Below are 115,343 nucleotides of genomic sequence, written 5' to 3'. Positions count from 1 at the left end.
ATTCGTATCAGGTCGATGTAATTCAATATGAATTGTCGCACCAATTGGATGAATATGTAGGACAGTTGCTTTTACTGTATTCGGTCTTACTTCTTTTTCAATTGCGACATCATGTGGACGAACATAACCAACTGTTTCTTGCTCGGAATCAAGGTTAGACCCTGGAACTTTGAATGAGAAGTCGCCATTAATGAGTTCGCCTTTTCGTAATCTTCCTTTAAAGAGGTTCACATTTCCCAGGAAATCATAAACGAACGGTGAAGCAGGATTTTCATATACTTCAACAGGGGAGCCGATTTGTTCAATACGACCTTCATTCATAATAACAATCCGATCGGCTACATCAAGTGCTTCCTCTTGGTCATGTGTTACAAAAATAGAGGTAATATGATAGTCATTGTGCAGTTTTCGTAGCCATCTACGCAAATCTTTTCTTACTTTCGCATCGAGTGCGCCAAATGGTTCATCGAGTAGTAACACTTTTGGTTCGACTGCAAGTGCGCGTGCAAGAGCGACACGTTGGCGCTGACCTCCTGACAATTGCGAAGGGTAGCGTTTAGCAAAATGTTCTAATTTAACAAGCGAGAGTAACTCGATTACCTTATCCTCGATTTCTTTTTTAGATGGACGTAGTTTTTTCGGTCTTACTTTTAAACCATATGCGACATTATCAAAAACACTCATATGGTTAAATAAAGCATAATGTTGGAATACAAAACCGATATTTCGTTCTTTCGCGCTAAGATGTACAACTTCTTTTTGGTCGAATAGAATCGTTCCTTCATCTAACGTTTCAAGCCCAGCGATAATTCGAAGAAGGCTTGTTTTCCCAGAACCAGATGGACCTAATAAAGCGACTAATTCACCAGGTTGAATCGATAGTGAAATTTTTTGTAGTGCATGGTACTGTCCGAAATGTTTATCAATTTCTCTTAACTCAATACTCATTTAGAAACCTCCTTCGTACGCCATTCGATGATATTTTTTGCGATGATTGTTGCGAGTGCGAGTAGCGACATGAGTGATGCCACCGCAAATGCTGCTGTAAATTGGTATTCGTTATATAAAACTTCGATGTGTAGGGGCATCGTATTCGTTAAGCCGCGAATGTGACCAGATACAACTGATACTGCACCAAATTCACCAATGACACGCGCGTTACATAGAATCACACCATATAATAAGCCCCACTTAATTTTCGGAAGTGTAATACGCATAAAGGTTTGAAAACCATTTGCACCAAGTGAATGTGAAGCTTCTTCTTCTGACTGCCCTTGTGCCTGCATAAGTGGAATGAGTTCACGCGCAACAAAAGGAACCGTCACGAACAATGTCGCTAAAATAATGCCAGGTAGTGCGAAAATAATAAAGATATCTCGCTCAAGCAACCATTCACCGAATAATCCTTGTGCGCCGAATAATAAGACGAAAATTAAACCGGCGATCACAGGTGACACAGCAAAGGGTAAATCGATGAGCGTTAAAAGCATATTTTTACCTTTAAAATGATATTTTGAAATAAGCCATGCACTCAGTACACCGAATAATGTGTTCAATGGTACAACAATTAATACGATAAGGAATGTCAGTCGAATAGCAGAAAGCGCCTCGCTATTCGTAATGGATGCTAAATAGACATCTACACCTTTTTGAAAAGCTGTCATAAAAATCATAACAAGCGGTAATAATAAGAAAAGAGATAAAAAAAGTACACTAATCGTAATTAATGAGCGGCGAATCCACTTCGGTTCACTCGTAGGTGAATCTGTCTTCACTTTTGGTAAAGTATGTGGTTGTTCGAGTACGTTCTCTGTCATATTATGCACCTACTCTCTTTGTATATTTACGTTGAATGAGCCATTGAATGATATTCATCGTGAGTAAAAAGAAGAATGAACCAATTAGCATAACCGAAGCAATGGCAGTCGCTCCTACATAATCATATTGTTCTAATTTTGTCATGATGAATAATGGTGTAATCTCTGTCTTCATCGGCATATTACCAGCGATAAAAACAACCGAACCATATTCACCTAATGCACGCGCAAAAGCTAAAGTAAAGCCTGTCAAAATTGCTGGAATAAGTGTAGGGAAGATGACGTGACGAATCGTCTGCATACGATTTGCACCAAGACTAGCTGAAGCTTCTTCTTCCTCAATACGAAAGCTTTCAAGTACAGGCTGAACTGTACGAACAACAAAAGGCAGTCCAATAAACGTAAGAGCAATCATAATACCAAGCGGTGTGAAAGCAATTTTGAAATCGAAAAATTGACCAATCCATCCATTGGGTGCATAAAGAGCTGTTAGCGCAATCCCCGCAACAGCTGTTGGTAAAGCGAAAGGTAAATCAACAAGCCCGTCCATTAAAGACTTAAGCGGAAATGTATAGCGAACAAGAACCCATGCAATAATCGTACCGAAAACGACATTGATGAGCGCTGCCACAAGTGATGCACCAATCGTTAACTTATAGGAGGCGACGGCACGCGGATCTGAAATAATCGTCCAAAATTCTCCCCATGTCAATTGAAGCGAATGCAGAAGAATCATCGATAACGGTAATAAAATTAATAAACTAACATAAAAGATTGTGAAGCCGAATGAGAGTTTAAAACCCGGAAGTCGAAAAGCTTTTTGTTTTTTTGCTGTAAGTGAAGCCATTTAATCACCACTTTCTTATTGATAAATTTTGTCGAATAAACCACCGTCTTGGAAATGTGTTTTTTGTGCTTTTTGCCAACCACCAAAGTCTTCAATCGTAACAAGTTGAAGTGGTGGGAATTGTTTTTCATATTGCTTTAAAATTTCTGGGTCACGAGGTCGATAGAAATTTTTTGCTGCAATTTCTTGACCTTCTTTTGTATACAAGAATTTTAAATAAGCAGTTGCGACTTTTTCCGTACCACGCTTTTTCGCATTTTTTGTGACAACTGTAACAGGTGGTTCCGCCAAAATACTAAGAGAAGGAGTAATGATTTCGAATTCATCTGCACCTAACTCTTTTAATGACAAGTAGGCTTCATTTTCCCACGTGATGAGTACATCACCGATGCCACGCTCTACAAAAGTCGTAGTGGACCCGCGTGCTCCTGAATCAAGTACGTCGACATTCCCATACAGTTTTTGCATGAACTCAAATGGTGTTAATTTTGTTTCTTGCTCATGTTTTTCTGCGTATGCATAAGCTGCTAAGTAATTCCAACGCGCCCCACCCGATGTTTTAGGGTTCGGTGTGACAACGGAAACGTCTGGGCGAATTAAATCAGACCAGTCTTGAATTTTTTTTGGATTATCTTTTCGGACTAAGAAGACAATCGTCGATGTGTAAGGAGCCGAATGGTCAGGGAGCGCACTTTGCCAATTTGGTGAAATGAGTTCGCGATGTTTTGTCAGTTCATCAATATCATAAGCAAGTGCAAGCGTGACAACATCTGCTCGAATCCCGTCGATAACTGCCCGTCCTTGTTTACCAGAACCTCCATGCGATTGCTGAATAGTTACAGTTTGTCCTGTTTTTTCTTTCCATTCTTTCGCAAATGCTGTATTGATTCCTTGATATAGTTCGCGTGTTGGATCGTAGGAAACGTTTAACAATTGAATTTCTTTTTCCGAAGCTTTTGAAGAACAACCTGCTAATAAGAGGATTGTAAGAATCAAAAGCAAACTCTTTCTTTTCATGTATAAATCCCTCCTTCAAAAAAAACTGAAAACTGCACACGAATACCACCGTGTACAGCCTTCAGTTTGTCTGATCAGCTAACTTTGTTAGTTATACGATAAACACATATTCCCTATAAGTCAACTAAGAATTTACAAAAAACCTATTTTATTTATCGGAATTACATGATATACTCCAATTAAGAAAAGCTAACCAGAAAACTGGAGGCGATTCAACCTAACTAGCACATAGTAGGTTGAATCGCCTTTTTGTTTACTAGAAAGGAGTGTTCTACATGACACAAGCCGAAATAACACCGCCCCTATTTTCAAAAGATACAGATACAAAAGGGGCATTGGAAGTTTTAGAGTGGGCATACGAAACATATGGTGACAAATTAGTTTATGCATGTAGTTTTGGTATTGAAGGGATTGTCCTCATTCATTTAATTGCACAAGTAAAACCAGATGCAAAAATTGTTTTCCTTGATACAGACCTTCATTTCAAAGAAACATATGAAACGATTGAACGTACAAAAGAACGTTATCCAACACTACAAATTGAATTGAAAAAACCAACATTGACATTAGAACAACAAGCGAATGAGTATGGGGATGAATTATGGAAAACTGCACCAAATCAATGCTGCAATATCCGTAAAATTGAACCATTACAAGAAGTATTACAAGCTTCTGATGCATGGATTTCAGGTTTGCGCCGCGAACAATCTGAAACGCGTGCTAAAACAGAGTTTGTAAATGATGATCCTCGTTTTAAATCAACCAAAATTTGCCCGCTTATTCATTGGACATGGAAAGATGTTTGGCGCTATGTATCCAAATATGATTTACCATATAACATACTGCATGACCAAGGTTATCCATCAATTGGTTGTGAAAAGTGTACAGTTCCAGCCTTTACAATGGATGATTTACGTTCAGGAAGATGGCAGGGCAAAGGAAAAACAGAGTGTGGATTACACGGATAGGGGAGAAAAAATATGACTTTAGTAAATCGTTATAATGAAAAATATCAAACAGCACATATACAACATACAATTGAATTAGATGCCATCGCGTTAAGTGATTTAGAATTAATCGGAATTGGTGGCTATAGCCCAATTGAAGGTTTTTTAAATGAAGAAGACTACCAATCGGTTGTGAAGAATATTCGTTTAGCAGATGGTACAGTATGGAGTATTCCAATTACACTACCAATTTCAGATGAGCAAGCAAAAACATTACAAGTTGGTGATGAGGCGAAACTGGTATATCAAGGTGAAACATATGGCGCGATTGAGATTGCTTCGATTTATGTACCGAATAAAGAAGAAGAAGCGCGTCATGTATATGGAACAGATGATCAAAACCACCCTGGTGTTCGTAAGTTATTTGAACGTCCAGCTGTATATGTAGGAGGACCTGTCGTTTTAACGAAGTGTCAGCAACCTGCTTTTGCAGATTATACGTTTACACCAGCTGAGACACGTGCAATTTTTGCAGAGAAAGGCTGGAAGACAGTCGTTGGATTCCAAACGCGTAATCCTGTCCACCGTGCGCATGAATATATTCAAAAAGCAGCACTTGAAACAATCGACGGTCTGTTTTTAAATCCACTTGTCGGTGAAACAAAATCAGATGATGTTTCCGCTACGATTCGTATGGAGAGTTATGAAGTATTGTTAGAGAAATACTATCCAGCAAATCGTGTACAATTAGGTATTTTCCCAGCTGCGATGCGTTATGCTGGACCACGTGAAGCAATTTTCCATGCACTTGTACGTAAAAATTATGGTTGTACACATTTCATTGTAGGACGCGATCATGCGGGTGTAGGTGATTATTATGGCACGTATGATGCACAAATTATCTTTGAACAATTTACAAATGATGAATTAGGTATTACACCGCTGAAATTTGAACATAGCTTCTACTGCTCGGCATGTGAAGGAATGGCAACAACAAAAACATGTCCTCATGATGCAAAAGACCATATTATTTTATCAGGAACAAAAGTACGTGAGATGTTGCGCAATGGCATTACACCACCACCGACATTTAGTCGTAAAGAAGTTGTCGAAGTGTTAATTCGTGGCATGAAGCAGGAGGTAGCCGAATGAGCACAAATTTAACATGGCATGAAGCAGCTATTCAAAAAGAAGAACGTCAACAGAAGAACGGATACGAAGGGAAAATTGTGTGGTTTACAGGCTTATCAGCTTCAGGTAAATCAACGATTGCCAATGCTTTTTCTCGTCGTTTATTTGATTTGAATCGCCAAGTGTATGTACTTGATGGTGATAATATTCGCCAAGGTTTAAATAGTGATTTAGGTTTTGGTGATGAAGCGCGAAAAGAGAATATTCGTCGTATTGGAGAAGTGGCAAAATTATTTATTGATAGCGGTCAATATGTATTAACTGCATTCATCTCCCCATTTCGAGAAGATCGCCAAACTGTTCGCGACTTAGTAGGTGAAGGCGAGTTTATCGAAGTATATGTCAAGTGTTCAATTGAAGCGTGTGAAGAACGTGACCCGAAAGGACTATATAAGAAGGCACGTAAAAAAGAGATTCCATCATTTACAGGCATCTCATCTCCATACGAAGAACCATTGAATCCTGAGATTGTTCTTAATTCTGAGAAGTATAGTGTAGAGGAATGTGTGGAACAATTGTTAAAAGAGTTAAACATTCGTTAGAAGAAAAATAAGTTTACAGCAAACTTGAAATCCGTTATACTATTCCTATAAACAAACGAATAAGACTTTGACAGTTGTCAAAGGGGAGTAGCTATAGAACGATTTTTGTTCTACACTTGTAGTCGTCAATACATGGTCAAAAGCCATCGGTTACAAGGGCATCTAAATTTGCTAAGTGAGACCTTTGCCTATTTTTTAGGCATGGGTCTTTTTTGTTTGTAGCAAAAGGAGGAACCTATATGGAAATATTATTAGAGTACGGTTGGGTATTACTTGTACTTGTCGGTTTAGAAGGTTTACTTGCGGCTGATAACGCGGTTGTTATGGCAGTTATGGTAAAACACTTACCGCTAGCTCAGAGAAAGAAAGCTTTATTCTACGGATTACTTGGAGCATTCGTATTCCGTTTCTTAGCATTATTCATGATTACATTAATTGTCGACTGGTGGTTCGTACAAGCAGCAGGTGCAGCTTACTTACTATTTATCTCAATTAAGCACATTTATGACTCGAAGAAGAAAAAAGATCCAGAAGATGAAGCGGCTAAGAAGCCGAAAAAACAATCTGGTTTCTGGATGACCGTTGTAAAAGTTGAAGCAGCAGATATCGCGTTCGCAATTGATTCGATGTTAGCAGCAGTTGCTTTAGCTGTTACATTACCAGCTTTAGGTGATTTCACAATTGGTGGAATCAACGGTGGTCAGTTCATCGTCATGTTCCTTGGTGGTGTAATCGGTCTTGTCATCATGCGATTTGCAGCACAATGGTTCGTTAAAATTCTTGAAAAATATCCACAACTTGAAACAGCAGCGTTTGTTATCGTTGGTTGGGTTGGTGTAAAATTAACAGTTATGACACTTGCACATCCAAACGTACAAATTTTAGATGAGCACTTCCCACACTCTACTGCTTGGAAATTAATTTTCTGGACAGTATTAGTCGGAATCGCAGTTGTTGGTTACATTACAGGTGTACGTGGTGCGAAAAAGCAAGACCACACATCGTAATACAGAAATATTGGATAAGAGGTTGGGTGCATTCCTAGCCTCTTTTCTTTTTGATAGGATATAAACGATATATAAAAGGGTATAAGATGTTAAAATACGGAAAAATAGGATAAATAAAAAAGTTTTCTAACCAAATAAAGTGCGTTACAATAGGTAGTTGTAAAATTGATTTAAAATATAGAGGATTATGAATAGAGAGGATCGATGAAAATGGGCACTGCGAAAGACATTAGTAAACGCTCAACACCGTTCCAAGCAATCGTGTCATATTATTTTATTGCTATTGCAATATCATTCGTATTACTTATTTTGCCTGGCGTACATAAAGAAGGCGTACATGTTTCCTTATTAGATAGCTTATTTACAGCGGTGAGTGCTGTAAGTGTAACAGGTCTGACAGTATTCAATATTAGTGAGACTTACACAACGTTTGGAATCGTCATGCTACTCGTCGTACTACAATTAGGCGCAATCGGTATTATGTCGCTTGGTACATTCGTTTGGTTAATTGTCGGTAAGAAAATTGGTCTGCGCGAACGTCAATTAATTATGGTTGACCACAACCAATATAATTTATCAGGCGTTGTTAATTTAATTAAAGAGATTATTAAAAACTTATTTGTCATCGAATTAGTAGGAGCACTTATTTTAACACTGTATTTTTTACAGTATTATGATACTTTTTTAAAAGCGTTATTACACGGGGTCTTTGCTGCTGTATCAGCTACAACAAATGGTGGATTTGATATTACGGGAGAGTCACTAGCACCGTATGCAGATGACTATTTTGTACAAACGATTAATATGATTTTAATTACACTTGGTGCGATTGGTTTCCCTGTACTAATCGAAGTGAAATATTTCTTAATGAATAAAGACCCGAAAAAATTCCGTTTTTCTTTATTCACAAAAATTACAACAACAACGTATGCTATTTTATTTTTAGTCGGTACATTTGTCATTTTAATTGTCGAGGCATTTAATGCATTTAAAGATATGTCATGGCATAAAATGCTATTCTCAAGTATGTTCCATTCCGTATCCACGCGTTCAGCTGGTTTAACAACGCTCGATGTTGCGCAGTTTACGGATACAACGAATATCTTTTTAAGTTTTATGATGTTCATTGGTGCGTCCCCAAGCTCTGTTGGTGGGGGGATTCGAACAACGACTTTTGCTATCGCTGTACTATTCCTCATTAACTTTGCACGTGGAAAAGACGACATTCAAGTATTTGGGCGTGAGATTTATACAATTGATGTATTTCGCTCCTATGTTGTTATTATTTTAGCGACAACGATGGTGCTTGTATCTACGATGATTTTATTATTAACAGAGAAAAATGCGACATTACTGCAAATCATTTTTGAAATTACATCTGCGTTCGGTACGTGTGGTATGTCTCTAGGCATTACGAGCGACCTCTCTTCACCAGGTAAAGTCATTATTATGATTCTCATGTTCGTTGGACGTGTCGGCTTAATTTCATTCCTATACTCATTAGGTGGTAAGAGTGAAAAACCGAAATATCACTATCCAAAAGAACGCGTTATTATCGGTTAATGAAAAAAGCATAAAAAAGACAATCTACACATTAAACTGTGGATTGTCTTTTTTTGTTACATTGAATGGATAGCATCTTTCACAACTTTAGAAAATAGTGGTGTACCATCTTTTTGAAATGTTGTTACTAAGTAGCCTTTTTCTTTTGTTACATGTGCTTGTTCAAGCGAATCGATTGAAATATTAAATGGCAAAATGAAGGTATGTTTAAACAATTCCTTTTCATTTAAACCGAGTGCAACAAAGGCATCTCCTGCAATTTCAGGTCGTTCTTTTAGTTGCGCATAAATCATTTTTAATTCATCTTTTTCAATCGCTTGTTCCCACCAAGGTTTACGAGGTTGGAATTTTTGTGTTGATAAATAATCATATTGCATAATTTGCTTCACAATCGGTAGTTTCGGCTCATTACGTGATTCTAAGAACTGTAATAAACGTTTAAATAAATCTTCTAACTGATGACCGATTTTCGACCAGCCCTGTTCATCCCAATACGTACCGAATTGTTGGAAGAAGTCGAATGGTGTTTCGAATACATGTGTGACTAAATATTCGAGTGTACGATCCATACGATGATCATTCCAATACTTCTCTAAAATATCCTCGGTCTGTTTGATTCGTAAAATATCATCGAAGTCGAGTACATTATTCGCGAAGATTTCGTATGGAGCCATATCGACATATTCGTAGCCGTATTGTTCAGCCTGTAAACGAAGACCAGTCCCACGAAGTAACTTTAAGAAGCCAAGTTGTAATTCTTCAGGACGCATCGCAAATACATCATTGAATGTTTTACGGAAACTATTGTAATCTTCTTCAGGTAAGCCAGCGATTAAATCTAAATGTTGGTCGATTTTTCCGCCTTCTTTTACCATTGTGACAGTACGCGCTAACTTTTCAAAGTTTTGGCGACGTTTTACTAAATCATTCGTTTCATCATTCGTCGATTGTACACCAATCTCAAAACGGAATAATCCAGCTGGTGCATTTTCGTTTAAGAATTGAATGACTTCAGGGCGCATAATGTCCGCTGTAATCTCAAACTGGAATACAACACCTGGTTGATGTTCATCAATTAAGAACTGGAAAATATCCATTGCATAACTACGACTAATGTTAAATGTACGGTCAACGAATTTAATCGTACGAACGCCTTGGTCCATTAAATAGCGAATATCGTCTTTGATTTTTTCGCGATTAAAATAACGAACGCCTACTTCAATAGAAGAAAGACAAAATTGACAGCTAAAAGGACAGCCACGAGATGTCTCAACATAAGCAATTCGTTTTGGAATTTCTGCGCGGTCTTCTTCAAAGCGGAAAATACTTGGTAGCTCACGTAAATCAATCTTTGGAGGCTGTGCGTGGATTTTCATTTTGCCATCTTGTAAATAACAAATACCCGGTACATCTTCTAATGGAATGTCACCGTTTAGATAATGTAGTAACTGTTTAAAGGAATGTTCACCTTCGCCCATAATAATGAAGTCCACAAGTCCATCTAAGCGATGTAACCAGTCATGAACATCATAGGATACTTCAGGTCCACCTAAAATAATTTTTGTATGTGGACTCACTTTACGCAACATACGGATGACACGAATTGTTTCTTCAATGTTCCAAATGTAACAACTGAAGCCGACAACGTCAGGTTTTTTTTGAAAAATATCAGATACGATATTGAACGATGGATCTTTAATTGTAAATTCAGCAAGAGCAGGATCAAACTCAGGCTGTGCATACGCTTTTAAATAGCGGATTGCGGTGTTAGTATGAATGTACTTTGCATTCAATGTTGCTAATAGAATATTCAATTAGAACTCCCCTTCTAAAAAGAATATGTTAATTGTAACAGTGAAAAGGTCATACAACAAATGAATCTTTTAAGAAATAAATTGTGTGAAAATATCGTATTTTGACAATCAAATCGCTAAACAGATATAATGAATGAAATGAAATGTAAGAAAAGGATGAGAGACGATGGCTTCTGAGGAAATAAAGCAGTCTTTAAAGTTATATATTGTGCTATCGCGCGCACATAAGGCAATTAACGAAGTAACGAATCAATTTTTTCAAGAGAATAAATTAAATCCGACAGAATTCGCAGTGTTAGAGCTGTTATATCATAAAGGACGTCAACCACTCCAAGTGATTGGACAGAAAATTTTACTTGCAAGTGGCTCAATTACATATGTTGTCGACAAGTTAGAGAAGCGTGGCTACATTACACGAACTGCTTGTCCATCCGATCGTCGCATTACATATGCAGACATTACAAGTGAGGGCGAAGTATTCATGGCAGAATTATTCCCACGCCATGAACAGCAGCTACATGAGTTGACGAATGGCTTATCAAGCGAGGAAAAAGAACAAGCGATTCAACTATTGAAAAAATTAGGATTGTCGATTAAAGATTTATCTTATTAATCATAAAAAGCTGATGAGTCATAAGAATAGACTCTCAGCTTTTTATTTTAAATAATGTTTAAAGAAATTAAGTGAGTGGGAATAAAAGGAAAAGGAAGATTACCATTGTTATATGTGCAATGAAAACTATCGGTAAACTTTTCAGCCATTCATATAATCCTCCGAAAATAATACCCGATAAGAATGCCGCAATGGCTCCTATATAAAAACCACAAATGAGTAAAGGTAATCCAAAATGAATTGCTGATATCAGAACAGCCCATTTTTTTGAGACCATCTTTTTTAATTCTTGCTGTAAATATACACGCCAAATCATTTCTTCCCCTAAAACAATGACAATAAGTAATGCAGCATATTGCCAGATGGCAGTAGGAGAATAGATTTCAAGTAGCTCCTTCACATTTTGAAAAGCAACTGGTGAAATGTATGAGAGTATGTTATAAATACTTATTGCAGTAAAATAGCCAATTACACCAATCGGAATCCCAATGAATAGTGAGCGAAGTAAAGATTGTTTGTTCATCAGATTGCCAAAGAAAAAAGCAAAAATAATTCCAATTCCAAGCAAATTAGTATAACTAAACCAAAAAATGGGTGTATACTGAAAAGAAATAATCATAATGATTAATACAATAAGGGCAAAAAGCGAAAGTGTCGTTTTGTCTGCACGTTGTATCATCTAATCACCTCCAAATAAAAAAACCATTCTTCATGTTAAAAAGAACGGCTTTAGTGTATCATGTAGTTCATTAAAGCGGAACACCTGAGTTTACAATTTTGTAGCGTTTATGATTAATTACTGTTTTTTCTTCTAAATCAAGGTGGCGAAAGTTTTCCATAATCGTTAAATCTACTATAACAGAGTTCTCGTTTACTTTTTCAACTCGTCCTCTTAAACCGTCGTGGAATTCGATGATATTGCCGATATCTGCGATTTTCATTATGCAACATTCCCTTCAATTTCTAATTACTTACATTTTGCATGAAAAGGCTCGAAATGTAAAATAATTTACTAAGAAATAAAAAAAATTTAAAAAAGGAAGTTTTTACAATGGAAAATATGCCAGAAATGATAAATAAATTAGTTAATGGTGAAATAAAGAAAATAGAAGTCAGTAAAAATGATTTTTATGAATTTAGAGAATTAATCGTAGAAAGAGAAGATTTTAAGCGTTTTCGAGGGATAGCGCAACAAGGTGGAAAAGTCGTCTATGAATATTTAGAAAAAGAAAGAAGTTAAAATGTCGAATGGTGTCGAAAATTTCATTTCCGAAAAGTTGGGAATACTAGTATAATAATGAACGTGGTTACGAGAGGTGGAGTGAAGATAATGTCGGAAGTAGTATTAAAAAAGTTAGAACAAACACGCGAAAAAATGATTCAATGTGGACTGGAAAAAGGTTTTTTGAATGCAGAAACAATTCGTTTAAGTCGAAAACTAGATGATCTACTTAATCTTTATCAGCTCCAACAAGTAGGCACAGAGTACGAAATGAAAATTAAATCAATTGATTATGATATCCATTAATGAAGAAATTTTAAAAATGTGGGTTTAAAATATTCAAAAGGGTGGAACTATATTTAAGAACACAGCAACAATCTCATTTCCCCCTTTCTTTAGCAGATAACTCTATCTGCTATTTTTTTTTGCTTAGATTCGGTATACTAAAGAAATCAAAGGTGAAAGGATGTTCAAATATGACAAAGAAAAATGTAGCTTTTATTGGTACGGGTGTAATGGGCGCAAGTATCGTACATCACTTATTACAAGCAGGTTATGCAGTCCACATCTTTACAAGAACAGCTTCAAAAGCACAAACTTTAATCGAAGAAGGTGCTGTTTGGCATAAAACAGCTGCAGATGCTACAAAAAATGCAGAAGTTGTATTCACGATGGTTGGCGATCCGATTGATGTAGAAGAAGTTTACTTCGGTGATGCAGGAATTTTTAAAACAGCAAAAGAAGGGACACTCGTGATTGACTTAACTACTTCTCAACCAACACTTGCTAAAAAGATTGCAACATTTGCAGCAGAACGTCATATTGACGCACTTGATGCGCCCGTATCTGGTGGAGACGTCGGTGCGAAGAACGGTACATTATCTATTATGGTTGGTGGAAAAAAAGAAGCATTTGAACGTGCGCTCTCAATTTTCGAAGTATTCGGTCAAAATGTCGTCTATCAAGGTTTAGCAGGAGCAGGACAACATACGAAGATGTGTAATCAAATTGCCATTGCGACAAATATGATTGGTGTAGCAGAATCGCTTGTATATGGTAAACGTGCAGGATTAGATTTAGATACAGTGCTTCAATCTATTTCAGCAGGAGCAGCAGGTTCATGGTCTCTAAGTAACTTGGCACCGCGCATGATTAAAGGCGATCTAGAGCCAGGTTTTTATATTAAGCACTTTTTAAAAGATATGCGTATTGCTTTAGAAGAAGCCGAGCAAATGGATTTACAACTACCAGGTTTACAACTAGCGAAGAAAATGTATGATGAATTGGCAGAGCAAGGACTTCAAGAAAAAGGAACACAGGCTATTATCAAATACTACAAATCGTAGAAAAACTTCGGAGAAGAAAATGAAAAAAAGTAACTCAACACCATCTCTTATGGGATTTGCAGTGTTATTTATTGTAATCCCTCTCCTATATGTAGGAAGTTTCATCATCTACACGCAATTTAATGAGCAATGGGTTCATGTAGAAACAGCGATGCTCTCCATGTTTTGTTACTATATAGCCTGTTCTGTATGGTGGTTCGTCTATTCATGGCGAAAGAGAAAAAAACTGATGAATAATTAAAGAATACTATATAGGAAGAAAATCAAAAAAATGAACTCCATTTGTTAGGTGTTCATTTTTTTGTAAATAAAATGTGAATATATTGTAAATAATAGACATAAATAAACAAAAATATGAAACATTATGAAATAATATGAAAGAGGAGGCGGAGAGTATCGAAGCAAAACAACGTAAAAGAAGCTCTTCATGGGCGATTTATGCTTCATTACCCATTATTTCATGGGCTCTGTATGACTTTGCAAATACCATTTTTTCATCGAATATTAACACTGTATTTTTCCCTTTTTATATGGATGAAGTGTTAGGAACGAATGAAGAAAAACAGCAACTAGCAAGTACTTTTATCTCATATGCAAACGCAGTAGCGAGTTTATTACTCGTTATTTTTTCACCACTGTTTGGCGTATGGATTGACCAAACGGGCTATAAGAAAAAAGTCATTGTCTGGTTCGCCTCTACATCCATCTTCTTTACATTTATGATGGGGATTTTTGGTGAAATGAATTTACAATCGACGATTGGTGGCGTTCCGCTAAGCCTATTTATTGTCGTCATCTGTTTTGTCATTGCAAAATTCTTTTATAATTCGAGTCTTGTTTTTTATGATGCAATGATGCCCGACTTAGGAAAATCGGAAGATATGCCGCTTATCTCTGGTTTTGGTGTTGCAGTCGGTTATCTTGGCACCATCTTCGGTCTACTCGTGTACTTACTTGTGAATGATGGCAACTATGCACGTGCCTTTATTCCAACAGCTATTTTATACTTATTATTTTCATTACCGCTATTCTTTATTAATCGTGATCAACCGATACCAAAGGAAAATAGAAAAAAAGTTCGTTTTTTAACAGGATATAAAGAAATCATTCAAACATTTAAAGAAATGCGCCAACATCGTACAATCTTTAAATTTATGATTGCATACTTTTTCATTAATGATGCACTTGCTACAACGATTGCAATGATGGCAGTATATGCTGCAGCAGTTTTAGCATTCACATCAGGGCAGTTTATTCTACTTTATTTAGTTTCCACAGTCGCAGCAATTATCGGTTCATTTGCCTTTGGATATATTACAAAAAAATCAGGTGCTAATCGAGCAGTGACGTATGTTGCTCTCTTAATGGTTATTGCATTAGTCATCGCAGCCGCCGCAACAGAACAATGGATGTTTTGGATTGCAGGTAGTCTTTTTGGTATCTCTCTCGGTGCGATTTGGGTGACGTCACGAACGTATATTATTGAACTATCACCAAAAGAAAAACAAGGTCAATTTTTCGGCTTATTTGCATTCTCAGGAAAAGTTTCTTCTATTATTGGACCAGCCATCTATGGTTCCATTACCTTTATGCTACGTTCTCAAGGTGCTGTTGCCAGTAGGATTGCTTTATTATCATTAGTGGTTATGACGCTTATTGGTCTAATTATCCATATGAAAAAACTTAAAACTGTCTAATTCAAGTCTATTTGACTATCGTTCGATATGGTACAATGGTTTTAATATTAACGCATATGGAGGACGAAAAAGCATGAACTCAAAAGGAATTTTATTAGAAAGTGGTACAAATGAACTGGAAATTGTTGAGTTTGAGGTCGGTTCAAATAAATTTGGAATCAATGTAATTAAAGTAAAAGAGATTATTCAGCCAATACCTGTCACATTCATTCCACATGCACATGAATATGTAGAAGGAATTATTCAATTGCGTGGGGAAGTGCTACCAGTTGTTGATATGAAGCGTGTACTGGGTCTAACGCACTCTGAGCGCAGCAATCAGCATAAATATATCGTCGCTGAATTTAATAAACAGCGTGTAGTATTCCATGTCGACAATGTTTCAATGATTCACCGTATTTCATGGGAACATATCGAGAAGCCATCAGATATGTATCAAAATGGTACCTCACAAGTCATTGGTGTGATCAAACGTGATGATGCAATGCTATTACTACTCGACTTTGAACGAATCATTTTAGAAATTAATCCTGAAACAGGTATTAATGTGAATTCGGTTAAAAAGTTAGGTGAGCGCAATCGCTCAGAAAAACGCATTCTAATTGCTGAAGATTCACCATTACTTCGTAAACTATTAAATGATACGATGCATGAAGCTGGATACGTAAATTTAGAATTCTTTGAAAATGGTAAAGATGCCTATGCATTTTTAGAAGCAACATCTGAAGCAGGAAATATTGAAGATACAATTCAGCTCGTTGTAACAGATATTGAAATGCCTCAAATGGATGGTCATCATTTAACGAAGAAAATCAAAGAAAATGCTAAATTAGCGCATGTACCTGTTATTATTTTCTCAAGTTTAATTACAGACGACTTGAAGCATAAAGGGGAACGAGTAGGTGCGAATGCACAAATTAGTAAACCTGAAATTGCAGAACTAATTCAATTTGTTGATCAATTTGTACTCTAATTAAAGAAAAGCGGACAATTCTTACGAAACATACATCTTAGTAGATGAATAAACGTAGGAACAGTCTGCTTTTTTAATGACCATAAAAGTAACTTGTACGATGCACATGTAAATTATTTTTCTTTTTAGCTGGTATGGTCGGCTTTGGATTTTCTATTTTCATATCCGTAAAAAGAATCAATATACTTTTTGCCTGCTTTAAACTCATACGGCAAGGTGGATTTCGGTATGTACGATCTAAATGTCCTAAATGAGGAAGTTCTTTAAAGTCATCTTTTTCGGGTAAAGTATGGAAGTAGTAATCCCCACATGCAATTAATACAGAAGATTGTTGTTGGCTATTGCGTGGACGTTCCACAAAGTGAAGTCCAATCTTCTTTGCTTGTTTTTGTTCGATTAGTTTTTGAATTGCTTGTTTTTTTAGCATATATAAAAAACGATTATCGGGTGCTGTTTTAGCATGTTTATTAATGGTGAAAATGGCTTGAGCAATTTGCATTGTATTATATTTTTCAACCATATATTGTCACCTTTCTTTCAAATAAAATGAATTCATCATGATATTGGTGGAATATTCTGACCATTAAAATTTATAATAAATATAAGTTATCATACCAACTATTAATCTATAAGTATAGAGGAAACGAAAAAATAAAAGGATGTGCTTCATATGACAAAACGAAAAAGAGCTGTAATTGATATTGGATCGAACACCATTCGCCTTGTTATTTATCAATATTCCAAAATAAGTGGTTTAAAAGAATTAATGAACATCAAATCTGTAGCGCGATTACGAAATGACATTACAGAAGAAGGTTATTTGAATGAACAAGGAATTCAAAAGTTACTGAATTTACTACATTCTTTTAAAGAAATGCTTATAGATTACGGAATTGAACATTATCGCGCGGTTGCTACTGCTTCTTTGCGTCAGTCTAAAAATAATCAAGAAATTATAAAAAAGATGTACGAGGAAACAGGGATACAAATCGAGTTACTATCTGAACAAGATGAAGCGTATTATGGCTATTTTGCAGTTGCCAATACGATTTCTACACCTTCAGCAGTCACGATTGATATAGGTGGGGGTAGTACAGAAATTACGTACTATGAACAAAAAGAATTAAAACATGCGATTAGTTTACCATTCGGTTCGGTTTCGTTAAAAAGACAGTTTATGCAAAGCGATACAATGACGAAAAGAGAACATGATGAAGTGTATCATTTTGCAAAACAACAATTCAAAGAAGTGACATGGTTGAACGATTTAAAAGTACCTGTTGTCGGCATTAGTGGAAGTGCGAGAAGTATGGCGAAAATGGATCAAAGTCGTAAGAACTATCCCCTAACAGGTGTTCACCAATATCGTATGTCGTTAGCTGATTTTAATGAGATTAATGATGAGATTTCATCGTTAACATATAACGAGTTAAAAAAGATGGATGAATTATCGGCAGATCGAGCTGATATTATTGGACCAGTAGCAGAAGTATTCCGTGCGCTTATGCATGTTGTCGATAGTCAAAAATTCCAACTAAGTCGAAAAGGTTTACGAGAAGGAATTGTTATTTCAGACATTTTAAAAGAATATCCTTTAGCATTTGACCGTACAGATGTCTTTCGTTCGAATGCTCGATACTTAGCATCAGAGTTTGGAAAGTCAGAAAATCAAATTTTACATCATGCGCGTATTGCTGAACTTATGTATCGAGAATTATGTCGTCATGAATTATGGGATTATTCTGAAGAAGAAATTTATATCTTAAATCAAGGTGCGAAAGTTTATATGATTGGTGAATATTTAGAACAAGATGCAGCAAGTCAGCATACCTTCTATTTATTATCAAACCGCTCAATTAATGGACTTAATCATAAAGAACGAGTTCGTTTAGCATTGCTTGCGTCGTATAAAAATAAAGACTCTTTTTATACGTATTTAAAACCGTTTGAAGACTGGTTTACAAAAGAAGAAGTGCAAATGCTCATTCGTTTAGGCGCTTTATTAAAGCTAATTTATGCACTCGATGCCTCTAAAAGAAGCATTGTTACAGATATTGTTATTGAAATTAATGAAGAAACACCTGAGGTATTAGATTTAGAAATTCAAACTAGAGGTTATCCATTAGCAGAAAAATATCAAGGAAATAAGCAAAAAAAGCATTTTGAACGTATCGTCAAAAAAGATGTTGTTTTACATTTTGTGTAGGAGGGATTTTAGATGACAGAAGAACAGTATAAAAAAATTGCTTCACCAGAATATTATAACAATCGTGAATTGAGCTGGCTTGCGTTTAACGAGCGGGTACTACAAGAGGCGGAAGACGAACGTAATCCGTTACTTGAACGTTTACGTTTTATCGCTATTTTTAGTTCAAATCTCGATGAATTCTATATGGTGCGTGTAGCGGGATTACAAGATCAAGTACGCGCAGGTTTTAATAAACCAGAAAACAAAGCTGGATTGACACCGAAAGAACAGTTAGCAGCAATTGAACAAAAAACAAAAGAGTTAGTCGATCGTCAAATGGAAGTCTATCATCAACTAACAAAAGAACTATTACCAAAAGAGAAAGTTTTTATTCATGAGATGAAAGATTTAGACGAAGAACAGTTGAGCTATGTAAAAGAATACTTTGAAGAAATTATTTTCCCAGTATTAACACCCATTGCAGTAGATGCATATCGACCATTCCCAACTTTACTAAGCAAAACACATAATTTACTTGTTATGTTAGAAGATCAACATGGCGGAAAAGAACAGCAGAAAAAAGTAGCAATTGTTCAGGTGCCTGCAGTGCTGGATCGTTTTATCTGTTTACCAAAACGCAATGGTAAAATGGAGGTTATCTTAATTGAAGAAGTGATTATGCACAATATTGATATTTTATTTAAAGGGTTTAAAGTACAATCTGTGCAATCATTCCGGCTAACACGTAATGCTGATTTGACGATTCACGAAGAAGGTGCACGCGACCTATTGACGGAAATCGAAAAAGAATTAAAAAAGCGTAAGTGGGGAAGTGTTTCTCGTGTTGAAGTGCGCAAAGGAGAAATGCAAGAGAATGTATTACAATTCTTAATACGCGAATTGGATGACTGGGATGCACAAGTTTTTAATATTAAGGGACCTTTAGATTTAACGTATCTATTTTCGTTTTGTAAAGTAGTGGGTGATTTACGAGAAGATTTACAATATGAAAGTTTTATCCCACAACCACCACAGGATGTAAGTTCAGACGATAATATTTTTGAAAAAGCATTAAAGCAAGATTTATTTTTCCATCATCCATACGAATCGTTTTCACCAATCGTTGATTTCGTAACAGAGGCAGCAAAAGACCCAAATGTGTTAGCTATTAAACAAACATTGTATCGTGTAAGTGGCAATTCACCTGTCATCCAAGCATTAAAGTTAGCCGCTGAGAATGGTAAGCAAGTGACTGTATTAGTTGAGTTAAAAGCGCGCTTTGATGAAGAAAATAACGTACTTTGGGCGAAACAATTAGAACAAGCAGGATGTTTAGTTATTTATGGTATGCATAATTTAAAAACACATTCGAAAATAACACTCGTTGTTCGAAAACGTCAAGGACGAATTGAACGTTTTATTCATTTAGGTACAGGTAATTACAATGATGCAACAGCTAAAATCTACACGGATATGGGAATTATTACGACGAAGAAAAAACTTGGTATTGATGCGACAAACTTCTTTAACTATTTAAGTGGTTATACAGAAAAACCACATTATCATCATTTGGTCGTATCACCATTCGATATTCGAGAAGAATTCATTCGTTTGATTGATTTAGAAATTGAATATCATAAAAAACATGGAAATGGACGCATCTACGCAAAGATGAATTCATTAACCGATAAAGATTTAATTATGAAAATGTATGAAGCGTCAATTGCAGGTGTTCAAGTACATCTCATCATTCGTGGTATTTGCTGCTTACAACCAGGAATTAAAGGTGTAAGTGAAAATATTACAGTGATTAGTATTGTAGGACGTTTCTTAGAACATTCTCGTATTTATTGGTTCCATCATAATGGTGAAAATAAAATCTATTTATCTTCAGCAGATATGATGACACGTAATATGATTAAGCGTGTTGAAATTCTGTTCCCAATATTTGATACAGGGATTAAAAAGCGGATTATGCACGTGGTAAAACTCCAATTGCAAGATAATAGTAAGGCACGTGTATTAGAAGCTGATGGACAATATCGTTACAAAAAGATAGATGAAAAAACGGAGATTATTGACAGTCAGTTAATTCAAGAGCGAGATGCTAATAAAGTATTAAGTGATGAAGAATAGAAAAAAAGCGTATGAAAGAAGGAGATTCCTCTTATCATACGCTTTTTCTTTGTGTGAAAAGTATATGATATGTTAAAATAAGTAAAAATGAATGGTTATTCACTTTTAAATCAGAAGGGGGAAAATAATATGTTAGCAGGTCAGGTAATTATTGTTACAGGCGGATCAAATGGGATGGGGAAATACATGGCGAAGAATTTTGCCGAGCAAGGTGCACATGTAGTGATTACAGGACGTGATCAAGAAAGATTATATGCTGCACAGCGCGAACTACAGCAAACAGCAATGGGAGAAATTGCAGTATTTCAAATGGACGTTCGTGTAGTAGAGCATGTAGATGCAATGGTGAAATATGTTCATGATAAATTTGGTACCATCACACGACTTGTAAATAATGCAGCTGGAAATTTTATTGTACGTGCAGAAGACTTATCTCCAAATGGTTGGAAATCTGTCATTGATATTGTTTTAAATGGAACTTTTTATTGTTCTCAAGCTGTAGGGAAGTATTGGATTGAACATCAAATTAAAGGAGCCATTTTAAATATGGTGGCAACTTACGCTTGGCAAGCAGGAGCTGGTGTTGTCCATTCAGCAGCTGCAAAAGCAGGGGTACTGTCTTTAACACGCACATTAGCAGTTGAATGGGGAAGTGCTTATGGTATTCGTGTGAATGCTATTGCACCTGGTCCGATCGACCGAACAGGAGGAGCAGAGAAATTATGGGAATCGGAAGAAGCAGCTAAACGTACATTACAGTCTGTACCACTTCATCGCTTAGGGCAACCAGAAGAAATTGCAGATTTAGCGGCATTTATTTTATCGGACAAAGCCGCGTATATGAATGGTGAATGTGTGACACTAGATGGTGGACAGTGGTTAAACTCACATCCATTTTAAAAGGTTGATACCGCTTACATCCTTGTCATGTTGAGTATTTTCGAGTTATGCATAGTATTCTCAATTCATTTTATGTTATGATAAAAAGAGGTGAAGTACTCTATTTTTTAAATAGAAAAGGAGTAGAATTCTATGATTTCCACGAACAGCAAAGAATTGCTCGAAATGCCAATTCATGATTTTATTATACCAGCTGAGAAAGTAGCGCACGTTCAAATTGGTAATAATGCAGAGCATGCTTTATTAGTATTAACAAAAACAGGATATTCTTCGATTCCTGTACTCGACTCAAGCTATCGTTTTCATGGTCTAATTAGTATTCGTATGATCATGGATTCAGTCTTAGGCTTAGAACGAATTGAATATGAAAATTTAGAAGTGTCGAATGTCACAGAGATTATGGATCGAGACATTGCTACATTGAATATTAATGATAATTTTAAGCGAGCTTTAGATTTAGTAATTAATCATGCCTTCTTGTGTGTAATTGATGATGAAGGTACATTTGTTGGGATTATGACACGTCGTGTAATTTTAAAACAGTTAAAAAAATATGTATATCAACCAAAATCATAATCATTTTGGCTGAATTAAAAGGAACTGTCTTAAGAGAACGGATGAGACAGGTCCTTTTATTATTTTGAACTACATACATTTTGAATACGTATATGGAGGTGTTCGCATGACAACATCTGAAGCACAAATTTTAAAGATTTTAGCTGAAGAAGGAAATATGAGAAAAGCAGCAGAACGCCTATTTTTATCGCAACCAGCACTTTCACAACGCTTACAATCAATTGAAAAAGATTGGGGAACGCAGCTTTTTTTACGTTCACAAAAAGGTTTAACACCTACCCCGTCTGGTGAACTTGTTATTCAATATGCGAATGAGATGGCTACTAGACGAGAAGAAGTGTATGAACAACTACAGTCGTTAACACAAAAAGTACATGGAACATTGAAAATTGCATGTGCTTCAATTGTTGGTCACACATGGTTGCCACAAGTATTAAAAGAGTTCGTACAAAAATATCCAGATGCGAAAATTTCGCTCATGACAGGCTGGTCATCTGAAATTGTCAAAGCGCTATATGATGGTGAAGCACATATTGGGATTGTACGTGGGCATTCTGATTGGAAAGGCCGAAAAACACATTTATTTAGAGATACAATGTACTTAGTAGATAAAGAAATTAAATCACTGGATGAGGTATTTGAGACTGAACGACCTTTTATTCAATTCAAAAGTGATTCGAATTATTATCAAGAAATTCAACAATGGTGGCAACGACAATTTTCTTCAAGTCCAAAGCATCAAATCACAGTTGACCAAATCGAAACGTGTAAGCAGATGGCATTGAATGGTATTGGCTATGCGATTTTACCGTCTATTACATTGACAGGCGAAGAAGATGTCAATCGAATCAACCTCGTCAGTGATGATGAAAAATTTGCACTAACACGTGATACATGGTTGATTGGATATGATTCGAGTTTTGAGCTCCGTCAAGTAGCAGCTTTTGTTGAAATTGTGCAACAACATGCAGAATGTTTGTATGATTATTCAAAAAATAAGTGAAATTTTTTGAATAATCGGTTACAATTAGTGCATCTTTTTTTCAATAGGAGGAAATGCACAATGAAAAAGTTAAACGCACAAGAAATTATCGCTTACTTAGCAAATGCCAAAAAAACAACACCAGTTAAAGTTTATGTAAAAGGTACAAATGTGTCTTCATTAGACTTTGGTACAGATAGTAAAGTATTTGGTGAAGGTAATTCCGTAGTTGTATTTGGCGACTGGTCACAAATTGAACAAGCAATCAACGCACATGAGGCACAGATTGAAGATTACGTAATCGAGCAAGACCGACGTAACTCAGCTGTGCCTTTATTAGATACAAAAGCGATTAATGCACGTATCGAACCAGGCGCACTTATTCGAGATCAAGTTACAATTGGTGATAACGCAGTAATCATGATGGGTAGTGTTATTAATATTGGTGCGGAAATTGGCGCACGTACGATGATTGATATGAATGTTGTATTGGGTGGTCGTGCAACAGTGGGAGAAGATTGCCATATTGGAGCAGGTGCCGTTTTAGCAGGTGTGATTGAACCCCCAAGTGCTGACCCTGTAGTAGTTGAAAATAATGTAATGATTGGTGCAAATGCAGTTCTTCTAGAAGGAGTACGAGTAGGAGAAGGTGCAGTAATTGCAGCAGGTGCTGTCGTAACAAAAGATGTTGAACCTTATACAGTAGTTGCAGGTATTCCAGCACGTGAAATTAAAAAAATTGATGAAAAAACAAAATCAAAAACAGAAATTATGCAAGATTTAAGAAAAATATAAGAGGTGAATGGTGTGAAGTCTTTTATGGAAGTTCGAAGGGATTTACATAGAATTCCGGAGATTGGTTTTCAAGAGTTTAAGACGCAACAATATTTACTCGATACAATTACATCGTTTATAAAGCCCTATATGCGTATCATAAAATGGCGAACGGGTTTTATTTTAGTTATTGAAGGTATTAATCCTCGTTTGCAATTAGGATGGAGAACAGATTTAGATGGTTTGCCTGTTCAAGAACAAACTAATTTATCATACGCTTCTGAACATGAGGGTTTCATGCATGCATGTGGACATGACTTCCATATGACGATTGCGCTAGGGCTTGCGAAACGATTTGCGGATGTTCAACCAGAGCATACGATTTTATTGTACTTCCAACCTGCTGAAGAAGGCCCTGGAGGCGCAGAGCCTATGTTAGAGTGGGTGAAGGCAAAACATCCAGAACTACTTCCGGATTATATGTTTGCATGTCACATCGCACCAGAGTATCCTGTTGGAACTGTTGCAACACGACCTGGTATGTTATTTGCAAATACATCTGAACTTTTTATTGATTTAAAAGGACTAGGTGGACACGCAGCATTTCCGCACCATACAAAAGATATGACTGTTGCAGCTGCATCGCTTATTATGCAACTACAGACGATTGTCAGTCGTAATATCAATCCATTAGAAGGTTCTGTTATTACAGTTGGTAAAATGACTTCTGGCACCGTACAAAACGTTATTTCAGATGCTGCACGTTTGGAAGGAACAATCCGTACAGTAACAGCTGAGAGTATGGCGCAAATAAAAAAACGTATTCAAACATTGTGTGAGGCGACTGCTCTTGCATTTGAATGTGATGTGACGGTTGACTATGGTTCAATGTATTATCAAGTGTACAATGATGCACACTGTGCGACATCGCTTCTTCAATATGCAGATTCTGTAGAAGGTATGACAGCGTACGAATGCCCACCAGCGATGACTGGGGAGGACTTTGGTTTCTTTTTAAAAGAGATTCCGGGCGCGATGTTTTGGGCTGGGGCGAATACCCCTTATGGACTACACCATGCGAAAATATCACCCGATGAAAATCTCATCGAACAAAATATTTTATTTGTAGAAGGATTTCTTCGACAATTCCACTTGAAATAAATAAAACACTTGTTCTCTTTTGCTACTTTCTGTATGATAAAACAGATTACGTAAATAAAGGAGTACACAGATGAACCAATTAATTGAATATATCGTATGGGGTGCCATCGCGGTTGGGATTCTTTTATTCCTTTCGATATTGATTCGCTTTATTCAAGAAAGAAAAAGAAGAAAATCCTATGAACGATTAATGCAGACGACACAAATTCGTGATGTCGATGAAATGGACGGATATGTTTTTGAGGACTTTTTAGCACATGTATTTGAAGACTTAGGTTACAAAGCAGTTGCAACGCAGCGCTCTAATGATTTTGGGGCAGATGTCATGTTACAACATGATGAAGGGAAAATTGTGATTCAAGCAAAGCGTTATCAAGATAAAGTTGGTTTAAAAGCAGTACAAGAAATTTATGCAGCACAGGCTTTTTATGAAGCAAATGAAGCATGGGTGATTACGAATAATTATTACACACAGGCCGCAAAGCAATTAGCTACTGCTTGTCATGTGACACTCATGAATCGAGAAGATCTCATTGATTTATTAAAAGAACGTAAAAAAGTTATGAAGTCTTCAAGGCGTGCATCTTGATTTACACAACACAATATAAGTACGAAAAAAGAATCGCGTGATAAGTTACGCGATTCTTTTTTGTTTATGCTTTTGTATCCAAGTCGATATTCGGTTGTTGATGTACAGGTCTTTGAATGGGATTTCGCTTTTGCCATACATAGGTGATCACGAAGCAAATCATGAGAACGGCACCACCTACGATGAATGGAATCGACATATTAATATCGAATAATGTACCTGCAATTGCGGGTCCAATCATATTCCCAAGAGACATATAGGAGTTGTTCATACCAGAAGCAAAACCTTGTTCTTTCCCAGCAGCATAGGAAATGAGTGTATTGACTGCTGGACGAATAAGAATAGCCGCTGTTTGGAAAATTGTTGCAACAACTAGGATAAGGAAGAATCCACTAATGTAAATCATACAAACTGTAAAGATTGATGCGATAACGAGACTGAACAGAATAATGCGCATCTCACCAAAACGTTTGAACAGCTTGTCTAATAATAGTCCCTGAACAATAACACCGATGAAGCCACCAACAGTTAAGACAATGGCAATTTGATTCGGTGTGAAGTCAAATTTATACGTTAAAAATAGTGACATAGAAGATTGGAAGTTTGCGATACCAAATGTGAAGATGAAAACAACTAATAGTAGAACAAAATAAGGTGTAGTGAAAGAAGTTTTCATGTCTTTTAAAATATTACCACTACCTGTACTTTTCGCACCTTTTGCTACGACTGGTTTTGTTGCAGGAAGCAAGAACATCGTTAAAATACCTGCTAAAATAGCTGCAGCACCAGCGAAATAGAATGGGAAGTGTAAATTAATATTGGACAATAAACCACCTAGACCGGGTCCAATTGTAAAACCAAGCGAAATAGCTGCGCCAATTAGTCCCATCGCTTTCCCACGTTGTTTCCCAGTTGTAATGTCTGCTACATATGCCATGATGGGTGGTGTGATGAAGGCAGAACCCACACCTGTTAAAAAGCGGAAGATATAGAGTTCGTAAAGATGGCTCGCGACACCGAATAAAGTCATGAACGTACCATTAATCAGTAGCCCGATTACGATGAGTTTTTTTCGACCAAAACGGTCAGAGAGAGATCCAGCGAGTGGAGAGAAGATGAATTGTGCAAGTGCGATACTGGCGATTAAAAAACCAAGTACAGCGCCTTGTCCTCCAAAGCCTTGTAAATAATGTGGCATGATGGGAATAATTAATCCGATACCACTCATGGAAATAAACATGTTGAACATTAAGAGTGCGAGTGCTAATTTTACTTTCTTTTCCATAAAAGGCTCCTTTGTTGAGTATTTCGTATAGCTAAATAATAACGGCTATAGTATAGAATCGCAATGAAAAAAATCTACTTCTTTTGACTGAAACAACCTTACTTGTAGTATTCCTTTTTATAAGGAGAACAACCATGTTGAAACATCAAAAAAACTGTAGATGAAACGAATTCATCTACAGTCCATTTATTCATTAATTGCCATTTTAAATTTCAGGAATAATTCATTGTATTCCCCGATTTTTTCAAGGCCAAGGTTTTTATAAACATGTAAGTTTTCGCGTGTTTCTTTCGAAGGGTAGTAACGTTCGTCGTTTACTACTTCTTCATCAAGCAGAGAAAGAGCCGCTTTATTTGGTGTTGAGTAACCGACATAATCTGCATTTTGGGCTGCATTTTCAGGTTCTAACATGAAGTTAATGAATTTATGTGCGCCCTCTACGTTTTTAGACGTTTTTGGAATGACCATATTATCAAACCATAAGTTTGAACCTTCGCTTGGCACTGTGTATGTTAAATCTTCGTTCTCATACATCATATCTGCTGCTTGTCCAGACCATGTTAGCGCGACCATCGCATCTTCATTAATCATCAGCTGTGTTACTTCATCACCGATAATTGCTTTGACGTTCGGTCCCATCTTAATTAGCTTGTCTGTTGCAGCATTTAACTCTTTTGAATCTGTTGAGTTCAGTGACTTACCCATACTGTTCAATCCCATACCAAGCACTTCACGCGCACTATCTACTAAGACTACTTTACCTTTTAAAGAAGGATCCCATAAATCATCCCAACGTTCGAATTTATATTTGTCGCCTAATAATTTAGGGTTATAAACAATCCCAACTGTTCCCCAGAAATAAGGAATTGAATATTGGTTTTTTGGATCGAATGGTAAATCTAAAAAGTCTTTATCAATATTTTTTAAATTCGGAATGTCTTTATGATTAACAGGTAATAATAGATTTTTTTCTTTCATTTGTTCGATTGTGTATTCAGATGGAACGGCGATATCGTAGTTTGTTCCGCCTTGTTCAATCTTTGTCATCATCGCTTCATTTGAATCGAATGTTTCATAAACGACGTGAATACCTGTCTCTTTTTCAAACTTTTTAAGTAGGGCAGGGTCGATATATTCGCCCCAGTTATAAACTGTTAAAACTTTTTTGCCTGATACACCAGATGATTGGCTCAGCGAATGTACCGCATAGAATAAGATACCGCAAACAGCGAGTAGGGCAATACTAATGCGTATAAGTGATTTCATTAATTACGCACCCCCGTTTTTTTACGTGTCGTAATAAAGTGATAGCCAAGTACAAGAATAATTGTGACAAAGAATACTAAACCTGAAATCGCATTAACTGTTAGTGATACACCAGCACGTGCCATTGAATAAATCTCAACAGATAATGTACTGAAACCATTACCCGTAACGAAGAACGTAACAGCGAAATCATCTAATGAGTAAGTTAAAGCCATGAAGAAACCAGCAAAAATACCTGGTTTAATAAATGGAATGATGACACGCGTTAAAATATCACGTTGTGAAGCACCTAAATCACGTGCAGCATCAATTAATGAACTGCTCATCTCTTGTAGTTTTGGTAATACCATAATAACAACGATTGGAATACTAAAGGCAATATGACTTAATACTACCGACATAAAGCCGAGTTTCACACCCACAATTGTAAAGAGAATTAAGAATGAAGCACCGATAATAACGTCAGGGCTTACGATTAATACATTATTCATTGATAAGACTGTATTACGTAATTTACGATTACGCATGGATGAAATACCGATTGCACCAAGTGTTCCGATGAATGTCGAAATGAGTGCTGAGAGTAAAGCTACAATGATTGTATTCATTAAAATAATGAGTAGACGATCATCTTCAAAAACCGCTTTATAATGTTCCAATGTGAATGATTTGAAGTTTACCATCGAACCACCACTGTTGAAAGAGTAGAAGATTAGGAAAAAGATGGGTGCGTATAAAACGACCATGACAAGTGCTAAATAGACTTTAGAACCTTTACTTAGTCTTTCCATTTTGTGTCTCTCCCTTCTCTTTAGAACCTGTTAGGAACATGATGATAAACATAACGATGATTAGGAATACAGCAATGGTTGAACCCATTCCCCAGTTTTGCGCAACTAAGAATTGTTGTTCAATCGCTGTACCAAGTGTAATGACTTTGTTACCTGCGATTAAGCGAGTAATCATGAATAGTGATAGCGCTGGGATAAATACAGCTTGCACACCTGCTTTAATACCATTCATTGTTAATGGAATAATGACGCGACGGAATGTTGTAATGCGTGAAGCACCTAAGTCACGTGCAGCATCAATTAGTGCAGGATTTAATTTATCCAGTGCATTAAAAATAGGTAAAATCATAAATGGAATAAAGATATAAACAGATACAAAGATGAAACTGAAATTCGTGAATAGAATTTGCTGTTCACCAATACCAATTGCAGCTAAGAAAGCATTAATCGGACCTTTGTTACCAAAAATACCAATGAATGCATATGTTTTTAATAATAAGTTCACCCATGAAGGGATAATAATTAAGATTAACCATAACTGTTTATGTTTTAATTTTGTAATTAAATAAGCAGCAGGGTATGAAACGAGTAATGAGAATAAAGTAATTAAGAACGCATACCAGAACGAACTTAATGTCATCTCAAAATAGACACTCGTAAAGAAGTTTTTATAGTTTTCAAGTGTAAAATGACCATCTAAATCGAGCATTGAGTAGTACAGTACGAGTAAGATTGGTGCGACAACGAATAGTACAACCCATGCATAGTAAGGGATAAGAGAGAAAACTCCGCCCTTATTTTTCATCGTGGTCATCTCCGTATGATTCTAAACGTTTATCGAAATCTTCTTCAGATTCATTTAAACGCATGATGTGAATTGATTCTGGATCGAAATCTAAACCGATTTTTGCACCAACATCGGCTTTTTTCAGTGAATGAACAAGCCATTCATTACCAGCTTCATCAAATGTAGAAAGTTCATAGTGTACGCCGCGGAATAATTGCGAATCGACTGTTACAACAAGTTTTCCTTGTTCGACAGTTGTTAATTCTAAATCTTCCGGACGAATAACCACATCTACTTTTTCATTTGGGTTTAAACCTTGGTCAACACATTCAAATTCTTGACCGTTCATATTAACAACAAAATCGCGTACCATGATGCCAGAAATAATATTTGATTCGCCGATAAAGTCAGCTACAAAGCGATTAATTGGTTCATCATAAATATCAACTGGTGTCCCGCTTTGTTGAATATTTCCTTCATTTAAAACAAAGATTTCATCACTCATCGCAAGTGCTTCCTCTTGGTCATGTGTTACAAAGATGAATGTCTTGCCTAAACGTTGTTGTAATTCGCGTAATTCGTATTGCATCTCAGTACGAAGCTTTAAATCAAGAGCAGATAGTGGTTCATCTAATAAGATAATTTCAGGATCATTAACAATCGCGCGTGCAATCGCAACACGTTGACGTTGACCCCCTGACATCTCTTGAATTTCGCGTTTACCGTACCCTGCAAGGTTGACGAATTTTAATGCTTCTTCAACGCGGCGTGTAATTTCAGCGTTATTTACCTTTTGAATACGTAAACCAAAAGCAACATTCTCAAAAACATTTAAATGTGGAAATAGTGCATAGTCTTGAAAGACCGTATTTACTTGGCGTTCATTAGCAGGCACTTTATTAATGTTCTTTCCATTAAATAAAATTTCACCTTGTGATGGTTCCATAAAACCAGCGATTAAACGTAAAATCGTCGTTTTACCACAACCTGATGGTCCAAGTAAAGTGTAGAATTTTCCTCTTTCAAGTTCAAAGTTGACGCCCTTTAACACCTGTGTACCGTCGCTGTACGACTTTGACACGTTGTTAAACGAGATAATAATATTTTCTGACATGATGTACTAGGCCTCCTAAGCTACAAATAAGATTCTGTTGCGACTAACAGTAGTTGAGTTCTCCCTGCAAATGCATTTAAGATTTGATGTGAGTCAATTGCTTCATAATAAACAGAATCACCTGCAGTAGCAATAAATTCCTCTGTTCCTAATACGATACGGACACGTCCCTCTAATACATAGATAAAGGTTTCAGACGGGGAAGGTTCAAATTGTTTGAACTCCCCTTTTTCCTCGAAGGTTAGGATGACAGGTTCAATTTCTTTTTCATTTGATGTGGGGATTAACCACTGAAGTTTGTATTTTTTTTCTTCGTCTGTATAGACGGTTTGGTCTTCAGTTGTATAAACAACTTTTTGATCATCGGTTTCATCGTCGAAAAATTCTTTTGGTGTAGAACCAAGAACTTCTAATAAATTGAATAAAGTTTCAATGGAAGGGGAGTTGAGGTCACGCTCTAATTGTGAAATATAGCCTTTTGTTAAATCGGTACGTTCACCTAGTTCCTCTTGTGTGAGTTCCTTCCTTAAACGTAATCGTTTAATTTTTTTGCCGATTTGCATAAATATTCTCCTCGATCAAGTTTACTTTTGGTAAACTTACAGATTTGAAAGTATTGTTAAAGTAAACTTCAAGTTTACTCAAACGATATCCATTATTACAAAAATACGTTGATATTTCAAGTCATTTTTATAAAAAAGTATCTTCTTTCTATATAAATTAGAAAAGCTAGTCACAACGCTATTTCAAATACAATTAGCGTTATGGCTAGCTCTTTTTATTCAAGTTCATTTAAATAACTTCCTATTAATATATTTAAAATTCTAAAGCCTTTCTTAAATCCGTTACATAAGACTGTGAGACAGGTAATTGTTTTCCATCTTTCATAACAATTAATAAGTTCGAGGCAAAGTCACGTGTGATTTTTGAGATATTTCGAATATTGATAATGTACGATCGATGAATACGAATAAAATATTCAGGTAGGCGATTCGCTAAATCTTTCATCGTTAATGAAATTTGAAATAGTTCATTTTGCTGGTAACACCAATTTTTCTTATTTAAGCTTTCAAAGAATGAAACGTCTTCGATTGGAATTGGCTGCCATTCGTCTTCATTTCGACCTGTAATAAAGTAAAGTGGTTTTTCTTTCTTTCGACTTGGTAGAACGATGAGAAGCACGCCCTTTTTCTCGCGCACGGTAATAGGATAACCAATGCCATGATAGCTCCCACTTCCATAAGGATTATCAATCGTTTGTTCCACTTTGCGACCGCTTTCATAAACGAGCTGTGCAATACTCGTTGGTGCAATGGATTGTCCGATTGAAATTTGAATATCGACTTGTTGAGGTGCATAATAAACGTAGTTATTTTCTACAGCAATGGCAATTGTTGCCTCTTGCGGGGTCCAATCTTGTAATAAGGATGTGTACTGTACTATAACATCCTCTGCTAAATCCCTGTAAATTGACTCAATCATTCAAATCATCCTCCTAGTTTAACCTTGCTTTATCCAGCTATATCTTGTTCTATCCTAGAAAAACCATCTTTCGTCTGAAAATCAATACAAGTAAATCATGTTGTTATATAGTAGTCTATAACAACGGTAGCTGTTATGCAACAAATAAATTGGAAAAAACAGGGGTGTATTTTCTGATAGCGTCAAATGTTATCGTTTTACTACTACTTAAATAAAGGGAGATGGATGAAATGACACAACAAGAACAAATTAAAGCTTTAGAAGAAAAATGGGCACAAGATGGCCGCTGGTTAGGAATCGAACGTCCTTATTCAGCAGAAGAAGTTTTAAAGTTACGTGGATCAATTGAAATCGAACATACACTTGCTAAACGCGGTGCTGCTCGCCTTTGGAAATCTTTACACGAAGAAGATTTCATTAACGCACTAGGTGCATTAACAGGTAACCAAGCAATGCAACAAGTGAAAGCAGGTTTAAAAGCAATCTATTTAAGTGGTTGGCAAGTAGCGGCAGACGCAAATATCGCTGGACAAATGTACCCAGACCAATCTTTATACCCAGCAAACTCTGTACCGCAAGTAGTAAAACGCATTAATCAAGCACTACAACGTGCTGACCAAATCGACCATGCAGAAGGTCGTAACGACGGTTTCGACTGGTTCGCACCAATCGTAGCTGACGCTGAAGCAGGTTTCGGTGGTCCGTTAAACGTATTCGAATTAATCAAAGGTATGATTGAAGCGGGTGCTGCAGGCGTTCACTTAGAAGACCAATTAGCTTCTGAGAAAAAATGTGGTCACTTAGGTGGTAAAGTATTACTTCCAACTCAAAATGCAATCCGTAACTTAATCGCAGCTCGTTTAGCAGCAGACGTACAAGGTGTTGATACAATCATCATCGCTCGTACAGATGCAGACGCAGCAGATATGGTAACAAGCGATATCGACCCACGTGATGCAGACTTCATCACTGGCGAACGTACACCAGAAGGTTTCTTCCGTACAAAACCAGGTATCGATCAAGCAATCGCTCGTGGTTTAGCTTACGCACCGTATGCTGATCTTGTATGGTGTGAAACATCTAAACCAGACCTAGAGGAAGCGCGTAAATTCGCAGGTGCAATTCACGCAAAATTCCCTGGTAAAATGCTTGCTTATAACTGTTCACCATCATTCAACTGGGAAGCGAACCTTGATGAAGAAACAATTGCTCAATACCAAGTTGAATTAGGTAAAATGGGTTACAAATTCCAATTCGTAACATTAGCTGGTTTCCATGCATTAAACCACAGCATGTTCAAATTAGCGCATGACTACCGCGATAACGGTATGGCTGCATACTCTAAATTACAACAAGCTGAGTTCGCTGATGAAACTTTAGGCTACACAGCTACAAAACACCAACGTGAAGTAGGTACAGGTTACTTCGATGAAGTATCACAAGTAATCTCTGGTGGTACATCTTCTACAACAGCTATGAAGGGCTCAACTGAAACAGCTCAATTCATTTAATAAACAACTCAAAAGAGCTATGGGATTTATGACAATAGTAAATCGCTTACAACCATAGCTCTTTTCTAAAATTAATGAAAAACTGGGAGGAAGAGAATATGCAACAGACATCCGCAAACATTCGTGTTTTAGGGCCACAAGACGAAGTAACAAAAGAAATCTTAACACCTGAAGCACTGCAATTTATTGCATCACTTCAAGTGAAATTCAATGACCGTCGTTTAGCCCTATTAGAAGCACGTCAAGAACGTCAACGTGAGTTAGATAACGGTGGCACATTAGATTTCTTAGAAGAAACAAAAGAAATTCGTGAATCGGATTGGACAATTGCACCTTTACCAGCTGATTTACAAGACCGTCGTGTTGAAATTACAGGCCCTGTTGATCGTAAAATGGTTATCAATGCTTTGAATTCAGGCGCAAAAATGTTCATGGCTTGTTTTGAAGATGCTACTTCACCAACATGGGAGAACATGATTCATGGACAAAAGAATATGAAAGATGCTATCGCTAAAACAATCTCATTTGAGAATCCAGCGAATGGTAAAAAATATGCTTTAAAAGAAGAAACAGCTACATTACTTGTACGTCCACGTGGTTTACACATGAACGAAAAGCATGTAGAAGTGGATGGTTCACCAATGTCTGCTAGCTTCTTTGACTTCGGTCTATATTTCTTCCACAATGCAAAAGCTGCATTAGAGCGTGGAACAGGTCCATATTTCTACTTACCAAAGTTAGAAAGTTACTTAGAAGCACGATTATGGAATGATGTATTCAACTATGCAGAAGAAACATTTGATTTACCGCATGGCACAATCAAAGCAACTGTATTAATTGAAACAATTACAGCAGCATTCCAAATGGATGAAATTCTTTATGAACTACGTGACCACTCTGCTGGTTTAAACTGTGGACGTTGGGATTACATCTTTAGTTATATCAAGCGTCTACGCAATAAAGGTGAAGTGATTTTACCAGACCGCGGTCAGGTAACGATGACATCACCATTTATGAGAGCGTATTCAACGCTATGTATTAAAACATGTCATAAGCGTAATGCACCTGCAATGGGTGGTATGGCTGCACAAATTCCAATTAAAAATGATCCAGAAGCTAACGAAGCTGCATTCCAAAAAGTGCGTGAAGATAAGCGTCGTGAAGCAACAGATGGTCATGATGGTACATGGGTAGCGCATCCTGATTTAGTTGCTGTTGCGATGGAACAATTTGATGAGCATATGCCAACACCGAACCAAATCGACCGTAAACGTGACGATGTTCATGTAACAGCGGCTGATTTATTAGAAGTGCCAATTGGAACGATTACAGAAGAAGGTCTGCGCATGAACTGTAGCGTAGGTGTTCAGTACATCGCCTCTTGGTTACGTGGAAACGGTGCTGCACCAATCAACCACCTGATGGAAGATGCAGCAACAGCAGAAATTTCACGTACACAAATTTGGCAATGGATTCGCCATGCAGACGGTAAGCTTGTAACTGGCGAAGATATTACAGCTGAATTATTCAAACAGATCTTAGCTGAGGAACTAGATGTTTTAAAAGAGCAATTTGGCGAAGAACAATATAATGCTGGTAAATTTAATGAAGCAGCAGAAATTTTTACAGACTTAATCTTACAAGATGAGTTTGAAGAGTTCCTAACAACTTCAAGTTATAAAAAAATAGCTTAATTCATACATTAATCTAACACTAAAAAACAGCTGACCCTGAAATGATTCTTATATAGCGTGTTCTTTTAGATTAATGTCACCCTAACAACACGCTATATGTATATAATGATTGCGATGAAAAAACTACGAATTTTTTGAGCTACGCCTCACCAACGTGGCCCATTAACAAACAAACTCCTATAAAGATAAAGAGAGAGACTGCTACAGACATGGCAGTCTCTTTTCGTATGGGCTATTGTATTGTGGTTTTAAAGATTTTTGATAGAATAAGATGAGATAGGTAGTTTCGAGAAATCGGAGGAATAAACATGAAAAAAGAGTTCGTAGTCATTGGACTAGGACGTTTTGGTGGTAGTATCGTAAATGAACTAGTGAACCAGGGCGCAGATGTGATGGCGATTGATAAGTTTGCAGAGCGTGTAAATGAATTCTCAAAAATTGCGACGCAAGCTGTCATGGCAGATACAACAGATGAAACGGTACTAAAACAACTCGGTATTCGAAATTTCGAGCATGTGATTGTGGCAATTGGTGATGACATTCAATCGAGTATTTTAACGACTTTAATGTTAAAAGAAATCGGTGTGCAGAAAATTACGGTAAAAGCACAAAATGACTATCATGAAAAAGTGTTACGAAAAATTGGCGCAGATCATGTTGTGCATCCAGAACGCGATATGGGTATTCGAATCGCCAATAATATGATGTCAAATAACGTTTTAGACTATCTAGAACTATCAGACGAACACTCAATTATGGAGATTAAGGCCAATCGTTTACTCGCTGGACATACGATTATTGGATTAGATATTCGTGTACGCTATGGCATTAACATTGTAGCGATTAAGCGCGACCAAGATATTATTGTGTCACCTGCAGCAGATGAAAAAATCATTGAAGGCGATATTTTAATCGTTATTGGTGCAGATGCGGATATTAGTCGTTTTGAGAAAAAGATGTTGAACTAAAGGAGAAGCTAGGACAAAGCCCTAGTTAAAAGCAAGACAGGCTGGGACATAAGGGCAAAAAACACATCTTATATGAGCATAAAAAAACTGGAATCGCGCTGTAGCACGGTTCCGGTTTTTCGTTGCGAACGCTAAAAAAGGAAAATGACATGTTTTGTCCCAGCCTGTTTTTGGTCTGTCTGCGGATATTCTGCTCGTGCTGTTCCCACAGAAGTAACACACGCCCAGCCAAAACAAAAACAGGATACAAAAAAAGAGCTTTTCCTGTTAAAATTTAAATTACAGATGGTATGTATCGCAAAGGACAGTAACGAAAATATCTTAAAGATTCTTTTAAAACAAGCAATTGGACATATAACGCAACGACAGATTGTTATACTTGCCTTAATGGACAATTAGTAACGTACCAATACGATTCAACACGTACGGATAAGACAGGATTTACACGCCATTTTAAAATATATACATGTGAATACGCATTGGGAAGAACAGAAGAAAATAATTCAAGCGATGCTTTCAGAGGTAAAGATAGGCGCCATTTATCGAAAACGAAAAATCGATGTGGAACCAGTTTTTGGATTTTTGAAGGCGAATTTAGGTTTCACTCGATTTTCACTTCGTGGAAAATCGAAGGTCCGAAATGAAATTGGACGTACCTTAATGGCGACCAATCTAAGAAAGTATGCGATGAGAGGGTAAAACACTACATCACGTATGAAAAAAATCACACAAAAAAGGAGATTGTGTAGGCAATCTCCTTTTTGTGTGACTGAAAGCGATTTATGTCCCAGCCTCTTTTCTATTTAGACTTCCATAATGATTGGTAAAACCATTGGACGACGTTTTGTTTTTTCGTATAGGTAAGGTGTTAACACATCAGTAATCTCATTTTTCAAATCTGACCACTGTGTTGTTTTTTCCTTAACTGATTCTTGTAGATGACGATTTAGCATTTGTTGTGCTTCATTAATCATCATACCTGACTCACGCATGTAAACGAAGCCACGTGAAATGATATCTGGACCTGATACGATACGTTGGTTTTCCATATCAACACTTACAACAACAATCACAAGACCTTCTTCTGAAAGAATACGACGATCGCGTAAAACGATATTACCAATATCACCGATTCCGTTACCATCGATGTACACATCACCAGAAGGAATGCGACCAGCAACATGTGCCTCATCAGAACTTAATGCAAGAACATCACCGTTCTCCATAATGAAGATATTCTCTTCAGGTACGTCACAATCAACAGCAAGGCTTGCATGCATACGAAGCATACGGTACTCACCGTGGATTGGCATGAAGAATTTAGGCTTCATTAAACGTAACATTAATTTTTGTTCTTGTTGAGAACCGTGACCAGATGTATGAATGTTATTCAATGAACCGTGAATAACATCTGCACCTGCGCGATAAAGTAAGTTGATAATCTTATTCACGCTTGTAGTATTACCTGGAATTGGTGAAGAAGAGAAAATCACTGTATCATCAGGTTGAATTTGAATTTGACGGTGTGTACCATTTGCAATACGAGATAGTGCTGCCATTGGTTCACCTTGAGAACCCGTACATAAAATCATCACTTCATTCGCTGGAAGGCGATTTAAAGTTTGTGCGTCAACAAATGTTTCTTTTGGAGCTGTAATGTAGCCAAGTTCACGACCAATCGTGATGGCATTATCCATACTACGTCCGAATACAGCTACTTTACGACCGAATTTAGCCGCAGCATCTGTTACTTGTTGTAAACGATGAATATTTGATGCAAATGTTGCAAAAATAATACGACCATCTACTTTACGCATGATTTCATCAATGCTTTCGCCGACTTTACGTTCAGACATTGTAAAGTTAGGAACCTCAGCATTTGTACTATCAGATAGTAGGCATAGTACGCCTTCTTTACCGATTTCAGCCATTTTCGTTAGGTTGGCTGGTTCTCCAACAGGTGTGAAATCAAATTTGAAGTCACCTGTATGCACGATATTACCAGGAGGTGTTTTAACGACTACACCTAAAGCATCTGGAATACTGTGAGTTGTTCTAAAGAAACTAACAGATGTTTTTCTGAATTTGATAACATCTTCTTCTTTAATTTCGATTAATTTTGTTGTGCGTAGTAAACCATGTTCGTCTAATTTATTACGTAATAAACCAAGTGCTAGTTTACCACCATAGACAGGAACATTAAGTTGGCGTAATAAGTAAGGAATACCGCCAATATGATCTTCATGACCATGCGTAATAAAGAGACCTTTAATTTTATCAACATTTCTAACAAGATAAGTGTAATCAGGGATTACATAGTCGATGCCTAGTAGGTCATCTTCTGGAAACTTAATTCCTGCGTCAATCAGAATGATTTCATCCTGAAATTGAACCGCATACGTATTTTTGCCGATTTCGCCCAGTCCGCCAAGTGCGAAAACAGCTGTTTGGTCATTTTTGACGAATTTCATCTACTTAGAATTGCTCCAAGTGGAAGTTTTCGCTTGCTTGTTCATACTCTAGGTAATTACCCTCAAGCAATTGAATTAATTCGATGTTGTAGCCACGATCAGCTAGCAGTGCACGTACTTCACGTGGATCTGCTGCTTCAAGATATAGGCTTTTAGTATTTTCGCGAACTGGAACTTGAAGCTGGCTTTCTTGATAATAAACTTTGTAAATCATTTTATTTGCTCTCCTTTAACACGTTCAAAATATGTTGCATTTCTTATATATTATCATGACACCAATATAAAATAAAGAAAACCCCGATAAAAATTGCATTTCAGGTTTGGATGTCAAAAGGAAGAGAGATCAGACTCGAAGTACATCAAGTCCCATCTCTCTTCATCACTAAGCTACCGTTTTCTTTTCGAGTAAGCCACGAAGCCTTTTCAACAGTCGTTTTTTAAGACGTTTAAACATGGCGTATCACTCCCTAGTTATAGTATAAGTGATAACGACATGAGAGTAAAGTTATTTAACTTGACATATAATAAGGAAGAAAGAGTGAGAACAACAAAAAAGCTTAGAGTGTGTTAGAATTAAGAACATATAAAAGTATGAGTAGTTAGGGAGGAGTTTAGGAATTGAAGAAAAAGTTATTATTTTTTGATATAGACGGTACACTCTATAACACATCAAAAAAAATTCCTGAAGCAACAAAGAAAGCAATTGAAGAGGCAAGAGCAAATGGGCATGAAGTAGCCATCGCAACAGGGCGCTCTCCGTTCTTTTTAAAAGAAGTAAGTGAAGAGCTAGACATTGACAGCTACGTTAGTTTTAATGGTCAATTTGTCGTTTATCAGGGGAAAACAATTTCTAAACGTCCAATCCCAGCAGATGTACTTGAACGACTTGCAACAGAAGCAGAAAAAGATGGGTATCCAGTTGTTTATTTAGATGAGCAACGTATGACATCGACAACAGAATATGATGATCACGTAAAAGCAAGTATGGATTCATTATTCTACCCAATGCCTGAATACGATTTGAATCACTGGAAAGAAGCGGATATTTATCAAGCGCTTCTGTATGTTCCAGAAGAAGAAAAACCACGTTATTTAAAGGCTTTTCCAGAGTTAGCATTTATTCGTTGGCATAAGTATTCAGATGATGTAATCAATCATGATGTGTCTAAAGCATATGGCATTGAACAATTTATTCAACATACTGATTTTACGTTAGCAGATACAATGGTCTTTGGTGATGGGTTAAATGATATTGAAATGCTTGAACTTGTTGCAAAAGAAGGTACGAGTGTTGCAATGGGGAATAGCCCTGAGCGTGTAAAAGAAGCAGCGAGCATTATAACAGAACATGTAGATGAAGATGGCTTATCAAAAGCAATGCGTCGTCTAGGTCTTTGCAAATAATGAAGAAAAGAGGAATCGCACGATTGAAACGAGCGATTCCTCTTCTTTTATAATTATGCTTCCTCTAAAGGATGTGAGTTAGGTGCCTCATAAAAAGGATTTTCCTTATTGATTCGATCATAGAACATAACACCATTTAGGTGGTCTAGCTCATGTTGGAAAGCAATTGCAGGAAGATTTTTCAAACGTACTTTTTTCTCTACGCCATCTAAGTCTTTATATTTTACGGTAATGCGTTGTGGGCGTGGAACGTATCCAGGTACATCACGATCAACTGATAGACAACCTTCGCCGCCAGGAAGATATGTTTCTTCTACAGAATGACTGACGATTTTCGGATTGACGATGATTTCGCTTAACATCTCACCATTGTCTTTTGGTACATGTAGAGCAAACATGCGAATTGAACGATTTACTTGTGGTGCTGCAATGCCGATTCCTGAACGCAGCTCATACTTTTCAGCCATTTCAGGATCTTGGCTATTGATTAAGAATTCAAGTAATTCTTCACCGAATTCACGTAATTCGTCTGTCAGAGGAAATGGTACTTCCTCTGCTTTCATGCGAAGTGTTTCATGCCCTTCGCGAATAATATCTTTCATTAAAATCATGGTAATCTCCCTTTCCAAACAATATCTATTCATAAGTATATAACAATACGCCAAATCAGCAATAAAAAAAGCCCGACAATCCAATATTCTCCATTGTTTCACTCGTATGTGGGGTGGGAATAATCAAACGTATAGGCTCGTATCTGTGCTACATTAAAACCAGAAAAAACCATCTGTATTATAATACAGGTGCATTGAAATATATAATACAGTACCTAAAAGAAAATAATATGACAAAACAGTGAATTAAGTGATTGACGTATGAAAACGAATTCAGTATACTGAGAACAGATATAGTTGTACTAATGATTTTGGAATTTTAAATAATACAGTTACAAAGGAGATGTAAGAGGATGACTTCAAACAATAACCTTTTTGATCCAGTAAAAAACTTACAAGAAATTGAAGAGAAGTTTGAAATGGTTCAAATTTTAAATGAAAATGGCGAAATCGTAAATGACGCTTTAGATCCTAAATTATCAGATGAAGAGTTAGTTGAATTAATGTCACGTATGGTATTTACACGTATTTTAGACCAACGTTCAATCTCTTTAAATAGACAAGGACGCTTAGGTTTCTATGCACCTACAGCTGGACAAGAGGCATCACAAATTGCATCACACTTTGCACTTGAAAAAGAAGATTATATTCTTCCTGGTTACCGTGATGTGCCACAAATTGTATTACATGGTTTACCTTTATGGAAAGCGTTCCTATGGTCACGCGGCCATTTCGTAGGTGGTCAAATTCCTGAGGACGTAAATGTATTACCACCACAAATTATTATCGGTGCACAATACATTCAAACTGCTGGTGTAGCACTTGGTATGCAAAAACGCGGTAAAAAATCAGTTGCTGTCACATACACTGGTGATGGTGGTTCATCACAAGGTGATTTCTACGAAGGCATTAACTTTGCTGGTGCATTCAAATCACCTGCAATTTTCATCGTACAAAATAACCAATTCGCGATTTCAACACCACGTGCTTTACAAACATCTGCAACAACAATTGCACAAAAAGGTGTAGCAGCTGGTATACCAAGTATTCAAGTAGATGGTATGGACCCATTAGCAGTATATGTAGCAACACGTGATGCGCGTGAACGTGCAGTAGCTGGAGAAGGCCCATCATTCATCGAAACTGTATGTTACCGTTACGGCCCACATACAATGGCTGGTGATGATCCAACACGTTACCGTTCATCAGAAACAGATAGCGAGTGGGAGAAAAAAGATCCTGTTGTTCGTTTCCGTAAATACCTTGAAGCAAAAGGCATTTGGAGCGAAGAAAAAGAAACTGAAGTAATCGAAAAAGCAAAAGAAGAAATCAAAGCAGCGATTAAACAAGCAGATGGCGTACAAAAACAAAAAGTAACAGATTTAATTTCAATCATGCATAAAGATGAACTTCCATATAACTTAAAAGAGCAATATGAAATCTACAAAGAGAAGGAGTCGAAATAACCGATGGCACAAATGACAATGGTTCAAGCAATTACAGACGCTTTAAGATGTGAGTTAAAAGACAATGAAAACGTGCTCGTTTTTGGTGAGGACGTTGGTGTAAACGGTGGGGTATTCCGTGCCACTGAAGGTCTTCAAAAAGAATTCGGTGTCGATCGCGTATTCGATACACCACTTGCAGAATCAGGAATTGGTGGTTTAGCAATCGGTTTAGCACTTCAAGGTTTCCGACCAGTGCCAGAGATTCAATTCTTCGGCTTTGTATATGAAGTAATGGATTCAATTTCAGGTCAATTAGCACGTATGAGCTACCGTTCAGGCGGCGCATTAAATGCACCTGTAACAATTCGTTCACCATTCGGCGGTGGTGTACACACACCTGAAATGCACTCAGATAGTTTAGAAGGTTTAATGGCTTCACAACCAGGTTTAAAAGTAGTTATTCCTTCAACACCATACGATGCAAAAGGATTATTAATCTCATCTATTCGTGATAATGACCCTGTTATTTTCTTAGAGCATTTAAAATTATACCGCTCATTCCGTGAAGAAGTTCCAGAAGAGTCATACACAATTCCACTTGGAAAAGCGGATGTAAAACGTGAAGGTACAGATTTATCAATTTTTGCATACGGTGCAATGGTTCAAGAATCATTAAAAGCAGCTGAAGCATTAGAAAAAGATGGTTACTCAGTAGAAGTAGTAGACTTACGTACAGTTCAACCACTTGATATTGAAACAATTATTGCGTCTGTTGAGAAAACAAATCGTGCAATCGTTGTACAAGAAGCACAAAAACAAGCAGGTATTGCAGCGAACGTTGTAACTGAAATTACAGAACGTGCAATTCTAAGTTTAGAAGCACCTGTATTACGTGTAACAGCACCAGATACAATTTATTCTTATCCGCAAGCAGAAGCAGCTTGGTTACCAAATTATAAAGATGTTATGGCAACAGCGAAAAAAGTTTTAACATTCTAATCATAAAAAAGGAAGGGTGAAGCAACATGGCATTTGAATTCCGATTACCAGATATTGGAGAGGGAATCCACGAAGGTGAAATCGTTCAGTGGTTTGTCAAACCAGGTCAAGAAGTAAAAGAAGACGATATTTTAGCAGAGGTTCAAAACGATAAAGCGGTTGTTGAAATTCCATCTCCTGTGGACGGTACGATTTTAGAAGTTTTAGTAGAAGAAGGTACATTAACAACTGTAGGTACAGTTCTACTGAAAATTGATGCACCTGGATATGAAGATCTTCAATTAAAAGGTCATCATGATGAAGAAGAGGAAGAAGAAGAAACACTAGCAAAAGAAGAGGCTCCAGTAAAAGAAGAAACTGTAGAAACTTCAAAAGCACCAGAGATTGTTGAACCTTCAAATACTTCAAAACGTGTCATTGCTTTACCATCTGTTCGTAAGTTTGCACGTGAACAAGGTGTAGATATCTCTGTAGTAGAGGGAACAGGTAAGAACGGACGCGTAACAAAAGAAGATATTCTAAATCATGGTAAACAACCAGCAGAAACAACTGTCGCTTCTGAAAATACAGAAGAAACTACTCAAGCACCTGAAGTAGCTTCAACTCCTGTAAACTTAGAAGGTGAATTCCCAGAAACACGTGAAAAAATGTCTGGAATTCGTCGTGCGATTGCAAAAGCAATGGTAAATTCAAAACATACTGCGCCACATGTAACATTGATGGATGAAGTAGATGTTACGAATCTTGTTGCACATCGTAAAAAGTTCAAAAATATTGCAGCTGAAGAGGGTATTAAGCTAACATATTTACCATACGTGGTAAAAGCTCTAGTAAGTACCCTACGCAAATTCAAAGAATTCAATCGTTCGTTGGATGACGCAACAAACGAAATCATTCAAAAACATTATTACAACATTGGAATTGCAGCAGATACAGAACGCGGATTGCTAGTTCCTGTAATTAAACATGCTGATCGTAAATCAGTGTTTGCGATTTCGGATGAAATAAATACACTTGCAGAAAAAGCGAGAGATGGTAAACTAGCACCTAATGAGATGCAAGGTGCTTCATGTTCAATCTCAAATATTGGTTCAGCTGGTGGTCAATGGTTTACACCTGTTATCAATCATCCAGAGGTTGCAATTTTAGGTATTGGACGTATTGCAGAAAAACCTGTAATAAAAAATGGTGAAATTGTAGCCGCACCTGTGTTAGCATTATCATTGAGCTTTGATCATCGTATGATCGATGGTGCCACTGCGCAAAACGCTATGAATCATTTAAAACGTTTGTTAAGTGAGCCAGAATTATTATTAATGGAGGCGTAATATCATGGTAGTAGGAGATTTCCCAATCGAGACAGATACAATAGTAATTGGAGCAGGCCCTGGTGGATACGTTGCAGCAATTCGTGCAGCACAATTAGGACAAAAAGTAACAGTAATCGAAAAAGAATACGTAGGTGGCGTTTGTCTAAACGTTGGTTGTATTCCATCAAAAGCTATGATCTCTGTAGGTCATCGTTTTGTTCAAGCAAAAGAATCTGATGACATGGGTGTAATCGCTTCAGAAGTTAAATTAGACTTCGCTAAAGCGCAAGCATTCAAAGAAAGCGTTGTTAAAAAATTAACTGGCGGTGTTTCTGGTTTATTAAAAGGTAACGGTATTGAAGTGGTTATGGGTGAAGCATACCTAAACGACACAAATTCTTTAACTGTTGCAACTGAATCAGGTTCTCAACACTACAACTTCAAAAACTTAATTATCGCTACTGGTTCACGTCCAGTTGAGATTCCAAGCTTCAAATTTACAAAGCGTGTAATCAACTCAACAGGTGCTCTAAACCTAACTGAATTACCTAAGAAATTAGTTGTAATCGGCGGTGGATACATCGGTACTGAATTAGGTTCTGCTTACGCAAACTTAGGTTCTGAAGTAACAATTCTTGAAGGCGGTAAAGATATTCTTGCTGGTTTCGAAAAACAAATGACACAAATCGTTAAAAAAGGTCTTAAGAAAAAAGGCGTTACTGTAGAAGTTGAAGCTTTAGCACAAGGTGTTGAAGAATCAGAAGATGGCGTTAAAGTTACTTATGAAGTAAAAGGCGAAACAAAAACAGTTGAAGCTGATTACGTATTAGTAACAGTAGGTCGTCGTCCAAATACAGACGAAATGGGTCTTGAATCTGTAGGTATCGAATTTGCAGAACGTGGTCTAATCAAAGTTGATAAACAATGCCGTACAAGCGTATCAAACATCTATGCAATTGGTGACGTTGTACCAGGTTTACAATTAGCACACAAAGCTTCTTACGAAGGTAAAGTAGCGGCTGAAGCAATCGCAGGTGAAACGTCAATCGTTGATTACCTTGCAATTCCAGCAGTATGCTTCACAGATCCAGAAATGGCTTCTGTAGGTCTTAACGAAGAACAAGCAAAAGCTGAGGGCTATGAAGTATCAGTAGGTAAATTTGCATTTGGTGCAAATGGTCGTGCATTAGCTCTTAACGAAACAGACGGTTTTGCTAAAATTGTTGCTCGTAAAGAAGACGGTTTAATCCTTGGTGGTCAAATCGTAGGTGTTGGTGCTTCTGATACAATCGCTGAACTTGCATTAGCAATCGAAGGCGGTATGACATTAGAAGACGTAGCAATGACAATTCATGCTCACCCAACATTAGGTGAAATTATCATGGAAGCTGCAGAAGTTGCTTTAGGAACTCCTATTCACATGGTAGCTAAAAAATAAATAGAACATCTTATTTCTAAAAAAATATGTATGTCAAAACACTCACTTTTATTTAGGTAAAGGTGAGTGTTTTTTTTCGTTATTTTAATAAACTGTTGTCTATTTAAAGTAATTATGTAAAATAATGAGTAAAGAGTTTGTTGCGTTTTAGAATTGGGAGGTTCATACGTATGAATTTAGGATTACTTGGAAAGACGGCAATTGTAACTGGAGGGTCGAGAGGAATTGGTTTTGCAACAGCTAAGCAACTTGTAATCGAAGGTGCAAATGTTGTTATTTGTGGTCGTCAAGAAGATACATTAATGGAAGCTGCAAATAAGATTGAAAAAGAAACGGGTCAGCGTGTCCTCGCGATTGTGGCTGATGTTACAAGAAAGTCTGACTGTGAAAAATTAATAATGAGTGCTGTAACTAAATTTAAGCGCATTGATGTATTAGTAAATAACGCAGGCATTTCATCTACGAATGCCTTTATGGATATTTCTGCAGAACAGTGGGAGCAAGACTTAAATTTAAAACTATTTGGTGCCATCAATTGTTCTCAAGCAGCCGTTCCACATATGAAAGAAAGAGGTGTAGGAGCAATTGTCAATGTGACAGCTATTTCTGGAAAAGCAGGTTGGAAACATTCAATGCCTACATCTGTTAGTCGAGCTGCAGGACTTGCTTTAACAAATACAATGAGTAAAGATTTAGGTGAATATGGTATTCGTGTAAATGCGGTCTGCATTGGGTTAATACGTAGTGCGCAAGTAGAACGAAAATGGAAGAAAGAAGCGCCGAATTTAACATGGGAAGAATATAGTAATGAAATGGGACGTGACATCCCACTTGGTCGAATTGGAGAAGCTGAAGAAGCTGCAAAAGCGATTCTATTTTTATTATCTGACGCGGCATCGTATATAACGGGAACATCTTTGAATATTGATGGAGGTAGCTCGCCAGTTCTATAATATTACCATTATATAACTGTTAAAATAATTCTTTAATAGTAATAATATCCATACAAATAAAACAAATTTCCTGTTTTTAGGTTATGATGTTTATTCTTATGTGAGTAGGATAAATATTGGGTACAGGGAGGAATTAATATGATGAAATTATTATGGATACCTATTGCTCTATATGTAATCGCAGTTGGGCTGTTTGCTATGGGATTGATTAATCGCCACTCAGATGAGGGTGTTATAGCAAGAGTCTTAGCAGGACAAGGGGTAGCGATTCCAATCTTTTTCTTCGCTCTTCTATTTACTTGGTTCTTTAGTAAAAAAAAGAAGCGTAACGAAGATATGTAAATATATTTGAAATAGTTTAAATATCAAACGAGAAATCAAATGATTTCTCGTTTTTTGGTTCTATTTTTGAAAATCAAGTAGTGGGTTTTGGGTACAACCTTCTTACTAAAGTAGCTAGCCAACGCAACTCTTTTTCAGACATAAGATTTGTAGCAAGTGCATTTAAAATAACAAGCTGTGGATTATCTTTAATCATTTCTTTTTCGATTGCAAGAATAGTCTGTCCATAAAAATGATCCGCACTATATAATTTTTTACAACGCTTAATCTCATTTGAAATAATTTGTTGAACTGCTTGAGGTTCTGGTGCACATGAAAACTGTGAGGCGAAAACAGACGCGTCTAATGTTGGTTCGAACTGTTGTTCAACAAGTGCATCCATATACTGCATAATCATATGCGAAATTTTTTTGAATTCTAAGTCGTTTTTATGATGAATAATAAAATCAATATAACTTTGCACAATACCTTTAAAGCATAATTGTAAGTCATATTTATTTTTTTCAATTTTTGCACCATACGTATTTTCGAGTAAGAAAAGGGTAATATCATTAAGACTACGATTGAAAATTTGAATACGTTCAAGCAATTCTGTTTTTAAGCTTTTACTACTCTCTGTGATAAGCATCTCAAGTAAAGGAAAACGTTCATTAAAAACGCGTAAAGTAGAATCACAAAACTTTTCTAATTTTTGTCTCGGTGGACGTGGGTCATTCATTAAGAGTTCAAAAGAAACTGTTAGTTCTTTAATAAATTGATCGATAATTTCAATCAACAAGTCATCTTTAGAACGAAAAGATAAATAAAACGCACCTTTTGAAATTCCACAAGCATCTGTAATGTCTTGAATGGAAGTATTGGCGATTGAATTTTTTGAGAAGAGTTCGATAGCTTTTTCAATAATTATTTCTTTTTTAGTCAATGTAAATCGCCTCCTTTTATTTGACATGTGACCAAATAGTCACTTAATATTAACATTAATGACTGTTTAGTCAAAACTTGCTAAAAGAATGTCCATCAGTCAGTATTATAAGTAAAGATTAAAGAAAAAGTCAAAAGGCGGTGCAAGTGTGAAAAAGTTTATTCAATTTGTTCTGAAAAACAAATTAGCAGTTTGGCTCATGACCTTAATATTAGCTACTGCTGGTGTATATTCAGGGTTAAAAATGAAGATGGAGACAATCCCAGATATTTCTGTACCAATTATTACAATGAATACAGCATATCTAGGAGCGAGTCCACAACAAGTCGAAGAAAAAGTATCCACCCCGTTTGAAAAAGCAGTTCAAAATTTAAAAAATGTTGAAAATGTTTATTCAAATTCATATGAAAATGCCTCAAGTATTCAAATCGAGTTTAAATATGGCACAGATATGAAAGAAGCACGTGCAGATATTAAAGAAGCAATTGAAAAAGTAAAATTACCTGACGCTGCGACAACACCTGTTATCGATCGCGTAAGTATCAATGCTTTCCCTGTTTTAGCACTTAGTGTAAGTGACAAAGACCAAACAATTGATCAATTAACAAAAACAGTCGAAGATTACTTTGTTCCAAAGGTTGAAGGTGTAGATGGTGTTTCTTCTGTATCTGTATCGGGTCAACAAGTTAAGAAAGTACTCGTTACATACAACAACGATAAGCTAAAAGAATATGGCTTAACAGAAGATTCTATTAAACAATTCGTTCAAGATATGGATGTCGAATCGCCACTAGGTATTTTCCAATTTAAAGATTCGGAACAAGTTATATTAGTAGATGGTAAATTAACATCATTAAAACAGTTAGAAAATTTAGAGATTCCTGTTCAAAACCAGGCATCAGCACAGCAACAAGCTGCATTAGCAGCAAATCCAGCTGCAGCAGCTGCGACACAACAGCAACAAACAAAGTCAGTTGTTAAATTGAAAGAGTTAGCAAAAATTCAATTAAAAGGTGAAGTGGAATCCATTTCACGTACAAATGGTAAAGATGCAATCGCTGTTCAAGTTGTGAAATCACAAGAAGCAAATACAGTGGATGTGGTTAATGACGTAAAGAAAACAGCAGATCAGTTTGAAAAAGATAATAAAGGTATGGCAATTGATGTCACACTTGATCAAGGAAAACCGATTGAAGATTCAGTAAGTACGATGTTAGATAAAGCATTATTCGGTGCTATTTTTGCTGTTATTATCATCATGTTATTCTTACGTGATATTCGTTCTACAATCATTTCAATCATTTCGATTCCAATGTCATTATTAATTGCAGTCATTGTCTTACGATACTTAGATATCTCACTGAATGTTATGACACTTGGTGCGATGACAGTTGCGATTGGACGTGTAATTGATGACTCCATTGTCGTCGTCGAAAATATTTATCGCCGAATTCATTTAGAAAATGAAAAGTTACGCGGACGTGCTTTAATTAGTTCAGCAACACTTGAAATGTTCCGACCAATTCTATCTTCTACAGTCGTAACAATTGCCGTATTCTTACCTGTAGGATTAGTTGGAGGACTTGTAGGTGAGCTATTCTTACCATTCGGTATTACAATGGCTGTCGCATTAATTGCTTCACTTGTCATTGCGATTACAATTGTTCCAGCACTTGCCCATACACTCTTTAAAAAGAAGATTTATGGAGACAAGATTGTTAAAAAAGAACATCATGGTAAAGTAGCGACAGGCTATAAAAAGCTATTAAATTGGGTGTTAAACCATAAGCTTGTAACATTTGGTGGCTCAATTGTTGTGCTTGTAGCTAGTCTATTCTTAGCACCTGTCGTAGGGTTCAGTTTCTTACCAGATGACGAACAAAAACTAGTGTATTTAACGTACACACCAAAAGCTGGTCAAACACGTGATCAAGTAGTTGAAAACGTAGATGAAATCGAGCAAATCGTTTCAAAAAATAAAGAAGTTGAAACCATCCAGACATCAATCGGTGGGCAAAATCCTTTAAACCCTGGTTCATCAAATAGTGCTTTAATGTTTATTATTTATGACCCAGATACAAAAGACTTCGCAACGAAGAGCGAAAAGCTTGTAAAAGACGTGCGCGCAATTAAACAACCAGGTGAATGGAAACAACAAAACTTCGCTGGTGGTGCTTCAAATAATGAATTATCATATTCAGTCTATGGTAATACAATCGAAGATATCCGCCCTGTTGTAGCAAAAGTCGAAAAAATCTTACAAGATAATAAAAATGTAAAAGATGCAAAATCTTCATTACAAGAAGCATTCGATGAGAAAAACTTAGTTGTAAAAGAAGATGAGTTGAATAAATATGGTTTAACAACGAACCAAGTAGCTTTAATGATTAATCCAAACATCCCAGCAACAGTTTTAACAACGGTTATGGATGAAGGCAAAGAGATCAACGTAGAAGTGTATTCTTCTGTAAAAGAACCAGATACATTTGATCGTGTATTAGAGCAAAAAATTAAAACACCTACAGGACAAGAAGTGAAACTGAAAAATCTTGTTACTGTAAAAGAAGATCGTGCACAGACACAAATTAGCCGTAGTGAAGGTAAGTACTACGCAACAGTTACAGCAACTGTAACAAGTAAAGACGTTACAAAAGCTTCATCTGTAGCACAAGAAAAAATTGATAAATTAGATCTTCCAAATAACGTAGAAATTAAAACAGGCGGTGTAACAGAAGATATTCGTGATTCATTCACGAAATTAGCGCTTGCTATTATTGCAGCAATTGCGATTGTTTACTTCACTTTAGTTGTTACATTTGGAGAAGGTCTTGCACCATTCTCAATTTTATTCTCACTACCATTCACCGTTATTGGTGCACTTGTTGCACTATGGATTGGTGGCGAAACAATTTCTGTATCTTCTCTCATTGGGGTACTGATGCTCGTCGGTATTGTTGTCACGAATGCGATTGTATTGGTTGACCGAATCATTCATATGGAACATGATGGGTTACCAATGCGTGAAGCAATTTTAGAAGCAGGTGCAACACGTTTACGCCCAATTCTAATGACAGCCATCGCAACAATTGGTGCACTAATTCCACTTGCTATTGGCGCTGAAGGTGGCGGTCTAATTTCGAAAGGTTTAGGAATTACCGTAATTGGTGGTTTAATTAGTTCAACTGCTCTAACGCTCGTTGTCGTACCACTTGTTTATGAATTCTTATCAAAAGTATTGAAAAAAGATCGTGCACATGAAGATCGCGAATCTTAATTAATAGGAAGGACATGCTCGTACTATATGAGTATGTCCTTTTCATATGGAAAAAATTGTTTTCTTTAAATAGACAGAATTATCTAAAAAGCGTTACAATGTAAAAAACAACAAGGGGGAAACGGGGATGCGAAAACTAGTGAAGCTATTAAACATAACACTTCAAATTGCTTTTCTTTATGTATTGTCCTTACTTGGTGGCATCATTGTCGAATTTTTACATGTACCACTTCCGGGCAGTATCATAGGTTTAATTATTTTATTACTATTACTTCATATGAAGATTGTAAAGAAAGAATATGTAGCAGACGGAGCTGGCTTTTTACTGCCGATTTTAACGCTACTCTTTATTCCAGCTACTGTAGGTGTCGTGAATTATCCGGAATTATTATCATGGTTAGGCGTATCACTTTTAATTATTACAATTATTAGTACGATTTTTTCTTTAGGGGTAACTGCAAAATTCGCACAAAAGCTAGAGCAAACAGAACGACAGAAAGAGGAGGTAGAAGTCTATGCTCCAAACGATTAGTTACATGCTTTTAACAATTGTCATTTTCTTCTTTATGACGTGGCTATACAAGAGAACAGGAATCTCTTTTTTATTTCCAATCCTAACATCAACAATCGTTCTCTTACTTATTTTAATCTTTGCTAAAATTCCATATGATACATATATGCAAGGTGGACGTGTGATTAATTTCTTCTTAGGACCAGCTGTTGTAGGTATGGCTTACCCTTTATATACGCAGTGGGATGTTATTATGCGTTTTAAAAAGACCATTCTATCCAGTGTCGTCGTCGCGATGTTTGCGGGTATGGTCAGTGTCGTCGTTTTAGGATTACTCTTTCAGTTAGATGAGCAAATGTTACGTTCATTTTTACCAAAGTCGATTACATCACCGGTTGCCATCCAAATTAGTGACGCGATTGGCGGAATTCCTCAGATGACCGTACTATTCGTTATTATCGCAGGTATTACAGGTGCAATTGGAGGGCCAGGAATTTATCGATTATTAAAAATTGATACACCTGTTAGCAAGGGTGTAGCGATGGGAAGTGCCGCGCATGGCATTGGTGTGAGTAAGTTAACTGAATACGGTGAGCTAACTCTGTCTATCGGTTCAGTAGCGATGACATTGAGTGCGATTTTAGGGTCATTCCTTTGCCCAGTTGTCATTTATTTATTTTTCTAGAATGTTTGCAACGATATCAATCATTCATTAGAATAAGAGCAGCAACTAATAAAGGCAGGTTATAAAAATGGATTATTCATACCCGTTCTCACCCGATTGGTCAACAACTGAAATTGTCGATGTCATTGCATTTTTTCAAATGATTGAAAAAGCTTATGAAACAGGCGTGAAGCGAGAAGATGTACTAACAACGTATCGTCGCTTTAATGAGATTGTTCCAGCGAAATCAGAAGAAAAGACATACTTTAAAGAGTTTGAAGAAGTAAGTGGTTATGCAAGCTTCCCTGTTATTCGTGATGCGAAGAAAGCAGCGAATGGTGAGGTCATTAAAGCAAGTAAAAATGAACGAAGAAAAAAATAAACAGAAGCTGGGACATAAGTGCAAAAAATACATCCCACATGAGCATAAGAAAAACTGGAATCGCGCTGTGGCGCGGTTCCAGTTTTTCGTTTAGAACCCTAAAAAAGGAGATAACATGTTTTGTCCTAGTCTTGTTTATTTTGGTGCACTAACCATTGCACGATAAATGGGAAGTAATGTTTCAAATGTTTGTTCAATTAATGCTAACAATTCTTTTTCAGACAATTGAATCGCGTCATCACGCAATACTTTGACGCCGATTAATACTTCACCTTTTTTCACATCACGAAAGCGCATTAAAATTTTTTCAGCTGATTCAACTGAAATTTCATCTGTTTTCGGTGACATATGATCACCAGAAATATAGAAAGAAGCAGGTAATGCAGTAATTAAATCTTCATGCTCTAATAAATGATTAGCAATCGCAACCTTATTCGGTGCTTCATAAATAACTGCTAAGTTAATAAATAAATGTGATTCGAATAAGCCGATTTGAAAATGTGGCATCGCTTTATAGCCGCGTTTATAAGGAGCAAAAGCAACCCAACTATCATTTGGCGGGTTTGTTTTTCGACGTGCATGTTTAGCAACATGTGGGAAGAATTCTTCACCTAATTGTGTTGTAAAATAATTCGAGAAAATCGCACCAAGTTCTTCAAATTTAGGACGGATTTGTTCTTTTAAAGCGTCCATACGTGGTTCTAATCCATCAATTGTAAAAACATCAAAATCTTGATTGGCCCATGTTAAGTTGGTCATAATTTACATCCTCCAAATAGTGATTATTAGGTTTATTCATTTCGATATAAGGGAAAAAATCTTTTAACATAGATGAAATGATAAGCTAATCATAACATAGCAAAGTTCATTCATCTAAATACCTTTTAGAGGAGTTGATTGGAATGAAACAGGTTGTCCATATCCTTCAAAAAGTTGAATTTGAGAAGCAATACATTAAAGGATTGCAGCTAGAATTAGACTACGAATTAGCGACATTATATGATGCTTTAAATACAAATGACGAGCAACAAATTGAAGCTAGTAAACGCAGACTAAAAGAAATCCATATGGAACTGGAGGCATTCCATGTATTCTCATAAGGATTTAAAAAAACTTTGAAGAAACACTTGCTAATCCATACGAGTAGCAAGTGTTTTTTTGTGATATTTGTTATACTAGTACAAATAAGTAGATAATGGGGAATGGGGGAATAAAATGTGGATGTAATTTCAATACATGAATACACGATGGAGATGATACAAGAAGCAGCTACGCGTATTCGTCAATCTTTTACAGAGAAGATGGAAATTGAAACGAAAGCGAACGCTAATGATCTTGTAACGAATATAGATAAAGAAACAGAACAATTTATTGTAGAAAAAATTCAAGCATACGACGCGTCACATCGAATTTTTGGTGAAGAAGGTATGAGTGAAGAACAGTTTGCTGATTTAAAAGGTGTCGTATGGATTGTAGATCCAATAGATGGGACGATGAATTTTATTCGCCAGCAACGCAACTTTACAATTTCAATTGCGATTTATGAAGATGGCATAGGAAAGTTAGGCTACATTTATGATGTAGTGCGTGATGAACTATATTATGCAATTGCTGGGCAGGGTGCTTATGTAAATGAAAAACGCATTCAACCACTTGAACCAATTGAATTAGATAAAGCAATTATCGGAATTAATGCTTCGTGGGTAGCGAAAAATAATCGTTTAAATACCGAAAAAATTGCAAAATTGATTCATACAGTTCGCGGTACACGCTCATATGGTTCTGCGACAATTGAAATGATGTATGTCGCAACAGGTCGCTTAGAGTCGTATATGTCGATGCGCCTATCTCCATGGGACATTGCAGCTGGAGCTGTTATTGCACACGAAGTTGGAGCGAAATGTACAACGCTAAAAGGAGAACCGATGAATTTATTAGCGCAAGATACATTTATTATTGCCAATCCTTCGATTCATGAACAATTAATTAGCGAATACATTGAATTAATCTAAGATTAGGAGAGGAATTTACACAATTGTGAATTCTTCTTTTTTCTTTTTGAGACAAATTCTTCGATTATTTGCAAATAAAAATATTGTGTTTCAAAGACAATCAGTGATACTATGAATTTTGTGCAAGAGATGATGAATAAAGTGAAAAAAGTGTTTTTAGTGGATTTTACGATAAAAAAATTACCCATTCCGAAGAATGAGCAATCTTTTTATCGAAGGATTAGAGAAGTCCTCGCTCGCGGAATTTACGCTTCATTGTGAACGCGTATCCAAAAACGGCGATGACTAATACAATTCCACCTAAAATCCCTAAAACATTACCAACTGCAATTGCATAGCCAATTGAGCACATTGCTAAAATGCCAGCTAAAGCCATGATTGCCATAACAACTTTTGCTATATTCATAATCAATCGAAACCTCCATTAGTGGTTTTACATCCTCTATTGTCATGCGAAACGTATTTTTTCGCAAGGGTTTTTACTTGCCAATTTTTGAAAAAGAACATCGAGTACGAAAAAAATATCTTTTTGAAGAAAATTGTGCTATAATAACACAGTTATGGACTCGAAATAAGAAAAGTGGAGTGGAACAATGACGAACTTACGTGAAGATTTAAGAAACATTGCAATTATTGCCCACGTTGACCATGGTAAAACAACATTGGTTGACCAATTATTAAAACAATCAGGTACATTCCGTTCAAACGAACAAGTTGAAGAACGCGCAATGGACTCTAACGATATTGAACGCGAACGTGGTATCACGATTTTAGCGAAAAATACAGCAGTAAATTACGAAGGTACACGCATCAACATTTTAGATACACCTGGACACGCCGATTTTGGTGGAGAAGTAGAACGTATTTTAAAAATGGTTGACGGTGTATTATTAGTTGTCGATGCATACGAAGGTTGTATGCCACAAACTCGTTTCGTACTGAAAAAAGCTTTAGAACAAGGTTTAACACCAATCGTAGTCGTGAACAAAGTCGACAAAGATTCAGCACGTCCTGAAGAAGTTGTAGATGAAGTATTAGACTTATTAATCGAACTTGGTGCAGATGAAGAACAACTTGATTTCCCTGTTGTATATGCTTCAGGTGTAAACGGTACAGCTTCATTAGATCCAGACCCATCAAAACAAGAAGAAAACATGAAATGTTTATTCGAAAAAATTATCGAACATATTCCAGCACCAGCAGATACACGCGATGAGCCATTACAATTCCAAGTAGCATTACTTGACTATAATGACTTCTTAGGTCGTATCGGTATTGGACGTGTATTCCGCGGTAAAATCCACGTAGGCCAATCAGTAGCACTTTCTAAATTAGATGGTACTGTGAAAAACTTCCGTGTAACAAAAATCTTCGGTTTCTTCGGTTTAAAACGTGAAGAAATTCAAGAAGCATACTCAGGCGACTTAATCGCTGTTTCTGGTATGGAAGAAATCAATGTTGGTGAGACAGTTTGTCCACAAGATAACATCGATCCACTACCACCAATGCGTATCGATGAACCAACATTACAAATGACATTCTTAGTAAACAACTCACCATTCGCAGGTCGCGAAGGTAAATGGGTAACTTCTCGTAAAATTGAAGAACGTTTACTTGCACAATTACAAACTGACGTATCATTACGTGTAGATCCAACAGATTCTCCAGATGCATGGACTGTATCTGGTCGTGGTGAGCTTCACTTATCAATCTTAGTTGAAAACATGCGTCGTGAAGGTTATGAATTACAAGTATCAAAACCAAAAGTAATCATCCGCGAAATCGATGGTGTTAAATGTGAGCCAGTAGAGCGTGTTCAAATCGACGTTCCTGAAGAATCTTTAGGTTCAATCATCGAATCATTAAATGAACGTAAAGGTGAAATGGTTGATATGATCAATGATGGTACTGGTCAAATTCGTTTAATTTTCATGGTTCCAGCACGTGGCTTAATCGGTTACACTACTGAATTCATGTCATTAACAAAAGGTTTCGGTATTATCAACCACACATTCGATTCTTACAAACCAGCAGTATCTGGTCGTGTAGGTGGTCGTCGTAACGGTGCTTTAGTTTCTATGGAAACAGGTAAAGCAACTACTTACGGTATGATGCAAATTGAAGACCGTGGTGTTCTATTCTTAGAACCAGGTGTTGAAATTTACGAAGGTATGGTTGTTGGTCAAAACAACCGTGATGCAGACATTACTGTAAACATCACAAAAATGAAAGCTAAAACAAACGTACGTTCAGCAAACAAAGACCAAACAAACGTAATCAAAGCACCTAAAATTTTAACGCTTGAAGAAGCATTAGAATTCTTAGATGAAGATGAGTACTTAGAAGTAACACCTGAGTCAATCCGTTTACGTAAACAAATCTTAAACAAAAACGAACGTGAAAAAGCAGCAAAAAAATCACGTAGCGCTGAACAATAATAGATAAAGTTTAAAAAAGAAGTCACAGGTAAATGTGGCTTCTTTTTTTGTATACAAAAAGGAGAATGGAAAAACCCATTCTCCTTTTACAATAAATAAAAGCGTCGTATTAAAATTCTTCATCTTCTGTTGTATGACCTTTGAAAAAACGAAACTCACCTGTTGCTAAGCGCGCATATGTTTTCATTGCGATTCGCTCATCACATGGTTCACACATATATGTATGAATCGGACGGTTTCGAAGACGTTTAGCTAATGGTGAAAAGTCTGGAATATCATTGACTGTTTCACAAATTACGCATTTTACTTTCATGAGGAGGTCCTCCTAGCTAATTTTAATACCTACAATATTTTTAATTGGATTTTTGTAATTTGAACCATCTGCATGTAATAAATACACAGGACCACCATCAGTTAACATTTTACCTTCAACACTGAATTGGAATAAAAGTGTTTTTGCTTCTTCCATTGAGTACGTATATTCGTTATTCTCACGATCGATAAATGTTACTTGTGTTGCTTCTGGTGCTGGAGATGCGTTGTTGATGAAAGGTTCTAAAACCATACCAAATGTACCAGTCTGCATCTTTTGGCGATCAAATTTCTTTTCTGTTTCTAAAGTTGGTGGGTAAGCAGCACCCTCCATGATTTCACGAGACCAGAATTTTCCTGCATCTTCTAGATACACTTCATCTTGATCGACTGCCACTTTGTCTGACGTAAAGTATGTATCTAAGTCTACTTTACGGTCATCAAAGATCCAGATTGTTGGATCGAGTGTGATGTTAAAGTTAACAGCACCTTTAATTTGAATAATAGAATCCATCATTCATTCCTCCTAGATATAGATGTTTCACTCCTATAGTATAACGTCTTTTAAGACATTTGAGAAAACAAAATGACTTAAGTTAGAAGAATGACGTATAGATACTTGCATTTTTCTATATGAAAAGCTAAAATTTAGAATGATAGAACTCAAGAAATATCAGGTAATGGGGGCGTCCTCATGGATACTACATCTCAAAATTCGTATCAGGAAAAGGCATTGGAACTCCTATTTGCTGATGCTGACAAAATTGCTCAATTAATTAGAGTACAAATGGAAAACTTAACAATGCCACAATGTCCATTGTATGAAGAAGTTTTAGATACACAAATGTTTGGTCTTTCACGTGAAATCGATTTTGCTGTTAAGCTAGGCCTATTAAATCGCGATAAAGGTCGTGAAATTTTAGATTCCCTTGAGAAAGAATTATCAGCATTGCACGATGCATTCACGAAAAAATGATAAAAAAACTCAAACACCTACCGATGTTTGAGTTTTTTTGTAGTTAGGAGTAATAAATTGAAGAAATTTTTAAAAGAGTTCGACTACTTGCTATTTGTTACATATTTTTTACTCTGCGTATTCGGGGTTGTGATGGTATATAGCGCAAGTGCTATGGTATCAGTTAATCGTTATAACGCACCAGCAGACAATTTTTATAAGAAACAACTACTTGCTGTTATCGTTGGTTTTGGCGCTTTCGTTCTTGGAATGTTGATTCCATACAAACGTTATCGTGAAAAATGGATGTTGAAATTAATAGCAGTTGTAAATATCGCTTTATTAACATTGGTATTAGTAGCAGGTTATAGCCCACCAGGGTCAGGTGCACAGTCTTGGTTACGTATTGGAGGATTTAATTTTCAACCGTCTGAATTGTTGAAAATTTCATTGATAATTTATGTCTCAGCGGTACTTGCCAAGAAGTATTCTAATGGTACAATAGATTCGATAAAGGAATCTTTAATACCTATAAGTATAATTATAATTATACCCTTAATCTTTTTGTATAAAGAACCGGATAATGGCGCAATTGCTTTAATTACAGCGATTATGTCAACAATTATCTTAGCTAGTGGCATGTCTTTTAAACGTATATTCAAAAAAACAAATAAGGTATTCTGGATTGGAATTGTACTTTTATTATCAATTGTGTATATATATAGAGATAAGCTACTTAGTAAAATATTAACTGAAAAGATGGCGAATCGTATTCAAGCGACATGGGATCCTTATGCTTTTGTGAAAGAAGAAGGACTGCAAATAATCAATGGTTATTATGCGATTGCGCTTGGAGGAGTTTCAGGTTCAGGGTTGGGTGAGTCTGTTCAAAAGTTAGGGTATATACCCGAACCACACACAGATTTCATTCTAGCAATTATTATTGAAGAGTTGGGGACTCTTGGTTTACTTATAGTAGTTGGGGGATTGGGCTTTATCGTTATGCGAGCATTTGTCACAGCTTTAAGAGCGAAAGATCCAATGATCCGTATGATGGCGGTAGGGATTGGTTCTTGGATTGGCTTCCAAACATTTTTGAATATAGGTGGTTTATCGGGCATTATCCCGTTAACAGGTGTCACACTTCCATTCATTAGTTATGGAGGTACCTCTCTCGTGATCCTTTCTTTCGCACTCGGTATTTTAATGAACATTACGATGTACGTTAAAAGAGACCAAAACAAAAGATAGAAGACTTTATAGGGGGTAGTGTTTTAATGGCAATTCAAAAAATTCTTGTAGCGAATCGTGGCGAAATCGCGATTCGTGTGTTCCGCGCATGTACAGAAATGAAAATTCGTACAGTCGCAATTTATTCTCGAGAGGATAGCGGTTCATATCATCGTTATAAAGCAGATGAAGCTTATCTTGTTGGGGACGGCAAAAAGCCAATTGATGCTTATTTAGATATCGAAGGAATTTTAGACATTGCAAAAGAGTCTGGTGTAGATGCGATTCACCCAGGCTACGGTTTTTTATCTGAAAACTTAGAATTTGCAAAACGTTGTGAAGAAGAAGGTATCATTTTCATTGGCCCAACTTCAAAACATCTTGATATGTTTGGGGACAAAGTAAAAGCACGTGAACAAGCTGTTTTAGCTGATATTCCAGTTATTCCAGGTTCAGGTGGTCCTGTGGATTCAATTAATGATGTTCTTGCTTTTGGTGAAAAGCATGAATATCCGATTATGATTAAAGCGGCACTTGGCGGTGGCGGTCGTGGTATGCGTGTTGTACATAGTGCAGATGAAGCGCAAGAAGCATATGACCGTGCTAAGTCAGAAGCAAAAGCAGCATTCGGTTCTGATGAAGTATATGTTGAGAAGTACGTTGACCGTCCAAAACACATTGAAGTTCAAATTCTAGGTGATAAAAACGGAAATATCGTACATTTATATGAGCGTGATTGTTCAATTCAACGTCGTCATCAAAAAGTAGTTGAAATTGCGCCTTCAAACTCATTATCAGATGAATTACGTCAGGATATTTGTAACGCAGCTGTGAAGTTAATGAAAAATGTCGATTACTTAAATGCAGGAACAGTAGAATTTTTAGTATCGGGCGACAAGTTTTACTTCATCGAAGTAAATCCACGTGTGCAAGTAGAGCATACGATTACGGAGATGGTAACAGGAATTGATATTGTCCATGCGCAAATTTTAATTGCAGATGGTCACGATTTACATGACGATGTATTACAAATTCCAGCGCAAAAAGATATTCCTTTATTTGGTTATGCAATTCAATCACGTATTACAACGGAAGATCCACAAAATAACTTTATGCCAGATACAGGAAAATTAACTGTATATCGTTCAAGTGGCGGTTTTGGTGTTCGTTTAGATGCAGGTAATGGTTTCCAAGGTGCAGTCATCTCACCACATTATGATTCATTACTTGTAAAATTATCAACGTGGGGTAATACATTTAAAGAAGCAGCAGAGAAAATGGATCGTAACTTACAAGAGTTCCGTATTCGTGGTGTAAAAACGAATATTCCATTCCTTGAAAATGTAGTACGTCATGAAAACTTTATCAATGGAGATTTCAATACGAGCTTTATTGATACAACACCAGAATTATTAAACTATAAGTCAGCGCGTGACCGTGGTAATAAGTTATTGAGTTACATTGGCAATGTTACTGTAAACGGTTTCCCAGGGATTGCAGATGGTCAAAAACCAATTCTACCACAACCGCATAAGCCAAAAATTCAACTATTAAATGAGATTCCAACAGGTACAAAGCAAATTCTAGACGAAAAAGGTCCAGAAGGTTTAGTTCAGTGGATTAAAGAACAAAATGATGTGTTATTAACAGATACAACGATGCGTGATGCACACCAATCATTACTTGCAACACGTGTACGTTCAAAAGACTTATATGAGATTGCAGATTATACAGCGCAAATTATGCATAATTTCTTCTCACTAGAAATGTGGGGCGGTGCGACATTTGATGTAGCTTATCGTTTCCTAAAAGAAAATCCATGGGAAAGATTACGTGTATTAAGAGAAAAAATGCCAAACGTATTATTCCAAATGTTACTTCGTGGTGCGAATGCAGTTGGCTATAAAAACTATCCAGATAACGTCATTCGTGAATTCATTAAAGAATCAGCTAAAGAAGGAATCGATGTATTCCGCGTATTCGATAGCTTAAACTGGTTACCAGGTATGCAAACAGCAATCGATGCAGTACGTGATAGCGGTAAAGTGGCAGAAGCAACAATGTGTTATACAGGCGATATCTTAGATGATACACGTACAAAATACACAGTAAATTACTACAAACAATTAGCGAAAGATTTAGAATCAGCAGGTGCACATATCATCGCAATTAAAGATATGGCAGGTTTATTAAAACCAGAAGCAGCATACCAATTGATTACAGAGCTAAAAGAATCAACAGATTTACCAATTCACTTACACACGCATGATACAAGTGGTAACGGTATTTACTTATATGCGAAAGCGATTGAAGCAGGTGTAGATATTATCGATACAGCAATCGGTTCGATGGCAGGCTTAACATCTCAACCAAGTGCGAACTCGTTATATTATGCAATGAAGGGTAGTAAACGCCAAGTACGTGCTGATATTGAAGGAATCGAAAAATTATCGTACTACTGGGAAGATATCCGTAAATACTATAAAGATTTCGAAAGTGGCATGAATAGCCCGCATTCAGAAATTTATGTACACGAAATGCCAGGTGGACAATATTCAAACTTACAACAACAAGCAAAAGGTGTAGGTCTTGGCGATCGTTGGGATGAAGTGAAGAAGATGTACTCAGATGTGAACTTACTATTTGGTGATGTTGTAAAAGTAACACCATCTTCAAAAGTAGTAGGCGACATGGCATTATTCATGGTACAAAATGATTTAACAGATGAAAATGTAATTGAAAAAGGACAAACAATTGACTTCCCAGATTCAGTTATTGAATTCTTCCAAGGATACTTAGGTCAACCAGTAGGTGGATTCCCTGAAGAATTACAAGAGGTTATTTTAAAAGAGCGTGAAGCAATTACAGTACGTCCTGGTGAATTACTAGAAGCAGTCGATTTTGATGCAGTTAAAAAAGAATTAGACGAAAAATATAATCGCGATATGACACATCAAGATGTACTTGCATATGTACTATATCCAAAAGTATTTGAACAATACATGACAACATATGACCAATTTGGCAATGTGTCTGTATTAGATACACCAACATTCTTACATGGTCTACGTCTAGGTGAAGAAATTGAAGTAACAATCGAAAAAGGTAAAACGCTGATTATTAAATTAGTATCGATTGGTGAACCACAACATGATGGAACACGCGTTATTTACTTCGAACTAAACGGACAACCACGTGAAATCGTTGTTCAAGATTTAAATGTTGAAGTTTCTGGTGAGAAAAAACCAAAAGCAGATCCATCAAATCCAAACCAAATCGGCGCAACAATGCCAGGTACAACATTAAAAGTAGTTGTATCACCAGGTAGTCGCGTACGTCGTGGTGAACATTTATTAATCACAGAAGCAATGAAGATGGAAACAACTGTACAAGCACCGCGTGACGGTATTGTAAAAGAAATCTTCGTTAAAGAAGGCGAAGCAATTTCGACAGGTGACTTATTAATCGAATTGGAAGACTAATTGCACCTTAAAACGCTGTTATTGAACAGTAATTTATGTTAAATTACAGTTCACACTTTAGACACAAAATAAAAAGGCGCTTATGACATAAGATGTTATAAGTGCCTTTTTGTGTATAATAACATGTAGAAAGAAATAGGAGGTGTAAGATGTTTTTATCGCTATTTGGTTTTCGCGAATTGTGGAGTCCGGGAATGATGATTGTTTGTCTTTTTGTCCTCAGTATTTATCTACTGATAACAATCAAGTGGCGAAAAGATTTTAAAAACAGTACGCCTTTAAGTATTTCAGAAGCTTTCTCTTTCATTCTGGCACTACTATTTTTATATGCTGTAAAAGGCGCACCTATTCAAATAATGACCTATCTTATTTATACAGCCTATACTATTCAGACAGTGATTTTATTTGTTCTCGTTCCTTTTTTAGTGGTGAGAGGAATACCGAACTATTTACTCGCCTATATTCGTTCTACACCCTTTGTATCAACTTTATTATGTTCGCCCATTTATTTGAGTGTGGTGTGGAGTATTCTATTTGTGTGTAGACAAATTCCGATTGTGTTTGATTACTTACGCCTACATGAAACAGCAGAGAGTATCTATACGATTCTATTGTTTACATGTTCGTTTATTTTCATGTGGTCAATGAAAGGGAAACGATTCAACTTAGTTTGGAAGCCGCTCCTACTCATATATATTGTGATGACATTAGTTGCGTCCATCGTCTTTTTTAGTCCGGTAGATTTGTATAAGACATATACAGATGGTGCAATGTGGATGCAAGCAATGGCCTTATGCGTTCCAGCTGATACGCTGAATCAATTAAGCGCTTTTTCAGGACCATCATTGTTCACAAATATGACACCAAAACAAGATCAACAATTAGGCAGTAAGCTAATCCAAGTTATACAAACCATTATTTTTGGTATAATACTAATTGCAATGCGATGGAATCAAAAAAGTCGCACATTCAGCACATCACAACACTGTGATGACTAAAATTTGATATAAGGAGCAAAAACGTATGTTACCTATTTTACCAACGATTAGTACATTCTTTATTGTATTAAGTGCAGTGCTTATCGCAATCGGCTGGATTCAAGTAAAGAATAGAAAAATTGAAGCGCATAAAAAGACAATGACAGCAGCAGCAATTTCTGCATTAACATTCTTTATCATTTATGCTTCTCGTACGATATTTATTGGAAACACAGCATTTGGCGGACCTGAAGATTTAAAAGTATATTACACAACATTCCTTGTATTCCATATTATTTTAGCAACAACAGGAGCAGTATTTGGAATTGTGACATTAATTGCAGGTTACACGAACAATCTTGTACGTCACCGTAAAATTGCGCCAATCACATCGGTTGTATGGTTCTTTGTAGCAATTACAGGTGTAGCAGTATACTTATTACTTTATGTATTTTATAAAGGCGGAGAAACAACGTCTGTAATCAAAGCGATTATTAATCCTTAAGTATGTTGGTTTACATATTGAAATAATTGAACAACATATAAAATGAATGTAAGTGAGAAAAAATCGTGCGATAGCGCGGTTTTTTCTTTGTGTTTTAAAATAAGAGGTTAAACCGTATTCGAGTAGATGGATTATAAAAGGTCTTTTACTATTTTATAAGATGTATGAAAGAGTGTTATAATAATAAATAAGAATTTTAAAAAGAAGGAGACAGAATGTTGAAGGCACTATTACGATTTTTAGTACTATTTGTCATTTTATTAATCGGATTTTTCTACTTCGATCAACCTGTAAAAGAAAACGAGCCTCTTAAAGGTCCCACAAAAACAGTGCCGAATACAACTGCGCCTCAGCTATCAGGAGATGTACAGCAACGCCCTAAAACAGGCTGGTCTACATATGTTGGAAAAGATATTTCTACATTTGAAAAGAAAATGGGGCAACCAATTCGCAAGGGCCCTTCAGCTTATGGGTTTACATGGTGGGTATATGGCGACGAAAATCAATATATGCTTGTAGGGGTAGAAAAGGATAAAATTAATCAGGTCTATGTTACAGGTACGAGAGTCGACTTTGCGCCATTTAAAATGGGACAAACACTCGATGAATTATATCGTACAACGATTACAGATATGGAAGTTAATATTAAAATTCAGCAAAATATCTATACGATGGTATTGAGCGAAGAAGATTTACAATCACGTTTATTGATTATGTATAATGGTGTTTTAGCTCAATTGTATTTTGATTCTGCAACGAAAAAACTAATGGCAGTTCGATATATTGATGGTAAGACACTTGTTAAACAGAAGCCATATGACATGACCTATGTGGGCGAAGTCATCGAAACGAAAAAGCCTTCTTCTTTTGAACAAGAAAAAATCAATCAAGAAAATGCGCAACAGTTATTTGAATTATCTAATGTATATCGTGAAATAAATGATTTACCTGCTCTTGGAAAAGATGGGAAATTAAGTGAAGTGACAAGTACACAACTAAAAGGACTTGTAATGGAACGATTAGCGAAATCAGACGCACCTGATACGGATTTGCAATCTTTATTAAAAGAAAATGATGTAGACTTTGAAGAGACTGCTGAAAATATTGCGGAAGATTATGCTGATGCAGCAGATGCAATTAGTGGTATTTTAAATTCTGAAAAACATCGCCAAGATTTACTCAATGTAACATATAACCACTTGGGAACGGCTTCTTTTGAAAATAATTTTGCGCAAATTTTTATTGAACAAAAACCAGAAAGTGACTCAAAATAACATACAACTGCCCCTGTTTTTGATATGATAGTAAAGAAACGGGGGCTTTTTATGAAAATGACATCAGAATGGGTCATGATTTTGGATGAAGTCGATCAATTAAATGATTTAATCCTTAATTCAGACGTACATCGTCAACTAGTTGACGCGACAGAAGCTGTGTACTCAAACCCGTCACTAGTTCAAAAAATTACGGAATTTAACAAAACAAAAGATTTATATGAAGATGTACAGCGTTTTGGTAAATATCATCCGGATTATACACAAATTATGAAATTAATTCGTACACAAAAGCGCGAATTAGATATGGACGAAACAATTTCAGCTTTAAAGGTTGCTGAAAATGAGTTTCAAGATTTACTTGATGAAATAGGTATCATTATAGGAAAGACCATTTCAGAAGCTGTAAAAGTGCCAGTAAGCAATCCATTTTTCCAAACGGATACGGGATGCGGTGGAAGTTGTGGAACAGGTGGCGGCTGTTCATGCTCAGCATAAAATAAACATGTTGTACGTGTAAAAGCGTACAGCATTTTTTTATAGAAGGAGAAGGGGATTAATGGAATCAATTATAGCATTGCATGGTTTGGGCGGAACAAAAGAAGTGTATTTAGAAGTGCAAAATGAGTTAGCGTCTTTTAACATAACAGCCATTGACTTACCTGGTCATGGAAAACAGCCAACTCTAGAATATTTTACAAAGGAAAGCTTAATTGAATGGCTTACGAAATATGTGAAAGAGCCGACTATTTTTATTGGCTATTCTATTAGTTGTCACATTCTAATTGATTTTGCCTATACATATCCACATCTTGTTGAAAAATTAATATTCATCGATGGTGGTTATTTTTCATCAAAGGATTTTGGACAATCTATTGAAGAAGTCATTGAACAAACAAAAATATTCGTCGACCAATCTCGAGTAAGTTCTGTTGAACAAGTTGTTTTAGATGAACAAAAAGAACTCAGACGCTTTACTGAGGAAATTGCTGAATCGATTCGCGCGCGGTATAAAATCGAGAAAGATGGGAGCGGGTCATTACGAATCCAGCCAGAAGTAGCAGCTGCTTATAGTGAAATTTTTTATGAGGATGATGAAAAAATCCTCTGTGTGCCTATTTTTTTAATCACTGTAACGCAACCAAAAGAATTAACAAATATTCGAATTGCAGCAATCGAAAAGTTAAAACAAAAAACCCCTCAACTTCAACAGATTGAAGTAGAGGGATCCCATGAAATAATTGCTGAAAAACCAAAAGAAATTGCGCGAATCATTCAAACTATCTTGTGTTCATAATAATTATTGGTAATACACCGATTAATAATAAAACAAGTAAATTACCGATAATACTAATTGTTTTTAATCGACCTTTTGATAAAAATGCAAGAATTAATCCGATAATTGATACGATAATCATCGTATTAATCATTAACGTGCTAGGTATCATTTCTTTAGTAATGAATGTAAAAACAAAATAAAAAATAGCGGCTGCGAAGAAGATGACTGCGGAAACAATATCGAGTTTTTTCATCTATTTCAACTCCTTTAGGTGAAAAATTTGTATAAAAACTCTATACTTCTTTACCTTATTTGATAAAAAAAGAAACAAAGCCATAAAAATACAAAAAGAGCTTTAGCATTTTGGAAATGCCAAAGCTCTTTTTTATTTTTACTCTACAATATCAAGTAAAGCTTGCATAGCAAGGTCTGGACGGTCTGTCACAATACCTTTTGCGCCACTTTCAATTAGACGTTTCATCTCATTTACATCGTTAATTGTCCAATAATGAACAGGTACATTCAAGTTATTTAAAAATTGAATGAATCCAGGTGTATCTAATGGTAATACGCCATATTTTGTAGGGATTTGGAATACATCTACTTTTGGACTATAAAGATGACCGAATTGACTTGTAAATGCAGTATAAGCTTTACGAACTTCACCAACACCAGCACCTAAAGCTACTCGGTTTTGAGCGTATAAATTAAAGCGATCAATTTGTTCGTCATGGAAACTTGTAATGACAACTTGATCTTCAGCACCTAATTCTTCGATTAAACGCCATAGTTTAGAAGGCATTAAGCCTCCCTCGTATGTGTTTGGTGCATCCTTCATATCAATATTAATTAACTTATTTGGATAGCGTTCTAATAGTTCACGTAATGTAATAATACGTGCAGGGTCTTCGCGGTATTTTAAATAACCGTCTAAATCTGCAAAATGATAACCAAAATTTAATTCTTTTAATTCTGCTAATGTCATATCTGCAATACGTCCGCTACCTTCACTCACACGATCGACGTATTCATCGTGGAATACGACAATTTCTTCATCTTTTGTTAGTCGGATATCAATTTCAAAGCCATGTACACCTAGGCCCGCAGCTATTTCGAATGCTTCCATTGTACATTCTGGAGCTAGCAACGAACCACCACGGTGAGCAAGTATAATTGGATGCTCATATGTGAGTGCCGTTTTGTTTTCACGTTTTTGTGGATTAGAAAGTGCTTTTGAACCAGCCCATGCTGCTGCACTAGCCGCAGCGATTGCAATGGCTACTTTTGTTTTCTTTCCCATATTCGTCCTCCTCTAATTGCAGACTTCTCTTTCATATTATAACGGAAAGGAGACCCATCTGTCATTTAAACGCTGGTTGATTCTAAATTCTTCGCTATGGTATTCTTGAAACATAGAAATGGGGGTAGCCTACTAATGAAAGAGCGCCAAGGATTAATTGTCTATGTACACCACTTGAAGCAAGCGAAATCTTTACGTCGTTATGGTCATGTACACTATATATCACGTAAGATGAAGTATGTTGTCATTTACTGTGACTATGATGAGATTGAAGCTACAATGAATAAGGTATCTCGTTTACCCTATGTTAAATCGGTTGTGCCATCCTATCGTCGATTTGTAAATACAGAATTTGAAAATGCAAAACCAGATAAAGCAAAAGAGTACGATTATAAAACTGGACTCTAAAACTTTTACTTCTACGGACGATACAAATAGAAAATAGTCATATTTGGCTATGTTTACGTAAGGTCGTGTAGCCTAATGAAGATAAGGAATATAGTGATAAAGTCGAAGAACACCAATTAGGTATTGATAATAAAGCGTTGGATCTACATAAATAGATGAATGCTTTACTTCTAACGTAATCAGTAATTGATCGCGCTCTTTTACAGCGTTTTCGAAAATCTCAAAACGTTTAGATTGTTTTTCAGGATTATATGGAATCCCTTCGCGACAAATATAAATTGGCATGAATTTGCTTTCGCCAACAGGCTTTAGTGCAACTGCAACTGAAGCAACTTTATTACCGTCTTTTTCTGAGACGAAGACGAAGGTATGATGAATTCGATTGTGATTTGTTTTCATTAGCTCACAAAGCTCGAATAAATCACCATAGCCTTGTCCTAGCTCGATAAATCTTTGAATCATTTTTATAACACTTCCTTTCCTAAAACATAGTATCATGATGCAGGAGGATTCGCACATGAAATTTGCAGCCATCTTATTTTCAATCTTGTTATTCATCAATGGTATTCTTCTGTCATTTCAGTACCATGTCTTTTCGACAAATCCAGCTGATACAGAAAAAGCCTTTTCTTATACACAAGATATTGAAATCAAGCATAAAGGAAATGCTTTTTACGTAAAGCATACATTTAAAAATTTACCTGAACAAGAAATGACAATTCTATGGCCGGAAGCTGCAAAGCAAAAGGCTTGTCCAAAAGATGCAGAAGGTAAAGAAGATAAAAAGAACTGTTCACGTTTTAAAAGTAATGTGAATGGTTTTAAAGAAGGAACCGAGACCACACAGTCTATCTCATATCGTATCCCACTTCCTAAAGGTGGTCTTGAATCAGGGAAGTTATATGACGAGATGTTCCTTACGTTGAAACAAGGGATTGTTTTGAACACGAAGTTGCAAATTATTGATGAAAACCGTAAAGGTGGTCAATGGTTTACGGGACTTCCGAAAATCGGAGAACAGTCACTTAATTTAGTAGACTATGCTTATTTCACAGGTAACGGTGGAGTTTATGAACTGTATTGGTCGAAAAATAAAGTGAAGAAAGCGTTCGAGAGTGACGAATTAACCGTTTATTCAACGCGAACACAGCCTGCTAACTTAACAAAAGCTTTATCAAAATTAGAGTTATTGAATAGTAACCATATGGATATTATCGAAACACCTTCTAATCAAAAAAGCGGTAGCCGTATTTTATTTACGAATACGCTTGAAAAATCAGCACTGCAAGAACGTGTAGCAGTAACGCAAGTAAAGAGGAAATACCAAATTAATCAACAAGATCAAGTGCTATCGAGTGTATTAGCATCATTTGAAACGAATACACTGATTGGAAATTCAAAAGCCCAAACAATGGTTAAAACATTAAATGATTATTTTAGTTCGAATCAACGAACACAATGGAAAGATGGTTTACAAGAATTAGAAGGTAAGAAAGTGACATCTTCTGTATTGGACAAACTGCTGAGCGATATTTTACAGTTAAAAACATCTTATTTCCAAATGAATGAAGCGAATGCGAAAGCAGTTGTGCCACTAATGTTTGAAGAAAAACGTCCGATTTATGTGAATGGACAAAAAGTGGATAATGTCAAAATTATATTAAAAGATGATATGATACTCTATACAGCAAACCCATTATTAAAACAATTAGGATATGATGCACGAATTGGAGAGAATGGATATTATGTGAAGAATGCTTCACGCTCGTTCCGATTCCCAGGAGAGCCATATGATTTTTATGTTTATAATGATTTGCGACAGGACGTTCCAGGTGTTCAGCCGCTTATTAAAATAGCAGGAACCTATTATGTGGAAGAAGGTTGGTTAATCAAGCTATTCCGTACAATACCTGAGAAAAAAGAAGATCGTATTGAACTAAACGAACAAAAATAATGTACAATAATAGTCAGTGGGGCCGTCCTCACTGATTATTATTTTATAAAGGCTTGGTGACAAAATGAGAGTAATTTCTGGCGAACGAAAAGGAATGCCACTGAAAGCAGTAAATGGTGTAACGACAAGACCTACGACAGATAAAGTGAAAGAATCACTATTTAATATATTAGGTCCTTTTTTTCATGGAGGAACTGTGTTAGATTTATTTGCAGGTAGTGGTGGACTTGGTATTGAAGCGCTAAGTAGAGGGATGGAAAAAGGCGTATTCATTGAAAAAGATAGTCGTGCATTTCAAAATTTAAAAGAAAATATCCAGAAATGTCGCTATGAAGATCGTGCAGAAATCTATCGTAATGATGCAACAAGAGCTTTGAAGCACCTCATTAAAAGAGAATTTCAAGCGGATTTAATCTTTTTAGATCCACCATATAAAAAGCATGTTTATTATGATTTAGTAAAAGAATTAATTACACATAACATCATTCATCCAGATGGCGTGATTGTTTGTGAACATGATTTTGAATTACAGCTACCTGAGCAAGTCGAAAACTTTACAAAATATCGTGAAGAAAAGTATGGTAGTACGATTATATCGTTCTATCGACTGATGGAGGAAGAGGGGGATGAACATGGATAAGATTGCAGTCGTTCCAGGCAGCTTTGACCCGATTACAAATGGTCATTTAGACATCATTCAACGTGCAGCAGATATTTTTGATGTGGTCTATGTAGCCGTTATGAACAATTCAGCAAAAAAACCATTGTTTAATGTAGAAGAGAGAATCGATTTAATCCAACAAGTAACAAAAGATATGCCGAATGTAAAAGTAGAGTCGTCTTCAGGTTTATTAATTCATTATGCGAAAGAAAAAAATGCGCATGTCATTGTTCGTGGATTACGTGCTGTTTCGGATTTTGAATACGAAATGCAAATTACATCAATGAACCGTTATTTAGATCATCATATTGAGACGTTTTTCATTATGACGAAGAATCAACATTCATTTTTAAGCTCAAGTATTGTAAAAGAAGTATCACAGTACGGTGGCGATATCGAGAGCCTTGTGCCTGCGATTGTGAATAAAGCTTTAAAAGAGAAGTTTAAAGCGTAATATAAGGGTAAAAGAACAGTCATAACAACTTATCTAAGTTGGTGGCTGTTTTTTTGAAAAACAATGAGAACAAATGTTTCTTTTCTGGGTAGAAAACTATCTACAAGACAGAAAAAAATGATAGAATAAAAAAGAAGTGGAATCAAAATATTCATCAAAACGTCCATTTATATCGAAAGAGGAGGTGCATGAGGGTGTCGAAAAAGAAGTTTGCCTTATTTTTAGTCATTTTAGCTATGATTGTGACGTTTTTTGTCTATCCTTTAAACTATTACATTATGTCTCCAGGAGCGGCATATGATTTAACGAAGTATGTGAAGGTAGAGGATGCGAAAACGCCGACAGATGGATCACTCAGTATGATGACTGTAGCTGTAAGTGGGGCAACGCCTTTTACATATGTATTGGCGAAGTTCTCAGATGAAAAAGATATTTTAAAAGAAGAAGAAGTACGTGCACCAGAAGAGTCCGATACAGAGTATAATTTACGACAATTGAAGCTCATGACCGACTCGCAGTTTAATGCGAAATATATGGCCTTTAAAACGCTAGGAAGACCATATAAAGTAGACTACAAAGGTGTTTATGTGATTTATGTGTTAGAAAATGCGGCTGCCTCAAATGTTTTAAAAGCAGGAGATGAAGTAACAGCAATTGATGGTGAGAAAATTAAAACACACCAACAATTAGTTGATTACTTGGCAGACAAAAAAGATGGCGAGCGTGTAAGCTTAACATTTAAACGTGATGACAAAGTTTATACAAAAGATGTCACGTTAAAACCAATACCAGGTGCAAAAGGTAAGATTGGTCTAGGTATTACGTTCTCAGATAGTAAATCCATTTCCACTACACCAGAAGTGAAGATTGATTCAGATGAAATTGGTGGACCTTCAGCTGGTTTGATGTTCACGCTTGAAATTATCGATCAATTAACAACAGGGAACTTAGCAAAAGGTTATAAAATTGCTGGAACAGGTGAGATGTTGGAGAATGGTAAAGTCGGAAGAATTGGTGGTATTGATAAAAAAGTCATTGCCGCAAACAACCAAGGCATCGAAATCTTCTTTGCGCCAGATGATGAAATTACACCTGAAATGAAAAAAGCAGTTCCAGATATTCAATCAAACTATGAACTTGCAAAAGAAACAGCTGAAAAAATTGATAGTAAGATGAAAATCGTTCCTGTGAAAACATTAGATGATGCGATGGCTTATCTAAACGAATTAAAACAAAAATAAAAAATAACCTCCTATGCTACATGTTTGTAGCGTTGGAGGTTATTTTTATAAGCGAATTGGTGGTGTTTGGAAGTCGAGGCGTGTGGTATTGGCACCTGTTCCAATCATGTATAAGTCAGTTGCACGCAAATCTAGTGCTAACATGTCATCATGTTTTTTAGGAATGCGACTGATTAAAGGTAATGTTAATCTTTTCTTTTCTTGTGATAAATATTGTTGGCCTTTTTCTGTCATGCCAAGTACACGAATATACGATGGTGTTTGAAATATTGCGCGCTGTTCTTTTGTATAGCCGACAAGTATATGCGTCATCATACGTTGCAGACGCGTCCATGTATATCGTTTTGATTTTACATGTTTCATAAAGCCCTCAAATGTCGCATGCTCTTTTGCAGCTTCTAAAAATAAGAATTCAATTCCTTCTGACACATCGACATATTGACGTAAAGTCTCAGGGTTCATGCGCAATACTGTGAAACGAAAGAATGGATAAAATTGTGCCCAACTTGCGTAGTTTTGCGCTCCTTTTAATACGTCATATGCTGTAGCAGGCATAAATTTTTCAAGTGTCTCTAATTGCTTGGTTTCAAAAAGAGCCTTTCGAATTCCTGTGGCACTTGCGATTGTTTTACGGTCATCTACATCGTCATGATAGCCTGCACCTTTTCTCTTTACAGTGGTTGCTTGTAGACGATATTGATGTTTTTGTATTTGTTCATAATAATGATACCCGAGTATATTATTAGGCTGTGCTAAATCAAGTAATTTATGTTCAGTTTGGGACTGAATCTGTTCATGTGCAGTTTGAAGCGCTTGAGGATAGCTTAAACCTTTTTTAACTGCTTCTTGAATGATTTGTTGAGTTTGCTCATGATGTTGCTCAAAAGCGTCATATGTGCTTTTAAATAGCTCAATCTGCCCACTCTCGCTACCAAAAGAGATTGACTGACAATTTAATGCTTCTAATAACGTAACGCCACCATATGCAAAGTCCGTTGCATGCCCAGTTGCAAAAGCATAGGGAAGCTCAATGACGAGGTCTACACCATTTTGAAGCGCCATTTTTGCTCGTTGCCATTTGTTTAATAAAGCAGGTTCACCGCGCTGTAAAAAATGCCCACTCATCACAGCAACTAGGACATCAGCTTGCGTCTCTTTTCGTGCTGTCTCAACTTGATAATGATGCCCATTGTGAAAGGGATTATATTCCACAATAACTCCTGTTGCAATCATTGGCGTTCCTCCTTTATAATAGTAATTATGATTATAAACAGAGTTATATAGTAGTGACAAGAAAATATCTTGACATCTATTATTTCACATTATATAATCAATTCTGTTGTCTTGAGGTGATAAAATATGAAATGGGCAATCCCACAATTATCTAAATATCGCCAAAACGGGATGCCGGTTGATCAAATTGTTCAACTGGATGGTGTAATGTCTCGTAATAAAGATATTCGCCATATTACACCTGTTCATGTAAAAGGCTTTTGTACCTTTGGTGCAGAGCAAATGAACTGTCATTTTCATGTAACTGGTGAATTAACGCTTCCTTGTTCTCGTACATGGGAAGATGTCGTGTTCCCGCTTGATTTCGAATCAGATGAAATTTTCAGATGGGGCGAAATTGCTGGTGAAGACGAACAAGATAATGTTCATCCTGTAGAGGGAGATGTTATCGATGTCACACCTGTATTAGAAGAACTAATCCTATTAGAGATTCCGATGCAAGTGTACAAGGAAGACGCGCAAATCATTCAACCGAAAAATGACGCTTGGTCATATACTACGGACGAAGAACTTGCTCAACAGTCTGAAAAAGACGAAAAAAAAGTGGATCCAAGACTGGCTGATTTAGCTAAGTATTTTGATCAAACAGATGAATAAATATCTGTAAGGAGGTGCCATCATCAATGGCTGTACCATTTAGAAGAACTTCTAAAACTGCGAAACGTCAACGTCGTACGCATTTCAAACTTGCTGTACCAGGTATGGTAGCTTGCTCTAACTGTGGCGAACTAAAATTAGCTCACCACGTATGTAAAGCATGTGGACAATACAAAGGTAAAGAAGTAGTAAGCAAATAATTACAGTATTTGCACTTACAAAGACCGTTAAAGAGACCATGGCTCTTTAACGGTCTTTTTCTATACTTTATGTGATAATATGTTTATTTATGGTAAAATATACTTATTAAATATGAGTAGGTGAAGAAGATGGCTAAAATTATAAAAGTAGATGCAGGAGAAGTAACGATTGTTCAAAATGATGGATCAATCATTTCAGTGATGGATTACACACTTGATTTTACACCGCATGCAAATGAAGAAGTAGAAGTGTATCAAAAAGATGATGAATGGATTATTGTAAAAGCTTCTCCAAAAGTCGTACATTCAGGGAAAAAACCAGTAAATAAAATTGCTTATGGTTTATTAGGTATTTTATTAGGTGGATTAGGTGTTCATAAATTTTATGCTGGTAAAATTGGTTTAGGCATTGTTTATATTTTATTTAGTTGGACAGGTATTCCGTCAATCATTGGTTTGATTGAAGGGATTATTGGTTTAACGAAAGAAGAAGTAGAACCAGGTATGATTTTAGTTTAAATAGAGACATATAAGGTGAATGATCACTTTATATGTTTTTTTTTATGTAAAAATTAAAAATATTGCGCTCATTTCAAAAAAACGCTACGCTATTACTAGGTAATAATGAACCATTATTCATAAAAAAGGGGTGTTTGTATGAGTTATACAATCGAAGAAAAAGAAGGCGTACTATTATTTACATTAAATCGACCAGAACGCCGCAATGCGATTAATGATGAGTTGATGGAAGGGTTTAAAGAAGTGATTCATTACGTACATACACATGATACGGTGCGTTTTTTAGTGATTACAGGGAGTGATGAAAAAGCTTTTTGTTCAGGGGGAGATTTAGCAGAGTTCCATTCGCTTGTGACAGAAGAACAGGCTTTTTCAATGCTCAGTAAGATGGCAGAAATCTTATATGAATGGGCAACGCTACCTATTCCGACAATTGCATTAATTAATGGTGCAGCAGTTGGTGGTGGTTGTGAAATTGCCGCTGCTTGCGACTTCCGTATCATTGCACGTGAAGCGAAGTGTGGTTTTATCCAAGGTACATTAGCAATCACTTCTGGTTGGGGCGGTGCAACATATTTATTTGAACGTGGACTCCGTCATGACCGCGCATTAAAAATGTTAGTCGATGCACAAGTTTATGATAGTGCACAATTAGAAGAAGTGGGCTTTGCGACAAAGATTTATGATGGGGATAAATTTGTAGCATTAGATCAATTTATTGAGTATATGCGTAAAATTAATCCTGGTGTACATCGTGCTTATAAAGAGATTGAAATACGCAAGTGGGCGGAGAAAAATTTAAAACAACGTGTAATGGAAGAAGTAGCGCAATGTGCGAAATTATGGGAAGCAGATGCGCATTTAGAAGCAGTGGAACGATTTTTAGCAAAATCGAAATAAGGATAACATTGAAATCTAGAAATGCACTTATTATACTGATGTAAGAATAAACAGAACGGATGTGTAATCAAGTGAGTGTATTATTTAACGTCCTTCATCTCATCGTACTCTATCCTTTTCTATTGTTCTTTTTTCTTTTTTTCTTATTGAAAAGATTCAAACGTACAAAAGGAAATGCGATGCATCGAGCGATGGATGTCACAACATGTATATTACTATTTTCAATTCAAGCACTTTGTCAAACATTGTATGGCTATGATTTAGGTGTTCTCATTCAGATTCTTGTTACGCTTACTTTTATGGTGATTGTACTTCGTAAATGGTACAAGAATCCAGAAGTACAAGTAGCGAAAATCTTTAAAAAATTTTGGCGGATTCTTTTTTTAGTATTATCAAGTGTCTATTTAATTATGTTACTCGTCTATGCTATTTTAAAATCTGTTGAATTATTTTAAAGACAGTGAGCAGTTTTTTTCTACAACGACCTAGATAGTGCTATACTTTTTATATTCACTGTTTGAAGAGGAGAACGTAATAATGAAATTGGAACAAGTACAAGTGGAAAATACAAACCAATTACTTCAAGATTATCAAAATCAGCAAGAAGCAATTTGTCGTTTTTTTCATTTCAAAAATGAACAATCCGCTTTTGAAGCGCGTTTACAAGAATTAAAGCAACACCCGATTCGTCGAAAAGAATTAGTCGGTGTGATGCGTCAATATATGCAAAAATTTGCAACATCTGAAAAAATCGAGCAACATTTAACAGAATTAGAACAAGATGCAGTAGCAGTTGTTGGTGGCCAACAAGCAGGTCTTTTAACAGGGCCACTTTATTCGGTTAATAAAGCAATCTCTGTATTGTTGTTAGCGAAAGAACAACGCGAACAATTAGGTGTACCTGTTGTGCCGATTTTTTGGGTGGCAGGAGAAGATCATGATTTAGATGAGATTAACCATACATTCTATGCAGCAGGTAATCGTTTATTAAAACACACATATGTAGAAGAAGGTCGTGTTAAAACGATGGCTTCTGCAACGAAGCTTCGTTTAGATGAGGTAGAGGAATGGATTGAGCAGCTATTTAAGCAATTCGGTGAAACAGCTTATACAAAAGAATTATTAGCATATGTTTTAGAAGTTGCTCAAACAAGTCATACATATACCGATTTCTTCGTGAAATTAATGAATGACTTATTTAAAGAGCAAGGGTTACTATATTTAGATGCTGCAGACCCAGCAATTCGTCAATATGAAGCGCCTTATTTTAAACGTTTAATTGAGCATGCGGCAGAGATTGCTACAGTTGTGACGAAGCGTGAGAGAGACTTAGAAGAAGCAGGATACGGTTCGCCGATTGGTGCGACAGAAAATGCAGCGAATCTATTCTATGTACGTGACGGAGAGCGTTATTTATTAACACGACATGATGGGTACTTTATGAATCAATCTGCTAATGTTCGCTTTACGAAAGAACAATTAATGCAGTTAGTAGATGAAGAAGCCTGTTTAAGTAATAATGTTGTGACGCGTCCAATGATGCAAGAAATGGTATTACCTGTTTTATCATTCGTAGGCGGTGCAGGTGAGCTTGCATACTGGGCTACTTTGAAAGACGGTTTTGAAGTACTAGGCTTACGTGTGCCAATCTTCACGCCACGTATGAACTTTACTTATGTAACGAGAGAGACAGCTTCTAATTTAGAATTAATCGGTCTCACTGCGAAAGAAGCAATTGCAGGTGGCATTTCTTCGGAAAAAGAAGCATTTGATGCTAAAGTATACGATCGTGAAGCGAAAGAAGCGATTGAACGTGCGAAGCAATTGCTAGCTGAACAATACGAAGTAATTCAACGTCATATTGAAGAACATGATTTACATGTAGAGCGTGTTGTGAAAAAGAATCTTGCTTTTCATAAAGAACAGTTTGACTTCTTAATGAAACAAATTGAAAAAGATGTCCGTTTAAAACATGATGTTGCTTATCGTCGTTTTGAACAAGTGGAACAGGAATTACTTCCTATGGGTGGATTCCAAGAACGTGTTTACACGCCGTTCCCTTACTTAAATCAATATGGAGAACTATTTATTCGTGATTTATTCACATTATCTCTAAAAACATCTAAGTTGCATCAAATTATTTATTTATAAGCGTAAAGTAGGTTTTAGCACAAAAAAATGCTAAAACCTATTTTTTTATGTTTGTTATGTAAAAAAATGGGTAAATAATGAGTGTGTAACTTTTAGATGGAATAATGTTGAGTCTAAAGGACTAAAAATACTTTTAAGCGTATAGTTGTACTTTTAGGAAAAAGAGTATAGTATATTCCTAGAAATTAATAGAAAAATGTAAAAACAACTGAATAACACTGGATTCACCCATGCTAAATTTACATGTTGATGTGAAATTTAGTTAAACTACCGTATATGGTGGTGGAAAAGCAAGGAATGTGGTACATTAATTTCATACATAGGACTTTATTTACTTGTGTATGATAAAATTATTTGAATAAAAACCGATATAATTAAAGGGTTTTACGAATAAATAAAAGATTTAAGAAATATGGAGGATTTGAACATGTTCAATCACACAACAGTATTATTAAAGGAAACAGTCGATGAATTGAACGTTCGTCCGGATGGAATTTATGTAGATTGTACACTTGGTGGAGCAGGTCATAGTGAATACCTTGTACAACAACTTTCTGAACAAGGACGCTTGATTTGTTTTGATCAAGATACAACAGCAATTGAAAATGCAAAAATAAAATTAGCGCCATACATAGACCGTGTAACATTTGTTCATTCTAATTTTCGTTATTTACAACAAGAGCTTGCGAATTTAGGAATTTCAAAAGTAGATGGTGTTTTGTATGATTTGGGTGTATCTTCCCCACAATTAGATAATGCAGAGCGTGGATTTAGTTATCATCAAGATGCAGCACTTGATATGCGGATGGATCAAACAGCTCCGCTAACAGCCTTTGAAGTAGTGAATGAATGGTCATATGCGGAACTTGTTCGTATCTTTTATCGTTATGGAGAAGAGAAGTTCTCAAAACAAGTAGCACGTAAAATCGAAGAAGCACGTGAAAAATCACCGATTGAAACAACAGGACAACTTGTTGAATTAATTAAAGCAGGTATTCCAGCAGCAGCACGACGTAAAGGTGGACACCCTGCGAAACGAATTTTCCAAGCAATTCGAATTGCTGTAAATGATGAATTAGGTGCAGCGGAAGAATCACTTCAACAAGCACTGGATGTCATTGATGTAGGTGGACGTGTAAGTGTTATTACATTCCATTCTTTAGAAGATCGTTTAACAAAAACAATTTTTAAAGAGGTATCATCTGTTCCAGAATTACCACCAGGTCTACCGATTATTCCAGACCACTTGCAACCTAAATACAAGCTAGTAAACCGTAAGCCAATTCTTCCAACTGAAGAAGAACTTGCTGTAAATAATCGTTCGAGATCAGCAAAGTTACGTGTAATTGAAAAAATCAAATCATAAAAAATGAGGAGTGAGACGATGGCAGCACCACAGTTTAGACCACAAAGAGATTATACACAGACAGCACCTGTTCAACCGAGAGTTCAACCACAACAACCGCAAAAACAGGCGCCGAAGCCGAGCCATCGACCACGACGACGAAAATGGACGAAGGGTGAAAAAATATTAACAGTGATGATGATTATCGTTGTTGTTGCGACATCATTAGTTAGTTTGAATTTGCAATCTTCAATTAGCCAAACAACGATTAAAAATGTTGAAGTTGACCGAGAAATTAAAACATTGCAAAAAGAAAATGAAGTACTTGAAAATAAAATCGCTAAAAAGTCTACATATGAACATTTCTTACAAAAAGCGAAGGAATTAGGTTTAACACCAAACTCTGACAATGTTAAGGCAGTGACAAAAGAATGAATAATAATAGACGATTTGGACGAAAAGGAGCCTTTTTAATGCTAGTCATTTTTGGCTTCTTATTTTTGCTTATGTTTTTGAGAGTATTTTATATTCAAGTAGTTGGAAAAGTTGATGGACATGATTTAGTTTCAGAAGCTAAAAATCGTCATGACATTGAAACGGTACAAAAAGCAAAACGAGGCGAGATTTTAGACCGTAATGGTTCGGTAATTGCGACAAATGTAGTAAGTTATAATGTTACTGCTGTACTTACTCCTAAAGCATCTAAAGGTATGCCGGACGGACAATACCGTCATGTACATGATAAAGAAAAAACAGCAAAAGTTTTAGCGCGTTATTTAGACTTAAAAGAAACTGAAATATTGAATATTTTAATGCGTAAAACAGCAAAAGGTGAAACACCTTACCAAGTTGAATTTAAATCTGCAGGACGTGACTTACCTTACGATATTAAACAGCAGATTGAAAAAGAAAAGTTACCTGGCATTGAGTTTGAAGAAACAATGAAACGCTATTATCCAAAAGGAGTTTTTGCATCTAATATTATTGGTTTTACACAAAAAGTATGGGATGAGAAAAAACTTAAGTACATAGAAGTGGGACAAGCAGGTCTTGAAAAAACGTACAATCAGGAGTTAGCCGGAAAAGATGGTACTGCTAACTTTGAAATTGATCGATGGGGGTATTTACTTCCTGGAACTGATAAATTAGTGACACCAGCAAAAGATGGGGATGAAATTTATTTAACGATTGATCAAACGATTCAAAGTATTTTAGACAATGAAGTATCACGTGTAGATGCAGAGTACAAACCTGAATCAATTGTAGCAGTGGTTGCAAACCCTAAAACGGGTGAGATTTTAGCGTCTACTCAACGTCCAACATATAATCCGCAAACAGGTGAAGGAATTAACTCAAGTTGGTTAAATCAATTAACACAAATTACAATTGAACCTGGTTCTACAATGAAAACATTTACGTTAGCAACTGCAATTGAAAAGGGCGTATGGAACGAGAATGCAACTTTCATGTCAGGGCAGTATCGTGTAGGAGATCGTGTTATTCGTGATGCAAATCAAGTTGGTTGGGGGCGTATTAGTTATCTTGAGGGGATTCAACGATCTTCGAATGTAGGGATGGCTAATTTATTGAATTTAATTGGTGAAGACTATTTCCTTAAATCAATTCATAAATTTGGTTTTGGCGAAAAAACAGGAATTGATTTACCGAAAGAGGCAACTGGTCAAATTTTAGATCAATACAAAATTAATAAAGTAACGACCACGTATGGTCAAGGCTCGACTGTTACACCAATTCAACTAATCCAAGCAGTATCTGCGATTGCAAATGACGGTAAAATGATGCAACCATATGTTATTCAAAAAATTGTAGATCCAAACACAAAAAAAGTTGTGAAAGAAAACAAGCCTAAAGTAAAAAGCTCACCTGTATCAGCAGATACAGCGAAAGAAGTGAGACGTATCTTAGCGACGACTATAACTTCAGAAAAAGGAACAGCGCAGAAGTTTGCAAGTACTGATTATGAAGTTTCTGGGAAGACAGGGACGGCACAAGTAGCTAACTCCTCTGGAGGCTATTCATGGGGGAAAAATCAATTTTTATATTCTTTCTTAGGTATGGCACCTGCGAAAGACCCGAAATTGGTCATGTATGTAGCAGTGAAGAAGCCAAAATTGAAGGTAACAGAAGTGGGGTCAGAACCAACTTCTAAAATTTTCAATGCAGTTATGGAAAGTAGCTTAAAATATTTAAATGTTGGTACGACGAAACAGAAAAAAATTGATTCTGTAAAAATAGCAGATTATGTACAACAAGAAACAAATACAGCAACATCAGCTATTACAAAAGAAGGGTTTGTCCCGGTTGTTATTGGAGATGGTTTAGCTGTAGCAGAACAATATCCACAAAAAAACACGCCACTTTTAAAAGGTAACAAAATATTCTTGAAAACATATGGAGATGTAACGCTACCAGACTTTAAAGGATGGTCACTTCGAGATCTTCTCACATTCAAAGAACTAAGTGGTCTTAACATCGAAATTAGTGGAAGTGGTTATGTACAGAAACAAAGCGTGCCTGCAGGAACTGTAGTAAAACCAAAACAAAAAATTAAAGTTCAGTTAAAGACACCTCAAGAGCAATATAAGAAAACAAAATAATGTAGAAGCTAAAAGGAATCACTTTTTGTCAAATGAATTCTGCAAAACACATGAAAAAAAACAAGGTTTTAAGCCATTTGACCTTTAAATTTCAATGTGAAACTACTATGATAGAACATGTACTTAAACGTAATTAAAGGAGAATTAGAATGACAATTTCAATCATGCTAATTACTTTATTTGCAGGATTTTTATTCTCTGCAATTATTGGACCATTAGCAATCCCGTTTTTAAGACGTATGAAGTTCGGACAAAGTATTCGTGAAGAAGGTCCGCAATCTCATATGAAGAAGCAAGGAACACCAACTATGGGAGGCGTTATCTTCCTATTTTCAATTGTAATCTCAACATTTGGTGTAAGTATTTATTATGGCGAATTTACCGTACAATCTGTTGTGCTATTAATCGTACTACTTGGTTTTGGTATCGTTGGATTTTTAGATGATGGTTTGAAAATTATTTTCAAAAGAAACTTAGGTTTAACATCACTTCAAAAGTTAATCGCTCAAATCGTTATTTCAGTATTAGCCTATTTCTTATTAAAAGGAACTGGCTTTGCAAATGAATTATCAGTACCTTATACAGAAATCGTATTAAACTTTGGTACGTTCTATATTTTATTTATGGTATTTTGGTTAGTTGGATTCTCAAATGCTGTGAATTTAACAGACGGATTAGATGGTTTGGTAGCAGGTACAGGTGCAATAGCCTTTGCAGCTTTTGGTGTAATTGCTTATGTACAAGACCAAACAGACTTATCGATTTTCTCTTTTGCAGTGGCAGGAGCATTGTTAGGATTCCTAATATTTAATAAAAACCCTGCAAAAGTATTTATGGGGGATACAGGTTCACTGGCACTTGGTGGTGCACTTGGAATTGTATCGATTTTAACTCATCAAGAGTTATTACTTTTATTAATTGGTTTAGTATTTGTAGTCGAAACAGCCTCTGTTATGTTACAAGTTGGAAGTTTTAAAATTCGTAAAAAACGTATTTTCAAAATGGCTCCAATTCATCATCACTTTGAATTATCAGGTTGGTCAGAACAACGTGTTGTTGTGACATTCTGGATTGTCGGAATCATTTGTGCGTTAATTGCAGTGCTGCCGGAGGTTTTATAGCATGAAAATGATTGAATCGATGAAAGATAAAAAAGTACTTGTACTTGGCCTTGCTAAAAGTGGGGTAGCCGCTGCGAAACTTCTTCACAAGTTAGGCGCTTTTGTAACAGTAAATGACGCAAAGCCTTTTGAAGAAAATCAAGATGCGCAATTATTATTACAACATGGTATTACAGTTATTTGTGGAGATCACCCAAAGGACTTACTTGATGATGGTTTTGAATTAGTTGTTAAAAATCCAGGTATCCCATATACAAACCCAATCATTGAAGATGCATTAATGCGCAAATTACCTGTTTGGACAGAGGTTGAGCTCGCTTATCGTATAAGCGAGGCGCCTATGATTGGTATTACGGGCTCAAATGGCAAAACAACAACCACTTCGTTATTATTTGAAGTATTAAAAGAAGGCAATTTACATCCATTAATTGCTGGGAATATTGGTACAGTTGCTTGTGGCGTTACAGCAGAAGCGACAAAAGATGAAGTGGTTGTAACAGAATTATCTTCTTTCCAATTAATGGGTACAGAGCAATTTAAGCCGAAAATCGCTATTTGGACAAATTTATTTGAAGCACATATTGATTACCACGGTACGATGGAAGACTATGCAAAAGCAAAATTTAATGTAACGCGTAATCAAGACGAAAGTGACTACCTGATTTATAATGCGGATCAAGAGATTGTTGTAAATGAAGTAGTTGCTTCTAAAGCTACAAAAATCCCATTTTCATCTACCCGTATTTTAAAAGATGGTATTAGTGCAGATGATGAAATGATTTATTGGATGGGTGAACCTTATTTAGAACGCTCTGTAATTGCATTACCAGGTAAACATAATTTAGAGAACGTACTTTGTGTAGTAGCGACAGCTATTTTAATGGCGTGTCCAAAAGAAGCGTTAACACATGTGTTGCAAACTTTTGCAGGTGTAGAGCATCGCACACAATTTGTTGGTATGTATAATGGACGCAAATTTTATAATGATTCCAAAGCAACGAATACATTAGCAACAAAAAGTGCCCTCTCAGCTTTCCATACACCAATCATTCTTCTAGCAGGCGGACTAGATCGAGGACATTCATTCGAAGCTCTACGACCATATATGAATAATGTAAAGGCTGTAGTTGTATCCGGTGAAACAAAAGAGCGATTTGCTGAATTCGCAAACTCTTGTGGTGTATCGGTAATTGAAACAGCTGAAATTATGGAAGATGCTGTGCCAAAAGCATATGCATTATCTGAAGAAGGAGATATCATTTTATTATCTCCATCATGTGCGAGTTGGGATCAGTATCCAAGTTTTGAAAATCGCGGCGAACGTTTTGTTGAAGCGGTAGAAAAATTAAAAGTAAATTAAGGAAGTGAGACAATGCAAAAAATAATTGAATTAAAAGAGCATCAAAGTGCGATTATTGAGCGAAGAAAAAAACAGAAAAAACGTAATATAATCACACTATTCATTATTCTCGGCATTGTCTTACTTATTTTAGTGTATGTGCAATCACCATTAAGTCATATTTCAAAAGTAACTATAAAAGGGAATCATTTTGAAACAAATCAATATTACATAGAAAAAAGTGGATTAACTGTTGGAGATTCATTGTGGGGATTTAAAAAAGATCAAGTAGTACAAAATTTAGAAAAGCTAGATTTTGTAAAACAAGTAACAGTCGAAAGAAAATGGTTAAATAGCGTAGCGATTAAAATAAAAGAGAATCGACGAGTAGCTATTCTAAGAACGAGTAATGCACAATATTATGTACTTGAAAACGGTGAACTCTTACCCGGTAGAATTAAACCGAAAAGTTATGAGTTGCCTATTCTATTAAATTTACATGATGAAAAGCAACGTAAAGAACTAGTGAAACAATTAATGCAATTGTCGCCAGATTTATTGCAAATGATTTCTCAAATCGAACCAGCACCTACAAAATCAAATCCAGAATTATTAAAGATGTATATGAATGATGGATTTGAAGTGCGAATTGATATTCCAAAGATTGCATCAAAAATGAAGTACTATCCTTCAATTATTGCGCAATTAAATCAAAATAAAAAAGGTGTTATTCATTTGGAGATTGGTGGCTATTATAATTCTTTTAAATTAGAATATAAATAGACTACCTATCCAGAATATCTTTTTTTAAAAATCTATGGAATAATATGAGTAACCTAAAAATTATTTTTCTATAAGTGTGTATAAAAGAGTTTTTTAGGGTATAGAGTAGTGGTGCTTTGTCTTAATGTATGTGTTAGATATAAAGTACAATCTTCAGCATAAGTTAGTGCTAGGGTTTAAGTCATATTTGTTTTTGTTTGTTCAATCGACAAAAATCCTAATAATGTGGTAAAAAATCCTAAAGTTATTTAGACAAATATAACAATATACAATAAAATATAAACTAAAGAGAAATAAGAGGAGGTGCTATTCATTGAGTCAGTCAGAATTGTTTGTTTCATTAGACATTGGTTCAAGTTCTGTGAAATGTATCATTGGTGAAGTTGTAGACCATACAACTATCCATATGATTGGTGTAGGTAAAGAGAAATCTTCTGGAATTAAAAAAGGAAGTATCGTCGATATTGATGCAGCAGGTCAATCGATTCGAAAAGCCATTAACCAAGCCGAACGCATGCTAGGTATTAGCGTTAAAAAAGTTGTAGTAGGTATTCCAGCAAATCAAGTAGCACTTCAAAAAGTAAAAGGTGTCGTTGCGATTAGTAACGATAATCGTGAAATTACAGATGAAGATTTAGATCGAGTAATGGAATCTGCAGAGTCAATGGTAGGAGCACATGGTCATACAAGAGTGGAGCTTATTCCAGAGCAGTTTATTGTTGATAATTTGCCAGAGATTAGCGACCCACGTGGTATGTTAGGAATTCGTTTAGAGATGGATGCTACAGTTGCAACATCTCCAGATACGTATTTACATAATATCGTACGATGTGTAGAAAGAACTGGAGTTGAAATCCAACAAATTTATTTACAGCCACATGTATCAGGTTATTATGCATTGACAGAAGATGAAAAGTCACGTGGCACATTATTTATTGATATGGGTGCAGATACAACAACAATCGGTGTTTATAAAGACAGTCGCTTTACGAATGTTGCGATGATTCCAATTGGTGGCGAAAATATTACAAAAGATTTGTCAATTATTTTAAAAACATCAATGGAACAAGCAGAGAAAATCAAAAAAGATTATGGTCATGCGTTTTACGATACAGCTTCTGACCATGAAATGTTTACAGTGCCAATCATTGGAACAGATTCTAAAGAGCAGTATAGCCAACGATTTATTTCAGAGATTATTGGAGCTCGTGTAGAAGAAATTTTTGATTTAATTTTAGACGAACTATATGCACAGCAAGTAGAAGATTTACCAGGTGGTGTCGTTATTACTGGTGGTGTGGCAAAGTTAGAAGGCTTACAAGAATTAGCAACAGAGAAATTACAATCAAGCGTTCGATTATATACACCAACTCAAATTGGTGCGCGCGACCCTGAGCTATCGGGAGCAGTTAGTTTGATTCGTTATGCTTATAAAGATAGTGAATTTTATAATGATTACTCTGAAGAAATGTCAATCGAGGTTCCAGAACAAGAAGAACCACGTAAAGAACGCAAAGCTAAAGAGTATGATGACGAAGAAGCACCACCTAAAGAAGGTATTGTTGGTAAATTGAAGCGACTTGTAAATAATCTAATCGAGTAAAGATAGAGAAACGAACTGAATATTTCTACAAAGATAAGCAAAAGAGGAGGAAATGGCATGTTAGAATTTGATACAAATGATGATGCACTAGCCGTAATTAAAGTAATTGGTGTTGGCGGTGGTGGTAATAATGCTGTAAATCGTATGATTGAGCATGGTGTTCAAGGTGTAGAATTTATTGCTGTTAATACAGATGCACAAGCATTAAAGCTATCAAGTGCTGAAATAAAATTACAAATCGGTGCTAAATCAACACGTGGATTAGGTGCAGGTGCTAACCCAGAAGTTGGTAAAAAAGCAGCGGAAGAAAGTAAAGAACAATTAGAAGAAGCATTAGCTGGAGCAGATATGGTATTTGTTACTGCTGGAATGGGCGGTGGTACAGGTACTGGTGCGGCACCTGTTATTGCACAAATCGCTCGCGATTTAGGCGCTTTAACAGTAGGTGTTGTTACACGTCCATTTACATTCGAAGGTCGTAAACGCCAATCACAAGCATTAGCTGGTACACAAGCAATGAAAGAAGCGGTAGATACATTAATCGTTATTCCAAATGATCGCTTATTAGAAATTGTTGATAAGAGTACACCAATGCTTGAAGCATTCCGTGAAGCTGATAATGTACTTCGTCAAGGGGTTCAAGGTATTTCGGATTTAATCGCTGTACCAGGTTTAATTAACTTAGACTTTGCAGACGTAAAAACGATTATGTCTAATAAGGGCTCAGCATTAATGGGTATCGGTGTAGCCTCGGGTGAAACACGCGCTGTAGAAGCGGCGAAAAAAGCTATCTCAAGTCCGTTACTTGAAACATCAATTACAGGTGCAAAAGGTGTTCTAATGAATATTACGGGTGGAGCAAGTTTAAGTCTGTTTGAAGTACAGGAAGCGGCAGCAATCGTTGCGTCTGCATCAGACGAAGATGTTAATATTATCTTCGGTTCTGTTATTAATGATGACTTAAAAGATGAGATTGTTGTGACAGTTATTGCAACAGATTTTAATGAAGCAGCTGTTGTGCCAGATCCACGCCAAATGATGCGTCCGGGTCTGAATCAGACTGCGCGCCCACAACAAGTACAACAGTCACCTCAACCAGTACAACAACCGGTTCAAGAAGAGACAGCAACAACTTCAAATAATACGATGTCTGAAGATACGTATGAAATCCCGGCATTCTTAAGAAATCGTAAAAATCGCCGATAAAATAATATAGGTGAGTATCATTTTGAGCCAACAAGTGTTGCACACTAACATTTGTTGGCTTTTATTACAAGCACATAACAGTGTAGACATGTAGGGTGCTATTCATTGAAATCTCTTTATATGCTTGATACAATGAGACTATAAGTAACTTTGAAAAGTTGGGAAGAATATGAAAACAATTACAGAGAATCTAAAAAATATTCAACAACATATAATAGACGCAGCTGAAAAAGCACAGCGTAATACCGAGGATGTTCAAATTATTGCAGTTACAAAACAAGTATCAATTGAACGCGCGCAAGAAGCAATTAGCAATGGTTTGCGACATTTAGGTGAAAACCGCCCTGAAGGATTGATTGCTAAAGAAGAAGTAATTGGTAAACAAGCAATCTGGCATTATATTGGTTCTTTACAAACTAGAAAAGTGCGTAAAGTAATTAATCAAATTGATTATTTACATTCATTAGATCGTCTTAGCTTAGCAGAAGAAATTGAAAAAAGAGCAAATCAAGTAGTAAAGTGTTTCGTACAGGTCAATGTTTCAGAAGAAGAAGCTAAGCATGGTTTAAGTGTAGAAGAAACGATTCCATTTATTAAAGATTTAGCAGCGTATTCTAAAATTCAAATTGTAGGCTTAATGACGATGGCACCAAATACAGAGGACGAAGAAATTATTCGCTACACATTTAAGGGTTTAAAAAAATTACAACAACAAGTCGTAGATTTACAAATCCCGTATGCGCCATGTTCAGAACTTTCGATGGGTATGTCGAATGATTATGCAATTGCAATTGAAGAAGGTGCAACCTTTGTGAGAATCGGTACGGCTTTAGTTGGAAGTGAAGGAAGTGTTTCGGAGTGAAAATGAAAAATGTCGTTAAAAACTTTTTTAGACTAGATGATGAAGAGTTCTATGAAGAAGAGGAAACAACATCGACACAAGTAAAATCAAAACAACAACCAGAAGCACAACCACCTGTTCAAGAAGTATCAAAGAATGCAATGGCGATTCCAAATCGACCACGTCCGAATAAGTCAAAAAAGCCGACAGCAGTACCAACTGTTATTGAAAATGAGCAAGTAGGCTCGATTCATAACGTGGTGAGTTTTACACAAAAAACATCAAAAGTGATTTTATTCGAACCATTTTCTTATACAGAAGTAGAAAATATCGGGGATTGTTTAAAAAATAAACGAGCAGCAGTTGTAAATTTACAGCGTATTGATAAAGTACAAGGAAGTCGTATGATTGATTTTCTAAGTGGTGTCATTTTCGCTTTAAATGGCGATATTAAACAAGTCGGTTCAAATATATTTTTATGCACACCTGATAATGTTGAAGTAGATGGGGCTATTTCAAATTATCATTTTGATGATTAGAGGAGATATTACATGTTAATAAACGTAATTAATATCGCGTTTGAAATTTATTTTTATGTCATTATTGCTTATGTATTGATGTCATGGTTACCGGCATTACAAGGGTCTACTTTTGGTCAAGTGATTGGCAAGATTGTTGAACCTTATTTGGAAATTTTCAGAAAGATTATTCCACCGATTGGTATGATTGATATTTCACCAATTGTTGCAATCATCGCACTGAATTTTATTCAACTTGGTGTAATCAAAGTATTGTTTTATCTAATGTATTAAATAGAATGTTGAAGGGTGACCTTTTCACAGTATCGTTCGTAAGTCACTATACTGAGAGAAGGTCACTTTTTTGAGGTGAAAACATGGAAGAAATTTTACAACACTTTCGAGAAGATGAGCAGCCTTTTGTTATTCAAGCGAAAGAATGGATTGCAGATGTGGCACTACGATATACACCAAAACTAACCGCTTTTTTAGATCCACGCCAAATTGCTATTATTACATCTTTAGTAGGTCACAATGGTGATGTAAAGATTCAAACATCTGGTGGTTTTATAGAAGCAGAAAGGCAGCGTGTGCTGCTATACCCAGATTACTTTGAGCCAGAAAAGAATGATTTCGAGTTAGTGGTATATGAATTACGTTACCCCGCAAAATTCTTACAATTAAAACACGGTGATGTTTTAGGTGCATTAATGGCGACAGGTTTAGATCGTGGTAAGTTTGGGGATATTAGAATAGATGGAGAAAAAATCCAATTTGTTATACAAAAAGCATTTGCATCCTTTATTATGGTTAATTTAGAGTCCATTCATAAAGCGAAGGTTCATTTAATGGAAGTGACAGAAGAAGCTCATTATCTTTTGCCACAAGATCAATGGACGGAACAATATGATACGGTATCTTCGTTACGTTTAGATACAGTAATTGCATCTGTTTATAAAATATCACGTCAAAAGGCATCGCAATTGATTCAAGCTGGAAAAGTAAAAGTGAACCATCAGCAACAAGAGCAAGGAACGATGGAGTTAGAAGAACAAGATTTAATCTCAATTCGAGGGTTTGGTCGCTCTATGATTCGTTCAATCGAAGGACGTACAAAAAAAGATAAAATTCGTATTGTATTTGGGAAATTAGAAAGAAAAAGATAAAAATTATAAAAAAATGATAATAGTAGATGAAGTTATACCTAATGAGGGGTATAATAAACCTATCTATATTGACAGAAAAAAGGGGAGAAAAATATGCCAATATCACCAATCGATATACATAATAAGGAATTCAACCGCGCGTTTCGTGGATATAATGAAGATGAGGTTAATGAGTTTTTAGAACAAGTCATGGAAGATTTGAAAGTCATTTTAGACGAAAAAAAGGAATTGGAAAACCGTCTGGTATCGATGAATGAGCAAATTGGTCATTATAACTCTTTAGAAGATACACTTCAAAAGTCAATTATTGTGGCACAAGAAGCGGCTGAAGAAGTGCGTCGTAATTCACAAAAAGAAGCGAAGTTAATTGTGAAAGAAGCAGAGAAAAATGCCGATCGTATTGTGAACGAAGCACTTTCAAAAGCGCGTCGTATTGCGATGGAAATTGAAGAACTGAAAAAACAATCAAAAGTATTCCGCAATCGCTTTAAAATGATTGTAGAAGCACAATTGGACTTAATCGAGAATGATGATTGGGATCATTTAATGGAATATGAAGCAGATACATCAGAACTAGAACATTTAAATTTACCACAAGAATAGTTGAGTACTACTTGACGAATGCGAAACGTTTTTTTATAATCGCATTATATGTATAAAAGTATTGATAGAGACAGTATTTTATGAGAGCAGTAAAGCGATTCGAGGATAGTGTAAGCTCGGACAACGTAATCATAAGAGAAAATCACTCTTGAACTAGATTGCTGAACAGATTTAGTAAGCAATCTCGGGCGCACACCGTTACTGTGTTCTAAGAGGCAAATTAAGTAGAATTAGTTTGCAACTAGGGTGGTACCGCGAGAATACTCCTCCTCGTCCCTTTGGGATGGGGAGTTTTTTTATTTCCTGGGAAATTTCCTAGGAAAAATATGAGATGAATTAGAGGAGGAACTTCAATATGGATTATAAAAATACACTATTGATGCCAAAAACTGATTTCCCGATGCGTGGAAATTTACCAAACAACGAACCAAAAATCCAAGATAAATGGAACGAGATGGATATTAATAAACTTGTTCTTGAACGTACAAAAGATCGTACACCATTTATCTTACATGATGGACCTCCGTATGCGAACGGCGATTTACACATGGGTCACGCTTTAAACAAAGTATTAAAAGATATGATTAACCGTCACCGCTCAATGACAGGTTATTTTGTACCGTACGTTCCTGGTTGGGATACGCATGGTTTACCAATTGAACAAGCATTAACTAAAAAAGGACATGACCGTAAAAAAATGTCGGTAGCAGAATTCCGTGAGTTATGTATGCAATATGCATATGAACAAGTAAATAACCAACGTGAACAATTCCGTCGTATTGGTGTTCGTGGTGATTGGGAAAATCCATATATCACATTAAAACCAGAGTTTGAAGCTCGTCAAATTGGTGTATTTGGTCGTATGGCTGAAAAAGGTTATATCTATAAAGGATTAAAACCTGTTTACTGGTCACCTTCAAGTGAGTCAGCATTAGCAGAAGCTGAAATCGAATATGCTAATGTAACATCACCATCAATTTATGTAGCATTTGCTGTAGAAGATGGAAAAGGCGTTGTGAACCAAGATGAAAAGTTCATCATCTGGACAACAACACCATGGACAATCCCGGCAAACTTAGGTATTTCTGTAAATCCTGAATTCACATATGTTGTAGTGAAAGCAAACAATCAAAAATATATCGTAGCAAAAGATTTATTAGAGGACGTTGCACAAAAACTAGGTTTTGAAAATGTGGAGATTGATCGTGAAATCTCAGGTGCAGATTTAGAAAACGTAACAGCGAAACATCCTTTATTTGACCGCACATCATTAGTAATGTTAGGTGACCACGTAACAGCAGAAGCTGGTACAGGTTGTGTTCATACAGCGACAGGTCATGGTGAAGATGACTATCAAGTTGGTAAACGTTATGGACTTGAAACATTATCAATCGTTGATAACAAAGGTATGATGACAGAAGATGCAGGCGAATTTGCTGGTTTATTCTATGAAAAAGCAAATGGACCAATCTGTGATAAGTTAGAAGAAGTAGGTGCTTTATTAAGCAAAACATTCTTCGAGCACTCGTACCCACATGACTGGCGTACAAAAAAACCAGTTATTTTCCGTGCAACACCACAATGGTTTGCATCAATTGAAAGCTTCCGCGGCGAATTATTACAGGCGATTCGTGATACAAACTTCACACCTGTATGGGGTGAAACACGTCTGTATAATATGATTCGTGATCGTGGTGACTGGTGTATTTCTCGTCAACGTACATGGGGCGTTCCAATTCCTGTATTCTATGCTGAGAACGGTGAAGAAATCATCACAAAAGAAACAATTGAACACGTACAAAACTTATTCCGTGAACACGGTTCAAATATTTGGTTCCAAAAAACAGCAAAAGAATTATTACCAGAAGGCTTCACACATCCTGGTTCACCAAATGGTGAGTTTACAAAAGAAAATGACATCATGGATGTATGGTTTGACTCAGGTTCAACACATCAAGGTGTATTAGATGAGCGTCCAGAATTACGCTACCCAGCTGATTTATATTTAGAGGGTTCTGACCAATATCGTGGTTGGTTCAACTCATCATTAATCACATCTGTTGCAATCAATGGTCACGCACCTTATAAAGGTTTATTATCACATGGTTTCGTACTAGATGGTGATGGTCGTAAGATGTCTAAATCACTTGGTAACATCATCGCGCCATCTAAAGTAATGAACCAATACGGTGCAGATATCCTACGTCTATGGGTTGCTTCTGTTGACTATACAGCAGACGTTCGTATCTCAATGGATATGTTAAAACAAGTTTCAGAAGTATATCGTAAAGTACGTAATACGCTTAAATTCTTACATGGTAACTTACACGACTTCAATCGTGAAACAGACTATGTAGCATATGAAGATTTACGTGAAGTAGATCAATACATGTACATGAAGTTACAACAGTTCATCAAAACAGTACGTGAAGCATATGATGCATATGAATTTGCAACAGTGTATAAAGCGATGAACAACTTCATCTCATCTGATTTAAGTTCATTCTACTTAGATCTTGCGAAAGATGTTGTCTATATTGAAGGTTACGATCAACCAGCTCGTCGTGCGATGCAATCTGTTATTGCAGATACATTAGATGCATTACTAAAGCTATTATCACCGATCATTCCACACACAGCGGATGAAATGTGGTCATATTTAGAAGATACAGATGTACCTTCTGTTCAATTAACAGACATGCCAGATGCAGTTTCAAAAGACAACTTCGAAACATTAGATGAAAAATGGTCACGTATTATGGAAATTCGTAGTGTTGTGTTAAAAGCACTTGAACAAGCGCGTAACCATAAAGTTATCGGTAAATCACTTGAAGCGAAAGTAACAGTTTACTGTGATGAGCAAACAACAGCATTGCTACAAGACCCTACAATTAACTTTGCACAATTAAGCATCGTTTCTCAATTTGTAGTAGGTGGCTTAACAAGCGAAGCACCTGATAGCGCTGTAGAGCAAGATGGTATTGCGGTAACAGTAGAAAAAGCTGAAGGTGAAAAATGTGAGCGCTGCTGGACAATTTCAGAAACAGTTGGCTCTAATGAACAACACCCTACACTTTGCGCACATTGTGCAGAAGTAGTAGAAGCTTATTACGTAGAAGCTGAATAATAAGAATTTAAACATCTTCCTATAATCGTTCATTCGGTTTGGGAAGATGTTTTTCTTTGTGTGCAATTCGTGAAAGAAGTAGAACATGAATAAAAAAATCTTTCGGTTATTTCTCAAAAAGTGAATGGGTATGGTAAAATGAGTAACATATTGTATAGACGGAGGAAACAAGGTGTTTAAATATTATCTTATTGCATTATTTGTTATTGTGTTAGACCAAGTAACGAAGTGGTTTGTAGTAGACAATATGGAACTTGGACAAGAAGTGTCGGTATTTGACCCATATTTATCTATTTATTCGCATCGAAATCGCGGCGCTGCGTGGGGAATTCTACAAGATCAATTCTGGTTATTCGCCATCATTACAGTAGTCGTGGTCGTAGGGATTATCTATTTTTACCATAAAGAAGCAAAAAGAAAACCGTTATTACAGGCGAGTTTAATGATGCTTTTAGGTGGTGCAATTGGTAACTTTATCGACCGAGTATTTCGTGGAGAAGTTGTCGATTTTGTCAGTGTATTAATCCCAGGAATCAATTATCAATTCCCGATTTTTAATATTGCAGATGCAGCGTTAACGCTCGGCGTTATTATGTTAATTATATATATTCTTTTCGAAGATCGAAAAGTAAAGAAAAAGGTGAAGTAATGTCAGAAACATTTTTAATTACAGCAGAACAAAAAGGTCAACGTCTTGATAAAGTCTTAGGAGCTTTACAAGAAGAATGGTCGCGTGGTCAAATTCAAACATTTATTGATGAAGGTCATTTATTAGTAAATGGAGAAAAAGTAAAAAAAACATATAAACTAAAAGAGAACGATGAAATTGTCGTGAATCCTCCAGAGCCAGAGCCACTTGAAATTTTAGCAGAAGATTTAAACTTAGAAATCGTTTATGAAGATGCAGATGTATTAGTTGTGAATAAGCCAAAAGGTATGGTTGTTCATCCAGCGCCTGGTCATACAACCGGTACATTAGTGAATGGTTTAATGCATCAAGTAACAGATTTATCAGGTATTAATGGTGTGATGCGTCCAGGAATTGTTCACCGTATTGATAAAGATACATCAGGTTTATTAATGGTTGCTAAAAATGATTTAGCACATGAGTCGCTTGTACAACAACTAGTCGACAAGTCTGTAACACGTCGTTATATTGCATTAGTTCATGGTCATATTCCACATGATAAAGGTACAATTGATGCACCAATCGGACGTGACAAAAAAGACCGTCAAAAAATGGGCGTTGTAGATGAAGGAAAGCACGCTGTAACACATTTCCAAGTGATTGGTCGCTTTGGTGTAGACTATACATTAGTACAATGCCGTCTTGAAACAGGTCGTACACACCAAATTCGTGTGCATATGAACTACATCGGCTATCCATTAGTAGGCGATCCGAAATATGGACCGAAAAAGACAATGGATATCGGTGGTCAGGCATTACACGCAGGTGTACTTGGTTTTGTTCATCCACGTACGAATGAATATTTAGAGTTTGAAGCGCCAATGCCACAAGAGTTTGACGCATTATTGAACGAACTAAAATCTTCATACGATAAAAAATAAAAAAGCAATTGACACTTTAAGTCATAGAGCATATACTGATAACAGTGAAAAACTAATATTCACCTTTAAAGACAGTCCAGAGAGGCTGAAAAGGATGCGAAGAATGTGGGATTACTGTATGCGTACAGTGTATTTGACATATCTATAAGTATACCTATAACCTCTCGGGCATAACGCTCGGGAGTTTTTTTATGCCACGAAATAGGGAGGTAATAACCGTGACAAAAAAAGCAGAAATTCTTGATCAAGCAGGTATGAATCGTGCTTTAACACGAATTGCACACGAAATCATCGAACGCAATGAGGGTATTGATGAAGTGATTTTAGTTGGAATCAAAACACGCGGTGCATACTTAGCGAAACGTTTAGCACAAAAAATCAATACGATTGAGAAAAAAGAAATTCGTTCAGGAGAATTAGACATCTCACTTTATCGTGATGACTTATCGACAAAGACGAATAACGGAGAAGCACTCGTACAACAAGTAGATATTACAGATGATGTAACGAATCAAAAAGTTGTACTCGTAGATGATGTATTGTACACAGGACGTACGGTACGTGCAGCAATGGACGCTGTAATGGATGTCGGTAGACCTTCACAAATTCAACTAGCCGTTCTAGTTGACAGAGGACATCGTGAACTACCAATTCGTGCAGACTTCGTAGGGAAAAACATTCCAACAGCAAGTCATGAACGCATTGTTGTAAGCATGGTGGAAGTAGACGATACAGACCAAGTAGCCATTTACGAATAAGCAAGATAGAATGTGAGGACATTATAGATATGACAAATGCAGTATTAGATATTAACGACAAGCCGAAAACGAGCCAACTTTTAACACTTAGTTTACAACATATGTTTGCGATGTTTGGTTCGACAATCCTTGTTCCAACATTAACAGGTTTATCACCAGCAATTGCCCTTTTAACAAGTGGCGTTGCGACATTATTCTTCTTATTAATTACACGCTTTCAAGTACCAGCGTATTTAGGATCATCATTTGCATTTATCGCACCAATGATGGTTGCAACAAAGACATTTGGTGGACCAGGTGGTGCCATGTTAGGTGCCATGCTAGTTGGTGTGACATACGGTATAGTCGCACTAGTGATTTGGAAAACAGGTTATAAATGGTTAATGCGTTTATTACCGCCAATCGTCGTAGCACCTGTTATTATGGTTATTGGTTTAGGTTTAGCAGCAACTGCTGTAGATATGTCAATGAATGAAACATTACAAAACGGTACAAAAGTGTATCATGTTTCTTATTTCATCATTGCGCTGATTACATTAGCAGCAGCCATCTTAGTGAATAACTTCATTAAAGGTGTAGTAAGTACAATGCCAATCTTACTTGGCTTAATTGTAGGTTATGTAGCCGCATTAATTTCAGACAAAATTGCAGGCACAAACTTTATCGACTTTTCAAAAGTAGTTGATGCGGCATGGATTGAAGTACCAAATTTCTTAATACCAGGTGTCGATTACACAATTAACTTTACACCGGCGATTGCGCTTGCGATGGTACCGATTGTTATCGTAACGATTTCAGAACATATTGGTCACCAATTAGTATTAGGGAAAATTGTAAAACGTAACTATATTAAAAACCCTGGTCTAAATCGTTCATTACTAGGTGATGGGTTAGGTACATTCCTTTCAGCATTAGTAGGTGGACCACCTAAAACAACTTACGGTGAAAACATTGGTGTATTAGTGTTAACACGTGTATTCAGTGTATGGGTAATCGGTGGTGCGGCAGTATTCGCTATGCTACTTGCATTCTCAGGTAAGTTAATGGCACTTGTAAGCACAATCCCTGCACCAGTACTTGGTGGTGTATCGATTCTACTATTCGGTATTATCGCTTCATCTGGTCTACGTATGTTAGTTGAAAACAAAATCGACTTCGATCATAAACGTAACTTAGTTATCGCTTCGGTAATCTTAATCTTAGGAATCGGTGGCGGTAAGATTTTATGGCAAAATGCATTCGGTATTGAAGGCAATGATTTTACAATCGAAGGTATGGCTTTAGCAGCAATCGTCGGTGTAATTTTAAATGTCATCTTACCAGGTAAAGCACAGCCAGATATTGAGTTACAAGCAGAAGAAGAACGTGAAAAATAAATAATAAATAACCTTTTAAAGATTGCCCAGAGAGGCAAAGAAGGGTGCTGTGATTTGTACGGAAGTAGTCTATACACTACCTCTCTACCTTATCATACCCATCTTAAGCCTCCCTAACCAAATTTAGGGAGGCTTTTCTTATGAAAAATGAGGAGGATCTGCAGAAATGAAAAACTTACTGTCAATGGATGAAGTATCAACAGAAGAAATTATGACGATTTTAAACAGAGCGGCTGAATTCGAGGCGGGCGCACAACCACAACTAGAGAAAGAATACTTTGTTGCAAACCTCTTTTTTGAGCCAAGTACACGTACGAAAACATCATTTGAAGTGGCAGAGCGTCGTGTAGGAGCGACAGTCATTCCATTTGATACAGGCTTTTCAAGTGTATTAAAGGGAGAAACTTTATACGACACAGTAAAAACAATTCAGCAGAGCGGAATTGACGCAGTTGTTATTCGACATAAACAAGATGCGTATTATGAAGAGTTACTAGAAGGGTTAGACGTAGCGATTGTCAATGCAGGAGACGGAGCAGGACAACATCCATCACAATCTCTCCTAGATTTATACACAATATTCAAAGAGTTCGGACGATTTGAAGGCGTACAAGTAACGATTGCAGGTGATATTTCACATAGTCGTGTAGCGAAGTCAGATGCGATTGCACTTGAAAAGTTGGGCGCAGATGTGCACTTTGTATGCCCACCAGAATGGCAAGGTGAGTTTAACGCACAACATGAGTGGGATCAACAAATCGAAACGAGCGACGTGATTATGTTACTGCGCGTACAACATGAACGTGATGCAGCATATGAAGGGTTCACAACAGAGAGTTATCATGCACAATACGGTTTAACGGTTGAACGTGAAAAGCAAATGAAGGATGGTGCAATCATCATGCACCCTGCACCAATTAATCGCGGTGTAGAAATCGATTCATCATTAGTAGAGTGTGAGCGCTCAAGAATCTTCGCACAAATGAAAAATGGTTTATACATTCGTATGGCAATCATGGAGCAAATTTTAAAGGGGAGAGATTAACATGACAAAACTATTAAAAAATGTACAAATGTTAAACGAGCAAGGCGAATTACAGCAAGTGGATATCTTAATGGAAGATGGAAAAGTATCAGACATCCAATCGACGATTACGGTAGAAGGTGCAGAAGTAATTGATGGTAAAGGACTTGTCGTATCTCCAGGGTTTGTCGATGTACATACACATCTACGCGAACCAGGCTATGAGCATAAAGAAACAATCGCAACGGGTTCTGCATCGGCAGCAAAGGGTGGTTTCACAACAATTTGCGCGATGCCAAATACAAACCCAGTACCTGATTCAGTAGAGCATTTAGACATGATTAATCAATTAATCGAAGAACGCGCAGTGATTCGCGTGCTACCATACGGTTCATTAACAGTGGCACAGTCAGGTGATGAGCGTACCGATCTAGCAGCATTAAAAGCACATGGTGCAGTCGCATTTTCAGATGACGGCGTTGGTGTACAAGAAGCAGCAACAATGTATGAACAAATGAAAGATGCAGCTGCAATCGGTATGACAGTTGTCGCACATTGTGAAGATAACTCATTAATCTATGACGGTGTTATGCATGAAGGAACACGTAATAAAGAATTAGGTTTACCAGGTATTCCTTCAATCTGTGAATCTGTACAAATTGCACGCGACGTACTTCTTGCGGAAGCAGCAGGCGCTCACTATCACGTATGTCACGTATCAACAAAAGAATCCGTACGTGCTGTACGCGATGCAAAAGCAGCAGGCATTCATGTAACAGCAGAAGTTTGTCCACATCACTTACTATTAGAAGAGATGGATATTCCATCAGATGATGCAAACTGGAAGATGAACCCTCCTTTACGTGCAATTGAAGATAAGGATTCATTACATGCAGCATTACTTGACGGTACAATCGATTGTATCGCAACAGACCACGCGCCACATACAGTAGAAGAAAAATGCTGTGGTATGGTTGGTGCACCATTCGGTATTGTTGGTTTTGAAACAGCCTTCCCATTACTGTACACACACTTTGTAAAAACAGGTAAGTGGACACTACATCAATTAATTGAGTGGATGGCAACTAAACCAGCAGAAATCTTCAAATTGCCATACGGTAAAATTGAAGTTGGCGCTTCAGCAGATTTAGTCTTAATTGACTTAGAAAAAGAGCAACAAATTGATGCAGAAGGCTTTGTATCAATGGGTCGCAACACACCGTTCAACGGCTGGACAGCACAAGGTTGGCCAGTGATGACAATTTATAACGGACAAATCGTTTGGGAGGATGCACAATGACAACGAGAAAATTAATTTTAGAAAATGGCGAAGTATTTGAAGGAACAGCATTTGGTAGCGAGAATGGATCAGACGGTGAAGTAGTATTCACAACAGGGATGACAGGTTACCAAGAAACAATGACAGACCCATCATTCTGCGGTCAAATTGTAACCATGACATACCCACTAATCGGGAACTATGGCATGAACCGTGATGACTTTGAAACAATTGCCCCAGCAATTAAAGGTTTCGTTGTACAAGAACTAGCAAAAACACCATCAAACTTCCGTTCAGAGCGTACAGTTGATGAATTTTGTAAACAAAAAAATATCCCTGGAATTGAAGGGATTGATACGCGTAAATTAACACGTATGATTCGTACAGAAGGTTCTGTAAAGGGCTATATTACAGCTGTTGGCGAAGAAGTAAATGTAGAAGAAGTAGTAACACGCCTACAAAATACAACATTCCCAACAAACCAAGTTGAGCAAGTATCGACAAAATCAGCTTATCCATCACCAGGTCGCGGTAAAAAAGTAGTCTTAATGGACTTCGGTATGAAACATGGTATCTTACGCGAATTAAATAAACGTGATTGTGACGTAGTCGTTGTACCTTACAATACAACAGCAGAAGAAATTCTATCATATAATCCAGACGGTATGATGTTATCGAATGGACCTGGGGATCCAAAAGATGTACCAGAAGCAGTAGAAACAATCAAAGCACTAATCGGACAATTGCCAATCTTCGGTATTTGCTTAGGTCACCAACTATTCGCTCTAGCAAGTGGCGCAGACTCATTCAAACTAAAATTCGGTCACCGCGGTGCAAACCATCCAGTTAAAGACTTAAAAACAGGTCGTACAGAATTAACGTCTCAAAACCATGGTTACGCAGTTGACCCAGATTCATTAGAAGGAACAGATTTAGAAATTACACATGTTGCACTAAATGACGGTACAGTTGAAGGGATACGCCATAAAGTACATCCTGTATTCACAGTGCAATATCACCCAGAAGCATCACCGGGACCAGAAGATTCAAATCACTTATTTGACGAATTTATCGAATTAATGAATACACACGCTGGGAAGGAGCAATCACAACATGCCTAAACGCCAAGACATTCAATCCATTTTAGTAATCGGTTCAGGTCCAATTGTTATTGGACAAGCCGCAGAATTTGACTACGCAGGTACACAAGCTTGTTTATCTCTTAAAGAAGAAGGTTACCGCGTTATTCTAATCAACTCAAATCCAGCAACAATTATGACAGATACAGAAATTGCTGATAAAGTTTACATCGAACCAATCAGCTTAGAGTTTGTATCACGTATTCTTCGTAAAGAACGTCCAGATGCAATCCTACCAACATTAGGTGGTCAAACAGGTCTGAATATGGCAATTGAGCTACATAATTCAGGAATTCTTGATGAACTGAACATTGAAATCTTAGGAACAAAATTAGATGCGATCCACCAAGCAGAAGACCGTGATTTATTCCGTAACTTAATGTATGAACTAGATGTACCAACACCAGAATCAGAAATCATTCACACAGTGGAAGAAGCACAAGCTTTCGTAGACCAAGTTGGTTACCCTGTAATCGTTCGTCCAGCATTTACACTTGGTGGAACAGGCGGCGGTATTTGTGAAAACGAACAAGAGCTTCACGAAATCGTTGCTTCTGGTTTAAAATACTCACCTGTAACACAATGTCTACTTGAAAAGTCAATTGCAGGTTATAAAGAGATTGAGTATGAAGTAATGCGTGATTCAAAAGATAATGCAATCGTTGTATGTAACATGGAGAACGTTGACCCTGTAGGGATTCACACAGGTGACTCAATCGTAGTTGCACCGTCTCAAACATTATCAGACCGCGAATACCAAATGTTACGTAATGTATCATTAAAAATCATTCGTGCATTAGGTATTGAAGGTGGATGTAACGTACAGTTAGCACTTGATCCACATAGCTTCAACTACTACATTATCGAAGTAAACCCACGTGTATCACGTTCATCAGCACTTGCTTCAAAAGCAACAGGTTACCCAATTGCAAAATTAGCAGCGAAAATTGCGGTAGGTTTAACATTAGATGAGATGATTAACCCAGTAACAGGTAAAACATATGCTTGTTTCGAACCAGCACTTGACTATATTGTAGCGAAAATTCCACGCTGGCCATTTGATAAGTTCGAAGGTGCAAAACGTAATCTTGGAACACAGATGAAAGCAACAGGTGAAGTTATGGCAATTGGTCGTAACTTTGAAGAAGCGATGTTAAAAGCAGTTCGTTCACTTGAAACAGGACACAAGCATCTTGAAATGAAGCATGCAGAAGAATTAACAGACGAGTGGATTCAAAAACGTATTACAAAAGCAGGCGATGAGCGCTTATTCTTCTTAGGAGAAGCATTACGCCGCGGTGTTACAATCGAGCAAATTCATGAATGGTCACAAATTGATTTATTCTTCTTAAATAAATTTAAAAACATTGTAGATTATGAAGAAGTACTTCGTAACAATGTAAAAGACGTCGAAACATTACGTCATGCGAAGAAAATTGGTTTTGCAGACGAAACAATCGCAAAATTATGGGGCATGAAAGAAGAAGAAGTATATGACTTCCGTAAAGAACATGGTATCATTCCAGTTTATAAAATGGTTGATACATGTGCAGCTGAATTCGAATCAGAAACACCATACTTCTACGGAACATATGGCGACGAAAACGAATCAATCAAAACAGATCGTGAATCTGTAATCGTACTTGGTTCAGGTCCAATTCGTATCGGACAAGGTGTAGAATTTGACTATGCGACAGTACACTCTGTATGGGCGATTCAAGAAGCAGGATATGAGGCAATCATCATCAACTCAAACCCTGAAACTGTATCTACAGACTTCTCAATCTCAGATAAACTATACTTTGAACCATTAACAATTGAAGATGTTATGCACATCGTTGATTTAGAACAACCAAAAGGCGTTGTTGTTCAATTCGGTGGTCAAACAGCGATTAACTTAGCAGATAAACTAGAAGCACGCGGCGTTAAAATCTTAGGTACATCACTAGAAGATATTGACCGTGCAGAATCACGTGACCGTTTTGAAGCAGCATTACACGAAATCGGTATTCCACAACCACTTGGTAAAACAGCTACAAACACACCAGACGCTGTAGCAATTGCTGAGGAAATCGGTTACCCTGTACTTGTTCGTCCTTCATATGTATTAGGTGGTCGTGCGATGGAGATTGTTTATAACACGCCAGAACTTGAGCACTACATGGCGACAGCAGTAGAAGCTTCACCAGAACATCCAGTATTAATCGACCGTTACTTAACAGGTAAAGAGATTGAAGTCGATGCAATCTGTGACGGCGAAAATGTATGTATTCCTGGTATCATGGAACACATTGAACGCGCAGGTGTTCACTCAGGTGACTCAATCGCTGTATATCCAACACAAGATTTATCACAAAAACATATCGACACATTAGTAGACTACACAACACGCTTAGCAAAAGGTTTAAACATTAAAGGATTAATGAACATCCAATATGTTATCTCAGATGACATTGTTTACGTAATCGAAGTCAACCCACGTGCTTCACGTACAGTGCCATTCTTAAGTAAGATCACAAACATTCCAATGGCAAATGTTGCGACAAAAGCAATCTTAGGTCAATCAATTGTAGAACAGGGATATCCAGTAGGTTTAGCGCCTATTAAAGGCGGCGTATTTGTAAAAGTTCCAGTATTCAGCTTTGCAAAACTTCGTCGTGTTGATACAACATTAGGACCTGAAATGAAATCAACGGGTGAAGTTATGGGTAAAGACTCAACACTTGAAAAAGCATTATACAAAGGTTTCGTTGCAGCAGGTATGAAGATTGAAGATCATGGTTCAGTATTAATGACTGTATCAGATAAAGACAAAGAAGAAGCAACAGAACTAGCAAAACGTTTTGTTAATATCGGTTATAGCATTTTAGCAACACCAGGTACTGCGGCAGCACTTGAAGAAGCAGGTGTACAAGTACAAGTAGTTGATAAAATCGGCTCAAACGGCCCAACATTATTAGATGTGATTCAAAAAGGTAACGCACAGCTTGTTATCAACACATTAACAAAAGGGAAGCAACCAGCACGTGACGGATTCCGAATTCGTCGTGAATCAGTAGAAAACGGTGTAGCTTGCTTAACTTCACTTGATACAGCAGAAGCAATCTTACGAGTAATTGAATCAATGACATTCACAGCAGAACAAATGTAAAAAAAGCGGAGGTGCACGAAACCATGATCCAACAAGAACGTATGAAAGTAGTTCGTCAAAAGCAGATAGCAGATGATATTTTTGAGCTGACTTTAATTGGTCAACTCACACTTGAAATGAAAGAGCCTGGACAATTTGTTCATATCCGTGTAGAAGACCACTACGAGCCTTCTTTAAGAAGACCTATCAGTATCGCGGAAATTGATCACGATGCAATGCAATTTAAAATGATTTACCGTGCAGGCGGAAAAGGAACGAAAATATTGTCTACGAAAAAAGCCGGAGATGAAGTGGATGTTCTTGGACCGTTAGGAAATGGTTTTCCAATCGAAGAAGCTGCACCTGGTGACACAGCTCTATTAGTAGGTGGGGGTATTGGTGTACCTCCTCTCTATGAGCTATCAAAGAGATTAAATGAACGTGGCGTTAAAACCATCCATGTACTTGGTTTCCAATCAGCAGCGAATGTATTCTATGAACAACAGTTCCAAGCGCTAGGCGATACATATATCGTGACAGCTGACGGTACACAAGGCACAAAAGGTTTTGTAACGGATTTATTAGCAGAGGTAAAACCAGAGTTCGATGTATTTTATAGCTGTGGACCATTACCAATGTTAAGTGCTTTAGAAAAATTCTATCCAGAGAAAAAAGGTTTCCTATCATTTGAAGAACGTATGGGCTGTGGTATCGGTGCTTGCTACGCTTGTATTTGCGACACAACAGACGGTGATTACAAAAAAGTATGTTCAGATGGACCTGTATTCCCGAAAGGAGTTGTCGCACTGTGAGCAATCGTTTAAATATCGAATTACCAGGGTTGTCGCTTAAAAACCCAATTATGCCAGCTTCAGGTTGCTTCGGCTTCGGTCAAGAGTATGCGCAGTTATACGATCTATCAAAGCTAGGTGCCATTATGATTAAGGCAACAACACTTGAAACACGTCGTGGGAATCCAACACCACGTGTAGCCGAAACTTCAGCAGGTATGTTGAATGCCATCGGTTTACAAAACCCAGGTTTAGAACATGTATTAGAACATGAGTTACCATGGTTAGAAAAATATGATGTGCCAATTATTGCAAATGTAGCTGGTACAGAAACAGAAGATTATGTAGAGGTGGCAAAGCGCATTTCTAAAGCGCCAAACGTACATGCACTTGAATTGAACATCTCTTGTCCAAACGTTAAATGTGGCGGGATTCAATTCGGTACAGATCCTCAAACAGCAAAAGAATTAACAGCGGCAGTCAAAGCAGTGTCAAGTGTACCTGTCTATGTGAAATTATCACCAAATGTAACGAGTGTTGTAGATATTGCGAAAGCAGTAGAAGCAGGCGGTGCAGATGGTATTACGATGATTAATACATTAGTAGGTATGCGTCTACACGAAAAAACAGGGAAACCTGTTATTGCAAATGGTACAGGTGGTTTATCAGGACCAGCAGTCAAACCAGTAGCGATTCGTATGGTATATGAAGTAAGCCAAGCAGTAAATATTCCGATTATCGGTATGGGCGGCGTTGCCGATGCACAAGATGTCATTGACTTCTTATCAGCAGGTGCAAGCGCAGTCGCAGTAGGGACAGCAAACTTTGTTGATCATTTTGTTTGTCCAAACATCATTGAGCAATTACCAGCTAAGCTAGACGAGCTAGGTTATGCACACATTTCAGAAGTAATCGGAAGGAGTCACCGTTAATGAATACAAATCCAATTATCGCACTTGATTTATCAAGTAAAGTGGAAGTAATCGAATTTCTAGAACAATTTAATGAAAAACTTTTTGTCAAAGTAGGCATGGAGTTATATTATCAAGAAGGCCCTGCCATCATCCAAACAATTAAAGAGATGGGACATGACATCTTCCTTGATTTAAAACTACATGATATTCCAAATACAGTGAAATCAGCAATGAAAGGTCTAGCAAAGCTAGGTGTAAATCTTGTAAATGTTCATGCAGCAGGCGGTTCACAGATGATGCAAGCTGCAATGGAAGGTCTGATTGAAGGCACACCGGTTGGTCAAGAACGTCCAGCGCTTATTGCAGTAACACAGTTAACTTCTACAACAGAAGAACAAATGCAAAAAGAACAAAATATTTTAACAAGCTTAGATGCGTCGGTGATTAACTATGCCGTATTAGCAAAAGAAGCAGGATTAGATGGTGTTGTATGTTCTGTATTAGAAGCAAAAGGAATCGAAGAAGCTTGTGGCAAAACATTCTTTAAAGTAACACCAGGAATTCGTTTAGCGGGCGGCGAATCACACGATCAAAAACGTGTAGCGACACCAGATTTCGCAAAATCAGAAGGTTCTACACAAATCGTTGTAGGTCGTGCAATTACAAAGGCTGAAAATCCAGTCGAAGCATATCATGCAGTACAGCAACTATGGGGAGGCAACGCATAATGGCAATTCAACACGAAGTAGCAAAAGGCATGTTAGAGGCAGGAGCAGTAGAATTACGTCCACATGATTTATTCACATGGGCATCAGGTATTAAATCACCAATCTACTGTGATACACGTCTAACAATTTCATATCCAACAGTGCGTAAAACAATCGCACAAGGATTAGCAGCATTAATTCAAGAAAAATTCCCAACATGTGAAGTAGTGGCAGGTACAGCAACAGCAGGTATTCCACACGCTGCATGGGTGGCGGACATTTTAGAACAACCAATGGTATATGTTCGTTCAAAACCAAAAGGTCATGGTCGCGGAAAGCAAACAGAAGGCAAGTTCCAAGAAGGTGCAAAAGTTGTTGTAATCGAAGACATCGTATCAACAGGCGGTTCTTCAATTAATGCAGTTGAAGCATTAAATCGTGAAGGTGCAGAAGTACTAGGTGTTGTATCAGTGTACTCTTATTTATTACCAGCAGCGATTGAGAACTTCGAAAAAGCAGGCGTACCATACTATAGCTTATCTGATTTTGAAGCACTTGTGGAAGCAGCAGAAGAAACAGGCGCAATTCAAAAAGAAGATATCCCGGGCTTAATTACTTGGTATAAAGATTTAAAAGCAGGTAACTTAAAATAATTAAATAGTAGAGGGTGAGTGCTTATAAAGTACTTCACCCTTTTTTCGTAAAAGAACGTGACAAAATTCGTAATTCTTGTGAACGACGAGTAGAATCCATATCTTTTTTTATAAAAAAGGATTAAGATGAAAGGGACTATGTATGTTCAAAGGAGGTTACATAATGACAGATACAGCTCCAGCTTTAAAAAGTAAAAAAGTTGCTTGGGTTTTATGGTTATTTTTAGGTTTATTTTTCGGCGCACATCGCATTTATTTAAATCGTATGGGTAGTGGTTTAGCAATTATGTCACTTGGCTTCTTTACATTTATTTTGTCATTCTTAGCAGTTGGTTTATACGTATTCATAATTCTAGGAATTGTTTGGATTATCGAAGGTATTCGTTTAAATAAATTAGTTGATCTTGAGAATGCATTTATTTTAAATGGTGGCTATGATCAAGAGGATTAGTCAAAAATCATTTTTCTTTTGCGTATAAGACGTAATGGAAAAATGATTTTTTATTTGACAAAAGAAAGAGATTCGATAGAAGATAAAGTCAACGAATAAAGTCGGCTTAAAGGGTGAGGTAGTATGGAAACATTCAAACTAAATGAACAGACAATCATTGAACGTGTTGTATTAAAAGTAAAAGACTTAACGCGTCAAATTGCATTTTATGAACGAGTAGTAGGATTAAAATGTATTAAGCGCACACAAGAAGAAGCGTTTTTAGGAATTGACAATCATATTTTAATCGAGATGCGAAAAGTAGCTGAAAAAGAACAACCATCAAAAGGAACAGGGCTCTTTCACTTTGCTTTACTTTTACCAAGTAGAGAAGCTTTCGCCACTAAATTCTTTCATATACTACAAAATAAAGAACCGATTGATAGTCCCGAGGAACAAGTGAAAGTTTTGCCGCATTTTGACAAAATAATACCAATCTCACGTTTAGATAGTGCCAGTGATCATGGTTATAATGAATCGTTTTATATCCATGATTTAGAAGGGAATGGAATTGAAATTTATGCAGATCGTCCGCAAATACAGTGGGGCAATCATGAAAGAGGCGTGAATCACCCTTTAAATTTTAAAGAGCTTGCACCATTAGCAGATTTTACAACAGATGGTGGATTACCTTTAGGCACAGTAATTGGGCATGTCCACTTGCGATTAGATCGTATGGAAGAATGTGTTGATTTTTACACAGATATTTTAGGTTTTGAGTTGAAGGAATTAGAGGAACATGTCTTTTTCGTATCATCAAGTGATTACCATCATCAATTAGCAGGGAATATTTGGTCGGGTTCAGATATTACACACCCAGTAGCTATGCATACAGGACTTCATCATATTGTGTTGGCATTACCAACAGAAGATGCACTTCAAAAGGCAAAAGACCACATAAAACAATTTATTTTAATGCAAGAAGCAACAAATGGATTTTTTGTAAAAGATCCAAGTGGGAACGTTATTTTGTTAAAAGTGAAAGAAATTATGTAGTAGATTTACTTTTTATATTCATAACTAAAGGACTAGAATTTCCATAAGCATAGAATAAAGGTGATTTCAATACTTTTTTATGGGATGAAAGGATAAAAAGTTATTAATTAGGATTTATGGGGTAACGTATGTAGGAAGGTAAAATGAGGGGGAGGTGAAATAGCCACTAGGCGAGAAAAATAATCGCTTGTACCGTTTAAATTTTTTACAGTGATAAATCATTTGAAAATGGCAGTGCATATTTTTCATAGTTGATCTATTTAGGTTGATAGATCGCCATCGCTATAAAGTGGAATAGGTTAATAATGGTTTAATGATGTTACCATATTTATAAAATGATTTTTTGTATTGGATACATGAATTTCTTTCCGTTATAGATAGTGGAAAAAGAAGCGTATGTAAACAATCGACATGTAATTCTACATCTAATTATACTCATTCATGGGCGAACATGAATGAGTATTTTTTTAAGGAGCGTGAAGGATTCATGAAAGAAGATGTATTACAACAATTTATTTATAGTCATCCAGATATTCGTGCAGTAGGTATTGAAGGGTCCATCGCAACAGGTCGACAGGATCTCTATTCAGATTTAGATGTTACGCTGTTTACAACACATCTACCTAACTATCTGGAACAATCATCGTGGTTAGATTCTTTTGGACCACGTATTATTATGCAAACACCTGAACCAATTCAGTTAGAAAGTGATTTTGTGTTATATCCTTTTTTAATGTTATTTGAAGATGGGAGCCGTATCGATTTAAAGATGGCATCCGTATATGCATTTGAAGCGTACTTGAATTGGGAGTCTACTGTTCAAATTGTCATGGATTTAGATCATCGTCTACAAGTTCAACCCATTCCGAATGAACAGAGTTTTATTATCCAAAAACCATCAGAGCAAGATTTTTTTGAATGTACGAATGAATTTTTCTGGGTAGCTACATATGTAGCAAAGGGAATATTGCGTCATCAATTTATTTATGCAGCGAAACACCTTGAAATTATACGAGAAGAACTTTTACGTATGATAGCTTGGTCGATTAGTGAACTACATTTAGAGCGTGTCAATTTAGGCAATGCTTATAAATATTTACATGAATATATAGATGAACAGGATTTTGAAGAATTACGAACGACGTATGCAATAGGCAGTAGTACAGCACAAAAAGATGCTCTCCAAACGATGATTACCTTATTTGAACGCTATGCAAAACCATTAGCAGAATCTTATAATTATAACTACTCAGAAGAATGTGAAGCCACGAAGCAATACATCTTAAATATTCTTGAACAAAGAGGTATTGGTATGAAATCAAAATAATGAAGCAAAAAGCCTGAGACGATTTTGTCTCAGGCTTTTTTCAGATTTAAGTATTTGCTTGTAATTGCATCACAAGTGCTTCATCTGGCGTTACAAATACTGTTTTTTGTTCAAAATAAATAACAAAACCAGGTTTTGCACCACTTGGCTTTTTCACTTGTTTTACCTCTGTATAGTCAACCGGTACAGACGAAGATTCACGTGCTTTACTGAAGTATGCAGCGAGTGTTGCTGCTTCTAAAATTGTTTGTTCGTCTGGATCATCTGAGTGAATGACTACATGCGAACCAGGAATATCTTTCGTGTGTAACCATGTTTCCCATTTACGTGCAATTTTAAAGGTTAAATAATCATTTTGTTTATTATTTTTCCCAATCGAAATCGGCACACCTGTAGAAGATACATATTTTTCTGGTGTTGGTTTCACCGGTTTTTTACGACGTTTCGATTTTTTCAGGCGCATATACCCTTGTTCTGCTAACTCTTCACGAATTTCTTCAATGTCAGCAGGAGACGCTTGCTGAACTTGTTGTGCAAGTAATTCGAAGTATTCAATGTCTGCTGTCGCAATTTGAATTTGTTCTTCCACTTTGACAAGTGCATGCTTAAACTTATTGTATTTTGCATAATAGCTCTGTGCATTTTCAATCGGTGTTTTGCGTTCACTCAGTGGAATCGTAATCTTGTCACCTGTTTCGCTATAGTAATTTTCAACCGTAACAGACTTCGCACCTTTTTCGAATTGATAAAGATTTGCCATTAATAATTCACCAAATAATTGATACTGATCTAAGTTTTGAGCGCGTTTTAAATCTTGATCTAATTTTTTTAGTTTTAGCTTCAATTTATTAATCTCAGCTTGCAACCAGTTTTCTAAATCGCCTGCTTGTTGTTTTACACGATCACGTTCTGCACGTGCAAAGAATACACGATCGAGTAATTCACTCAATGTATTGTAGTAGGTTTTTGGTTCTTCAAAGCTATGCAAATCAATTGGTGAGAAAATCACTTTTCTTCCTTGTTCTAAATACGTTGGTTTTGTTCCACCAACTACAAATTCATTCACGAAATCGCGGAAGATGGAAACCGTTGGCACTTGTTGTTCTTGTGCGCGAAATAATAATTCATTCGCGTGAAGGGGAGAAAATCCGACGAATTGTTGCATGATTTCTTTTGCATCACGAATTTCAGTGAAGAATTCTGCCAGTTGGTCATCCGTTACTGTAACAGGATTCCACTTATCTTGTTTCGGCGGTGCAATATAGATAGAACCAGGGAGAACCGTACGATAACTATTCATAGCAGGTGGTAAGTGTTTCAAACTATCCACAATTTTTTCAGTCTCTGCATCGACCATAATTAAGTTACTATGACGTCCCATAATCTCAGCATAAATATAACGTGTAATCGGATCACCAATCTCATTCTTACTCGAAATCGTCAATTTTAAAATACGGTCTGCATCGAGTTGTTCGATTGTCTCGATGAAACCACCTTCCACATGTTTACGCAATAAAGAGCAAAACATCGGTGGTTCAGGTGGATTTTCGATTGTTTGTTCCGTCATGTGTACACGCGCATATGTTGGATGAATCGAGAATAATAACTTTTTATTTGCTCCATTTGCACGAATCGTAAAGATGACTTCTTGTGCGTTTGGTTGATGCACTTTAGCGATTCTACCTGTAACGAGTTGTTGTAATTCTTTTGTCATTGCGATTGTAAATAAACCATCATAAGCCATAGTCAAATCCTCTTTCGTTCTAGAGTTTGTCAGTACTCCATATAGTTAAATCTAGTGTACCACGTATTGCAAACAAATGTTTTTTTAAGAATTTAAAAAATTAATTTTCAAAAAAGATTGACGATTCTTGACATATACTGTTTAATTATCTTGTTTTGAAAATTTTGAATAGAAAAGGAATGTGATTGATGAAAAGGTTTTTTGGAGTTTTAGCGCTGGGAATGCTTGTTACGTCGTCGTTGGTAGCATGTACAGCAGCCGATAAAAAAGACGAGACTGAACACGACAAGAAAAAAAGTACAGAGGTTGTAACAGAACAACAATTCATGAGTAAAGTGGATGAAAATTACGCCTATGACTTTGCGAAAGGTCTCGAACAATTTAAAACGAATGAAAAGTTAGGTTACAGAACTGCAGGCTCAGAAGCAGAGTTACAAACAGGTGAGCATATTGAGAAAGAGATGAAATCACTTGGTTTACAAGAAGTAACAAAAGACGAGATTACTGTAGATTCTTGGACATTTGAAAAAGCAGATTTATCTTTTAAAACAACATCTGGAAAAGAACAGTTAGCTGTTTTAGGTGGCTATCAAACGAACTTTAATACAAATGGTAAAAAGTCGTATGAAGTCGTGTATGCAAATCGCGGAACAGCAGATGATTTAGAGAAGTTGGATGTAAAAGGTAAACTGGTGTTAATAGATATTAATCAACGTGAAGAATGGTGGATTAACTACCCAACATATCAAGCGCATTTAAAAGGTGCAGCGGCGGTTATTGCTGTACAAAATGGTGGATATGGTGAAGTAGATGAATCAGCACTGAATGCACAAGATATTTGTGGTCCAGAAGATGCGCCAGCATTTTCAATGTCACAAAAAGATGCAAAAGAATTAAAAAAAGCATTGAAGAAGAACAACAATAAACTAACTGTTGATTTTGATGCGAAATCAACAGTGAAAATGAATCAAAAAACATATAACTACTACGGGAAAATCGAAGGAAAGCATAAAGATGAATACATCCTATTATCAGGACACTATGATTCATACTTTGATGGTTTCCAAGATGATAACTCGGCAATTGGTTTAATGTTAGGAATTGCGAAAGCGATGAAAGACAGTGGATATCAACCAGATAAGACGATCATCTTCAATGCATTAGCAGCAGAAGAATGGGGCGTATCGAATTCACGTTATGACTGGTCTACAGGTGCATACAATCAAATTTTCAAAGTGCATCCAGAATGGGCAAAACAAACATTTGCGAACATTAACTTTGAATTACCTGCATTTGAACATATGGATACGAATGAAATTCGCTCGGTATATGAATTTAAAGATTTCTTAACAGATTTCATTCCAACAGTTCCAGCAATTGATGGAATTTATAAAGATGGTATTCGCATCGTAACACCATTACAAACTTGGTCAGATGACTTCTCATTCTCGATTGCCGGTATTCCAGCAATCCGTAATGACTTCCAAGATAGTCAGTTCATGCAT

114 protein-coding genes, 1 pseudogene and 1 other annotated feature (2 of these 116 running past the window's edge) are annotated in these 115,343 nt (G+C 36.5%); of the genes and pseudogenes, 87 read left to right on the top strand and 28 right to left on the bottom strand.

Features of this window, described 5'->3' with window-relative positions; all coding sequences use genetic code 11:
• The 4 genes in view from ASO14_RS11450 to ASO14_RS11435 are tightly spaced (at most 15 nt apart) and all read right to left on the bottom strand, a layout consistent with a single transcriptional unit that may run on beyond the window.
• On the bottom strand, positions 1-948 hold the 5' portion of the coding sequence (locus ASO14_RS11450; protein WP_068455324.1) for a sulfate/molybdate ABC transporter ATP-binding protein. Its footprint begins 123 nt before the window's first position; only the first 948 of its 1,071 coding nucleotides appear in the window; its start codon is at positions 946-948; its stop codon lies off the left edge, out of view.
• A complete protein-coding gene (gene cysW / locus ASO14_RS11445; protein WP_068455323.1) occupies positions 945-1,817 on the bottom strand; it encodes a sulfate ABC transporter permease subunit CysW in 873 nt (290 codons plus the stop codon). Before cysW ends, ASO14_RS11450 begins: the two co-directional genes overlap by 4 nt.
• Before the next feature lies 1 nt (position 1,818).
• The gene (gene cysT / locus ASO14_RS11440) at positions 1,819-2,664 is read right to left on the bottom strand and encodes a sulfate ABC transporter permease subunit CysT (RefSeq protein WP_068455320.1); all 846 of its coding nucleotides are present in this window, start codon (positions 2,662-2,664) and stop codon (positions 1,819-1,821) included.
• Between the two features lie 15 nt (positions 2,665-2,679).
• Positions 2,680-3,681 (bottom strand): sulfate ABC transporter substrate-binding protein, encoded by a 1,002-nt coding sequence (locus ASO14_RS11435; RefSeq protein ID WP_068455317.1) that lies wholly within the window; start codon positions 3,679-3,681, stop codon positions 2,680-2,682.
• Positions 3,682-3,956: 275 nt separating this feature from the next.
• On the opposite strand from ASO14_RS11435, the gene ASO14_RS11430 reads away from it, so the two are divergent.
• The 5 genes from ASO14_RS11430 to ASO14_RS11410 all read left to right on the top strand — a co-directional run bounded on the left by ASO14_RS11430 (position 3,957) and on the right by ASO14_RS11410 (position 8,931).
• Positions 3,957-4,649 carry a phosphoadenylyl-sulfate reductase gene (locus ASO14_RS11430; RefSeq protein ID WP_068455315.1) on the top strand — a complete coding sequence of 231 codons (693 nt, stop codon included), beginning with the start codon at positions 3,957-3,959 and terminating at the stop codon, positions 4,647-4,649.
• Positions 4,650-4,661: 12 nt separating this feature from the next.
• Positions 4,662-5,780 (top strand): sulfate adenylyltransferase, encoded by a 1,119-nt coding sequence (gene sat, locus ASO14_RS11425; protein WP_068455312.1) that lies wholly within the window; start codon positions 4,662-4,664, stop codon positions 5,778-5,780.
• Positions 5,777-6,361: an adenylyl-sulfate kinase gene (gene cysC / locus ASO14_RS11420; RefSeq protein ID WP_068455309.1), complete on the top strand. Its 585-nt coding sequence runs from the start codon at positions 5,777-5,779 to the stop codon at positions 6,359-6,361. Before sat ends, cysC begins: the two co-directional genes overlap by 4 nt.
• A gap of 239 nt (positions 6,362-6,600) precedes the next feature.
• Complete coding sequence (locus ASO14_RS11415) at positions 6,601-7,368, top strand: TerC family protein (protein WP_068455306.1); 768 nt, start codon at positions 6,601-6,603, stop codon at positions 7,366-7,368.
• 210 nt (positions 7,369-7,578) lie between these two features.
• Positions 7,579-8,931: a TrkH family potassium uptake protein gene (locus ASO14_RS11410; RefSeq protein ID WP_068455303.1), complete on the top strand. Its 1,353-nt coding sequence runs from the start codon at positions 7,579-7,581 to the stop codon at positions 8,929-8,931.
• Positions 8,932-8,987: 56 nt separating this feature from the next.
• On the opposite strand, the gene ASO14_RS11405 is transcribed toward ASO14_RS11410, so the two are convergent.
• On the bottom strand, positions 8,988-10,745 hold the full coding sequence (locus tag ASO14_RS11405) for a B12-binding domain-containing radical SAM protein (RefSeq protein WP_068455300.1): 1,758 nt from the start codon (positions 10,743-10,745) through the stop codon (positions 8,988-8,990).
• Positions 10,746-10,911: 166 nt separating this feature from the next.
• Between ASO14_RS11405 and ASO14_RS11400 the strand changes: the two genes are divergently transcribed.
• Complete coding sequence (locus ASO14_RS11400; protein WP_068455297.1) at positions 10,912-11,358, top strand: MarR family winged helix-turn-helix transcriptional regulator; 447 nt, start codon at positions 10,912-10,914, stop codon at positions 11,356-11,358.
• 67 nt (positions 11,359-11,425) lie between these two features.
• On the opposite strand, the gene ASO14_RS11395 is transcribed toward ASO14_RS11400, so the two are convergent.
• Both ASO14_RS11395 and ASO14_RS11390 read right to left on the bottom strand, forming a co-directional pair.
• Positions 11,426-12,037 carry a CPBP family intramembrane glutamic endopeptidase gene (locus ASO14_RS11395; RefSeq protein WP_068455294.1) on the bottom strand — a complete coding sequence of 204 codons (612 nt, stop codon included), beginning with the start codon at positions 12,035-12,037 and terminating at the stop codon, positions 11,426-11,428.
• Between the two features lie 70 nt (positions 12,038-12,107).
• Entirely contained in the window at positions 12,108-12,299 is a 192-nt protein-coding gene (locus tag ASO14_RS11390; RefSeq protein WP_068455291.1) for a YkvS family protein, read from the bottom strand.
• A gap of 110 nt (positions 12,300-12,409) precedes the next feature.
• Between ASO14_RS11390 and ASO14_RS11385 the strand changes: the two genes are divergently transcribed.
• The 6 genes from ASO14_RS11385 (at position 12,410) to ASO14_RS11365 (ending at position 16,596) form a co-directional block, all read left to right on the top strand.
• Positions 12,410-12,598, top strand: coding sequence for a hypothetical protein (locus tag ASO14_RS11385; protein ID WP_068455288.1), 189 nt, complete (start codon positions 12,410-12,412; stop codon positions 12,596-12,598).
• A 90-nt stretch (positions 12,599-12,688) separates the two neighbouring features.
• Positions 12,689-12,886, top strand: a complete 198-nt coding sequence (locus tag ASO14_RS11380; RefSeq protein ID WP_068455285.1) for an aspartyl-phosphate phosphatase Spo0E family protein — start codon at positions 12,689-12,691, stop codon at positions 12,884-12,886.
• A gap of 170 nt (positions 12,887-13,056) precedes the next feature.
• Positions 13,057-13,926, top strand: a complete 870-nt coding sequence (locus tag ASO14_RS11375; RefSeq protein ID WP_068455282.1) for an NAD(P)-dependent oxidoreductase — start codon at positions 13,057-13,059, stop codon at positions 13,924-13,926.
• A 19-nt stretch (positions 13,927-13,945) separates the two neighbouring features.
• Positions 13,946-14,167 carry a hypothetical protein gene (locus tag ASO14_RS15050; protein ID WP_131004892.1) on the top strand — a complete coding sequence of 74 codons (222 nt, stop codon included), beginning with the start codon at positions 13,946-13,948 and terminating at the stop codon, positions 14,165-14,167.
• 133 nt (positions 14,168-14,300) lie between these two features.
• A complete protein-coding gene (locus ASO14_RS11370) occupies positions 14,301-15,623 on the top strand; it encodes an MFS transporter (RefSeq protein WP_068455279.1) in 1,323 nt (440 codons plus the stop codon).
• 73 nt (positions 15,624-15,696) lie between these two features.
• A complete protein-coding gene (locus tag ASO14_RS11365; RefSeq protein ID WP_068455276.1) occupies positions 15,697-16,596 on the top strand; it encodes a chemotaxis protein in 900 nt (299 codons plus the stop codon).
• 73 nt (positions 16,597-16,669) lie between these two features.
• Here ASO14_RS11365 and ASO14_RS11360 read toward each other — a convergent pair whose 3' ends face one another.
• Positions 16,670-17,116 (bottom strand): YkyB family protein, encoded by a 447-nt coding sequence (locus tag ASO14_RS11360; RefSeq protein WP_068455273.1) that lies wholly within the window; start codon positions 17,114-17,116, stop codon positions 16,670-16,672.
• A gap of 150 nt (positions 17,117-17,266) precedes the next feature.
• Here ASO14_RS11360 and ASO14_RS11355 point away from each other — a divergent pair, with 150 nt between their 5' ends.
• The 8 genes from ASO14_RS11355 to ASO14_RS11320 all read left to right on the top strand — a co-directional run bounded on the left by ASO14_RS11355 (position 17,267) and on the right by ASO14_RS11320 (position 25,902).
• The gene (locus ASO14_RS11355) at positions 17,267-18,802 is read left to right on the top strand and encodes a Ppx/GppA phosphatase family protein (RefSeq protein WP_068455270.1); all 1,536 of its coding nucleotides are present in this window, start codon (positions 17,267-17,269) and stop codon (positions 18,800-18,802) included.
• Positions 18,803-18,814: 12 nt separating this feature from the next.
• A complete protein-coding gene (locus tag ASO14_RS11350) occupies positions 18,815-20,920 on the top strand; it encodes an RNA degradosome polyphosphate kinase (RefSeq protein WP_068455267.1) in 2,106 nt (701 codons plus the stop codon).
• A gap of 129 nt (positions 20,921-21,049) precedes the next feature.
• Complete coding sequence (gene fadH, locus ASO14_RS11345; protein ID WP_068455264.1) at positions 21,050-21,820, top strand: 2,4-dienoyl-CoA reductase; 771 nt, start codon at positions 21,050-21,052, stop codon at positions 21,818-21,820.
• Between the two features lie 132 nt (positions 21,821-21,952).
• Entirely contained in the window at positions 21,953-22,396 is a 444-nt protein-coding gene (cbpB, locus tag ASO14_RS11340; RefSeq protein ID WP_068455261.1) for a cyclic-di-AMP-binding protein CbpB, read from the top strand.
• Positions 22,397-22,502: 106 nt separating this feature from the next.
• A complete protein-coding gene (locus tag ASO14_RS11335; protein ID WP_068455258.1) occupies positions 22,503-23,399 on the top strand; it encodes a transcriptional regulator CcpC in 897 nt (298 codons plus the stop codon).
• A 60-nt stretch (positions 23,400-23,459) separates the two neighbouring features.
• A complete protein-coding gene (gene dapD / locus ASO14_RS11330; protein ID WP_068455255.1) occupies positions 23,460-24,173 on the top strand; it encodes a 2,3,4,5-tetrahydropyridine-2,6-dicarboxylate N-acetyltransferase in 714 nt (237 codons plus the stop codon).
• Between the two features lie 12 nt (positions 24,174-24,185).
• Positions 24,186-25,313, top strand: coding sequence for an N-acetyldiaminopimelate deacetylase (locus tag ASO14_RS11325; protein ID WP_068455252.1), 1,128 nt, complete (start codon positions 24,186-24,188; stop codon positions 25,311-25,313).
• 70 nt (positions 25,314-25,383) lie between these two features.
• The gene (locus tag ASO14_RS11320) at positions 25,384-25,902 is read left to right on the top strand and encodes a restriction endonuclease (protein ID WP_068455249.1); all 519 of its coding nucleotides are present in this window, start codon (positions 25,384-25,386) and stop codon (positions 25,900-25,902) included.
• Positions 25,903-25,966: 64 nt separating this feature from the next.
• On the opposite strand, the gene ASO14_RS11315 is transcribed toward ASO14_RS11320, so the two are convergent.
• The 7 genes from ASO14_RS11315 to ASO14_RS11285 all read right to left on the bottom strand — a co-directional run bounded on the left by ASO14_RS11315 (position 25,967) and on the right by ASO14_RS11285 (position 32,627).
• Positions 25,967-27,187 carry an MFS transporter gene (locus ASO14_RS11315; protein ID WP_068455247.1) on the bottom strand — a complete coding sequence of 407 codons (1,221 nt, stop codon included), beginning with the start codon at positions 27,185-27,187 and terminating at the stop codon, positions 25,967-25,969.
• Positions 27,188-27,373: 186 nt separating this feature from the next.
• The gene (locus tag ASO14_RS11310) at positions 27,374-28,453 is read right to left on the bottom strand and encodes an ABC transporter substrate-binding protein (protein ID WP_068455244.1); all 1,080 of its coding nucleotides are present in this window, start codon (positions 28,451-28,453) and stop codon (positions 27,374-27,376) included.
• Positions 28,453-29,244, bottom strand: a complete 792-nt coding sequence (locus ASO14_RS11305; protein ID WP_068455242.1) for an ABC transporter permease — start codon at positions 29,242-29,244, stop codon at positions 28,453-28,455. The genes ASO14_RS11310 and ASO14_RS11305 overlap by 1 nt, the downstream gene beginning before the upstream one ends.
• Positions 29,228-30,049 (bottom strand): ABC transporter permease, encoded by an 822-nt coding sequence (locus ASO14_RS11300; RefSeq protein WP_068455239.1) that lies wholly within the window; start codon positions 30,047-30,049, stop codon positions 29,228-29,230. The genes ASO14_RS11305 and ASO14_RS11300 overlap by 17 nt, the downstream gene beginning before the upstream one ends.
• The gene (locus ASO14_RS11295) at positions 30,039-31,145 is read right to left on the bottom strand and encodes an ABC transporter ATP-binding protein (RefSeq protein WP_068455237.1); all 1,107 of its coding nucleotides are present in this window, start codon (positions 31,143-31,145) and stop codon (positions 30,039-30,041) included. The genes ASO14_RS11300 and ASO14_RS11295 overlap by 11 nt, the downstream gene beginning before the upstream one ends.
• 20 nt (positions 31,146-31,165) lie before the next feature.
• Positions 31,166-31,708, bottom strand: coding sequence for a helix-turn-helix domain-containing protein (locus tag ASO14_RS11290; protein WP_068455234.1), 543 nt, complete (start codon positions 31,706-31,708; stop codon positions 31,166-31,168).
• A 253-nt stretch (positions 31,709-31,961) separates the two neighbouring features.
• Entirely contained in the window at positions 31,962-32,627 is a 666-nt protein-coding gene (locus ASO14_RS11285; RefSeq protein ID WP_068455231.1) for a LytTR family DNA-binding domain-containing protein, read from the bottom strand.
• 230 nt (positions 32,628-32,857) lie between these two features.
• Between ASO14_RS11285 and aceA the strand changes: the two genes are divergently transcribed.
• From aceA to ASO14_RS11260, 4 genes and pseudogenes are all read left to right on the top strand, one after another.
• Complete coding sequence (gene aceA / locus ASO14_RS11280) at positions 32,858-34,138, top strand: isocitrate lyase (RefSeq protein ID WP_068455230.1); 1,281 nt, start codon at positions 32,858-32,860, stop codon at positions 34,136-34,138.
• A 98-nt stretch (positions 34,139-34,236) separates the two neighbouring features.
• Positions 34,237-35,832 carry a malate synthase A gene (aceB, locus tag ASO14_RS11275; RefSeq protein WP_068455229.1) on the top strand — a complete coding sequence of 532 codons (1,596 nt, stop codon included), beginning with the start codon at positions 34,237-34,239 and terminating at the stop codon, positions 35,830-35,832.
• A 308-nt stretch (positions 35,833-36,140) separates the two neighbouring features.
• Entirely contained in the window at positions 36,141-36,800 is a 660-nt protein-coding gene (locus ASO14_RS11270; protein WP_068455227.1) for a potassium channel family protein, read from the top strand.
• A 471-nt stretch (positions 36,801-37,271) separates the two neighbouring features.
• Positions 37,272-37,499 (top strand): annotated as a pseudogene (locus tag ASO14_RS11260) (transposase); the annotation flags it as partial.
• A gap of 104 nt (positions 37,500-37,603) precedes the next feature.
• On the opposite strand, the gene rnjA reads toward ASO14_RS11260, so the two are convergent.
• Positions 37,604-39,271 (bottom strand): ribonuclease J1, encoded by a 1,668-nt coding sequence (gene rnjA, locus ASO14_RS11255; protein WP_068455221.1) that lies wholly within the window; start codon positions 39,269-39,271, stop codon positions 37,604-37,606.
• Between the two features lie 4 nt (positions 39,272-39,275).
• Positions 39,276-39,485, bottom strand: a complete 210-nt coding sequence (locus ASO14_RS11250) for a DNA-dependent RNA polymerase subunit epsilon (RefSeq protein WP_068455218.1) — start codon at positions 39,483-39,485, stop codon at positions 39,276-39,278.
• Positions 39,486-39,889: 404 nt separating this feature from the next.
• Between ASO14_RS11250 and ASO14_RS11245 the strand changes: the two genes are divergently transcribed.
• Complete coding sequence (locus tag ASO14_RS11245; RefSeq protein WP_068455215.1) at positions 39,890-40,675, top strand: Cof-type HAD-IIB family hydrolase; 786 nt, start codon at positions 39,890-39,892, stop codon at positions 40,673-40,675.
• A 53-nt stretch (positions 40,676-40,728) separates the two neighbouring features.
• On the opposite strand, the gene def is transcribed toward ASO14_RS11245, so the two are convergent.
• Complete coding sequence (gene def / locus ASO14_RS11240) at positions 40,729-41,286, bottom strand: peptide deformylase (RefSeq protein WP_068455212.1); 558 nt, start codon at positions 41,284-41,286, stop codon at positions 40,729-40,731.
• Between the two features lie 353 nt (positions 41,287-41,639).
• Here def and pdhA point away from each other — a divergent pair, with 353 nt between their 5' ends.
• The 6 genes from pdhA (at position 41,640) to ASO14_RS11210 (ending at position 47,776) form a co-directional block, all read left to right on the top strand.
• Positions 41,640-42,752: a pyruvate dehydrogenase (acetyl-transferring) E1 component subunit alpha gene (pdhA, locus tag ASO14_RS11235; protein WP_068455209.1), complete on the top strand. Its 1,113-nt coding sequence runs from the start codon at positions 41,640-41,642 to the stop codon at positions 42,750-42,752.
• Positions 42,753-42,755: 3 nt separating this feature from the next.
• Positions 42,756-43,733: an alpha-ketoacid dehydrogenase subunit beta gene (locus ASO14_RS11230; RefSeq protein WP_068455206.1), complete on the top strand. Its 978-nt coding sequence runs from the start codon at positions 42,756-42,758 to the stop codon at positions 43,731-43,733.
• A 26-nt stretch (positions 43,734-43,759) separates the two neighbouring features.
• Positions 43,760-45,061 carry a dihydrolipoamide acetyltransferase family protein gene (locus ASO14_RS11225; RefSeq protein ID WP_068455202.1) on the top strand — a complete coding sequence of 434 codons (1,302 nt, stop codon included), beginning with the start codon at positions 43,760-43,762 and terminating at the stop codon, positions 45,059-45,061.
• A 4-nt stretch (positions 45,062-45,065) separates the two neighbouring features.
• Positions 45,066-46,481: a dihydrolipoyl dehydrogenase gene (gene lpdA, locus ASO14_RS11220; protein ID WP_068455198.1), complete on the top strand. Its 1,416-nt coding sequence runs from the start codon at positions 45,066-45,068 to the stop codon at positions 46,479-46,481.
• A gap of 170 nt (positions 46,482-46,651) precedes the next feature.
• Entirely contained in the window at positions 46,652-47,434 is a 783-nt protein-coding gene (locus tag ASO14_RS11215; RefSeq protein ID WP_068455195.1) for an SDR family NAD(P)-dependent oxidoreductase, read from the top strand.
• Positions 47,435-47,572: 138 nt separating this feature from the next.
• Positions 47,573-47,776, top strand: coding sequence for a hypothetical protein (locus tag ASO14_RS11210; RefSeq protein WP_068455190.1), 204 nt, complete (start codon positions 47,573-47,575; stop codon positions 47,774-47,776).
• Positions 47,777-47,849: 73 nt separating this feature from the next.
• Here the strand turns inward: ASO14_RS11210 and ASO14_RS11205 are convergent, their stop codons facing one another.
• Complete coding sequence (locus ASO14_RS11205; RefSeq protein WP_068455188.1) at positions 47,850-48,698, bottom strand: TetR/AcrR family transcriptional regulator; 849 nt, start codon at positions 48,696-48,698, stop codon at positions 47,850-47,852.
• Between the two features lie 148 nt (positions 48,699-48,846).
• Here ASO14_RS11205 and ASO14_RS11200 point away from each other — a divergent pair, with 148 nt between their 5' ends.
• The 4 genes from ASO14_RS11200 (at position 48,847) to ASO14_RS11185 (ending at position 53,529) form a co-directional block, all read left to right on the top strand.
• The gene (locus ASO14_RS11200; RefSeq protein ID WP_068455185.1) at positions 48,847-51,972 is read left to right on the top strand and encodes an efflux RND transporter permease subunit; all 3,126 of its coding nucleotides are present in this window, start codon (positions 48,847-48,849) and stop codon (positions 51,970-51,972) included.
• A 127-nt stretch (positions 51,973-52,099) separates the two neighbouring features.
• Positions 52,100-52,504, top strand: coding sequence for a CidA/LrgA family protein (locus ASO14_RS11195; protein WP_231726954.1), 405 nt, complete (start codon positions 52,100-52,102; stop codon positions 52,502-52,504).
• Positions 52,488-53,168 (top strand): LrgB family protein, encoded by a 681-nt coding sequence (locus tag ASO14_RS11190; protein ID WP_068455183.1) that lies wholly within the window; start codon positions 52,488-52,490, stop codon positions 53,166-53,168. Before ASO14_RS11195 ends, ASO14_RS11190 begins: the two co-directional genes overlap by 17 nt.
• Before the next feature lie 67 nt (positions 53,169-53,235).
• The gene (locus tag ASO14_RS11185) at positions 53,236-53,529 is read left to right on the top strand and encodes a UPF0223 family protein (RefSeq protein WP_068455181.1); all 294 of its coding nucleotides are present in this window, start codon (positions 53,236-53,238) and stop codon (positions 53,527-53,529) included.
• A 135-nt stretch (positions 53,530-53,664) separates the two neighbouring features.
• On the opposite strand, the gene ASO14_RS11180 is transcribed toward ASO14_RS11185, so the two are convergent.
• Positions 53,665-54,288, bottom strand: a complete 624-nt coding sequence (locus ASO14_RS11180; RefSeq protein ID WP_068455179.1) for a YktB family protein — start codon at positions 54,286-54,288, stop codon at positions 53,665-53,667.
• A 143-nt stretch (positions 54,289-54,431) separates the two neighbouring features.
• On the opposite strand from ASO14_RS11180, the gene ASO14_RS11175 reads away from it, so the two are divergent.
• Positions 54,432-54,629, top strand: coding sequence for a hypothetical protein (locus ASO14_RS11175; protein ID WP_068455177.1), 198 nt, complete (start codon positions 54,432-54,434; stop codon positions 54,627-54,629).
• A gap of 117 nt (positions 54,630-54,746) precedes the next feature.
• A complete protein-coding gene (locus ASO14_RS11170) occupies positions 54,747-55,541 on the top strand; it encodes an inositol monophosphatase family protein (protein ID WP_068455174.1) in 795 nt (264 codons plus the stop codon).
• Positions 55,542-55,761: 220 nt separating this feature from the next.
• On the opposite strand, the gene ASO14_RS11165 is transcribed toward ASO14_RS11170, so the two are convergent.
• Positions 55,762-55,947 carry a DUF5325 family protein gene (locus ASO14_RS11165; protein WP_068457524.1) on the bottom strand — a complete coding sequence of 62 codons (186 nt, stop codon included), beginning with the start codon at positions 55,945-55,947 and terminating at the stop codon, positions 55,762-55,764.
• 187 nt (positions 55,948-56,134) lie between these two features.
• On the opposite strand from ASO14_RS11165, the gene typA reads away from it, so the two are divergent.
• Positions 56,135-57,979 carry a translational GTPase TypA gene (gene typA, locus ASO14_RS11160; RefSeq protein WP_068455171.1) on the top strand — a complete coding sequence of 615 codons (1,845 nt, stop codon included), beginning with the start codon at positions 56,135-56,137 and terminating at the stop codon, positions 57,977-57,979.
• Between the two features lie 109 nt (positions 57,980-58,088).
• Here typA and ASO14_RS11155 read toward each other — a convergent pair whose 3' ends face one another.
• Entirely contained in the window at positions 58,089-58,292 is a 204-nt protein-coding gene (locus ASO14_RS11155) for a YlaI family protein (RefSeq protein WP_068455165.1), read from the bottom strand.
• A 12-nt stretch (positions 58,293-58,304) separates the two neighbouring features.
• Positions 58,305-58,805 carry a peptidyl-prolyl cis-trans isomerase gene (locus ASO14_RS11150; RefSeq protein WP_174795783.1) on the bottom strand — a complete coding sequence of 167 codons (501 nt, stop codon included), beginning with the start codon at positions 58,803-58,805 and terminating at the stop codon, positions 58,305-58,307.
• Positions 58,806-58,985: 180 nt separating this feature from the next.
• Here ASO14_RS11150 and ASO14_RS11145 point away from each other — a divergent pair, with 180 nt between their 5' ends.
• The 8 genes from ASO14_RS11145 to ASO14_RS11110 all read left to right on the top strand — a co-directional run bounded on the left by ASO14_RS11145 (position 58,986) and on the right by ASO14_RS11110 (position 68,011).
• Entirely contained in the window at positions 58,986-59,267 is a 282-nt protein-coding gene (locus tag ASO14_RS11145) for an Fpa/YlaN family protein (RefSeq protein WP_068455160.1), read from the top strand.
• Positions 59,268-59,354: 87 nt separating this feature from the next.
• Positions 59,355-60,497 (top strand): FtsW/RodA/SpoVE family cell cycle protein, encoded by a 1,143-nt coding sequence (locus ASO14_RS11140; RefSeq protein WP_231726953.1) that lies wholly within the window; start codon positions 59,355-59,357, stop codon positions 60,495-60,497.
• Between the two features lie 26 nt (positions 60,498-60,523).
• Positions 60,524-63,958, top strand: coding sequence for a pyruvate carboxylase (gene pyc, locus ASO14_RS11135; RefSeq protein WP_068455154.1), 3,435 nt, complete (start codon positions 60,524-60,526; stop codon positions 63,956-63,958).
• 149 nt (positions 63,959-64,107) lie between these two features.
• Entirely contained in the window at positions 64,108-64,956 is an 849-nt protein-coding gene (locus ASO14_RS11130) for a cytochrome c oxidase assembly protein (protein WP_068455149.1), read from the top strand.
• Between the two features lie 25 nt (positions 64,957-64,981).
• On the top strand, positions 64,982-65,440 hold the full coding sequence (locus ASO14_RS11125; RefSeq protein ID WP_068455147.1) for a DUF420 domain-containing protein: 459 nt from the start codon (positions 64,982-64,984) through the stop codon (positions 65,438-65,440).
• Positions 65,441-65,658: 218 nt separating this feature from the next.
• Positions 65,659-66,714, top strand: coding sequence for a CAP domain-containing protein (locus ASO14_RS11120; RefSeq protein ID WP_068457521.1), 1,056 nt, complete (start codon positions 65,659-65,661; stop codon positions 66,712-66,714).
• 51 nt (positions 66,715-66,765) lie between these two features.
• Positions 66,766-67,212 carry a YlbF/YmcA family competence regulator gene (locus ASO14_RS11115; RefSeq protein ID WP_068455141.1) on the top strand — a complete coding sequence of 149 codons (447 nt, stop codon included), beginning with the start codon at positions 66,766-66,768 and terminating at the stop codon, positions 67,210-67,212.
• 61 nt (positions 67,213-67,273) lie between these two features.
• Complete coding sequence (locus ASO14_RS11110) at positions 67,274-68,011, top strand: alpha/beta fold hydrolase (protein ID WP_068455138.1); 738 nt, start codon at positions 67,274-67,276, stop codon at positions 68,009-68,011.
• Here the strand turns inward: ASO14_RS11110 and ASO14_RS11105 are convergent.
• Both ASO14_RS11105 and ASO14_RS11100 read right to left on the bottom strand, forming a co-directional pair.
• On the bottom strand, positions 67,995-68,246 hold the full coding sequence (locus ASO14_RS11105) for a hypothetical protein (RefSeq protein ID WP_068455136.1): 252 nt from the start codon (positions 68,244-68,246) through the stop codon (positions 67,995-67,997). The genes ASO14_RS11110 and ASO14_RS11105 overlap by 17 nt on opposite strands.
• A 138-nt stretch (positions 68,247-68,384) precedes the next feature.
• Positions 68,385-69,293, bottom strand: coding sequence for a glycerophosphodiester phosphodiesterase family protein (locus ASO14_RS11100; protein WP_068455133.1), 909 nt, complete (start codon positions 69,291-69,293; stop codon positions 68,385-68,387).
• A gap of 135 nt (positions 69,294-69,428) precedes the next feature.
• On the opposite strand from ASO14_RS11100, the gene ASO14_RS11095 reads away from it, so the two are divergent.
• Positions 69,429-69,701 carry a YlbG family protein gene (locus ASO14_RS11095; protein WP_068455130.1) on the top strand — a complete coding sequence of 91 codons (273 nt, stop codon included), beginning with the start codon at positions 69,429-69,431 and terminating at the stop codon, positions 69,699-69,701.
• Between the two features lie 72 nt (positions 69,702-69,773).
• Here the strand turns inward: ASO14_RS11095 and ASO14_RS11090 are convergent, their stop codons facing one another.
• Positions 69,774-70,163: a DUF7147 family protein gene (locus ASO14_RS11090; protein WP_068455126.1), complete on the bottom strand. Its 390-nt coding sequence runs from the start codon at positions 70,161-70,163 to the stop codon at positions 69,774-69,776.
• Between the two features lie 55 nt (positions 70,164-70,218).
• On the opposite strand from ASO14_RS11090, the gene ASO14_RS11085 reads away from it, so the two are divergent.
• From ASO14_RS11085 to ASO14_RS11070, 4 genes are all read left to right on the top strand, one after another.
• Positions 70,219-71,655 carry a hypothetical protein gene (locus ASO14_RS11085; RefSeq protein WP_068455123.1) on the top strand — a complete coding sequence of 479 codons (1,437 nt, stop codon included), beginning with the start codon at positions 70,219-70,221 and terminating at the stop codon, positions 71,653-71,655.
• Between the two features lie 64 nt (positions 71,656-71,719).
• Entirely contained in the window at positions 71,720-72,295 is a 576-nt protein-coding gene (gene rsmD / locus ASO14_RS11080; protein ID WP_068455120.1) for a 16S rRNA (guanine(966)-N(2))-methyltransferase RsmD, read from the top strand.
• A complete protein-coding gene (gene coaD / locus ASO14_RS11075; RefSeq protein WP_068455117.1) occupies positions 72,288-72,770 on the top strand; it encodes a pantetheine-phosphate adenylyltransferase in 483 nt (160 codons plus the stop codon). Before rsmD ends, coaD begins: the two co-directional genes overlap by 8 nt.
• Positions 72,771-72,958: 188 nt before the next feature.
• Entirely contained in the window at positions 72,959-74,011 is a 1,053-nt protein-coding gene (locus ASO14_RS11070) for a SepM family pheromone-processing serine protease (RefSeq protein ID WP_068455114.1), read from the top strand.
• A gap of 45 nt (positions 74,012-74,056) precedes the next feature.
• Here the strand turns inward: ASO14_RS11070 and ASO14_RS11065 are convergent, their stop codons facing one another.
• Positions 74,057-75,244 carry a nucleotidyltransferase gene (locus tag ASO14_RS11065; RefSeq protein ID WP_068455111.1) on the bottom strand — a complete coding sequence of 396 codons (1,188 nt, stop codon included), beginning with the start codon at positions 75,242-75,244 and terminating at the stop codon, positions 74,057-74,059.
• A 126-nt stretch (positions 75,245-75,370) separates the two neighbouring features.
• Here ASO14_RS11065 and ASO14_RS11060 point away from each other — a divergent pair, with 126 nt between their 5' ends.
• The 35 genes from ASO14_RS11060 (at position 75,371) to ASO14_RS10890 (ending at position 112,094) form a co-directional block, all read left to right on the top strand.
• Entirely contained in the window at positions 75,371-75,901 is a 531-nt protein-coding gene (locus ASO14_RS11060; RefSeq protein ID WP_068455110.1) for a YceD family protein, read from the top strand.
• A 26-nt stretch (positions 75,902-75,927) separates the two neighbouring features.
• A complete protein-coding gene (gene rpmF, locus ASO14_RS11055; RefSeq protein WP_068455109.1) occupies positions 75,928-76,101 on the top strand; it encodes a 50S ribosomal protein L32 in 174 nt (57 codons plus the stop codon).
• Positions 76,102-76,377: 276 nt separating this feature from the next.
• Positions 76,378-76,620 (top strand): NINE protein, encoded by a 243-nt coding sequence (locus ASO14_RS15210; RefSeq protein WP_409136027.1) that lies wholly within the window; start codon positions 76,378-76,380, stop codon positions 76,618-76,620.
• A gap of 138 nt (positions 76,621-76,758) precedes the next feature.
• Positions 76,759-77,520, top strand: a complete 762-nt coding sequence (locus tag ASO14_RS11045; protein WP_068455104.1) for an enoyl-CoA hydratase/isomerase family protein — start codon at positions 76,759-76,761, stop codon at positions 77,518-77,520.
• 59 nt (positions 77,521-77,579) lie between these two features.
• The gene (locus tag ASO14_RS11040) at positions 77,580-77,975 is read left to right on the top strand and encodes a DUF3397 domain-containing protein (RefSeq protein WP_082701463.1); all 396 of its coding nucleotides are present in this window, start codon (positions 77,580-77,582) and stop codon (positions 77,973-77,975) included.
• Between the two features lie 82 nt (positions 77,976-78,057).
• Entirely contained in the window at positions 78,058-79,671 is a 1,614-nt protein-coding gene (bshC, locus tag ASO14_RS11035; RefSeq protein WP_068455100.1) for a bacillithiol biosynthesis cysteine-adding enzyme BshC, read from the top strand.
• A 427-nt stretch (positions 79,672-80,098) separates the two neighbouring features.
• Positions 80,099-81,037, top strand: a complete 939-nt coding sequence (gene rsmH, locus ASO14_RS11030; protein WP_068455098.1) for a 16S rRNA (cytosine(1402)-N(4))-methyltransferase RsmH — start codon at positions 80,099-80,101, stop codon at positions 81,035-81,037.
• A gap of 18 nt (positions 81,038-81,055) precedes the next feature.
• Complete coding sequence (gene ftsL2 / locus ASO14_RS11025; protein WP_068455094.1) at positions 81,056-81,451, top strand: cell division protein FtsL; 396 nt, start codon at positions 81,056-81,058, stop codon at positions 81,449-81,451.
• Positions 81,452-81,489: 38 nt separating this feature from the next.
• Positions 81,490-83,634 (top strand): penicillin-binding protein, encoded by a 2,145-nt coding sequence (locus ASO14_RS11020; protein WP_121175728.1) that lies wholly within the window; start codon positions 81,490-81,492, stop codon positions 83,632-83,634.
• A gap of 149 nt (positions 83,635-83,783) precedes the next feature.
• Positions 83,784-84,755, top strand: coding sequence for a phospho-N-acetylmuramoyl-pentapeptide-transferase (gene mraY, locus ASO14_RS11015; protein ID WP_068455084.1), 972 nt, complete (start codon positions 83,784-83,786; stop codon positions 84,753-84,755).
• Between the two features lies 1 nt (position 84,756).
• Positions 84,757-86,115, top strand: coding sequence for a UDP-N-acetylmuramoyl-L-alanine--D-glutamate ligase (gene murD, locus ASO14_RS11010; RefSeq protein WP_068455082.1), 1,359 nt, complete (start codon positions 84,757-84,759; stop codon positions 86,113-86,115).
• 12 nt (positions 86,116-86,127) lie between these two features.
• A complete protein-coding gene (locus ASO14_RS11005) occupies positions 86,128-86,877 on the top strand; it encodes a cell division protein FtsQ/DivIB (RefSeq protein WP_068455081.1) in 750 nt (249 codons plus the stop codon).
• Positions 86,878-87,190: 313 nt separating this feature from the next.
• Positions 87,191-88,480 carry a cell division protein FtsA gene (gene ftsA, locus ASO14_RS11000; protein WP_068455077.1) on the top strand — a complete coding sequence of 430 codons (1,290 nt, stop codon included), beginning with the start codon at positions 87,191-87,193 and terminating at the stop codon, positions 88,478-88,480.
• A gap of 57 nt (positions 88,481-88,537) precedes the next feature.
• Complete coding sequence (gene ftsZ / locus ASO14_RS10995; RefSeq protein WP_068455074.1) at positions 88,538-89,686, top strand: cell division protein FtsZ; 1,149 nt, start codon at positions 88,538-88,540, stop codon at positions 89,684-89,686.
• A 169-nt stretch (positions 89,687-89,855) separates the two neighbouring features.
• Complete coding sequence (locus tag ASO14_RS10990; protein ID WP_068455073.1) at positions 89,856-90,548, top strand: YggS family pyridoxal phosphate-dependent enzyme; 693 nt, start codon at positions 89,856-89,858, stop codon at positions 90,546-90,548.
• A gap of 2 nt (positions 90,549-90,550) precedes the next feature.
• Positions 90,551-91,066: a cell division protein SepF gene (locus tag ASO14_RS10985; protein WP_325921845.1), complete on the top strand. Its 516-nt coding sequence runs from the start codon at positions 90,551-90,553 to the stop codon at positions 91,064-91,066.
• A gap of 12 nt (positions 91,067-91,078) precedes the next feature.
• The gene (locus ASO14_RS10980) at positions 91,079-91,339 is read left to right on the top strand and encodes a YggT family protein (protein WP_068455063.1); all 261 of its coding nucleotides are present in this window, start codon (positions 91,079-91,081) and stop codon (positions 91,337-91,339) included.
• A gap of 83 nt (positions 91,340-91,422) precedes the next feature.
• Positions 91,423-92,211 (top strand): YlmH family RNA-binding protein, encoded by a 789-nt coding sequence (locus tag ASO14_RS10975; protein ID WP_068455062.1) that lies wholly within the window; start codon positions 91,423-91,425, stop codon positions 92,209-92,211.
• 93 nt (positions 92,212-92,304) lie between these two features.
• Positions 92,305-92,814, top strand: coding sequence for a DivIVA domain-containing protein (locus ASO14_RS10970; RefSeq protein ID WP_068455061.1), 510 nt, complete (start codon positions 92,305-92,307; stop codon positions 92,812-92,814).
• Positions 92,815-92,866: 52 nt separating this feature from the next.
• Positions 92,867-93,095 (top strand) — a binding site (T-box leader).
• Between the two features lie 74 nt (positions 93,096-93,169).
• A complete protein-coding gene (gene ileS / locus ASO14_RS10965) occupies positions 93,170-95,941 on the top strand; it encodes an isoleucine--tRNA ligase (RefSeq protein WP_068455060.1) in 2,772 nt (923 codons plus the stop codon).
• Positions 95,942-96,113: 172 nt separating this feature from the next.
• The gene (lspA, locus tag ASO14_RS10960) at positions 96,114-96,590 is read left to right on the top strand and encodes a signal peptidase II (RefSeq protein WP_068455058.1); all 477 of its coding nucleotides are present in this window, start codon (positions 96,114-96,116) and stop codon (positions 96,588-96,590) included.
• Entirely contained in the window at positions 96,590-97,510 is a 921-nt protein-coding gene (locus ASO14_RS10955) for an RluA family pseudouridine synthase (RefSeq protein ID WP_068455057.1), read from the top strand. Before lspA ends, ASO14_RS10955 begins: the two co-directional genes overlap by 1 nt.
• Before the next feature lie 218 nt (positions 97,511-97,728).
• Positions 97,729-98,268 carry a bifunctional pyr operon transcriptional regulator/uracil phosphoribosyltransferase PyrR gene (gene pyrR / locus ASO14_RS10950; protein WP_068455056.1) on the top strand — a complete coding sequence of 180 codons (540 nt, stop codon included), beginning with the start codon at positions 97,729-97,731 and terminating at the stop codon, positions 98,266-98,268.
• Between the two features lie 29 nt (positions 98,269-98,297).
• Positions 98,298-99,644 (top strand): uracil-xanthine permease family protein, encoded by a 1,347-nt coding sequence (locus ASO14_RS10945; RefSeq protein WP_068455055.1) that lies wholly within the window; start codon positions 98,298-98,300, stop codon positions 99,642-99,644.
• 166 nt (positions 99,645-99,810) lie between these two features.
• Positions 99,811-100,689, top strand: a complete 879-nt coding sequence (locus ASO14_RS10940; RefSeq protein WP_068455054.1) for an aspartate carbamoyltransferase catalytic subunit — start codon at positions 99,811-99,813, stop codon at positions 100,687-100,689.
• A gap of 1 nt (position 100,690) precedes the next feature.
• Positions 100,691-101,968, top strand: a complete 1,278-nt coding sequence (locus ASO14_RS10935) for a dihydroorotase (protein ID WP_068455051.1) — start codon at positions 100,691-100,693, stop codon at positions 101,966-101,968.
• Positions 101,965-103,068 carry a carbamoyl phosphate synthase small subunit gene (locus ASO14_RS10930; RefSeq protein WP_068455046.1) on the top strand — a complete coding sequence of 368 codons (1,104 nt, stop codon included), beginning with the start codon at positions 101,965-101,967 and terminating at the stop codon, positions 103,066-103,068. Before ASO14_RS10935 ends, ASO14_RS10930 begins: the two co-directional genes overlap by 4 nt.
• The gene (carB, locus tag ASO14_RS10925) at positions 103,061-106,237 is read left to right on the top strand and encodes a carbamoyl-phosphate synthase large subunit (RefSeq protein WP_068455043.1); all 3,177 of its coding nucleotides are present in this window, start codon (positions 103,061-103,063) and stop codon (positions 106,235-106,237) included. Before ASO14_RS10930 ends, carB begins: the two co-directional genes overlap by 8 nt.
• A 23-nt stretch (positions 106,238-106,260) precedes the next feature.
• Positions 106,261-107,028, top strand: coding sequence for a dihydroorotate dehydrogenase electron transfer subunit (locus tag ASO14_RS10920; protein ID WP_068455040.1), 768 nt, complete (start codon positions 106,261-106,263; stop codon positions 107,026-107,028).
• A 50-nt stretch (positions 107,029-107,078) separates the two neighbouring features.
• Positions 107,079-107,939 (top strand): dihydroorotate dehydrogenase, encoded by an 861-nt coding sequence (locus ASO14_RS10915; protein ID WP_231727007.1) that lies wholly within the window; start codon positions 107,079-107,081, stop codon positions 107,937-107,939.
• Positions 107,939-108,649: an orotidine-5'-phosphate decarboxylase gene (gene pyrF, locus ASO14_RS10910; protein WP_068455035.1), complete on the top strand. Its 711-nt coding sequence runs from the start codon at positions 107,939-107,941 to the stop codon at positions 108,647-108,649. The genes ASO14_RS10915 and pyrF overlap by 1 nt, the downstream gene beginning before the upstream one ends.
• Positions 108,649-109,281: an orotate phosphoribosyltransferase gene (gene pyrE / locus ASO14_RS10905; RefSeq protein WP_068455033.1), complete on the top strand. Its 633-nt coding sequence runs from the start codon at positions 108,649-108,651 to the stop codon at positions 109,279-109,281. Before pyrF ends, pyrE begins: the two co-directional genes overlap by 1 nt.
• A gap of 163 nt (positions 109,282-109,444) precedes the next feature.
• Positions 109,445-109,732 (top strand): TM2 domain-containing protein, encoded by a 288-nt coding sequence (locus ASO14_RS10900; protein WP_068455031.1) that lies wholly within the window; start codon positions 109,445-109,447, stop codon positions 109,730-109,732.
• A 123-nt stretch (positions 109,733-109,855) separates the two neighbouring features.
• Positions 109,856-110,767, top strand: a complete 912-nt coding sequence (locus ASO14_RS10895; protein ID WP_068455028.1) for a VOC family protein — start codon at positions 109,856-109,858, stop codon at positions 110,765-110,767.
• Positions 110,768-111,254: 487 nt separating this feature from the next.
• A complete protein-coding gene (locus tag ASO14_RS10890; RefSeq protein WP_068455025.1) occupies positions 111,255-112,094 on the top strand; it encodes an aminoglycoside 6-adenylyltransferase in 840 nt (279 codons plus the stop codon).
• 46 nt (positions 112,095-112,140) lie between these two features.
• On the opposite strand, the gene ASO14_RS10885 is transcribed toward ASO14_RS10890, so the two are convergent.
• Positions 112,141-113,838 (bottom strand): Rqc2 family fibronectin-binding protein, encoded by a 1,698-nt coding sequence (locus ASO14_RS10885; RefSeq protein WP_068455022.1) that lies wholly within the window; start codon positions 113,836-113,838, stop codon positions 112,141-112,143.
• Positions 113,839-114,026: 188 nt separating this feature from the next.
• Between ASO14_RS10885 and ASO14_RS10880 the strand changes: the two genes are divergently transcribed.
• A protein-coding gene (locus tag ASO14_RS10880; protein ID WP_068455020.1) for a M28 family peptidase crosses the window boundary here: on the top strand, positions 114,027-115,343 show its 5' portion. Its footprint extends 822 nt past the window's final position; the window shows 1,317 of its 2,139 coding nt (coding positions 1-1,317); its start codon is at positions 114,027-114,029; its stop codon lies beyond the right edge, outside the window.

The sequence above is a fragment of the Kurthia sp. 11kri321 genome (assembly GCF_001534765.1).
Taxonomy (GTDB): domain Bacteria; phylum Bacillota; class Bacilli; order Bacillales_A; family Planococcaceae; genus Kurthia; species Kurthia gibsonii.
The sequence above is the reverse complement of the archived record's forward strand: the minus strand, read 5'-3'. Positions and strand labels throughout refer to the sequence as shown.

Bases quoted from the DNA above. Each gene is read 5' to 3' on its own strand.
- cysW (WP_068455323.1), bottom strand. From the start codon at position 1,817: ATGACAGAGAACGTACTCGAACAACCACATACTTTACCAAAAGTGAAG.
- cysT (WP_068455320.1), bottom strand. From the start codon at position 2,664: ATGGCTTCACTTACAGCAAAAAAACAAAAAGCTTTTCGACTTCCGGGT.
- ASO14_RS11435 (WP_068455317.1), bottom strand. From the start codon at position 3,681: ATGAAAAGAAAGAGTTTGCTTTTGATTCTTACAATCCTCTTATTAGCA.
- ASO14_RS11430 (WP_068455315.1), top strand. From the start codon at position 3,957: ATGACACAAGCCGAAATAACACCGCCCCTATTTTCAAAAGATACAGAT.
- sat (WP_068455312.1), top strand. From the start codon at position 4,662: ATGACTTTAGTAAATCGTTATAATGAAAAATATCAAACAGCACATATA.
- cysC (WP_068455309.1), top strand. From the start codon at position 5,777: ATGAGCACAAATTTAACATGGCATGAAGCAGCTATTCAAAAAGAAGAA.
- ASO14_RS11415 (WP_068455306.1), top strand. From the start codon at position 6,601: ATGGAAATATTATTAGAGTACGGTTGGGTATTACTTGTACTTGTCGGT.
- ASO14_RS11410 (WP_068455303.1), top strand. From the start codon at position 7,579: ATGGGCACTGCGAAAGACATTAGTAAACGCTCAACACCGTTCCAAGCA.
- ASO14_RS11400 (WP_068455297.1), top strand. From the start codon at position 10,912: ATGGCTTCTGAGGAAATAAAGCAGTCTTTAAAGTTATATATTGTGCTA.
- ASO14_RS11395 (WP_068455294.1), bottom strand. From the start codon at position 12,037: ATGATACAACGTGCAGACAAAACGACACTTTCGCTTTTTGCCCTTATT.
- ASO14_RS11390 (WP_068455291.1), bottom strand. From the start codon at position 12,299: ATGAAAATCGCAGATATCGGCAATATCATCGAATTCCACGACGGTTTA.
- ASO14_RS11385 (WP_068455288.1), top strand. From the start codon at position 12,410: ATGGAAAATATGCCAGAAATGATAAATAAATTAGTTAATGGTGAAATA.
- ASO14_RS11380 (WP_068455285.1), top strand. From the start codon at position 12,689: ATGTCGGAAGTAGTATTAAAAAAGTTAGAACAAACACGCGAAAAAATG.
- ASO14_RS11375 (WP_068455282.1), top strand. From the start codon at position 13,057: ATGACAAAGAAAAATGTAGCTTTTATTGGTACGGGTGTAATGGGCGCA.
- ASO14_RS15050 (WP_131004892.1), top strand. From the start codon at position 13,946: ATGAAAAAAAGTAACTCAACACCATCTCTTATGGGATTTGCAGTGTTA.
- ASO14_RS11370 (WP_068455279.1), top strand. From the start codon at position 14,301: ATGAAAGAGGAGGCGGAGAGTATCGAAGCAAAACAACGTAAAAGAAGC.
- ASO14_RS11365 (WP_068455276.1), top strand. From the start codon at position 15,697: ATGAACTCAAAAGGAATTTTATTAGAAAGTGGTACAAATGAACTGGAA.
- ASO14_RS11360 (WP_068455273.1), bottom strand. From the start codon at position 17,116: ATGGTTGAAAAATATAATACAATGCAAATTGCTCAAGCCATTTTCACC.
- ASO14_RS11355 (WP_068455270.1), top strand. From the start codon at position 17,267: ATGACAAAACGAAAAAGAGCTGTAATTGATATTGGATCGAACACCATT.
- ASO14_RS11350 (WP_068455267.1), top strand. From the start codon at position 18,815: ATGACAGAAGAACAGTATAAAAAAATTGCTTCACCAGAATATTATAAC.
- fadH (WP_068455264.1), top strand. From the start codon at position 21,050: ATGTTAGCAGGTCAGGTAATTATTGTTACAGGCGGATCAAATGGGATG.
- cbpB (WP_068455261.1), top strand. From the start codon at position 21,953: ATGATTTCCACGAACAGCAAAGAATTGCTCGAAATGCCAATTCATGAT.
- ASO14_RS11335 (WP_068455258.1), top strand. From the start codon at position 22,503: ATGACAACATCTGAAGCACAAATTTTAAAGATTTTAGCTGAAGAAGGA.
- dapD (WP_068455255.1), top strand. From the start codon at position 23,460: ATGAAAAAGTTAAACGCACAAGAAATTATCGCTTACTTAGCAAATGCC.
- ASO14_RS11320 (WP_068455249.1), top strand. From the start codon at position 25,384: ATGAACCAATTAATTGAATATATCGTATGGGGTGCCATCGCGGTTGGG.
- ASO14_RS11315 (WP_068455247.1), bottom strand. From the start codon at position 27,187: ATGGAAAAGAAAGTAAAATTAGCACTCGCACTCTTAATGTTCAACATG.
- ASO14_RS11310 (WP_068455244.1), bottom strand. From the start codon at position 28,453: ATGAAATCACTTATACGCATTAGTATTGCCCTACTCGCTGTTTGCGGT.
- ASO14_RS11305 (WP_068455242.1), bottom strand. From the start codon at position 29,244: ATGGAAAGACTAAGTAAAGGTTCTAAAGTCTATTTAGCACTTGTCATG.
- ASO14_RS11300 (WP_068455239.1), bottom strand. From the start codon at position 30,049: ATGAAAAATAAGGGCGGAGTTTTCTCTCTTATCCCTTACTATGCATGG.
- ASO14_RS11295 (WP_068455237.1), bottom strand. From the start codon at position 31,145: ATGTCAGAAAATATTATTATCTCGTTTAACAACGTGTCAAAGTCGTAC.
- ASO14_RS11290 (WP_068455234.1), bottom strand. From the start codon at position 31,708: ATGCAAATCGGCAAAAAAATTAAACGATTACGTTTAAGGAAGGAACTC.
- ASO14_RS11285 (WP_068455231.1), bottom strand. From the start codon at position 32,627: ATGATTGAGTCAATTTACAGGGATTTAGCAGAGGATGTTATAGTACAG.
- aceA (WP_068455230.1), top strand. From the start codon at position 32,858: ATGACACAACAAGAACAAATTAAAGCTTTAGAAGAAAAATGGGCACAA.
- aceB (WP_068455229.1), top strand. From the start codon at position 34,237: ATGCAACAGACATCCGCAAACATTCGTGTTTTAGGGCCACAAGACGAA.
- ASO14_RS11270 (WP_068455227.1), top strand. From the start codon at position 36,141: ATGAAAAAAGAGTTCGTAGTCATTGGACTAGGACGTTTTGGTGGTAGT.
- rnjA (WP_068455221.1), bottom strand. From the start codon at position 39,271: ATGAAATTCGTCAAAAATGACCAAACAGCTGTTTTCGCACTTGGCGGA.
- ASO14_RS11250 (WP_068455218.1), bottom strand. From the start codon at position 39,485: ATGATTTACAAAGTTTATTATCAAGAAAGCCAGCTTCAAGTTCCAGTT.
- def (WP_068455212.1), bottom strand. From the start codon at position 41,286: ATGATTTTAATGAAAGATATTATTCGCGAAGGGCATGAAACACTTCGC.
- pdhA (WP_068455209.1), top strand. From the start codon at position 41,640: ATGACTTCAAACAATAACCTTTTTGATCCAGTAAAAAACTTACAAGAA.
- ASO14_RS11230 (WP_068455206.1), top strand. From the start codon at position 42,756: ATGGCACAAATGACAATGGTTCAAGCAATTACAGACGCTTTAAGATGT.
- ASO14_RS11225 (WP_068455202.1), top strand. From the start codon at position 43,760: ATGGCATTTGAATTCCGATTACCAGATATTGGAGAGGGAATCCACGAA.
- lpdA (WP_068455198.1), top strand. From the start codon at position 45,066: ATGGTAGTAGGAGATTTCCCAATCGAGACAGATACAATAGTAATTGGA.
- ASO14_RS11215 (WP_068455195.1), top strand. From the start codon at position 46,652: ATGAATTTAGGATTACTTGGAAAGACGGCAATTGTAACTGGAGGGTCG.
- ASO14_RS11210 (WP_068455190.1), top strand. From the start codon at position 47,573: ATGATGAAATTATTATGGATACCTATTGCTCTATATGTAATCGCAGTT.
- ASO14_RS11195 (WP_231726954.1), top strand. From the start codon at position 52,100: ATGCGAAAACTAGTGAAGCTATTAAACATAACACTTCAAATTGCTTTT.
- ASO14_RS11190 (WP_068455183.1), top strand. From the start codon at position 52,488: ATGCTCCAAACGATTAGTTACATGCTTTTAACAATTGTCATTTTCTTC.
- ASO14_RS11185 (WP_068455181.1), top strand. From the start codon at position 53,236: ATGGATTATTCATACCCGTTCTCACCCGATTGGTCAACAACTGAAATT.
- ASO14_RS11180 (WP_068455179.1), bottom strand. From the start codon at position 54,288: ATGACCAACTTAACATGGGCCAATCAAGATTTTGATGTTTTTACAATT.
- ASO14_RS11175 (WP_068455177.1), top strand. From the start codon at position 54,432: ATGAAACAGGTTGTCCATATCCTTCAAAAAGTTGAATTTGAGAAGCAA.
- ASO14_RS11165 (WP_068457524.1), bottom strand. From the start codon at position 55,947: ATGAATATAGCAAAAGTTGTTATGGCAATCATGGCTTTAGCTGGCATT.
- typA (WP_068455171.1), top strand. From the start codon at position 56,135: ATGACGAACTTACGTGAAGATTTAAGAAACATTGCAATTATTGCCCAC.
- ASO14_RS11155 (WP_068455165.1), bottom strand. From the start codon at position 58,292: ATGAAAGTAAAATGCGTAATTTGTGAAACAGTCAATGATATTCCAGAC.
- ASO14_RS11150 (WP_174795783.1), bottom strand. From the start codon at position 58,805: ATGGATTCTATTATTCAAATTAAAGGTGCTGTTAACTTTAACATCACA.
- ASO14_RS11145 (WP_068455160.1), top strand. From the start codon at position 58,986: ATGGATACTACATCTCAAAATTCGTATCAGGAAAAGGCATTGGAACTC.
- pyc (WP_068455154.1), top strand. From the start codon at position 60,524: ATGGCAATTCAAAAAATTCTTGTAGCGAATCGTGGCGAAATCGCGATT.
- ASO14_RS11130 (WP_068455149.1), top strand. From the start codon at position 64,108: ATGTTTTTATCGCTATTTGGTTTTCGCGAATTGTGGAGTCCGGGAATG.
- ASO14_RS11125 (WP_068455147.1), top strand. From the start codon at position 64,982: ATGTTACCTATTTTACCAACGATTAGTACATTCTTTATTGTATTAAGT.
- ASO14_RS11115 (WP_068455141.1), top strand. From the start codon at position 66,766: ATGAAAATGACATCAGAATGGGTCATGATTTTGGATGAAGTCGATCAA.
- ASO14_RS11110 (WP_068455138.1), top strand. From the start codon at position 67,274: ATGGAATCAATTATAGCATTGCATGGTTTGGGCGGAACAAAAGAAGTG.
- ASO14_RS11105 (WP_068455136.1), bottom strand. From the start codon at position 68,246: ATGAAAAAACTCGATATTGTTTCCGCAGTCATCTTCTTCGCAGCCGCT.
- ASO14_RS11100 (WP_068455133.1), bottom strand. From the start codon at position 69,293: ATGGGAAAGAAAACAAAAGTAGCCATTGCAATCGCTGCGGCTAGTGCA.
- ASO14_RS11095 (WP_068455130.1), top strand. From the start codon at position 69,429: ATGAAAGAGCGCCAAGGATTAATTGTCTATGTACACCACTTGAAGCAA.
- ASO14_RS11090 (WP_068455126.1), bottom strand. From the start codon at position 70,163: ATGATTCAAAGATTTATCGAGCTAGGACAAGGCTATGGTGATTTATTC.
- ASO14_RS11085 (WP_068455123.1), top strand. From the start codon at position 70,219: ATGAAATTTGCAGCCATCTTATTTTCAATCTTGTTATTCATCAATGGT.
- rsmD (WP_068455120.1), top strand. From the start codon at position 71,720: ATGAGAGTAATTTCTGGCGAACGAAAAGGAATGCCACTGAAAGCAGTA.
- coaD (WP_068455117.1), top strand. From the start codon at position 72,288: ATGGATAAGATTGCAGTCGTTCCAGGCAGCTTTGACCCGATTACAAAT.
- ASO14_RS11070 (WP_068455114.1), top strand. From the start codon at position 72,959: ATGAGGGTGTCGAAAAAGAAGTTTGCCTTATTTTTAGTCATTTTAGCT.
- ASO14_RS11065 (WP_068455111.1), bottom strand. From the start codon at position 75,244: ATGATTGCAACAGGAGTTATTGTGGAATATAATCCCTTTCACAATGGG.
- ASO14_RS11060 (WP_068455110.1), top strand. From the start codon at position 75,371: ATGAAATGGGCAATCCCACAATTATCTAAATATCGCCAAAACGGGATG.
- rpmF (WP_068455109.1), top strand. From the start codon at position 75,928: ATGGCTGTACCATTTAGAAGAACTTCTAAAACTGCGAAACGTCAACGT.
- ASO14_RS11045 (WP_068455104.1), top strand. From the start codon at position 76,759: ATGAGTTATACAATCGAAGAAAAAGAAGGCGTACTATTATTTACATTA.
- ASO14_RS11040 (WP_082701463.1), top strand. From the start codon at position 77,580: ATGTGTAATCAAGTGAGTGTATTATTTAACGTCCTTCATCTCATCGTA.
- bshC (WP_068455100.1), top strand. From the start codon at position 78,058: ATGAAATTGGAACAAGTACAAGTGGAAAATACAAACCAATTACTTCAA.
- rsmH (WP_068455098.1), top strand. From the start codon at position 80,099: ATGTTCAATCACACAACAGTATTATTAAAGGAAACAGTCGATGAATTG.
- ftsL2 (WP_068455094.1), top strand. From the start codon at position 81,056: ATGGCAGCACCACAGTTTAGACCACAAAGAGATTATACACAGACAGCA.
- ASO14_RS11020 (WP_121175728.1), top strand. From the start codon at position 81,490: ATGCTAGTCATTTTTGGCTTCTTATTTTTGCTTATGTTTTTGAGAGTA.
- mraY (WP_068455084.1), top strand. From the start codon at position 83,784: ATGACAATTTCAATCATGCTAATTACTTTATTTGCAGGATTTTTATTC.
- murD (WP_068455082.1), top strand. From the start codon at position 84,757: ATGAAAATGATTGAATCGATGAAAGATAAAAAAGTACTTGTACTTGGC.
- ASO14_RS11005 (WP_068455081.1), top strand. From the start codon at position 86,128: ATGCAAAAAATAATTGAATTAAAAGAGCATCAAAGTGCGATTATTGAG.
- ftsZ (WP_068455074.1), top strand. From the start codon at position 88,538: ATGTTAGAATTTGATACAAATGATGATGCACTAGCCGTAATTAAAGTA.
- ASO14_RS10990 (WP_068455073.1), top strand. From the start codon at position 89,856: ATGAAAACAATTACAGAGAATCTAAAAAATATTCAACAACATATAATA.
- ASO14_RS10985 (WP_325921845.1), top strand. From the start codon at position 90,551: ATGAAAAATGTCGTTAAAAACTTTTTTAGACTAGATGATGAAGAGTTC.
- ASO14_RS10980 (WP_068455063.1), top strand. From the start codon at position 91,079: ATGTTAATAAACGTAATTAATATCGCGTTTGAAATTTATTTTTATGTC.
- ASO14_RS10975 (WP_068455062.1), top strand. From the start codon at position 91,423: ATGGAAGAAATTTTACAACACTTTCGAGAAGATGAGCAGCCTTTTGTT.
- ASO14_RS10970 (WP_068455061.1), top strand. From the start codon at position 92,305: ATGCCAATATCACCAATCGATATACATAATAAGGAATTCAACCGCGCG.
- ileS (WP_068455060.1), top strand. From the start codon at position 93,170: ATGGATTATAAAAATACACTATTGATGCCAAAAACTGATTTCCCGATG.
- ASO14_RS10955 (WP_068455057.1), top strand. From the start codon at position 96,590: ATGTCAGAAACATTTTTAATTACAGCAGAACAAAAAGGTCAACGTCTT.
- ASO14_RS10945 (WP_068455055.1), top strand. From the start codon at position 98,298: ATGACAAATGCAGTATTAGATATTAACGACAAGCCGAAAACGAGCCAA.
- ASO14_RS10940 (WP_068455054.1), top strand. From the start codon at position 99,811: ATGAAAAACTTACTGTCAATGGATGAAGTATCAACAGAAGAAATTATG.
- ASO14_RS10935 (WP_068455051.1), top strand. From the start codon at position 100,691: ATGACAAAACTATTAAAAAATGTACAAATGTTAAACGAGCAAGGCGAA.
- ASO14_RS10930 (WP_068455046.1), top strand. From the start codon at position 101,965: ATGACAACGAGAAAATTAATTTTAGAAAATGGCGAAGTATTTGAAGGA.
- carB (WP_068455043.1), top strand. From the start codon at position 103,061: ATGCCTAAACGCCAAGACATTCAATCCATTTTAGTAATCGGTTCAGGT.
- ASO14_RS10920 (WP_068455040.1), top strand. From the start codon at position 106,261: ATGATCCAACAAGAACGTATGAAAGTAGTTCGTCAAAAGCAGATAGCA.
- ASO14_RS10915 (WP_231727007.1), top strand. From the start codon at position 107,079: ATGCCAGCTTCAGGTTGCTTCGGCTTCGGTCAAGAGTATGCGCAGTTA.
- pyrF (WP_068455035.1), top strand. From the start codon at position 107,939: ATGAATACAAATCCAATTATCGCACTTGATTTATCAAGTAAAGTGGAA.
- pyrE (WP_068455033.1), top strand. From the start codon at position 108,649: ATGGCAATTCAACACGAAGTAGCAAAAGGCATGTTAGAGGCAGGAGCA.
- ASO14_RS10900 (WP_068455031.1), top strand. From the start codon at position 109,445: ATGACAGATACAGCTCCAGCTTTAAAAAGTAAAAAAGTTGCTTGGGTT.
- ASO14_RS10895 (WP_068455028.1), top strand. From the start codon at position 109,856: ATGGAAACATTCAAACTAAATGAACAGACAATCATTGAACGTGTTGTA.
- ASO14_RS10890 (WP_068455025.1), top strand. From the start codon at position 111,255: ATGAAAGAAGATGTATTACAACAATTTATTTATAGTCATCCAGATATT.
- ASO14_RS10885 (WP_068455022.1), bottom strand. From the start codon at position 113,838: ATGGCTTATGATGGTTTATTTACAATCGCAATGACAAAAGAATTACAA.